Raw genomic sequence first — 115,343 nt, 5'->3', positions numbered from 1 at the left:
TCGGTCGAGAGAATGGATGTCATGACGGTTATGGCTGAGTTTTACTTTGGCTTTGGTTGAGATAGCGCATGTCACGACGAATCTACGAGTGTTTTGAGTAAATATCGGTCGAGAGAATGAATGTCACGACGATTATGCTTAAGTTTTACTTCAGACTCGGTTGAGATAGCGCATGTCACAACGAATGTACAGTCCTTATTGAATAGAATCAGTCGAGAGAGAATTTTATACATAGTGAGTCCATCTATTAGCACCCATTTTTGTATATTGTGTTTCAAGAATTCTTTTAATCCTTCTTTGTGAATTTATGATTTTACACCATTCATCAATAGACTTGGATGTTACCTTTCGACTTGGAAAAAGTAATTTATATTCGTGTACACTACGAATAACTGCATTCTCTACTCTTTCCACCTCCCCACACCCCAGACAAGTACATCGTTGCCCTTCTACAGTTACAGAAAATGATTTGCATGCAATGCAGGTTATTCCTTTTTGAAGTTGATCGTACTCATATGCAGGAATTTGCTTATAGGGTGATTCGGTGTTATGGAGGGAGAGTAATTTATCGGCTAGAATCCTATGCTCTTTATTAACTTTAGTTGTGATTTTATTGAGCTGTCTGAAATAGTTATTAATTTGGGTTGGGAAGATAAAGGGTTTGTTTAGAGGTGCTTTGTATAAGGTGAATTCGGGGTTAACAAAGATAACAACACCATGAATGGGGATATTGAAACCTAGGCTTCGAAGTAATTGACGTAACAATGATTCACATCTGATTAATTGGGTTAGCGGGTTACTAACTTCCGTGGCAGATTTTGTGTAGAGCCGATCTGATTCATAATAATAATCTCCTTCGAGGTTTTTCACTTCATTTAAAAAGATAGTACCCATCGTGATAATAAGTGAATCGATTTGGAAAGTAGTTTTATTTAGTTTTAGTAGTAGATCATTTAAAATGATGCTATCACATTGGAGTTTCTCCTCAACTAATGAATCAAAAAGTACCTCCCCTTCATAGCCTTTTAAAAGACTTTGGTAATACTGCTTGTCCTTATTTAAAAGCTTCATACGGACATCTAAGGACTCCAGTGTTAATAGTTCCTTTGATTTTGACCGCTGTTTGACTATCATTTTACCCTTCCTTTCTATAATGATATTGATATTCTACCAAAGTTAACTAAATAATTCATTTATTTTGAATAAATCAGGCGAATTGGGGAAATCACTGCGTCCGAAGGGAGTAGGAATTAAGGTATTCCAAATGTACAATCTGACTCAAATAAAAACAGGCCACCGAATAATGGGACCTGTCCTAGTTAAAAGTTATTTAGAAACCATACTCAGCTTCTTTTGCTTCGCGAATTTTTGCAAATGTTTCGGTTAATACTACGGTATCTTCGACTAGACGTTGAATACGGAATAGTACATCATCATTGATAATTTCTTTGCGGTAAAAGTCTTTTTCTTCTATAAATACATATGTTTGGACTATTTGTGCTTTCATGTACGATAAAATCGGTTTTAATTGTTGCTCGACAATTAGATAATGTTTAGACGATCCAGCTGTAACAAGCATACTTACCACTTTGTCGCGGAATGCATTGATTGGTAATAAGTCAAAAATATTTTTCAATGTGGCAGGTATCGATGCTTGGAAAACGGGTGTCCCGATAATGATGGCATCAGCTTCCATGATTGCTTGTGTGACGTATTTTGTGTCACCTTCATATTCGAGGTAATTTCGTCCGTCGCTAAATTGAACATCGTAATCTGCTAAATCGATGATTTCCATTTCTATATCCGCGTAATTTTCTTTAAACTCGTGCAACACATAATTTAATGCTGTTCTCGTTTTGGAACCAACTCTAGAACCAGACAATCCAACAACTTTCATTACTTCACATCCTATTTCTTTGCTGTATATTTCTTGATGGCAGGTAAAATGTCAGTGCCAATTATTTCAAGATTTTGTTTAAGCATTTCGAATGGCATGCCACCAAAATCAATTTGCGCAATATAACGCTGATGACCAAATACTTCATGTTGATATAGTATCTTTTCAATGATTTCTTGTGGACTACCAATATTCATAATATTATGTGGGTCGACGCCTTGTGCAAACATTTGCTTAGCAAATCCTTGTCCATTTGTGCGCTTCATACCTTCATTAATATATGGATATAATTCTTTAAGTGCTTGTTGGGAGGATTCAGCAGCATAGAAAAATCCAGCCGTAGCAACGGGTAACTCCGCTGGGTCAAACCCGCGACTGCGTGCTGCTTCGCGATAGGCATCTACTGTTTGCTTAAAAACAGCTGCAGGACCACCTAAATGTGCCATAAACATAGGAACACCTGCATATCCAGCTTTAATCGCACTAGCAGGTGATCCACCTACTGCTCTCCATATTGGCAATGAGCCATTTACTGGGCGAGGAAGTACCTTTGCATTCTGTAAAGGAGCACGAAATTCCCCTTCCCAATTAACTACTTCCTCTTCATTTATTTGCAACAAGAGATCAAACTTTTCTTCAAACAATTCCTCGTAATCACGGACATTATAGCCTAATAAGTCAAAGAGACCGATTCTTGAAGCTCGCCCGGCAATTATTTCGGCACGACCGTTGGAGATTAAATCAATAGTCGCGAAATCTTCATATACACGGACCGGGTCTGATGTGCTGATAATAGTGGATGAACTGCCAATTTTCATCTTCTTAGTAGCTTGTGCAATAGCAGATAACACAACCGTATGTGCTTGTGTTGCAAAATAATCTTGGTGACTTTCTCCGACACTAAAAAAATCAACCCCTGCCTGTTCTGCTAATTTTGCATAATCAATAATTTCCTGAATACGTTCCTGTGCGGAAATTCTCTCACCAGTTAAGGGATTTGGTAGATGATCGCCTAATGTATATATACCAAATTCGAGTCCGTTAGAAGGATCAATTCCGTATTTTTTCATATATTTACGACCTTTCATGATTTAGTAAATCTTTTGATTCCAATCAGCCCTAATAAAAAACTTCATAAAGTTACTTTTGATTATAAATTAGCTTACTAAAAGTATGAAATAATACGCCTTACAGCGGAATATATTGTAAAAATTTATTAAAAGTTTCCATAATTGTATTGATATTTCAATTGAAATGCCCTATATTTAATTAAACCAATAAAAATACTAGGAAATGGGTGATTTTATATGGCAGCAACTAATACTTTGTTACAAGTAGAAACAGCGGGAAAATGGGAAAGTGGAATGAGGACACGTATTCAAATTCGTGATTTTGAATCATTTGTCATTGATGAGCCGGTATCATTAGGAGGAACAAATGAAGGTGCAAATCCAGTAGAGTTCGTACTAGCAGGTTTAACAGGTTGTACTTCCGTTATGATCGCTTTAATTGCAAAAGAGCAAAAATTTTCGTATGAAGATGTTAATTTTGTAAATAGCGGTGATCTTGATTTAAGAGGTTTACAAGGAGTGGAAGGAGTTTCTCCACATTTTCAATCTGTAAGTTTTGAAGTTGAAATAAAGACAGATGAAAGTGAAGAGCGCCTTGCTGCATTAAAAGCTGAAGTAGAAAAGCGTTGCCCAGTGATGAATTTATTAGTAGATGCTGGAATCCCAGTTCAATCTACTTGGAAAAAAGCATAATATCAAAAAAGCGCACATTTTTGTTGCGCTTTTTTTATTTAGCTATTACAAAAGTCGTAGGGAAAAATAGCGAGTTTTGCGTGTCTCTGGGCACATGTAATTAATTGTGATAGTCCAACTTCCTATTTCATTTTTTCCAAAAGGAATTGGTGAAATTACATAGAAATGTTAGTGGTGTGCTTTAGGAGATAAGCCAATTGCCACGGACAAAACTATATTAGGAAGGGTTGATTTGTTTGAAACAGAAAAGAATTTTTTCGTTAGGAACCGCACTACTAATGCTTGTATCTATTATTCTCACTTTTTCTTCACCACAATCATCATCGGCATCATCTACAACTTTACTTACCTCAAAAGAAATTCTCGCAAATGAAAAGAAGCAACCATTTGATTTATTTCAAAATCCGATATTAGGGGATGGGGCGGACCCTTGGGTGGTTAAGCATTCAGATGGTTATTATTATTACACCCATACAACCGGAAATAATGTAACGATATGGAAGTCAAAAACTCTAACCGGAATCCATTCAGGTGAGCGTCAAGTAGTATGGAGGTCGGATCCTGGTGCTCCTAATAGCGGGAGTATTTGGGCTCCGGAAATCCATTTTATCGATGGAAAATGGTATATCTACTATGCAGCATCAGTAGAAAACCCAGACAAGAGAATGTTTGTATTAGAATCGGAAGGAGATGACCCCTTCGGACCATACCACTACCCAGAAGGTACAGAAGATACGCATGGACAAATCACAGATCCCACAAATAAGTGGGCGATTGATGGTACTGTTTTAGAACATAACAATAAATTATATTTTGTGTGGTCTGGTTGGGAAGGCGATGTAAATGTTAGCCAGCATCTTTATATCGCACCAATGTCAAACCCATGGACAATTAGCGGGGAGCGGGTGGAAATATCAAGACCTGAGCTTGATTGGGAGACAATTGGCTTTCCACTTATTAATGAAGGACCGCAAATTTTAAAAAATGATAAAGGGAAAACTTTTATTATTTATTCTGCAAGTGGTAGTTGGACCAATGACTATAACTTAGGAATGCTAACATTTGATGGGACAGACCCTCTGAATCCTGAAGCTTGGGAAAAGAATCCGACACCGGTATTTAAAAAGAATCCCGATTTAGACGTGTATGGGCCAGGGCATAATGGATTTGTAAAATCGCCTGATGGAACAGAGGATTGGATCATATACCATGCTGCAAAGTTTGAAAATGCAGGTTGGACTCGTAGTGTAAGAATGCAAAAATTCACTTGGAATGCGGATGGTACTCCAAATTTTGGAACTCCGGTGGGAACAGAAACATGGTTACGTGTTCCTTCAGGTGAATCAGAAGGACAGTTCGTACCTAGTTTGCCTGGTGAAGTATATCAATATGAAGCGGAAGACGCGCACGTAAATAATGTAAGAGTTCATCATAATACAAGTGCTTCACAAGATTATAAAGTGGGAAATATTGATTTTGCGGATAGTTTTGTAGAGTTTACAGTGAATGTACCAGCTGGCGACTATACATTAGTATCGAGGTATGGAAATGGAATGGGTGAGCCATCTAGTCACCATGTTACAGTTAACGGAGAAGCTAATGGAGAATTATGGTATATAAATCTTGGCTGGGAAAATTGGGAAGATGCTAAGATGGACATCCAACTAAACGATGGAGAAAATACAATTAGACTTTCGAAAGGCCATCTGTACGCTGAATTAGATTATATTCAATTAATCCCAAAAGCTTCGAAAGTATATAAATATGAAGCGGAATTTGCCCAACTTCATAAAGCAGAAACAGAAAATGACTCATCAGCTTCTAATGGACAAAAAATAACGAACATGAATGAAAATGGTGGGTTTGCCCGATTTGAAATCGATGTAAAAAATACCGGAACATATGAAATGAAAATTAGGTATGCAAATAATACAGGTTCAACCAGTTCACATAAGTTGGTGATGAACAGTAATCCTACAAAAATAATTGAATATCGAAATTCAGATAGCTGGCAATATGCAACTGTTGATGTAAAGCTAAAAGCAGGGAAAAATACAATAATGTTGAAGAAGCATAAAGGGTCAGCAATAATTGATTACTTTACAATAGAAGAAAAGTGAAATGGAGTACAATAAAAAAGTCTAAATGAGATGGTAGGCCAAACTATCCTTGGATAATGTTCAAGGTAGTTTGGCCTTTTTCTATTTCCTCATTATAAAGCCCATATGACGCCCTGCCTTTTTATCCTGACGATAGGAGAAGCCGTCTGTGCTAATAAACGTACATGAGCGATCGATTGTAATATTATTAGAAGGTACTCCTGCTAACTGACATTGTCTTTTCACAGATAGTTGATTATCGATATGATATTTGTTTGTATCATGTTTGAAGTACATATACTCATCTGTATAGCCAAGCTGTGTGAATTTTACATATACATCCTCATCGACTTCAAATTTTTCTTGGCTTAGGGCTGGACCGATGTGGACATATAAATTATGTGGTTTTACTTTTTCAACCTGTATGATATGCTGTAAAACCTTTAAGCTAATTTCTTTCACTGTTCCTTGCCAACCAGAATGAATAACACCCACAAGGTTATCGACCTCGCTGCAAAATATAACAGGGACACAATCTGCTGAAAACGAACATAATAGAAGGTTTGGTTCAAAGGTGTAAAGAGCATCAGTATTAGGGATCGCGGAATCCGAAGTATGCGCACCTTTGCCTTTATCGGATACAGTAACTTTATGAAAGTTGGCACTATGTGTTTGATTAGCACATACCATGTCATCCAGATTACAACCGATTAACTGTACTAATTTACTGCGATTTTCTAACACATGGGCGCTATTGATGCATGTGTGTAATGCCATGTTATTGTTTTCCTGTTCGGTATTATCCTTCAGCGTAATTCCTGCAATAAATTTTTCATTGTTAAAATATATATTTGTTTTCATCTCATCACCTACTATTAATATACTGGAAATGCATATGTATATGTACGGTTTGTATTGAATAAATTCATGTTGATTTCCTTTCATTATAATAGAAAACATAACATAAAAAATATTTGAAGTATTCGTCAAAAACAGTTTTACTTCGCCAAATGCATGTGCTATATTGTAACGATTAGAAGGACTAGGAGGACGATATGAATAAATATATATAATCTAAAGTGTTTCCCTTATATTTGCAATCGGTTACAATAGATAGGGGAATTTCATCCTAATTATAGTGTGAGGTGGATAATTGAAAAGCGTATGAGGAAATTACCAGAAGAGTTAATAACCTTACTAACAAGTAGGGAACTATTAGAAGCAGACATCGTGGATTGGATAATCTGTGATCGGGGTATTAATGGTGGTTTTGTAGATACATATTTAGTGCTTACGAAAGATTCGCTTTATCGTTTTGCTCAGACACAGAATTCTCAGGAAAGAGTCTTTAAAGGTTATCAGGTTTCGAATAAGAAAAAGAAGAAAAAGAAACATCAAGAGAATCGTAGTGTAATAGATATAGGTAGCTATACAATAGAAGAGATTCCACTTGTACAAATAGATAGTATGCAAACGGTTAACCTAGTAGCCTCTGGTCTACTCGTTGTAAAAGTCCCAGAAGAACGGGCAATAGCAGCTTTTACAAATGGAAATATCGGAGATGCAGTAAAGTTCGTAGGTACATTCAATAAGCTTAAAAATAATGAGTTAATTGATACTCCTTTACAGGAGGAACTAATTAAGAATGCTTGTCCAAAATGTGGAATGATTTATCCGGAACAAGGTAGGCAAATTTGTCCTAAGTGTTTGAAAAAAGGGGCAATTTTTACAAGGTTGCTAGGGTTTACTAAAAATCACAAATTATCCCTCGTATTAATTATACTTTTTATGTTATTGAATTCAGCTACAGGGCTTGTTATTCCTTATTTTCAAGGTACGGTATTATTTGACCAGGCATTAGGGGGAACAGGACCATTTGCAGGGCAAATTGTGCTAGTCATTGCCATTATTATTGGTTTTCGAACATTATCCCTAGTATTCGGAATGCTATTTGGAATAATAAATGCTCGTATGGCAGCCAACATAGTATTTGATTTAAAGGCAAGTATTTTTACTGCCATGCAACGCCTATCCTTGTCCTTCTTCCAGAAAAAACAAACAGGTCAATTAATGACAAGAGTAAATGATGATGCTAATGAATTACAGGCATTCTTTATTGACGGTATCCCTTACTTCGTCGTCAATCTTATGAATATTATCGGGATTACAACGGTATTACTTTTCATTGATTGGAAGCTAACTCTTATTTGCTTACTTCCAATGCCATTTGTCATTTTGCTTATTCGTTGGGTTTTTCCGAAGCTTTGGCGTATGTCATGGAAGCGTCATAAGAAGCGGAGCTCGATGAATTCTATCATAAGTGACACTGTGCGAAGCGCCAGAATCGTAAAGGCGTTTGGGAAGGAAAAAGTGGAAATTGATCGTTTCCAGAAGTCTAATTTATCTTATTCTGATGCAGAACAACGATTTAGCAAGATGAGTAGTACGATTTTTCCAATTATCAATATGGTAACACAGATTGGTGGAGTCCTGATTTGGGCTTTTGGTGGTTGGAGAGTAATGAAAGGTGAAATGACATTTGGAGAAATTATGACCTTCATTACGTACATCTTCATGTTATTTGGGCCAATTCAGTTTATGAATAATATAGCGAACTGGTGGTCGGCTTGTATGTCAGCTGCACAACGTATATTTGAAATTCAAGATGCAGTTCCAGAAATTATCGAAAAGGATGATGCAGTAAAAATGGATCATCTAGATGGGGATATTACGATATCGAATGTAAGTTTTAGCTATGAACCGAATAAGCCAATATTGAAAAATGTTTCATTAGTTGCAAAACCAGGTCAAATGATTGGGGTTGTTGGTCCTTCAGGGGCAGGGAAATCAACATTGGTAAACTTAGTTTCTCGACTGTATGAAGTAGATGAGGGAGAAATTAAGTTGGACGGTATTAATGTAAAAGATTTATCAATGGAGTCACTCCGTAAACATATAGGAATTGTATCTCAAGAAGTATATGTGTTTATGGGCACAGTTGCAGAGAATATTGCTTATGCTAATCCGGATTGTTCACTAGAAGATATTATCTATGCAGCTAAAATCGCAAATGCTCATGATTTTATTGAAAGTTTACCAGAAGGTTATGACACGATGGTGGGTACTGGTGGATATAGCTTATCAGGTGGCGAAAAACAAAGAATCTCCATTGCTAGAGCAATATTACATGATCCAAAAATATTGATTCTAGATGAGGCGACTGCTTCTTTAGATACGGAAACAGAATTGCAAATTCAAGAGGCATTAGAGTCATTGGCAAAAGGAAGAACTACAATTGCGATTGCTCACCGCCTATCCACACTTAGGAATGCAGATTACTTATATGTAATGGAACATGGAAAAGTTGTAGAAGAAGGAACACATACAGAATTGATGGATAAAGATGGTAAGTATGCTGGCATGGTGAAGAAACATGAAGAGGCATTAAAGATGAAAGAGGTGATCTAGTTGTCGAAATACGATGTAGTCCTCGATAATCCAAATATGGTAGAAAATAAATCAGATTTATCGGAAGCGGCACAAATAAAGTACTTAACGGAAGAGAATGCAACTTTCGTAGAGACGGAGGGGAAAATGCTATCGGTTCATGTCGATGGAGAGGTGTATCCTTCTGTATATTTACATTGCTCGTTTCCACATACAAATAAAAGAATTTTTATTTCAGTAAGAACAGATGAAAATAAAGAAATCGGAATTATAAAATCTCTTGATCATTTTCCTAGCAATATTATTAGTTTACTAGAAGAACATATTAATTTACGCTACTTCGCACCGGAAATTATAAAAGTAAATAAGATTAATGAAGAGTTTGGGTATTCCTATTGGGATACAGAAACGAGCGCCGGAAGCTGCTACTTTACCGTTCGTATGGGAAGAGGAAATGTCGTAGCCGTAACAGAAAACAAAGTATTAATAACAGATGTAGACGGGAACCGCTTCATCATAAACGACCTAAACGCACTATCCGAAAAAGAATACCGCATGGTCGAAATGTGCATGACGTAACGAAAAGCGGAAGGTGCCCGTTTATCGGCGACAAGCAAATGTTCTGAGACTGGGACGTGGGGTCAGGTCCCGCGTCCCAGGGGGATTTTGGGAAAATGAAGTGGATCTCATGTCCCGCATGTCTCGTTAGAAATTTTATAGATAAGGGAAGAGAGCCCTTGTCTCCAAAGGAAGGCTGTTTATGAATTTAAACTTTGAACTTTCAACTCAAGATAGATTGGCTGTCCAAGAGGTAATTGGTGAAACAATAAGATATTGTGTTCCTGCAGATTTGTCACTTACAGGGCGAAGAACGTCCGGTTACTTTGTGATTGGTGAGGAAATGTGGGCGTATGTTCAGAATGGCGAGGTAAAAGAAAGTAGTTTAATAGCGGAAGCAAGAGAGTATAAAGTTGTGCCGTTAATTGGTAATGCAGTTCTAGAAGCAAAAGACGAAATAGGGAAACAAATCCTTGTTAGAATTTCAATGGAGCATATTGCACGATATGCTTACATCGCACAAATTTTAAATTATATAGCAGAGAAAAGTGAAATCCGAATTTACAATGAGGAAGAGGAACGAGTCTGTTCTAATTGTGGAAATAGATTGCTTCACGGCACACGAGTTTGTGCTAACTGTATGAATAAAGCAGCGGTGTTAAAACGACTTTTTGCTGTATCAAAGTCTCATTGGCGTCTTTTAATGGTAGGATTAATCATCTTAATGGTTACTTCAGGTGTTTCATTATTAGGACCTTATTTCCAAAAGGTCCTTGTCAACTCTTCTTTACAGCCACCTGAAGGACAGAGTGCAAATATTACCTTGTTCTTTGTAGCTATTGGAGGTATTTTATTCTCACTAGTTGCTGCTGAATTATTGAATGTTGGAAAAGGTCGAGTGATGGCTACGGTAAGCTCCAGCATTGCAGCAGATTTACGAAAACTAGTATACGAGAAAATCCAAAATCTTTCCCTCGGCTTCTTGACTTCTCAAAGAGCTGGGGACCTTATGAACCGGGTTACATCAGACACAAACAGAATTAGACGATTAATACAGGAAATATTTACAACGGCTATTTACCAAGTGATTATGCTTATATCGGTCACGGTATTATTGCTAATTACAGATTGGAAATTAGCGTTAATAGTGCTATTACCAGCACCGTTTGTTGCTTACTTGCAGTATATGACTTGGCGAGTAATTGTCCGAAGACTGTTTCGAAAACAGTGGGTTATCTTTGATAAAGCAAACTCCTATCTCCATGATGTACTTAGTGGAATTCGGGTAGTGAAAACATTTGGAAAAGAACAAAGTGAGATTAATAAGTTTAGAAAATACAATACAGACTATGCTACTGCGGCATTTAAATCGGAAAAAGTATATAGTATCTTAACACCAATCTCCACTTATTTATTGCAAATTAGTACTTATTTTGTGTTACTTGTAGGATTGAATATGATACTTAACGGCTCTTTAACACTTGGTGAGCTCGTACAGTTCACAGGATATGCAAGTATGATTTTTGGCCCGCTTGCATGGTTAATGAATATGCCGAGATGGATTGCGGATGCAGTAATTGCGATTGATCGAATTTTTTCCGTTATTGATGAGGATCCTGAAATATTAGATAAAGAAACTTCCATCGTTCACTCCATCCATGGAAATATTGAGTTCAATGATGTCACATTCGGTTATAAGTCATATGAACCAGTACTAAAAAATATTAATTTCGAAATTAAACGTGGGGAAATGATTGGACTTGTTGGACATTCGGGCTCTGGTAAATCAACGCTAATAAACTTAGTTTCTCGGTTTTATGATGTGAATGAAGGAGAAATATTAATTGATGGAATTGATATAAGGAACATTAAGCAAGAAGAGCTTCGTTCACAGATTGGAGTTGTTCTTCAGGAAACGATGTTGTTTAGAGGAACGATAATGGATAATATTCGTTACTCGAAGCCAGATGCTTCAGCTGAAGAGGTTATTCAGGCTGCTAAAGTTGCGAATGTACATGATTTTATCATCGGTTTACCAGATGGATATGATACATGGCTTAATGAAAACGGAAATAACCTATCAGGGGGAGAACGTCAACGTATTACAATTGCAAGAGCGGTTCTTCATAACCCGCGTATTCTCATTTTAGATGAGGCTACAGCTTCTCTTGATATTGAAACAGAATCTGCCATTCAAGAAGCATTACAGCGAATTACGAAAAACAGGACAACAATTGCAATTGCCCATAGACTATCTACACTTAAAAATGCGGATAGATTATTCGTTCTAAATCAAGGCGAGATTGCAGAGATTGGAACGCACGAAGAGTTAATGAGAAAACAAGGAATCTATTATGGTTTGATTATGGCTCAACGTAATATGACGAAGTCTAGAGTAAAAACTGGATAGTATCATAGGGAAAGCTTACTTCTAGATGTAATACAGAAGTAAGCTTCTTTTTGAAATTTTAGGTAGTGTTGACATTTTACTAAATTCAAGTAAAATAAAAGTAAAAAGTTTTACTTATGGAAGAGGTGGAGAAATGGCAACAATTAAGGATGTTGCAAAAGCAGCAGGATTTTCGATATCAACTGTCTCTCGCGTTTTAAATAATGATCCTAACCTTTCAGTACCTGATGAAACACGTGAAAAAATTTATGCAGTTGCTGAGAAGCTTAATTATAGAAAAAATACAGTAAGACTACTGGTGAAAAATATTGCTTTTTTGTATTGGTTAACTGATAAAGAAGAGTTAGAAGACGTTTATTTTAAAACAATGCGATTGGAAATAGAAAAAATAGCAAAGAAGAATAATGTGGAATTAACAACGTATAAAATCCACCAAGGAATTGAGGCTATTCCCGATACAATAGAAGGTTTCATAGCCGTTGGAACATTTTCTGAAAAAGAACTTGCGTATTTAAGGCAATTAACGCCTAATGGAGTATTTATTGATTCTTCACCTGATCCTAGCAATTATGATTCTGTAAGACCGGACTTAGCTCAAATCTCAAGGCAAACTATCGATTACTTAGTGGATAAAGGTCATAGTGAGATAGGTTTTATTGGAGGAACATTTCATAATCCAAATACACATGAAGATGAAATGGATTTACGTGAACGAACATTCCGGGAATATATGAATGAGAAATCTCTATTAAAGGAAGAATATATTTTCTGTCACCGAGGCTTCTCAGTAGATAATGGGTACCATTTAATGAAAGATGCAATAGAACAACTGGGTAATCGTTTACCCACTGCGTTCTTTATTGCTGCGGATCCAATAGCTGTAGGCTGTTTACAAGCCTTAAATGAACACGGCATATCTATACCAAACAGAGTTAGCATTATAAGCATTAATAATATAAGTGTTGCAAAATATGTTTCTCCCCCTCTCACTACGTTCCATATTGACTTGCGGGAAATTTGTAACAATGCGATAAATTTATTGCTAGAACGAGTATCGGACAAAAGAAAAATAGTAAAAACTCTATATTTAGGATCTGAATTAGTTATAAGAAAAAGTACTAATTAGATGCAAGAAAAACGGCGATAATCAGCCGTTTTTTTGTTTTCGTAAAACATTTTACTCATTTTAGTAAATTAATTGTTTACAATTTTTCTAAACGGTGCTATTATACAAGTGTAAGAACGCTTTCAGTTAAATGAAAACGTTATATTAATTGAAAGGATGACTATTCATGAAGAAGACAAAGGTGTTTAGTATTTTATCAATTATTGTTTTAAGTATAATTTTAGCTGCATGTGGACCACAAGATGGGGACGGCAAGCAGTCAAACTCTAAGAAAAATAATAAGGATTATGATTTACTAGTTTGGGAGGATGTCGAAAAGGCAGATGGTATAAAAGATGCCATTGCTAAATTTGAAGAAGAAAATGACGTAAAAATTAAAGTTGTTGAAAAAGCATATGCGCAACAAATAGAGGATTTGCGTCTTGACGGACCAGCTGGTACTGGACCTGATGTATTAACAATGCCTGCGGACCAAATTGGGACCGCTGTAGTAGAAGGATTGATTAAAGAATTAAATGTAGATGAAAGTGTTCAATCTATTTATACAGATGTTGCTATGCAATCTCAAAAAGTAAACAACAAAGTGTATGGGCTACCAAAGGCTGTTGAAACAACAATGCTCTATTACAACAAGGATATTATCTCGGACGAAGACGTGCCAACAACTTTAGATGGTTGGTATGATCTTTCAAAAGAATTAACGAAAGATGGAAACTTTGGTTTACTAGCATTATTTGACCAAATCTACTATGCACAAAGTGTATTAAGTGGTTACGGTGGTTATATTTTTGGACAAGATAGTAACGGAAATTATGATCCAACGGATATTGGGCTAAATAATTCCGGAGCTATTGAAGGTGCAAAATACATTCAGCGTTTCTATAAAGAGGGGCTTTTCCCAGCTGGTATTATTGGAGAACAAGGTATTAACGTTTTAGAATCATTGTTCACAGAAGGAAAAGCAGCTGCTGTTATTTCAGGTCCTTGGAATATTGATCCATTTACAAAAGCAGGCGTTAACTTCGGAGTGACGAAATTACCAGAATTACCTAATGGTGAAAATATGAGTGCGTTTGTTGGTGTGAAAAGCTACAACGTCAGCTCTTATTCAAAAAATGCAGAGCTAGCTGAAAAATTAGTTGTGTTCTTAGCAAATGAAGAAAACTCTAGAACAAGATATGAAGTTACTCAAGAAGTACCTGCTGTACAAGCATTAGCAAATGATCCAGTAGTTGCGGAAAGTGAAGCAGCACAAGCTGTAGCTGAACAATCCCAATTCTCTGAGTTAACTCCAAATATTCCTGAAATGAACGAAGTATGGCCACCAGTAGATGCAGCATTACAAACAATTGCTACCGGTAAGGCTGAACCAAAAGAAGCTTTAGATCAAGCGGTAAAAACGGTTAAAGGACAAATTGAAGCTAATCATGGTGGACGATAAAACGAACCTTTAATCAATCTAGAATTATTGCCGGTTACTGCGCATAAAATAATAAATTGGTGTCAAACATGCGTTTGGCACCATTCATTTATCAAAATAAAGCAAGCTCCTTATATGCAAGAGAGGTGAGAAAATTGCAGCATCGTAAAATCGCAACTGTACTATCGATTATTCCTGGCCTTGGCCAATTGTACAATAAACAATTTGTGAAAGGACTTTTATTCCTTATACTGGGCATTTCTTTCTTTGTAGCCTTTGGTGACTTACTAAATATGGGGTTCTGGGGGATTGTCACTTTAGGAACAGAGGTACCACGGGATAACTCGATTTTCTTATTAGCAGAAGGTATTATCGCGATTATTGTCACAGTCTTTGGACTAGCAATCTATTATGTCAATTTTCGTGATGCTTATAAAAACGGAAAACTACGCGATGAAAATAGAGAATTAAGCTCATTAAAAGATCAATATCACAACTTAATTTCACAAGGATATCCATATGTAGTTAGTGGACCTTCCCTATTTATATTGGTATTCGCAGTAATTTTCCCTATCTTATTTAGCTTTGCGCTAGCATTTACAAACTATGATTTATATCACTCACCACCTGCCAATTTGGCGGATTGGGTTGGCTTTGAGACATTCGCAAAGATATTTACAGTTGATATTTGGCGTTCAACTTTCTTTGATGTTTTAGCTTGGACCATTATTTGGACACTTGTTGCTTCTAGTCTCCAAGTTAGCTTAGGAATTTTATTAGCGGTAATTGTCAATCAGAAGGATATTCGCTTTAAAAAGTTTTTCCGAACTATTTTTGTCCTACCATGGGCTGTTCCGGGCTTTGTGACGATTCTAATCTTTGCTGGGCTATTTAATGATAGTTTTGGAGCAATAAATAATGATATTTTAGCATTCTTTGGAATCGATGCAATTCCTTGGATGACCGATGCCAATTGGTCTAGAGTGGCACTGATTTTAATGCAAGGTTGGTTAGGTTTCCCTTATATATTCTTAGTTACAACTGGGGTTTTACAATCTATTCCAAATGACTTATACGAGGCAGCTACAATTGATGGTGCTTCTGCATTTGCGAAATTTAAAAGTATTACGATGCCAATGATTTTAATTGCAATGGCACCAATTATTATTACGCAATTTACCTTTAACTTTAATAACTTCAATATTATTTATCTCTTTAATGGCGGTGGTCCTGCAATGCCTGGATCAACAGCTGGAGGTACAGATATATTAGTATCTTGGATTTATAAATTGACAATGCAATCCAGTCAGTATTCACTTGCAGCTGCATTAACAATTCTATTATCTGTATTTGTTATCTTAATTGCCCTATGGCAGTTTAGAAGGACAAATTCATTTAAAGAGGGGGCGTAAGCAATGATGACAGATGTAAAAAAGAAAAAATTCTTACGCCTATTAGTTTCATATTCCATTTTAGTCTTTATTGTTGTAGCTATCATCTATCCGTTGTTATGGACGGTAGGGGCTAGCTTCAATCCAGGAAATAGCTTAATCAGTACATCTATTATTCCGAAAAATCCTACATTCGATCATTATCGTGAGTTGTTTGCGGGGAAGGAAAGTCTGCAATACGGTCAGTGGTATATGAATTCAATTAAGATTAGTGTTTTTACAATGATAGGTACTGTCATAAGCGTTTCCTTTACGGCATATGCATTCTCTCGTTTCCGATTTAAAGGGAGAAAAAATGCATTAACACTCTTTTTATTACTGCAAATGATTCCACAGTTTTCAGCGCTAATTGCACTATTTGTGTTGGCACAATTATTAGGTTTAATGAATAGTCATTGGTTATTAATCTTGTTATATATTGGTGGGCAAATACCAATGAATACGTATTTAATGAAAGGATATATGGACTCCATTCCATATGATCTAGATGAAAGTGCAAAAATAGATGGCGCAAGTAACACAAGAATTTTCTGGCAAGTAATTATGCCATTATCTAAACCGATGATTGCAGTAGTCGCAATGAACGGATTTACAGGTCCACTCGGGGACTTCGTTATGTCCTCAGTTATCTTGAGAACACCAGAATCTTATACACTCCCGATTGGTCTATACAATCTAGTAAATGAAGTAATGGGAGCAAGCTATACAACTTTTGCTGCTGGAGCAATATTAATCAGTATCCCGGTTGCTATTATCTTTATCATGCTGCAAAAGAACTTTGTATCAGGTTTAACAGCAGGTGGAACGAAGGGATAAAGGGACACGGGGTCAGCTTCCCCGTCCCTGTTATGTGGAGTAGAAACTATCCATCCCAATTGAATAAATTCGGGACAAGAGAACTGACCCCATGTCCCATGGGAGCTGAACCTTGTTCCAAAAGGAGGAAAAAATGTCTAAGTTAAAAAAGTCTTACGCGACTAAAGCGAAGGTTATGCTTCATGGTGGAGATTATAATCCAGATCAATGGTTGCACAGGCCGGATATTTTGGCTGATGATATTAAATTAATGAAACTAGCACATACGAATGCTTTCTCCGTCGGGATTTTTGCATGGAGTACCCTAGAACCGGAAGAAGGGGTATACAACTTCGAATGGCTAGATGAGATAATCAACAATATTCATAACAATGGTGGACATGTTATTTTAGCAACTCCTAGTGGAGCGCGTCCTGCCTGGATGTCGCAAAAATATCCGGAAGTATTACGTGTTAATGCTTCCAGAATGAAGCAGCTACACGGTGCTAGACATAATCACTGTTTTACATCACCAGTGTATCGTGAGAAAACACAACAAATTAATCGCTTGTTAGCAGAAAGATATAAAGACCACCCTGCCCTCATTATGTGGCATGTATCGAATGAGTATGGTGGAGAATGTCATTGTGATTTGTGCCAAGAAGCATTTAGAGAGTGGTTAAAAAAGAAATATAATAATGATCTAGATGCTTTAAATGAAGCGTGGTGGGGACCGTTCTGGAGCCACACGATAAGTGATTGGTCTCAAATTGATTCACCATCACCAATTGGTGAAAATGCAGTCCATGGTTTGAACTTGGATTGGAAACGTTTTGTAACAGATCAAACGATTGATTTCTATGAGAATGAAATTGTTCCGTTAAGAGAATTGACGCCTGATATTCCTGTTACTACGAATTTCATGGCAGATACAAATGACTTAATTCCATTTCGTGCATTAGACTATAGTAAATTCGCAAAACATGTAGATGTTATAACATGGGATGCTTACCCTGCTTGGCATAATGATTGGGAGACTACAGCTGATTTAGCTATGAAAGTTGGCTTTATTGATGACTTATATCGTAGCTTAAAACAACAACCATTCCTATTATTAGAATCAACTCCAAGTGCCGTGAATTGGCATGACGTTAATAAAGCGAAGAGACCAGGTATGCATTTGCTTTCAGCTATGCAAATGGTGGCGCATGGATCTGACAGTGTAATGTATTTCCAATGGAGAAAATCACGTGGTTCATCTGAGAAATTCCATGGTGCTGTTGTGGATCATGATAATAGTGCTGAAAATAGGGTGTTCAAAGATGTTGCCCAAGTTGGACAAACACTTGAAAAATTATCAAAAGTAGTTGGAACGTACAAAAAAGCAGATGTTGCAATTATGTACGATTGGGAGAATAAGTGGGCACTTAATGATGCTCAAGGTTTTGGAATGAAATCGAAACGTTACACACAAACTGCACATCAGCAATATCGTGCTTTCTGGGAGAATGATATTCCAGTAGATGTAATTACGAAAGAACAAGATTTTTCGGCTTATAAACTATTAATTGTCCCGATGCTATATTTAGCTAGTGAGGAGACAATTGCTAGACTTAAAGGTTTCGTTGCCAACGGTGGAACTTTAGTGATGACGTATATTAGTGGGATTGTCAATGAATATGATCTAACCTATTTAGGTGGTTGGCATTCAGACTTGCAGGAGATATTTGGGATAAATCCGTTGGAAACAGATACGTTATATCCGAAAGATACAAATAAAGTTCAATACAATAATAAAACGTATGAATTGAAAGATTATGCAACAATCATTGATGTTGCAAGTGCACAAGTAGAGGCAACTTATCAGGATGATTTCTATGCAAGCACTCCTGCAGTAACAAGTCATTCATTTGGAAAAGGAAAAACATATTATATTGGAGCAAGATTGGAAGATGAATTCCATCGAAATTTTTATAAACAACTGATGAAAGATCTTGCGATTGAATCACCTGTTCCTGTTACACATGAGAGTGGAGTATCTGTACAAGTTCGAAGCGATGAAGAAAATGATTATTTCTTTGTGATGAACTTTACGGAAGAACAACAATCCATTTCCTTTACTTCGGAAGTAAAAGACCTGGTAACTGGTGAAAAGTTACTTGGAGATAAAACGCTAGATAAATATGAAGTGAGAATAGTAGAAAAGAAGAAATAATGTATTAAAGAATTTAGAGGTTGGGACAATACGATCTGAACTAGAGATAAATCCGAACAATGGGAGTAAAATTATACCGCTTCGGAAATACACTACGCTTTCCGCGGGCGGCTGATGAGCCTCCTCGGCGCTAAACGCGCCTGTGGGGTCTCATCGAGGCCTTTGTTCCCGCAGGAGTCTTCGTGTATTTCCTCAGCTGATAACTTTAAATTCGTATGGATGACATAAAAATACCGAACTATATCTATTGATATTTAAGTTATAGTTCGGATTTTAGTTTTATCATTTTTTCTATGTTCCAGCCTCATAATAAATAAATTAATAATTTTATCAATATGAAATATCTACATATATGAGAGCGTTTGCTACGAAATTAAAAGGACGGAGAGAATATGAGAAAAATAATAAGTAAAAGGCATGGTTTGTCGGTACTTTTAGTATTTCTTATGGTATTTAGTTCTTTTAGTGTACCTATGAATGTTGGATTTGCTGCCTCTGAAACAAAAGGAAACATGTTAAAAAATGGCGGGTTTGAAACAGATTTTTTCAACGACCAATCATGGAACATTACGGATGTCGATTGGAATAATGTCGATATTACACACTTCTTTTATACGGATGATGAATGGATTCATCCTAATGCTGGATTAGCTGCATTTAAATATTGGATAAAAAACACTGCAACAGAGAAGCAATCAATTACAGTAAGTCAAGTAGTTCCACATCTTCCTGCAGGGAGCTATGAGCTATCTGTCCAATCGATGGGTGGAATAGATGCAGATGCTGGTAATGTGAAGCTCTTTGCTGGTGAAGAGACACTGCAACCTATTTCAACGAAAGGATACAATGCATGGGAAGAGATTACGTTGAAATTCGAATTAGAAGAGGACACATCTAATCTTCAAATTGGAGCAATCATAACCGGTGAACCGGATGCATGGGGTTATCTAGATAGTTTCAAATTAACACCACAAGTAAATGAGAACATTCCTGAGCCGGTAGAAGCGGATATCTTTGTAAAAAGAGTTGCTGGTTTGGATGATGATTTTATTAAAGGTGTTGATATCTCAAGTATCATTGCCTTAGAAAATAGTGGTGTTCGATTTTATGATTATGATGGAAAAGAACAGGATATTTTTAAGACTTTAAAAGAAGCAGGAGTAAACTATATTCGAGTGAGAGTATGGAATGACCCCTATGATGCTGATGGTAATGGCTACGGGGGCGGGAATAATGATTTAGATACGGCTATTAAAATTGGAAAAAGAGCAACTGAACATGGAATGAAGCTGTTAGTGGACTTTCATTATTCTGATTTTTGGGCTGATCCAGGAAAGCAGATGACACCTAAGGCATGGCAAAAGTTGAGTTTTGAAGATAAAAAGACAGCTCTATACGAATACACCAAAGAAAGCTTACAAGCTATGTTGGATGCAAATATTGATATAGGGATGGTACAAGTCGGAAATGAAACAAATGGTTCTTTTGTTGGTGAAAGTGATTGGACAAAAATAAGTGCATTATTTAATGCAGGTAGCAAAGCAATAAGAGAAATAGATTCAAACATCTTAGTAGTATTACATTTTACTAACCCTGAGACTTCAGGAAGGTATGAATCAATTGCGCAGACCTTATATGAAAATAATGTAGACTATGATGTGTTTGCTAGCTCCTATTATCCTTTCTGGCATGGAACATTAGACAATTTAACAACTGTTCTTCGTAATGTAGCAGACTCATATGATAAAAAAGTGATGGTTGCTGAAACATCTTATGCCTATACATATGAAGATGGGGATGGTCATAGTAATACAGCACCAAAAGAAAGTGGCCAAACATTAAATTATCCAATTACAGTTCAAGGACAAGCGACTGCCGTGAGAGATGTAATAGAGGCTGTTGCAAATGTAGGGGAAGCGGGGATCGGTGTGTTTTATTGGGAACCAGCATGGCTCCCTGTTGGACCAGCTGATAATCTCGAGGGAAATAAAGTTATTTGGGAAGAACATGGTTCTGGTTGGGCATCTAGTTATGCTGCTGAATATGACCCGCATGATGCAGGTGTGTGGTATGGAGGAAGTGCTGTTGACAACCAAGCATTATTTGACTTCAATGGACATCCGCTACCATCATTAAATGTTTTTAAGTATGTTAACACAGGAGCAGTTGCACCATTAAAAGTTGATAAGATAAATGATATAGCGATAAGTGTTAATTTAGGTAACACAATTAGTTTGCCAGATACAGTTACTGTAGTCTATAACGACGGCAGTGTGGGGAATGTTCCAGTTCAATGGAATAAAGAACAATTGGAGGAACTGAAAGATAAAGGTGTAGGAATCTATCGAATAGCAGGGACTATTGATGATGACATCATTGTTCAAGCTCAAATTGAAGTAAGACCAATAAATTATGTTCATAACCCGAGCTTTGAAGACAACGATAGAAGCATGTGGAAAGTTATTCATAGAGAAGGCACACTACCACATACTAGTTATCAGCAAAAAGCAGCTGATGCAAAAACAGGAGAGTATTCATTACATTTTTACTCAGCTTCTAGAGTGGATTTTTATATTGAACAAACAATCACTGGATTAGCGCCAGGATACTATAATTTCTCTATGTTCTTGCAAGGTGGGGATGCCAATAATTCAGACATGTACATCTATGCAAGGACAAGTAACGGGGAAGAAAAGGTTTATACTTCTGTTAATGGCTGGGTAAATTGGAATACACCAGAATTGGAGAATATTCTTATTCTTGATGGAACGGTGACAATTGGTGCAAGTATAAAAGCTGATGGGGGAGCATGGGGGACACTTGACGACTTTTATCTATATAAAGTAAAAGATTATAACGATGAATCAACAGGTAACGATGATTCAGATGAAAATAACGATGAATCAACCGATAACAACGATTCAGATGAAAATAATGATGAATCAACTGGTAACAATGATTCCAACGAAAATAAAGATGGAGTATCCGATAATGATGGTTTTGAGGAGAAAAAAGATGAAGTAACAGATCATGATTCAGTAGGTAGAGAAGAAACATCCAGTAAAAGTGAGTTAGATATTAATAATGAGGATTCAACTTCAAACAATCAGACAGATGATAAACTATCGAATGAACGAAATGATAAAGTGCTTCCAAATACAGCTACAAATATATATAACCTTTTAATGATTGGTTTACTTTTAATAATATTGGGCTCTGTTATTGTCGTGTTGAGAAATAGACTAGCAAGAAACGAGTAAGTTAACTGAAGTCTTACCCTCTTTATATAAAGAGGGTTTTTTGTACTAGGGGGGAAACAATGTTTACATTCTTTCGGAAGATATTTTCCAAACAGACAGGAGAAAAAATGGATAAGAAGGGATCCCGAGAAAGAAAGGGCTTTATAAGTAAGTTTTTCAATGATAATAGCAACAATAAACTAATTAAACACGTAAGTAAAAGCATTACTACTAAAATTCTTTATAGTTTTATCATATGTGTTTTACTAAGTGTGTCGATAGTAGGTATTGCTTCTTATCTTATATCCAATAAAATAATAGAATCTAAAGTTACAAGTGCATCAGAGCAAACGATTATTCAGGCAGGAGATAAATTAGACTTCGTATTTACACGTTATAGTGATCTTATCAGAGAAACCATATCTTCTGATTTTTTACTAACTTTGAGGGATTTTAACTATGTAGAGCAATCAAGTACAGACTATTATGTACTTCTTACGAAAATTAACGAGTATCTTACACAAATTGAAAATGTTCATACCAACATAGATGTACACTTAATAAACATGGATAAGCAGGAACTATTTTCAACGGCGAAAACAACGGATAAAGATATTGTGTTTAATTCAGATTGGTATAAACAGGCTGTTGCTAATCCAGAGGAATCACATTATTGGATTGGTGGAAGGGAAAAAGGTGTACTAGGGCAAAGTGATTCTCCTACTGTAAGTTTCGGACAGCTTCTCAATATAAATAAAAGTTATTATTTTATGGTTATAGACATTGACTCTACCTATTTTAAAGAGATCCTGAAAGATGTTGCATTTGGAGAAAATGAATCAGTTAGTATCGTAGATGAAAATAATCATGTTGTTTTTAGCTTTGATGATGAAAGGTTAAATACTGAAAGTGGCATCCCTATCTTGGTCGATTCGAATAAAAATGTTCTAAATAAAGATGATCAACTAATTTTCCAATACAAGTCAGATGTAACAGATTGGTTTTTAGTAGGCTCAGTTTCTAAAAAAGAATTAGTAAAAGATACTCAAATAATTTTTTATGTAACAATGTTGATTATTATCTTTGCTATTCTTTTTGCGTTATTTATCGGAAAGCGCATTGCAAATATGGTAGGTGAACCGTTGAGAGTAATATCTGGATTAATGGCTGTTGCAAAAGAAGGCGATTTAAGAGTACGTTCAGAAATGACGAATCGTCAAGATGAAATAGGGGTGTTAGCGGTCAGCTTTAATGAAATGCTCACAAAAATATCGGAAATGATGCTGCACACTCAATCCACTTCAAATAAAGTGCTGCAGGCTGCTACCGAGTTAACCGATATTTCTAATACAACATCCCAAATAGCCAAAGATGTAGCTATAGCAATAGGTGAAATAGCAGTTGGAGCAAATAATCTAACGGTTGAAGCGGAAAATGGTAACAGTTTTACTAGTAAAATTAATAATGAAGTAAACAATGTATTCGATAATAATCATGAAATGGCAAATTACGCTAAGGATGTTTTGGAAGGGAGTAATAATGGTATTCAAAAAATGGCTGAATTAGTTGATAAAACAAGACAAGGGGAAGAAATGATTACAACTATAATCAGCAAAGCGGATACTTTAAAAGATAGTACAAATCAAATTAGTGAAATAATGTCGATTTTGACGGATATATCAAGGCAAACAAACTTGTTATCATTGAATGCTGCTATTGAAGCAGCACGTGCCGGTGATGCGGGTAAGGGTTTTGCGGTTGTTGCAGATGAAATTCGAAAATTATCAGTACAGTCAAAGAACGCTATTGATACGGTTGGTGAAATTACTTCCTCTGTTATTTTAGAAATAAATGATACGTTAACCCTTTTGGAAGGTGCTGATCCTATCTTCAAGGATCAAGTATCCAAAGTTTTGGAAACTGATGCAATATTGAATGATGTTGGTACGCGTATGGATGCATTTAATCATAAAATTAGTCTTGTCTCTGATTCGATTCAGCAACTAAGGGAATCGCAAGAAATATTATACTCGATGATTTCCCAAGTTAGTGCGACTGCGCAGGAATCCTCTGCTATTAGTGAAGAGGTTCATGCATCTACAGAGGAACAAATAAACGTTAGTAATTCATTAGTACATACATCCGATCAATTAAGAGAACTGTCTAAAAATCTACAAAATAGCTTAAATAACTTCAAAATATAATATAAAGAGAGGAACATAGACTCTGTATGTTTCTCTTTTTTTAGGAGTTTATGTCAAATTTAATCAGTTTATGTAATATTTTACCTTTACAAGACATAAAAACTATTGTTATATTAGATGGCGTAATATAATTCTATATTACTAGAATCCAATTCTTTGTCCATTTGTAGTTTTGGGCCGAAAGAAGGAGGAGGAACGAATGAAGAAGCGAATTATTATCACTTTATATATAATGCTAGCAGCTATGCTGATGATGGCTTGTGGGAGTTCTAAACAAGCTGATACAAACAATAATGGCTCCGATAAAAATGATATAAGTCAAGTGGAAAATAAAAAACCAGAACAAGAAAAAATAGAACCTAAATATAAAGTCGTGATAGACGCTGGCCACGGTGGTGAGGACGGCGGTTCTTCAGGAGCAAGTGGTAGTTTAGAAAAAGACTTTACATTAAGTCTATCTCAAAAAGTAGAACAATTATTAGATCAAGACCCAGAAATTCAAGTCTTTATGACAAGAGAAAATGACGTTTTTCTCTCTGCTGAAGAAAAAATAAGACCGCAATTTGCGAATGACTTAGGTGCGGATATATTTGTTTCCATTCATGGTAATACGTTTACTGATCCATCTGTTTCTGGGACGGAATCGTTTTATTATTATGATGAAGACAAGCCTCTAGCAGATGCAATACACAAGTATTTAGCGCCAGCTACTGGATTTAATGATCGAGGAGTCAAATACAATTCACTATTTGTATTGAGAGATACAACTATGCCTGCAACATTATTGGAAATTGGCTATTTAACGAATCCAGAGGATGAACAGAAAATGCTGACAGATGAATTTCAACAAACTGTTGCAGAATCGATTGTAAAGGGTATTAAAGAATATCTAGAAGTAAATTTATCTAAAGATGAGTAAAATATGTCGTTAATCTCATCATTATCTATTATTACGAAGTAAAACACGAAAGTTATGGTAATGAATTCTATAACTTTCGTGTTTTTTGCTAATATTAGGTAATTGTATACTTTCGTTTCGATAGTTAAATGGGATATGGTGGATTTGAGGAGGAATTGAATAATATGAGAGATAGACAAATATTAGAGAAGATATGTAAAGAAGTGGATTTTTCAGGTGTAGTGTTAATGAAAAATAACCAAGAGCATGTATTACAATTTACTAGAGGTTATGCAAATAGAGCGGATGAACTGAAAAATTCACTTCAAACAAAATTTGGGATAGCCTCTGGTTGTAAGTTATTTACTGCCATTGCCATTTGCCAGCTTGTTGAAAAAGGACAACTTACCTTTAATACAAAACTGCAAGATTGTTTACATACTGATTTTCCACATTTTGCTGAGGATATTACGATTCACCATTTATTAACTCATACATCTGGAATTTCAGATTATTTTGATGAAACGGTTATGGATGATTTTGAAGATCTTTGGAAAGAAACAGCCATGTATAACATGAGAAATTTAAAGGACTTTCTTCCATTATTTCACCATCATAAAATGATGTTTCAACCTGGCGACAGATTTCATTATAATAATGCTGGATTTATTGTACTCGGATTAATCATTGAACAACTAACAGGTGTAACATTTACTGAATATGTGGAAGCAAATATATTTGCTCCTTGCGGAATGGAAGACTCCGGTTATTTTTCATTGGACCAACTGCCGAAAAATACTGCAATTGGTTATATTGATCATGAGGATGGGTCTTGGAAATCGAATAGTTACTCTATACCAATAAAAGGTGGTGCAGATGGAGGAGCCTATATTACAGCAGAGGATATGACAAAGTGTTGGAACGGATTACTACAGCACAAGTTACTTAGTGAAAAATATACTTTAAAATTATTAACTCCATATGTAAGTAATGAAGACGGAGACTATTATGGATATGGAATATGGATTGAAAAGAGAAATGATGTTGTATATAAATACCATGTCATGGGATATGATCCAGGTGTATGTTTTCATTCTGCATTTTACCCCAGTTTTGGAATGACAGTAGTAATCCCTTCTAATAAGTCATATGGTGCTTATGATATTACAGAAGTAATAGAGGAAAACTATCTTTCCTAAAGGGATATTTATAGTTAAAAAAAGAAGAGACTTGTCCAATACTTTTAATATTCTCCCGTACCATTTGTGTATAAATGAAACGGAAGAGCTCAAAAGGTTTATTGAATAAGTCTCTTAAAGATGTCTTGTTATCTTTGCAGAGTAGCACATGCAATTTATATGAATAATATTAATTTTTTTAAGCTACATATTCTTCTTTAGAAATATCATTGCTTTCTTTCTTTACATAGTATTTCCCTTTGGATATAAGGGCGATAATTACTGTAAGAATAGCTGCTAGTATCGATGCAAAGAAAGCAGCCGTACTTTGTAAAAACGATCCCATATACCCTAATGCAGCAATTGTTCCTACTATACTTGAAACTAATAATGAAACAACACCGACTGGATTCCATTTAAATAAATTTATTTGTCTCCATTCATAGTATCCTGGGCTAATCTTTAATACTTTTTTAACAATAACCGCATCTGTGACTAGAATTGCAGCCCAAGCTAATAGAAAGACTCCTTGGAATGTCATAACAGCTTCTAAATGATTCACAATGTCCATGAGCATTAAAATGATAGCAGCTACCCCCGTAACTACTACCCAAAAACGTCGACCTGGTTTAAATTTAAATACATTTTCGAAGAAGTTTGAAAGTGATAATGAACCACTATATATATTTGTAACGTTGATTCTTATTTGAGTTAACATTGTAAAAAGAACTCCAAAAATTCCTAGAAGTAATACGATATACACTCCAGGATTTGGCTCTCCTAAGCGGACACCGAACCAGATCCCAAGGCCACCCATTACTCCAAAGCAAAATATTTGAGGGATAAACCCGATAGCAAAAATTCCGATTTTCCTATCTTTTGGTTTAAGAAAGCGGGCATAATCTGAAGCGAGTAGAGGTGTTAAACCCATAATCCCATGTTGCATTCCAATGCAGAGTAATAAAGCAGTTCCGCCAACCTGTACGCCTTCTGGCATATAAGACCAAAAAGTACCGTCATATCCGGAAGGTTGGATTGCCGCCATAACAATTGCAGCAATTAAAAATACACCAAATAGAGGGAGTGACCATTTTTGTAGCTTGTCTAATTGTTTGATTCCAAACCAGTTTAATGGAATAACAATAGTACCGAAGAAAAGGATTAAGACCCATTCAGGAATTGTAGGAATAAATTCATGTACAGCAGCTACTAGTATTAAACCTTCGAGTGCACAATACATAATAAAGTTGGTAGCGTATATAAATGAGGTTAAAGAGGCACCAATATAGCCGAATCCACCACCTCTGGATAACAAGTTTACGTTCATTCCAGATTTAGCGGACAAATAGGCAATAAATGTCCCAAGGATACCAGCAACAATAATAGCATAAATAGCGGAAATAATAGCATTCATTGCGCCAAATTGTAGTGCCATGACACTGCCCATTTGAAAGTAAAAAATGGCTGTAGCTATCCCAAATGTAATATTCGTAATACTAAGCCAACCCATGTTCCTTTCTTTAAGAGGTACTCTATCTAATGAATAATCGTCACTCATTTCGTTATTGTTATTGTTATTGTGACCTGTCATTTTATCAGATCCCATTATATCATCTCCTTTTGTGCATTAGTTCACAATTGTAAGTTCTTTTTAGAAAGTAAGTACTAATTCACAAAAATAACACGACATTATTTACTATAACTTTATAATGACTCGGTTACAAACGGCATAATAGAGGATGAGACAGTGCTATTTCCTCTGAATCTATATTATTGAGGTCTTAAGTCGCTCTATCTAGCAAATCCTTTAGATATCTTAGATATTCTGCATTTTTGATCTTAGGAATATGTTAAATGCAAAAATAGGAAGTACCCAATCAGTCAATGAAAATGACGTCTAGGTACTTCCTTAAATGCTTATTTCGTATAATTATCAAAGTATCCTTGGATGTACACGATAGGTGTTCCTTTATCACCACTACCAGAAGTTAGGTCAGATAAGGATCCAATTAAATCTGTTAGCTTTCTAGGAGTAGTCCCTTGTGCTTCCATAGCTCCAGTTAAATCTTCGCCTTTATTGTTAATATATTCAGCAATGGCCTTTTGTAAATCTTCGCCTCTTAAGTCAGCAAAGTTATTGTCTGCGAGGTACTTTAACTTCACTTCATTTGGAGTTCCGTCAAGTCCTGAAGTATAAGCAGGTGATACAACTGGGTCAGCTAACTCCCAGATCTTCCCTACAGGATCTTTGAAAGCCCCATCGCCATAGATCATTACTTCAATATTTTTCCCTGTTCTATCTTTAAGCTTTTGTTGGATAGTATCGACGATTGGTTGACAATCACGTGGGAAAAGTTTAACACTTTCTTCTTTGGATTTGTTTGACCCTAGTAGGCCGTAGTCTTCATTATATCCACTACCATTGATTGATTCAGCTAATATATTATCAAGGCTATAGATTTTTTCTCCACCATTTGCTTTTAAGATTCTCTTTGTTCTAAAGCGTGAATGGATATCACAAGTTAGAACACTTTTCGTGTAATCTAAAATTGTTTTTGGATTATTGGAGAAAATAACTTCACATTCAACTCCGTATTCTTCCACAATTGATTTATAGTAATCTATATAGTCAACGCCCGTAAATGTATGTTTATTATAACCAAAGAATTCACGGAATTGACTCTCAGTTAACACGTCTGTCCAAGGATTAACTCCTTTTTCATCAAGTAAATCGATATCTACTAAGTGATTCCCTACCTCATCAGAAGGGTAGCTTAGCATTAAAACAATCTTTTTCGCTCCTTTTGCAATACCACGAAGGCAAACGGCAAAACGATTTCTACTTAGGATAGGAAAGATAACACCAATTGTATCTTCTCCAAATTTGGAACTGACATCTTGTGCAATATCATCAATTGTTGCGTAATTTCCTTGTGCACGGGCAACGATAGATTCCGTAATTGTTACGATATCCTTATCTTGAAATTCAAACCCTTCTACTTCAGCTGCTTTTAGGACACTGTCCACAACAATCTCTTCAATATTGTCTCCTTGATTTATAATAGGGCAACGTAGGCCTCTTACTACTGTTCCAACCATTCTTTCCAAGGTAATCGCTCCTTAAGGTCTTGTTTTTATTATTGTTTCACTACTTGTAATATACATGATGGAAGTGGTATAAGTAAAATATCTATATTGAATGGTAGGTATAAGGAGTGCTTATATGATAAGTAAGTTAGACCTCTATAAAGTGTTTTGCCAAGTGGGAAAAAGTAAAAGTTTTTCAAAAGCAGCGGAACAACTTTTTATGACACAACCAGCAGTCAGTCAATCGATTATGCAGTTGGAAAGAGAGTTAGATACACGATTATTTAATCGCACACCAAAAGGGGTAACATTTACCGATGAAGGGAAGCTGCTTTTTGAATATACTCATTCTGCGATTAATTTACTTGATGCTGGAGAGGAAAAAATCTTAGAGTTTAAACATTTAACCGTAGGAGAGTTAAAAATAGGGGTAGGCGATACAATTTCTCGTTACTTCTTACTACCATATTTAGAAGCCTTCCATAACAGTTATCCAAATGTTAAATTTACCATTTTGAATGGTACCACAATAGAACTATGCGATGCTTTAAAGTCTGGTGAGGTGGATATTGCAATCTGTAATTTACCAATTGAAGATACATCTATCGAAAAACTCCCGTGCTTTGAAGTCCAGGACACATTTGTTTATGGTGAAAAGTTTAAAAAAATACTATCTAAACCCTTAAGTCTTAAAGAATTAGTAAAACTGCCATTAATATTTCTTGAACCAAATTCTAATTCGCGTAAGTTTGTAGAAAATTATATGATCACACAAGGAATCAGACTTGAACCAGAATTTGAATTGGGATCACATGACCTATTACTTGAATTTGCAAGAATAAATTTAGGCGTAGCATGTGTTACAAGAGAATTTTCTCAAGATTATTTAGATCGTGGCTTATTACATGAGGTTCAACTACAGGAGCAAATACCACATCGCAGTATTGGTATATGTTATTTGAAGAGGGTGCCACTATCACCGGCAGCTACGAAGTTTGTTGAAAATATCATGAAATAGGTTTTAAAAAACTTGGAATGACAAATCTGTATCTTCACACAATAGGTTTTTATAGATTATATGGATATCCAGAGAGGTATATTTTTAATTTTTTAGGGAGGAAAATAGGTGTTTTATTCATTAAGGAATCGTTTCTTTCTTATTTTTACATGTTTACTGACAGTTCCATTTATTTTATTATCTATTTTAATTCCAAGTTTGTTTACCTCTGTAATAAAGGACCAAACTCAGAATTTAGTTAAAGAAAAAATGGATCAGTATTCGCTTTATGTAGAGTCTATTACTAAACAGGCACAGGATCTTGGAAAGCAGATACTTATTAACCAAACAACCCAAGATTGGCTAAAGTTAGAAACTGGGTATTGGGCAAAATCCAATGAAGAGAAATTATTAAAGAAGAAAGAATTAGGTATGTTGCTTAATTCTATAAGAATTAATAATTCGAATGATATGTCTGTATCTGTTTTTCTATATGATGGTACAGGTGCTCCTGCTAATAATCTTAAATTAAAGGAAGAGAATTGGTATATTGACTTTATGGTAAACGAACAAAATTTTATAAAGTCACATATTGACCACCCATCAGCAGGTGGAGAAAGTATAAATAGCTATATTCTTCCTCTATTTAATTTAAGCACATTAGAATCGTCTGGTATTATCAAGGTTAACTTCCCTTCATCCTTATTTGAATCAGCTCTAGATAATATGTTAATTGGAAAGAAAGGACATGCATATTTAATTGATAGCAGTGGATCAAATGTTTTACAAAATAAAATTCAAATACCTGATGCAGTTATAAAAAAAACTGTAGGTAATATTGGAGAGAGTCGGGATAAGAAGGGATTAATAGAAATGGATTATCAAGGGGAGACGTATTTTGTTTTCTACCATATGCTCCCAGTTGGTGATTGGATTTTTATCAGTGAAGTGACAAAATCGAATCTTTTTTCAGAAGTAAATAATATCCAAAATAATTTGTTGATAATAAGTGCTATAGTTTTTCTGTTAACAATTTTTACTTCTTACATGCTATCTTCCAATATTACAAAACCGATAGGAAAACTGACTAAGGCAATGGGCTATATTGAACATGGGGACTTTCATGGTGCACAACAATACTTGCCAACCATTAAGTCAAATAATCACGAAGTAGGATATTTAGTTAAGGTGTTTAAACACACAATAGGTAGATTAAAAAGTCTAATTGAAACAGAATATGAGGCTAATCTGCGGCGAAAAGATGCTGAGTACAAAGCGCTATTACTGCAAATAAATCCTCATTTTTTGAATAATACACTTGAAATTATAGGTGGCTTAGCAGCACAAGGTAAGAACAGGGAAGTAATGAAGATAAGTGTTTATTTAGGGAAAATGATGAGGTACTCTTTAAATACGAAAAGTAATATTGTGAGATTGGGAGAAGAAATGAATTACATCCGGAATTATACTAATATTCTAAAGTTAAGGTATGAGGACAACATTAACATAGAAATAGAAGAAGACTCCGAAATTAGACAAATTCCAATCATTAAATTTATTTTACAGCCATTGGTAGAAAATGCTGTAAAGTATAGTTTTGTTGAAAAGAAAAATGCGGAAATTTATATCTCTACCAAAAGGGTTGATGACCAAATATTCCTTTCTATAGAGGATAAAGGGGTAGGAATCTCTGATGACGTTATAAAAGATTTAATGAGACATGAAGACTTTAATGAAACGAATAATGTATTAGAAAGTAAAGGAAATAGTATTGGTCTTAAGAATGTAATTGGTAGGTTACTACTTTATTATGGGAAGAATTTTTCTTACAAAATTGAATCCGAAGAAAATGTGGGTACAAGAATCACGTTATGTATTTATATAAAAAGAGGTGATTTTGATGTTGAAGGTGATCATTACAGATGATGAGGTTCAAATTCTCAAAGGATTAAGAATGAAGGTTAATTGGGAAGAAGAAGGTTTTCAGATTGTTGGGGAGGCATCAAATGGTCAAGAGACATTAGAATTACTTCAAACAATAGATGTTGACGTTGTGATTACAGATATACGAATGCCGATTATGGATGGAATTGAACTAGCAAAACGCTGTCAAGAAGAGTTTCCTAATATAAAGGTGATTGTTTTATCAGGGTATTCCGAGTTCGACTATGTAAGAAGAGCTATGCAAGAAGGTGTAAAGGACTATTTATTGAAGCCTGTGGATCCTGATGAATTATTGGAAATACTTCTTAAAGTAAGTAAAGAAATTGAAGAGGAAAAAAGAAATGAAATTGAATCTGCTCGGATTCGGTGGCTTGCTAACTCACGTTTACAAGAGGTACAGGAACAGTTTTTATTATATTTAGTTAGGGATGAATGGTTAGAAATTCCAATGATTCAGGAAAGGTTAAAACAAATCCAGTTAGAAGATCTAGGAAAAGATAATATTAAAGTTCAGTTTCTCACAGTTGAAGTTAGAGGATCTGAAAATAATCCAGATTTACTAAAAGAACGCTGGATTTCTTTCCAAATGCTCTGTAAAGAGATTGCAAAAAATCGTTTAGGGACTTATTGCTTTTATAATCCGAATTACGGTAATGTTATCCATTTCTTGAATACCATTAATTCTGAATACCCTCATAGTACACAATCTTTAGTAAATGATATACAAAAAAATGTTAAATCCTACTTAAACCTAGAAACTGTGATAGGAGTAGGCAGTGTTGTAACTGGTCTAAGAGAATTTAAGAACGGATATATAGCAAGTTTATTTTCATGGAGCCAAAGTCAGCTAGGTTCTGTATCGCAGGTCATTGATGAAAAGATAATGGAGGAAGGTGTTTTTCAATTTTCAGATGACTTGGAAAGAAAGCTGACTAATGCTATAGAAGGTGTAGATTTAATAAAGTTTCAAGAACACCTATATTCCATGCTAGGGGATACTATAAAGCAATCGTTATTGTCCTTTTCGTTTTTAGCAAATCGAGTATTATTTTTGCTAAGTTCATTAGTAAAGAAATATGGTATAGAGACGAAAGAAATCCAACATACGATTTGGAAGTGTCAACAAGGAATTTGGGAATTGAATTCTCAATCTAAAGTAAGGGATTACCTCATTCAATTGGCTAAGGAAATAATAGAGAAAGTTCGAGTAAAACGATATTCTAATGGGAAATTAGTGATAGAAAGTATACTTCATTATTTAAATGAGCACTATGCGAGTGAAATATCTCTTACATCATTATCATCTTTATTTCATATAAATAGTGCTTATTTATCCGATTCTTTTAAGAATCATGTAGGGCAAAATTTCAGCGAATATCTAGTGAATTTACGAATAGAAAAGGCGAAACAATTTTTAAATGATAAGGAACTTAGAATTATTGATATAGCCTATTTAGTTGGTTTTTCGAACTCTAGTTATTTTAGTACTGTCTTTAAAAAACACGTAGGAAAAACTCCGGTTGAGTATCGTAATTCTATTAATTAAACCTACACTAATTTCTATAAATTAATAGGTATTAAATTAGGAGAGATGTAGTATAGATGAAGAACAGATGGATTTTAATAATAACGATATCAATAAGTATTACGGGGGTTATACTATTTTATATGGTGATAAATTCCGATAAAGAACCATATAAAGTTAAAGAAGTAGGAGAGTATACAGAACTAACATTTATGAGGAATCTTGGGAATGAAGCAGAAAATCGTGCCTATGAGATGTTAATCTCGGCTTTTGAAGAAGCGCATCCAGATATTAAGATTCATATGGAAGCTGTTGAATATAATGATTATGAAATAAGGCTCCGAACTGAATTTGCAACAGGAAATCCTCCTGACATACTGACAATTGACAGTCCAACATTAGCTCTTTATGTAAATGCGGGTTCACTATTGCCTTTGGATAAGTATATGAATGAGGATGGAGATATAAATGACTTCCCCAAATCGATAATGAATGGATTAAGTTACAATGGAGAACTTTACCTTGTTCCTATTGTAGAATCAAGTATTGCTTTGTTTTATAATATGCATATATTTCGTGAAGCAGGAATTCCATTTCCATCAAAAGACCCGGATGATCCATTAACTTGGGAGGAGATATTGGATATTGCTATACAGGTCAAGAATTCGAATAATGATCTATATGGAATTGATCCAGCGCAAGGGTTTAGTGATGGAGAAAGTCCTGCCTATTTTAAAATGCCGATTCTTTGGCAGTTTGGAGCAGATATATTAAGTCCTAATGGCACTACTGCTAGTGGCTATTTAGATTCAAAGGAGGCAATAACTGCCCTTCAATTTTATCAAGATCTTTATAATAAATATGAAGTAGCAGCAGTTGAATTACCTGCACATTCCTTTGAAACCGGTCAGCTTGCTATGACCGTTTTAGGCTCTTGGATTTTATCGGATTTAGCAAATAATCAACCTGATTTTAAATTAGGAAGGGACTATGGAATTGCCCCATTACCTAAGGGTAAGTATCAGGTTACACCGAATGGTGGATGGGCTTTAGGCATTTCCTCAGAAACTAACTATCCTGATGAGGCCTGGCAGTTTATAAAATTTATGACAAGCTTTGAAAGCGCTAAAACATATGTGGAAGTAACTGGAGATCTTCCTGCCAGATATTCAGTAGTAGAAAATTTCCCAGAGTTGAATGAATATCCCAAAAATATATTTATTCACCAGTTTCAGAATAATTCTAAAAGCAGACCAGTTACACCAGTCTATCCTGTTATAAGTGATAATATTAAAAAGTTATTTGAGAATGTGGGAATAGGTAATAGAGATGTAGTAGATTCCGTTAAGGAAGCAGTGGAAAATATTAATACTAGTATTTCTTTATATCAGAAACCTTAGAAATGCACCATTCCCAAAAATATATAGTATCTACAGCAGAAACGCTTTATTCAAGTTTTATGTTCTTGGATAAGGCGTTTTTTGTTTTTAAAGTTCCAAAGATTTTAAACATAGGTATCCAAAAAAAATGAATTAGTATATCAAACTGCTTTGCTATATTAAGTGTGAGAAAGCGCTTTTGCAATTGATTGATCTTAATTACGCTTTCTTTAGAAAACCCTTACTTCACAATTTATATGTGCTGACAAAGTAATAAGAAGGTGATGAATAGTTGAAAACTAGAAGAACATTATACGAGCAAAGGAGGGACAGCTATGTCGAATATTGATAGTACTGTAGTCAAATCTACGTCAATTTCTAATGAAAAGCCAATTCCAAGTAAGAAAAAAAAGAATGCACTTAATTATATTAAGAAAAACTATATTTTATATTTATTCTTAGCCCCTGCTGTCATTTCGGTATTCATATTTAATTATGTTCCGATGTATGGGGTGCTTATTGCATTTAAAGATTATAGTGTTACGAAAGGAATTTGGGCAAGTGAATGGGTTGGTCTATCTCATTTTACTAGTTTCTTAACTTCTCCCAATTTTCTTCAAATCTTCATGAATACGATAAAACTTAGTGTATATGGGCTTATTATTGGATTTCCTGTGCCTGTAATACTTGCTATTATGTTAAATCAGGTAAGAAGAGCGGGCATTAAAAAGAATATACAATTAATTATTTATGCACCTAATTTTATCTCTACAGTAGTAATTGCAGGTATGTTGTTTATCTTTTTATCACCAGCTGGGCCAATTAACTCGATATTATCAGCATTTACAGATAATCCAATTTCTTTTATGTCTAACCCAGATTACTTTAGAACGATATTTATTTCATCTGGTATATGGCAAGGAGCTGGTTTTTCATCGATTGTATATGTTGCGGCACTTTCGAATACAGATCCACAACTTCATGATGCAGCTACAATTGATGGAGCATCACTTTTACAGAGAATATGGCACATTGATGTACAAACACTTAAGCCAGTAATGGCAGTACTCTTTATTTTAGCTATTGGAGGTATCATGGGAGTTGGTTTTGAAAAGGCGTACTTACTTCAAACAGACAGGAATTTACCTACTTCTGAAATTATTGACACCTATGTATATAAAAGAGGTCTGTTAGCTGGAGATTGGTCATTCGGTGCAGCGGTAGGATTGTTTAATACAATTATTGGTTTAATCCTCCTAATGATAACGAATACAGTAGTTAAAAAACTAAATGGTGAAACACTATATTAGGAAGGAGTGAAGATAGGATTATGCGAAAAAAAACAAATAGAAATCAACTAATAAATAACTCTAAAACGGATAGGTTACTCCTACTAATAAATAAAATTTTATTGAGTTTAGTAGTAATCGTTGTCACTCTTCCTCTCTTATATGTATTAATTGGTTCGTTTTTACAACCTAATATATTGCTAACAAAGGGGCTCTCTTTTAATCCCGATCATTGGACGATTGATGGATATGTTCGGATATTTCAAGATGGATCGATCATGCGAGGATTCCTTAATTCAATACTTTATGCAGTGGGATTTACTGTCGTCTCTGTCACTCTTACAGTACTTGCTGGGTATTCACTGTCCATTGATGATCTAGTTGGAAAAAAGGCATTTGTAGTTTTCTTCCTTTTCGCAATGTTCTTTAATGGAGGAATGATCCCTACATATTTAGTTGTTCGATCACTAGGCTTAGTTAATACGCCATGGGCAATTATCTTACCAGGGGCTGTAGGAATTTGGAATATTATCCTGACAAGAACTTATTTTAAAGGATTGCCGAATGAGTTGAAGGAAGCTGCAAGAATTGATGGTGCTTCAGATTTTATGATTTTCTTAAAAATTATTTTACCTTTGTCGAAGCCTATTATTTTTGTAATCGCTCTATTTGCTTTTATTGGTCAGTGGAACTCCTACTTCCAAGCTATGATTTATCTAGATGATCGTTCACTATATCCATTGCAATTGGTTTTACGTGAAATATTGATTCAAAACGAAGTTCAACCAGGAATGATAGCTGATCAACTTGCAAGGGCTGAATTACAAAGAATTGCAGAAATGATTAAATACTCATCGATTATAGTAGCAAGCTTACCTTTACTAATTATGTATCCGTTTTTCCAAAAGTACTTTGAGAAAGGTGTAATGGTAGGTTCTTTAAAATAATTATTTAAAAAAGAGGGGTTAATATGAAGAAGATATATAAACTTATGACTTTATTGTTAGTTAGTTTTATAGTCATTGCAGGTTGCAACAAAAAGACACAAACTTGGTCTGATGACTATGAATTGTCTGATATTACTTTCCCATTGGAAGAAAAGGTGTCATTGAAAATAATGACATCAAGCTCACCATTAGCTCCAGATGATCCAAATGATAAGTTGATTTTCCAACGCTTAGAAGAAAAGACAGGAGTTCATATTGAGTGGCAAAACTTTGTTGGAGATACATTTGGAGAAAGAAGAAATCTAGCGATGGCGACTGGTGAAATGCCCGATGCCATAATGAATGCTGGGTTTAGTGATTACGAGTTATTAAAGTATGCAGAGGATGAAGCGATTATTCCACTTAATGATTTAATAGAAGATTACATGCCCAACTTGAAAAAAGTACTCGAAGAAGCACCTCAGTATAAAGCGATGATGACAGCCCCTGATGGAAATATATATTCATTTCCATGGATTGAAGAATTAGGGGAAGGAAAAGAAAGTATTCACTCGGTTGATAACTTCCCTTGGATTAACGTAGAGTGGTTGGAAAAGTTAGGATTAGATATGCCAACTACAACCGAGGAGCTAAAAGAAGTTTTAATTGCATTTAGAGATAAGGATCCTGCTGGAGACGGGCAGACAATTCCAATGTCATTTATTATCAATGATGGTGGACAAGATCCAGGTTTTCTTTTCGGCTCTTTTGGTCTTGGTGATAACTGGGATCGAACCATTGTCACAAATGATGGAGAAGTGAAATTAACAGCAGCTGAAGAAGGATATAAAGAGGCAATTAAGTTTATGAATGAGTTGTATAATGAAAAATTAATTGATATCGAAGCTTTTGAACACGATTGGCCAACGTATGTTGCAAAAGGACAAGAAGGTAGATACGGTTTATATTTTACTTGGGATAAAGCGAATATAACAGGTATGAATGAAACCTATGATTTAATGCCTCCACTTTTTGGCCCTGACGGTCATAAAAATGTAACTAGAACTAACGGAATGGGATTTGACCGTTCAAGAATGGTAATTACAAGTGTAAATCAGAATTTAGAGTTAACAGCAAAATGGATTGATCAACTATATGACCCTCATCAATCGGTTCAAAATAACTGGGGAACTTTTGGTGATGATGAGTTACAAAATATCTTTGAATGGGATGAAGATGCTCAAATGTTGAAGCACCTTTCATTAGATGGAACTGCGCCTGTAGAGTTGAGAGAGAAAACATCTGTCGGAGGGCCTTTAGCAATCTTAGATAGCTATTATAATACAGTCACAACAAAACCAGATGATGCTGCTTGGAGATTGGATTTGATGAAGGAAGTAATGGTTCCACATATGAAAGCAGAAAATATTTACCCTAGAGTGTTTTTCAAGAAAGAAGAACTTGATAGACTTTCAACAATTGAAGCAGATTTTTACCCTTATATTAATAGAAAACGAGCGGAATGGATTACGAATGGAAAAGTAGAAGAAGAGTGGAATGATTATTTGGAGGAACTAAACCGCCTTGGTTTTGAGGAATGGTTAGAGATAAAACAGGCAGGTTATGATCGCGCAACAAAATAAAGGAGTTGAGTGGATTGAATTTGCAAAAAATAGATAAATATAGGCCGAATTTACATTTTGCGCCTAAAGAAAATTGGATGAACGATCCTAATGGATTAGTTTATTTCAAAGGTGAGTATCATTTGTTCTTTCAACATAATCCAAATGATAGCGTATGGGGTCCCATGTATTGGGGCCACGCTGTCAGCAAGGATTTAATTACATGGAAAGAGCTAGATATTGCTTTATCGCCTGATGAGAATGGAACAATCTTTTCTGGAAGTGCTGTTGTAGATTGGGATAATACAACTGGATTTTTCCCTGAGGAACCTGGTTTAGTTGCAATTTTTACACACCACAAAGATGGAGCGGAGGGGAAACCCCCTGTACAAACGCAAAGTATTGCATATAGTCATGACCAAGGGAGAACGTGGATTAAATATGATGGAAATCCAGTTTTGCGTCATGAAACAAAAGTAGATTTTAGAGATCCTAAAGTTTTCTGGCATGAGGATAAATGGATTATGGTGCTAGCAACTGGACAGACAATTTCATTTTACTCTTCCTTTAATTTAATAGACTGGCAGTTTGAAAGTGAATTTGGTGAGGGAGCTGGCTCACATGATGGGGTTTGGGAATGCCCTGATTTATTTAAATTAAAGGTAGAAAATAGTGGTGAAGAGAAATGGGTTTTACTCGTAAGTATCGGTGATAATCCGCAATTTGAAGTTGGATCACGTACACAGTACTTTATTGGTTCATTTAATGGTTCTACATTTGTAACAGAACATAATGATATTAGATGGTTGGATTTTGGTAGGGATAATTATGCGGGTGTTAGTTTTTCGGATATTCCTAGAGAAGATGGAAGACGTATATATCTCGGGTGGATGAGTAATTGGCGTTATGCTAACCAAGTGCCTACTCATGGATGGAGAAGCCAAATGACGATTCCACGGGAACTTTCTGTTCGTAAGATTAATGGGAGTTATATAGTTATTCAAAGACTAGTAAAGGAGTTAGACTCATACTTTTCCCTTCAAGAAAAGCTAGATGATATACACATTAATGATGTAGAAACCATAAAAGTAGATGCAAGATACATGGATATGGTTTTTGAATTAGAGAATATGAATGCTAAAAAATATGGAATCACCATACATCACTCTGAAAATCATTCGACTACCATAACAATTGATACGATAAGTAATTCATTAATATTGGACAGGGAAAAATCTGGGGACATCAGCTTTTCAGAGATGTTTTCAAATGAACAAGTGATTAATCTTAAGAGTAATGACAATATTCAACTACGTATAGTTGTTGATTCCTCTTCTGTGGAATTACTAGTTAATGACGGAGAATATGCATTAACAAGTTTGGTTTACCCAGATAAAGCTTGTGATAGTATTTCTATTTTCTCTCTTGAGGGGGATGTAAAGCTTAAAGAAGGAAATGTATATGTCCCAAAATAAGAAGTGAGTATATATTTATGAAACATAGGAGGAAACAGTAAATTGTTACTTTAATGATTATTATAAAGTGACCACATGTTTCCTCTTTTTAATATGGAATCATGTATAAAAGTAAAGGAGCAAATTTATGAATACTAATTCAACAGTTATTTGTATTGGAGAATTATTAATTGATTTTTTCTGTATTGATGTTGGAATCGACTTAACTAGAGGTCAGCATTTTGAAAAACAGGCAGGTGGTGCTCCTGCAAATGTGTGTGCAACTATAGTAAAGCTAGGAGGAAATGCTCAATTTTGCGGAAAGGTAGGAAATGATCCATTTGGTCATTATCTTAAAAACACACTTGATGAGTTAAAGGTTGATACATCGATGCTTTTATTTGATGAAAACCACCCAACAACACTTGCATTTGTTTCTTTAAAAGATAATGGAGAAAGAGATTTTGTTTTTAATCGAGGTGCAGATGTATTTTTGTCAGAAGAGGATATAGACAAGCAAAAATTAAGTGTGGCTAGTATACTCCACTTTGGCTCTGCTACAGCACTATTAGAGGACCCTTTTAGATCAACTTATTTGAACACAATGTTATTGTCTAAGGATGCAGGTAAGTTTATTTCCTTCGATCCTAACTATAGGTCTGACCTATGGAAAGGGAGACTAGATAGTTTTGTAGAACTAGCAAAAAAAGGGATTGCACAAGCTGATTTTGTCAAAGTGAGTGATGAAGAATTAAAAATTATCTCAGGTGAAGAAAATTTAGCAAATGGTGTACAAGTTATTCATCAATTAGGAGCAGAGACAGTTGCAGTTACATTAGGCAGTAAAGGGACATTAATTTCCAATGGGCAACAGATAGAGACTGTTCCAAGTATTAAGGTCGATTCAATTGACTCCACTGGTGCAGGTGATGCATTTGTAGGAGCTATGCTTTCTCGATTAGCTACAAATGAAAATCCCAAAATAGCATTAAAAGAATTTGATTACCTTAAAAAGATAACATTGTTTAGTAATAAGGTTGGTGCCATTGTTTGTACTCGGGTAGGCGCGATGTCCGCTATACCAGCACTTGAAGAAATAATATAGATTTTTTTGAAAAACTAGGAGGATTAATAATTGAGAAAGAAATCTCTTATAATAATGTCCTTGGTGCTAATTGTTGGGATAGTTTCAGCAGTCTTAATTAATAGATATATTGTTTCAAAAAAATACTATACTGAGGAATACAGACCACAGTTTCATTTTAGTCCTGAAAAAAATTGGATGAATGATCCTAATGGGATGGTGTACTACGAGGGAGAATATCATCTGTTCTATCAACATAATCCTCATGGTACAGAATGGGGTCCAATGTACTGGGGGCATGCAATCAGTAAAGATATGATTGAATGGGAACATAGACCAATTGCTTTAGAACCGGATGAATTAGGAACCATTTTCTCAGGGAGTGCAGTTGTTGATTGGAATGATACGTCTGGATTCTTTGATGGTGGTCATGGCCTAGTAGCCATTTTTACACATAATGGAGAAGGGCAGAAACAAAGTATAGCCTATAGCAAAGATAAAGGACGAACTTGGGAAAAGTATGAAGGGAATCCAGTTATACCAAGTGATCCTGATATACGGGATTTTAGAGATCCGAAAGTACTTTGGCATGATAAAACGGAAAAATGGGTGATGGCCCTTGCAGCAGGTAAGAAGATAATGTTCTATGGTTCTGATAACTTAATAGACTGGGAGTTTTTAAGTGAGTTCGGTGAAGGTGCTGGAGCCCAAGGTGGGGTTTGGGAATGTCCTGATTTATTCGAGTTACCTATTGATGGGGATCCCAATAATACTAAATGGGTGTTACAGGTGGACATTGGTGATGGAGCCATTGCAGGAGGATCTGGAGCCCAATATTTTATAGGTGAGTTTGATGGGACATCCTTTGTGAGTGATGACAATCCTGAAGATATTAACTGGCTTGATTATGGTGCAGATTTTTATGCTGCCCAGTCTTTCTCTGATATTCCTTCAGAAGATGGACGACGTATAATGATTGCTTGGATGAATAACTGGTTATATGCAAACCGTATACCAACAGAAGAATGGAGAGGTGCTGCTTCATTCCCGAGAGTAATAGAATTGAAAACATCTAAGAAGGGTGATATAAAAGTTTTTCAAAAACCGATTAAGGAGTTAGATACAATCACAAAAACGGAACTATTTAAAATTGAAAATCAAGTAGTAAAAGCATCAGATATTCCAAATATATTAGAAGATGTGGAAGCGGATGTGTTTCAATTAACAGCAGAAATAGTAATGGAAGAGCCGGTTAACTTTGGCTTCAAGGTAAGGAAATCTGAAGAGGAGGGGGAAGAAACTGTTATAGGATATAGCCACTCTGAGCAAGAGTTGTTTGTTAAGCGCACTCAGTCTGACGATGATTATTTCAGTCCATACTTTAATGGGCGCCATACTGTTTCCATAGAAGATGAGAATATAATAAAGATTCATATACTTGTTGATAAATCTTCTATTGAGGTTTTTGCACAAAATGGAGAGTTTGTAATAACTGATTTAATTTTTCCATCGGGTAAGAGTAAAGGATTAGAGTTTTATGTGGAAAATGGAGAGGTATTGATTAACTCCTTAGAAATAAAGTCCTTACAATCCATATGGAAAAAAGGGATGTTTTCTATATTTTAATACATTCAAAAATGTACGTGTTCTTAGTCAGCAAATAAGATTTAAACTTCTACACACGAAGACCCAGACCGTTAATTGAAAAGCCCGTATGATTGGGCTTTTTATATTTACTTAGATTTGTCCATTTTATTTTAAATTCAATAACTGTGACCTTAGAAATAGGACATATGATTCATCTATAAATTTAGTATTGTAAACGTTTACTTTGCCGTCATATAATTACTTTAACGGTAAAGTAAAAATGAATAACTTTACTTTCAGTGAACTAAGAAGGGATGATGCTGACTTGAATGAATGATGCTAAGCTTGATTTTAAAAAGTCTATTATGTTTTCATCTTTGGGAGGTGACTTGGCTCACGCTAGACTTTGCTAGATTAGCAGATAATCGAGAGTAAGTAGTAAATCGTAAAGTATTAGATTATATGGGAGGTTTTCTAGATGATGAAAAAGGTATTATTCGTATTTATCTCCATCATGATGCTATTTAGCATGGCGGTTGTGCCTGCATTAGCAATAACTCCTACAGATGTACAGTTCATGTCCAGAGTAACTGGAAAAACACAAGACTGGGATACACATATCCCTAATCCGAATCAGACTCATACAAACTACCATGTTTGGGGAACAGACCTTGGAATTATGTGGGATGCTGGAGATGGGAAAATGATGATTGCGTTTGGTGACACGGACGGTAGTGCTAGTGAGCCATATTGGCGGAGTAATACGCTAGCAATTTCTACAGATACGAATCCTGATGACGGTTTAACGATAGATTCAATGATACTTGGTCCAGAGGGCAGAGCAAAACAGATTATTCCATCCAAAAAAATAAACAATGATGAAATTACTGTAATTCCTACTGCAGGTATTACGGTAGGTGACAGACATTATATTCACTATATGTCCGTTAATCATTGGGGAACAGATGGTAATTGGATTACTAATTACGGCGGAATCGCTTATTCGGATGATGATGGTCAAACATGGACGAAAGATCCTGATACGAAATGGATGAATGATGAATCAAGTCATAATAATTTCCAACAGGCAGCTTTTATAAAAGATGATGGCTATGTATATATGTTTTCAACAGAGAACGGTAGAGCAGGGGACATTTACTTATCGAGAGTACCTGAAAATGAGATGTTAGAGAAACGTTCCTACCAATACTGGAACGGTAATTCTTGGATTAAAGATAATGAAGCTGCGGTAAAACCAATTACGAAAGGTCCTGCAGGTGAGTTATCTGTTGTTTATAATTCCTATTATGATAAGTATATTATGGCATACAAGAGCAAGGACAGAGCTGCACTAGTTATTCGAGAAGCTGATACACTAACAGGACCATGGTCTGGAGAAAAGATTTTGAGAAGAGGGGCAGGTTTATATGGGCCATATATACATCCGTGGTTTAATGATGGAGCAGAGCTATATTTCACAATGACTCGTTGGAGGCCAGAATATAACATATTCTTCATGAAATCTGTTTTAACAGATGATGATTTAGAAGGTAACATACTTAGTGATCCTGGCTTTGAAGATCAGTTAACATCCTCTTTGGTAGCACCATGGCAATATGATACGAACAAGTGTGTATATTGTATAAATGATGGGACAGTTGAAATTGAAAATGGAGAAGATACAGCTCATTCAGGTTCTAATAATGTGATAGTACGTGGTTCTAGTGGTTCACATGGTATTACGCAGAAAATCGTAGTCGCTCCTAATAAAAATTATACGTTAAAAGCTTGGGTTCGCTCTTCAGAGAATATTGAAAAAGGATCTTTAGGAGTGCGTTCGCCGGATGGTGGTAAAGTTTTATACGAGACAAAATTTAATGCCTTATCTGATTTCACTGAGATGGAAGTATCTTTTTCATCAGAAGAGAATGCAATTGTAGAGATCTTCGGTAATATGGTTGCAAATGAAGAAGATAGTTGGATTCGTTTGGATGATTTTTCGGTTACTGAAGGTGGAATTCCAGATGCAAAGCCATACTGGAGTGAGGAAAAGCACTTGTCAGTTAATGGGATAACCAGCACAGGAGTAACATTAAATTGGTCAGGGGCTCTCGATGATCATGCTGTTACTGGTTACGAAATCTATCAAGATGGGGAAAAAATCCATACAATTCATGATGCAAACATAGACTCATACACTATTAGTGACCTTGTTGCTGATAAGAACTATACGTTCAAAGTTGAGGCATTAGACAAGAATAATCGAGTTAGTATAGATGGTCCAGAGTATGTTTTAGGTGAAAATTTAGTAAACAGTCCTGGGTTTGAAGAGCAAACCTCGAATGGGAATAAGATAATTGATAACATACGTAGTTCTGAAAATTTGACGTATACAGGAGAATGGAACGGCTTAATTCAATCAGGAGCATACAATAATACAGTTCACGTGACGAATAAAGCTGGTGATGAAGTAGAATATTCCTTCGAAGGAAGTTCGATTCGATTTTACACTAAAACAGGTCCAGCTTCAGGAATTATCGACATATACGTCGATGGAGTTAAAAAGGCTACATTTGATACGTATAGTAGAAATCCAATTCATTCCGTACTTGCATATGAAGATCTAAATCTATCTCCTGCGGTTGAGCATACTATTCGGATAGTGCATACAGGGGAGAAAAATCCACAATCAAACGGGTATTTTATTCATGTAGACTATTTTGAAACGAATTCTATTGTGCCGTGGCATTCAGAAGGGGATGTAGGAATCCATGTTAATTCAGACTTTTCCTATTCCGGGGCTAATAATGCATGGATAAAAGACACAGCAGATTGGAATTCTATCTATCAACCCATTAAGTTAGAACCCAATACAAATTATAAACTCACTGCTTGGGTACAAACGTCTAATCATAATGTTGATGGGAGACTAGGAGTTCGTTTACCACATGGTGAAGAGAGGACAGTTATGAATGAATTATCATTCGGTATGCAAGGAAATTATACAAGGCAAACTGTAACGTTTAATTCAGGTACTAATTCAAGTGTGGAAGTTTTTGCTGGGTTACATGCAACTACAGGAAATTCATGGCTAAGGATAGATAATATTTCCCTTGAAATAATTCCAGATTTTAAGAGTGCTAGCAAGCAAGTAGAGACATTTATAGAAAAGAAGGGGATTGTAAGGGCGCTCCAAGCGAAATTAATTGCAGCTGAAGACGCACGTAATCAAGGAAACGAACAAGCATGCAAAAATCAGTTACAAGCATTTATTAACCAGGTAAATGCTCAGGCAGGTAAGGCAATAGATAAAGAAGAAGCAATAAGTTTAATTTGGCATGTAAAACAACTTATATCTCAGAAGTAATGAAAAAGGCCTCCAAAACAATTAGGTTTGGAGGCCTTTTTCATGTAATCAATTTTGGTGGAGCGGTTGAATTTCGTACTTGTAATTTCGGATCTAGTTTAACTTTTACAAATGTTGAACTAGGGATGATCCCCTCAATTTTATCTATCAGAATTTTACATGCTTGCTCCCCAATTTCTTCTATTGGAGTTGCAATAGTTGTAAGAGGAGGATCAATAATCGATCCTAAGTATACGCCTTCATAACCACCAATAGAAATATCTTCTGGGATACTAAGTCCTAATTTTTTTAGTGCAATATAAACAGATGATGCAGCAATATCGTTACATACAAACAGTGCAGTAGGACGTTTTTCGCTTGTCAGTTGCTTTGTGAACGTTTCATTCACCGTTAAAATATCCTCAGTTGTTTTAGTATGGAAGTGTAAATGGAAAGGGATATATGACTCGGAATTATAAGGAATGCCGTGTTCCTCCATTGCACATTGAAAGCCACGAATACGTTCTTGAACTTCTGAAGAATGAAAGAGCAAATCACCATACACAAAACCAATTTCTTTATGTCCTAATTCGATAAGATGTTTTGTCATCATGTAACCACCAAGAAAGTCGTTACATACTACATAATCCGTCTCCATATCTGGGAAGTACTTCGTATACAAAACAAACGGGATGCCTTCATCCTTTAATTTTTGATAGTTTTCACTGTTAATTCTATTATCAGTAATAGAGTGGAAACCTAGAAAGCCATCTACCATCATGTTTTTATATTTTTCAATGTACATACTTTCCAATTGTGGTTGTGCCATAGGTCCGACGAAAATGGTGTAACCACGTCTCATCGCATATGGAATAGCTCCTCGCAGGATTTGATTTTGATAATCATCATGGAGAGGGCCGGACATCAACATTGCAAGTGTATTAGATTTACCTTTTACAAGACTTTGTGCTAAACGGTTTGGTACATAACCTAATTCTTCTGCAACTTTTTTGACTTTTTTTGTTGTTTTTTCACTGATGGATGGATGGTCTCTAAGCGCAAGTGATACTGCCATTTTTGAAATACCTACTACTTTAGCGATATCCTCCAACTTTACTCTTTTCCTCATTACATGTCTCCCTAGAGTTATTATATTGGATGTATCGACATAATCTGACATTTCTTTATGCTTATTGGATTAATTTGAAGTTTATATTTTTTTGCTTTATTAATACATGGGATGGTATTTAGAGAAATTGGCAAAGTTAAAGTGGTGTTACATATCTTTGCTTTTGTATAAAGTATACCCACTCATTGTATCCAATCTCCTTTAACTTATTGCGAACTAAATCAAATTCATCACATAAGCGCTCCGGCACATGAGAATCTGAGCCAAATGTTACGGGTACTTTATAAAATAACGCTCTTTCTAATATATCGTCAGAAGGATACCAACCACCACAGTCCTTTGTCTTTCCTGATGTATTAATCTCAATTGCAACATCTTCGTGACCAATAATTTCTAGTGTTTTTTCAATGATATCTGTTTCAATATGAGAAAAATCCGGATAAAAACCTTTCATTGCATCAATATGACCAAGAATTTGAAATAGATTACTTTTAGCAGATTTTTGGATTAGGTGGTAATATTCATCTTTTACTTCCACTCTTTGTTTTGCAGTTAAACCGTCCCAGCGACCTTTTTGGAAAATATTAACACCTTTTACATAATGAACAGATCCAATAATGTAATCTAATGGATATTGAGCATATGTGTCACGATAAAGCTCCATATGTTCAGGGAAAAAATCGCTTTCGACACCGAGTAATACATGAATTTTATCTTTATATTTTTCTTTTAATGCCATTACTTCGCTTACATAATGGGGAAACTCACTCTTACTCATAGCAATTGTAGGGTATAATTGGTCCTCATCACTATAAAAATAGGGGGAGTGATCTGAAATTCCGATATAATTCATCCCATAGTCAATTGCTTGTTTAATGTAATCCTCGATAGAGCCAATTGCATGACCACAACGATAATGATGGGTATGTAAGTCAAACTTTATCATAGGTATCGCAACCTTTCGTATACTGTTACTACCCATTATACAGTAAGAAAACTTAAAATATGGTTCATGTTTTGTAAAGATCTTATAACTATACTTTACAATGTATTCGACAATTACCTTATAAAATTGTCGATATTTCCCGGGAAAGATAAATAAACGTATGTATGTGTTAATTATTAAAAATAGTACGATAGATGGACGTTTAGCTATAGATTCTAATCGTATAAATGAGTATGATAGAAATAATGTAAGTAAAGTTCGTATTAGTTGGAGTGTGTCATGGATAATGAAGGAAATTACTGTTGAGCATTTAGTTAAAACCTTTCAATTGGAAGTGTTAGCTGGAGAAAATCAATTACACCGAAAAATTAAGCAGTCAGAATCGTATCGGCCTGGCTTGGAGTTTATCGGTTACTTTGAGTTTTTTCCTAAGCAATATGTTCAAATATTGGGTCGGAAAGAGATTACTTATTTGCATAATTTAACGAAAGATGAACGTAAGCTCAGGATCGGTAATATCGTTAAATATCGCCCACCATGCTTTATTGTTACTACTGGACAGGAAGGTCTAACATATTTATTAAAATATTGCTCCGAAGAAGGAATCCCATTATTAAGAACAGAAGAGCGTACGAAGGAATTTCTCCCTAAATTAGATGGATTTTTAACAAAGATGCTTGCACCTGAAATTGCTATTCATGGTGTGTGTGTTAATGTGTTTGGTATGGGGATATTATTGCGCGGAAAATCAGGAATTGGAAAAAGTGAAACTGCACATACACTGATTGGTAGAGGACATCGCTTGATTGCCGATGATATTGTTGTCTTAAAAAAATTAAGTCCACAAACCATACTAGGTACACATAACGAAACGAATAAAGAGTTCCTTGCCATGCGTAGTATTGGCTTGTTAAATGTAGTTCGTGTATATGGGCGGAAAGCTTTCCAAGATGAAACAAGAATAGCTCTAGATATAGAATTAACGAAATGGGATAAAAATTCTTTGAATAATGAATTAGAGTTAGAAGAAAAATTTGTCGATTATATGGGAGTTCAGGTTCCTCACATACAATTGCAACTACAACCTGGTAGGGATGTTGTTGGTTTAATAGAAGCGGCAGCAAATAATTGGTATTTGAGTCAACAGGGATATAGTGCAGCAGAGGAGTTTTTAAAACGGATTCAAAATGAAGCAAATGAGTAAAAGTAGAATATAGAACGGAAGGGGAGGGCAATTAAGTGCTCTCTTTTTTTGTTCCAAATAGATGTAAACATAAATGTATACGTGTAAACAATAAACGTAAACATGTATACAAAGAGTAAACGTCGCGTGTACAAAACTGTTTACATGTATACAATTCCGTAAACATATTGATTTATAAGTATGTTTACGGAATTGTACTAGTTGTAAACGAATTTGTATACAATAGTTGGTTTGTTTACAAAATGTTTACAGAATTACATTTTTATTTTATTTTTAGAGAATGATTGAAGAATCTACCATTTCTCGGTAGTCTTATAGTAGAAGGCTTGTACAAATCACGATACATTATATTAAATGAAAAGGAATGGTGTATGAATGTCCAAAACAAGAGTTGCTGCCGTAGACGTTGGTAATGATTCAATTAAGGCGCTGTTTGGAGAATTAGATTATGAGATTAATATCCCTAACATTATTGCGAGAGATACAGAAGATCGACCAGTAATAGGCATTGAAGAATTAGATAATAAGAACCCACTAGATGGTATTCATATAAAAGTACATTCACCTGCTTTAAAGGAAAATAATGCAATTTATCGAGTAGGTACACTAGCAACAAAAAGTATTAATGCAACTGAACTTGATCCTGGAAGCAGTAAATCGGAAGAAGACCAAACACTCGTCATGCTATTTGCTACATTAGCACTTGATGCAGTTCGAGAAGAAAACAATAATGTTTTCCCGCAAGCGAAAAACGTAATTGATGCTACTTATATTTTAGGAACAGGATTGCCTTTACGTGAAGTGAAAGAAGGGAAAGATGCAGGTTACCGCTCTAAATTAGTTGGGTCGGTGCATCAAGTTGAGTTCTTAGTAACACCGAAGTATCAAGGGAAGAAAGTAAATATTAAATTTGATGAAGTGAAAGTATATCCAGAAGGATTTGCAGCTTATATTAATCTAGTGATGGATAATAACTTAAAGGTTATTAATAAAGATTTGATAGACAAGCGCATCATTATACAAGATATTGGTGGCCTTTCCACTGATATCGCTGTAATTAAAAACCGCAATGTTGATGATGATAAGGCGCAAGGTTTCAATCTTGGTGTATCAGAATCACTAGAATCGATTCGCGAAGAAATAAGAAGTAAGCATGGAGTGGAATTGGACAGCCGTCGTGATGTCGTAGAAATAATAACGAAGAAAAACGATCGAAATCATATTATGGTTAAAGGTAGCAGAACGAGTGTCCATGATATTACCGATCGTATATTGTTAGACCTAGCAAAGAAACAATATCGACTTCTCCGTAATGTTTGGCAAAAAAACTCCCAAACGGAAATCTGTTATTTTGTTGGGGGCGGAGCAAATGTTTTAAAAGAATATATCAAAACATTAAATAATAATTTAGATGGTTATAACATTGATTTCTTTGAAGATGAAAAAGAAAGTATTTGGATGATGGCGAATGCGTACTATAAGTTAATTATGGATTTTGCTAAAAAATCAGAGCAGAAAAAGGCTCCAGTAAAAGAACCAGTTAAGAACTAGGTGATAGAGAATGGATAAAAAAGCAGGTACGATCAAACGCGGACAAGCTATATCTTTTCGTGTGCCATCCGATACACCTGACCATTTATTGAAGCATTTACAAACATTGAAGGAAACGGAACGAAGAAACTTCTCTAGTAAAATAGCGGAATTTGTTCTACAAGGAGTAGGAAGCTCCTATACACGGGAACGAGAAACAATTACTATTCCATTACCACATAGATTAAGTAAGTCGCAGCGCGATTGGTTGAAACATGAACATTCCGAGGCATTATTAGGAAGTATTATTTATCAACTTTTGAAAGATCCTGTGCGCTCTACTGCCTTATTGGCTTCGTTAAATAGTAATTCACTTGATATTAATGATGCATTATACTTACAAGAGGATAAGGTGGAAGATCCAGTGGAGCAGATAGTAGAAGAAAAGGTCCTTTCTTCTGAAAAAGAGCTAGCTGCAACGATGGATTGGCAAGAGGAAGAGGATGATTTAAGTAATTTCACATGGGAAAGATCGGAAGAAGATGTAGATGCAGATGAACAACATGTAGAAAAGGAAGAAAGTTTGGATGATTTATTAGGAGACTTTCTTGCGAGAATGAATGATTAATGTCGAAGCGAAGTACATATTTTTGTACTTCGCTTTTTATGCATTTTGTTTTTTCCAGTAAATACCTTATAGTAGGAGTAATTACTTATAAGGATGTGAAATAAGAAATGCGCCCAGCTAAAAGTAGTAAGTATATCTTACTTCTGTTTATAGTAGTATGCTCTGTTTGTATACCGATTTCTACAGAATATAATGATGCGGTAATCGAAGCTGTAAATCGTAATAGGGATCACATCATGTACACGTTACATCCAATCAAAATACAGGAAAATAGTCATATACATAGAAAAGTTGCTGGAATTACCGAGTACAATAAAAGTACTTTGCAGGAGAAGTTAGCTGTTGTACTTCAAGATAAGAGGTTGGATGGGGCGCTTATTTCTTTGAGTATAAGAGAAGCGAATACAGGCAATATATTGTACTCACATAATGAGAATATTCGACTTCATCCTGCTTCTAACATGAAAATATTGACAGCAGTTTCAGCTTTTGAAAATCTTGGTCCTGAATATCGTTTTAGAACAGAAGTGTTAATGACTGGGAAAATAAAAAAGAAGGCTCTAGAAGGAGATATTATTTTAAAAGGCCAAGGTGATCCAACCTTAATGCAAGGGGATTTTGAACGATTTGCAATCGAATTAAAGGAGAAAGGGATACACGAAGTATCTGGTAATATCATTGCCGATGATACATGGTATGATGATATCCGTTTGTCACAGGATATCAACTGGTCAGATGAATCTGTTCATTATGGAGCACAAGTGTCTGCTTTAACACTTTCTCCAGACATGGATTACGATTCCGGAACTGTCATAGTAGAACTTCGACCTGGGAAATCAGTTGGGGATAAAGCGGAAGTGAAAGTTTATCCAGATACTCATTATGTCACCATTATCAATAATACGAAAACAGTAGCAGCAGATGCTTCAGGAAAAATTGAATTCGAGAGAGAACATGGTACAAACACGATTGTCTTCAACGGAACCATTCCGTTAAAAAATAAAACCAGTAAAAATTGGGTTGCAGTGTGGGAACCAACGAATTATACTGCCCATGTTTTTAGAGAGACGTTAGAGGAAAATGGCATATCATTTTCTGGGAAATCAAAAATTATTTTAAGTAAAACCCCTAAGAATGCAAAATTACTTGCTACGAAAGAGTCGATTCCATTAAAAGAACTTATTATTCCTTTTATGAAAATGAGTAATAATGGTCATGGTGAGACGCTGACAAAAGAGTTAGGAATGGTCATCCATGGTGAAGGTAGCTGGGAAAAAGGGTTACAAGTAATAGAGGATACAATGACTAGCTATGGGATAGATAATGCAACTATACTTCTACGTGATGGATCCGGAATGTCCCACAAAAACTTAATTCCTGCCAGTGAAATTTCAAATCTACTTTTTGCAATACAAAGTGAAGATTGGTTTCACTTGTTTGAAGAATCTTTACCAATTGCAGGGGAACCTGGGAAACTGGTAGGAGGAACACTAAGGTATCGTATGACAGCGGCACCTGTGAAAGGAAATGTGAGGGCGAAAACTGGATCATTAACAGGAGTGTCAACACTTTCTGGTTATGTTAATACTCGAAGTGGTGAGAAGTTGATTTTTTCTATCATGATTAATAACTTTCTTAGTGAGACGATGAAGAATATAGAAGATGAGATAGTACAATTACTGGTTAATTATAAGGAATAAAATCTATCATAAAAAGGAATGCCGATGACATTTTACTTTCGTAAATTGCCACCGGCATTTTTCATTTTAGAGGTGAGTTTTGTCCCAGCCTATTCATATGTATATAAATATTCACACAAAGAGCCGGGCAGTTGAAATAGAAATAGAATATTTGCGAAATATCCAATTCCGCCAAACTATTTTAATGCACTTTAAAAAATACTGGATTTACTTGTATTAACCCTTATAGTCCCAGACTTTATCATTAAATTCTTCAATGTTTTCTAGATAATTCTTATATCTATCGATTATATTATCCTGTTGATCGGACGGTTCGTCAGCTGGATTCTTGGACGGTTTGTGATTAGAATCAACACTTTTATCAACATCAATTTTTTTAGATTGTTGCTCAGTATGATTCTTTTCTGCCATTTCTTCGTTAAATTCTTCTACCTCTTTTTGATACTTTTTAACGGTTTTTTCTGTATTTTCTATATTCCTTTCTACATTTTTAAACTCGGCTCTGGCCAGGTACGTCACGTGATTCGAAGCGTATTTGTCAAGATTCACTAGCATTCTACCGGCGCTATCACTCTTGCTAACTGCCATGGCATTTCCATAACTAGCGGTTTGATTCATGACTTTCTCGATTTGTCCAAAACTTGCATCCATGAGACTTTGTTGAAACGCTCCATAGGCCAACACTGACTGATAAGGGTCCATCGTCCATATCGCGGCATAATCATTAGCAAGTTTTTCGGCTATTTCTTCATCTTGATAAATTCCATAAAAAATCGGTTTGAATTCAATCGCCACCAACTTTTGAGAAAATGCCTCGGCAGTATTAGTTGGAAGATCGAAAAATTTCCCTGCAGAAGCTTTTATATCGGCGGAATCTTTCATCTCTTTGGTGACGTTTTTGATGCCATCACCCCATGAATATAACCATTGCAAATCATAGATAGTTTGTATATTAGGATTATCTGTATTAGTTTTCCTTTTCTTTAATGCCGAGTCTTTAATACTATTAATAAGTTGAGCAAGTTCATCTACGACTTCTTTTTGATTTTCATCTAACGTATCATATCCTGCTTTTATATTTATTACCTTACTTTCGATTAAAGGAATGTTGTATTCAAATTGGGATTTATACTCTCTGATTAATTCGGCATTTTCAGAATGGAGCGCATTGCCACTAACCGCTACCTGACGTACTAAATGAATATTCGTGGACGCTCCCGTTGATGCTGTAAAGCCTATATGGTAACCCACTTCTTCTAATTTTTCATTGTGATTTATAATTAATTCTCCATCCAGATATACCTTTACACTGAATAGATCAACATGAACTTCCACATTGTGTTCCTGATTATCATCAACTTTGTTTGTATCATAGGATACGATATGTTCTTTTGTCGTATTTTTAATTAACGCAACATGTTTTTCGCTTGGGTCGTGAGAATTATAATAGCTATCAAATTCAATGGCATACCCGTTAATTCCATCAAACCCAAGACCCTCCCCATGAGCTGTAGAGGAAGAATATCGATCTGCTAAAAAAAGAAATGTAAGGCCGTCCGCCCCGGTGCCTTCTCCGGCTCTATAGGTAAAATGAACCTTAAAAGGGGGTTTGATCTCAATTTCGGACCATACGCGGCCCCATTTCCATGGGAGTTTAGGAGTTAGAACCACACCGTCTAAGTTCCCAGTAGAAGAATTAATATGACTGCCTACATCCCCTTCAGGAGTCCAAGCCAAATTATTGACCTTTACTTCAGTAGCTTTCTGGCTTATTTGGCCACCAAGTAAGCCTCCTATACCTACATAACCAAAGGTTTGGCTGGGACTAGACAAGAATAAACATAGTGCGAGTAATATCACTGATATCTTTTTCATATAAGTACCTCCATCTTGTAAAAACCGCTCACGATGCAGTTGTTAAATTTCCAAGGTATTCCACGGATTGAACTTCCGTTTCGTAAATCTTCCATTTTCCATTGTCCAGTAATAGAGTTTGGATCAGGGTCGAGTTATTGTCTTGATAATCAGAATCTCCATTACTCGAAACGCTCTTTTGTTGTACGAGGACTTCCGCCTTAGTTCCATCTTCTGAGATGAAAATCATTTCAATGTCCCTATTAAGTGTGTGCTTTAAGTCAAAGGATAAAAATACAGACTCAAATTCCTTTTTAAGGTTATCGACGTCCTTATCAATTAAGTGGATGGTACTTAAATAACCTTCGATGTTTTCTTGATTAGCATACTCTAAATTTGTGGTGATGACTTCACGGATATCTTTTTCAATTTGTATTGGATCCACTTTTTCAAATTCCTCATCATCTATTGGATCTTGAATGTTTTTCTCATGTTCATTTGAATCTTGAATATTTTCCTCTTGTTTATTTGTCTGAGAGTTTTTGGTAGTCTCTGAACAACCAGAAATTAAAAATACCCCCAAAATTAGGATAAGTAGCAATTTCTTAGACACCGTTTGGCCTCCTTAATGATGAATATAAATGCATTTTGTTGTGTTTTATAAAGTGTTGTTTAGCATTACAAAAATTTTATATTAATAGCTTAATGAATAGAAAAAACCAAACTACTAAGAAATTCACAATAGAATTTCAATGGATAGTTTGGATTTTTCTCTGTCCGAATAATTTTTGTCCGAGGATCTTGTTTCTTGAACAGCTAATTAAGCTGCTTCTTCTTCGGTATTTTCTGTATTATCCTCTTGGGTTTCTTCATCTTTTGTTTCATTTACCCATGTGGACTCGTATGTTTTTGGCTCTTCAACAGTATATTCTTTCACGTTGGAGTCATCGAAGCCCCAAGTAAATCCAACAGAGTTTACTAGCCATTTACTTGCACTTTCATCATATACAAGTGTGATGTAATTTCTAGAGATATCTTCGCTTAATTCTGGTACTTCGTCATAAGAAACATAGTAATAAGCATCATTAACCTTTGTTTGAGCATACAAATCAGCTTCCCATCTACCATCTTCATAATAAACATCAAATGAATCCAGATCAAAGGTTGTACTTACATACTGAATTTTTGTTGCTCTTCCATAATCTTTTTCACTAGTTGCATCTTCGATGATTTTATCTTTCATTTCTTGTGTAGCAGTTGTTAACTTACTTTCATCAATAGCTGTGTATGCAATTGCATATTCTTCATTATATTGATGAACAGTTTCCATAAGTGTTGTTTTTAAACCTTCGTTCATTAATTCTACATTCATGTAGTCGTCATCAATCGCTACTTCTTCTGTTTTTACTGTTCCCCACGGTAATTCAGCTTCTACATACATTGTCATGGAGCCGTCAGTTAAAATAGGACCAAAAGTAGAGTTTTCATTTAAATTGATACCAACATCTTTTCCGTTAATAAATAATTTTGTGGAAGTAATATTCTCTACATCTGGAAGATTTACTGTAATCTCTTCTGCATCAAGATAAATGCTTGAGAATACTTTTCCATCGTCACTTTCCATAAAAATCTTCTCTTCATTTGATAAATCAATGAAGTCCGTTTTTAGAGTTCCTTTAACTGTGTGATAGCCAGGTACAAATGGTCCAAATGTACCTTCGAAATATGGCTCATCTGCTTTACCAACTTCGTTATTATCTACATATATAACAGTATCTTTGTAATTTGTTTCAACCGTAAGATAAACAGATTCGATTTTTAATTCGTATTTATCATAGAATAAAAATTTTCCGTCGTGTGCTAATCTAACTAGTCCATAACCACGATAATCTTTTTTATCCTCTTTTAAGTTATCAATAGTTTTAGATTGACTTTTCAAATTAGTAATGACGTTTTTAATCTGATCAGGATTTTCGTCAAAATACTCCATTAAACCTGCAATGGACTTTTCGTCAATTTTTAACTTTTTATCATCTGAAGATAAATAACCAGCAACTGCTTTCGCATCTTTGTCATGTAGTGCATCTTCAAACTTGGTGATTAGTCGATCTTTCGACATCATCGATTCTACTATTTTATGAACCCCAAATAATACGATAATTGCAGCTGCGATAGAAATGAGCAATATTTTCGTTTGCTTCGACATCGGCTTCTTTGGAGCTGCAGGTGTTGCTTGTTGGGTGCGTTGAGTAGGTTGTGCTGCCGGCGTACTCTTGGCTTCCCCAACAGGCGTACCGCACTCATTACAAAAGACTGCATCCGCTGCTAGTTCCTTCCCACATTCTTGACAAAACTTCATGAAAAACAAACCCCCTAGAATTTTTATAATAAATAAAAAATAATTAATACCTATATCATTATAAAGAAAAGAAAACTATTTTACTATATTTTTGTTAGGTAATAAGTAATGGTAATCAATTTTTTAACAATGTGAGCATAATAGATTAAGAGAAGAGTCAGAAAATAATAGCTTGTCCAACTAACGAAAGAAGAGACCCAGCGTACAAAAAGGGGCTGTGAGCATTGAAAAGCGATGCATCAACGTACAAAAGGAAAGCCTAAGTAGCTAATAAGGACGCATGAGCTAACATTAAAAGGTCATTCTGACAAAAGAGAGTCGATGTACAGATGTACATATGTAATGGCAAATTAAAGAAAGAGATGGAAATCCACCTCTTTCATACTCATGTAGGTATTTTTAACACTTGCCCGACATAAATTGTGTTTGTTGTTAATTGATTAGCGGCTTTTAAGCTATCCACGGATATATTATTTGCGAGTGCAATACGGTATAGCGTGTCCCCAGGTGCAACGGTATAGGTAACAGCTGTTTCTGTTACAGGATTCTCCACTTTAGGTGGCTCTTCAGGGTTTGCGGATACTACAATTGCTGCATCCCGTTGAGCAAACCAGGTTGGATAGGAACTCCAGATTTCTCGATTTTCTTGGCCGATGCTCCAGTGTCCTATGCCATGTATCCCATATTTATGGAGGAGGTCCACTTTCGCTTTGTAGGATTGCTCATTTTCAAACCAAACGGTATAGGTACCAGCGGGTAAAGCCTTTCCTAAAATGTACATCTTAGGATCCGTTGCTTTAATGGTAATTGTTGCTTTCGCACTTTGGCTACGCTCGTCAAAGGTGACGGTGTTCTCGTATTTTTGTAACATCTCGTTAATTTGAGAGTTTGAAATACCATAGCCGCCAGTTGAACTACCTTCTAACCAATAGCGTCCATAATGCGCTAAGCCAATTACGACTTTATCACGTGGCACTCCTTGGGATAATGCATATTGTATGGACCTTTCCACCCAAGGAAGACTTGCGACTGGGCCAGGATCGGAGCCTTGGTAGCTTTCATCATATGTCATCATCATTAAGTAATCTGCATACTTCGCAAGCTGATTATAATCATAAGCCCCATGCCAGCCAACCTGCCAATTATTCGGATTAGCTGCAACAGCAACAGAAACTTCTTTGGAAGAGGGAAGTAGTTCCCTTAAAATACGGATAAAATCAGTAAAAGCTTCGCGATCGGCATCGGTGATATTTTCTAAATCGACATTTACACCATCAAGATCATACCTTGCAATCGCATCGGCTATTTGCCTTGCTGCCTGTTCGCGGTTTGCTAACATTGCACGTCCTACTTCTCGGTCCCAGTGATTACTTAAAAATGGGACAACTCGAATTCCTTGATTATGCATATTTTCCACAAACGTAGGGTCTACCATATATGTTAATTTAAGAGTACCATCCGGATTAACGTCAAAATAACTTGGCGAAACAGTGTTAAAAGAATTACCTGTATTTAATACTTGATTCGTAAAGTTATTTACACTACCAAAGTACATATACCCTAAGCTAACATTCGTACTGGCATTCACAGGTAATTGTAATGTTTGTCCAACACTTATCGTATCTGACGTTAAATTATTCGCGCTTTTAATAGCTGTAACCGTCGTATGATATTTTTTGGCAATACCTGATAACGTATCACCTGCAATCACCGTATACACTGAATCATTTTCTTCGACTATGATAGGTGCTTCTTCTTCCACTATTTCTTCCTCTAGAGGAGGATTATTTACATCCTCGTTTCCAACAGGTGGCAATGGTTCCTCTGTAACTGGATTACTAATCTCCTCATTGAAATTTGGAGTTTCTTGTTCCTCTGGATTAGGAGTAAGTATGTCTTCGTTACTAATTGGTGCTTCCGGTTCTGTTACAGGCTCCTCTTGTTCTGGCTGAACATTGTTTATGGAAGGAATGATTAATTGTTGGCCAATGAAAATGGCATCTGACGTTAAATTATTCGCCGTTTTGAGATCTTGAATGGTTGTCTTGAATTTGTTTGCAATAATATATAACGAATCACCAGCCACAACCGTATATGTTTCAGGAGTAGCTTGTTGCTGCTCGGTTGGGATAGTAACTTCCGGTTCAGGAGTTGGTACTTGTTCTACTACAGGTTCCTGTAATACTAACTTTTGACCAACGAAAATCGTATTCGAAGTTAAATTATTCAATGCTTTTATTTCTTCCACGGTTGTATTAAACTTCTTCGCTATAACAGATAACGAATCACCAGCAACTACAATGTAGGATGTTGGTCTTTGTTCCTCTACATTTGGTGGCATCACCTCTGGTTCAGGTGGTGGTGCTGGTGTAACTGGCTGTTGCTGTACGATTAACTTTTGTCCAACGAAAATGGTATCAGATTTTAGATTGTTTAACGTTTTAATGGTATCTACTGTCGTATTAAATTTCTTCGCAATAACAGAAAGAGAATCTCCTGGAATTACAATATACGATGTTGAAGCTTCTTCTACAGGCTTTGTGACTTCAGGTTCTACAATAGGCGCAGGTGTCGGTGCTGGTTTTGGTACCGGCGTCGGGGTTGGTACTTGTACTTGTTCTTTTCCAACGATCAATTTTTGACCGACAAAAATAGTGTTAGATGATAGATTACTTAGTTCTTTAATTTGTGCCGCACTAGTATTAAACTTCTTGGCAATACCATATAACGTATCTCCACGGACAACCGTATACACAATATCCTTTTGCTCTATTGTAGACGGTGTAGTTACTTCCGGTTGTGGCTGTGGAGTCACTGGTGTCTCGTTATTGGTAGTTTCAGTTGTTGTACTAACAGGAATTTTTAATTGTTGACCAATTTTTAACAAATTTGATTTTAAGTTATTTAATGTTTTAATCTCCGTTACAGATGTACCAAATTTATCAGCAATTCGATATAAAGTATCTCCTCTTTCCACCTTATATGTAAGAAAAGGAAGTTCTATTTCCTGACCAACATAAATAGTGTTAGAAGTTAAGTCGTTGATTTCCTTTAACGATTCAACACTAATATTATATTGCTTAGCAATTTTTGAAAGACTATCGCCACTTTTTACTGTGTAGACAGCCTGTGGTTGGTCTGGCTGGGTAGGGCTACTAGCCATAGCAGAGCCACTTGTACCTAAATATAAAGATGTTAATAAAATGGTACCTGCCATGACATTAATAGTTGTAACTTTTACATGTGGAAAGCGCTGCTTAGCAAAATTTAATATTCTTTGTTTAAACTTTTCTTCTGATTTTGGAGTAATTTCTCCAAACTCATTAGAAAATTCTTCAGATCCTGGATCGACATAAACAATAAGAGTATATTCATCTCCAATTTGTTGGAGTTCGTAACGTTGAATTGCAGTCATGATTTCCACCTCTGAACAATCGTTTTAACGTTTATTGTTCCAATAACAAGATATATCATACAAAAAGAGCAGGGGAACCGTACCCCTGCTCTTTTTGTATATTATTCAATTGAAAATGTACCTTCTGAAATCAATTCAGAATCATTTTTATACATCCGCAATATATAGTTTCCAGGTTCAAATGTACCGTCGTATTCAATGAGGTGAAATTCGGACACTAGTGAATCCCAAGTAGGATCAACGCTATCTTCCCAATCATCGTATAATACTTCACCGCCATTACCATCTTCTTGTAAAAGTGTATATTGAATATTCCGTACACCAAATGGTTCATCTAAGTATGTTTCTAACAGAATGTCCTCATCTTGTGAGAAGGTACTTTTTTCATTTGTGATTCCCTCTTCAAATGTACCAGTCCCAAAAATAATTTTGTCTGTACTACTAGAAGTAATACTGTCACAAGCTCCTAAAATAAGTAAGATAAAAACGGATAAAACGACTAAATAAACCTTTTTCATGATGCTTCCCCCAGTTTTCTTTATATGTAAAACACCAGGACCATTATACTACATAATTTCTTCAAGTTTCTGAAAAAAGCATCTGCTAACTTTTCTTATACACGATTTAAGCAGGTTATAAGGGGTAATATGTAGAATAATCATATAAAGTGTAATCTTATCGTTATTTAAAAATGCAATGCTTAGGAAAAATAAATCATATACAGTATAATAAAAACAAAGATTTTGTTAGTATCGGCAAATTAAAAGGACGGTAGCTTATGACTGAGGAAAATATAACGAGAATTCATTTAGAAGATAAAGAAATTATATTGATTGGAACTGCACATGTATCAAGACATAGCGCAGAACAGGTGAAGGAAGTAATTGAGCGGGAGCAACCGGACTCTGTTTGTATTGAATTAGATGAACAAAGATATCAATCGATTATGGATGAAAACAAATGGAAAGACATGGATATTTTTAAAGTTATTAAAGAGAAGAAGGCTACCTTGCTTTTAATGAATCTTGCAATTTCATCCTTTCAAAAAAGAATGGCAAAGCAATTTGAAATTAAAGCAGGTCAAGAAATGATTCAAGGAATTGAATCGGCAAAGGAAACAGGGGCAAACTTAGTACTTGCCGATAGAAATATACAAGTTACTTTTTCACGTATTTGGAGCAATATCGGGTTATGGGGGAAAGCTCAACTGCTTCTATCCGTCTTTTACAGTATTTTCAACAATGAAAGTATTTCAGAAGAAGAACTGGAGAAAATGAAATCACAAGATACTCTTAATGCTGTACTAAATGACTTTACAGAGAATTTCCCGAGATTAAAAGAACCTCTAATAGATGAACGTGATCAGTACTTAGCACAAAAGATTAAAGATGCACCAGGGAAGAAGATTGTAGCAGTTCTTGGAGCGGCACATGTACCCGGTATTACGAAAGAGATACATAAGGAACACGATTTAAAAAGGCTTACCGAATTACCACCAAAATCAAAAGCCCCGAAAGTATTGGCATGGATCATACCGCTATTAATTGTTGGGTTAATTGCCTATACATTTATTGCTAATCCTGCTGCTGGTATTCAGCAAACGATTAGCTTAGTAGTGTGGACAGGCACCTTTTCAGCTTTAGGAGCGGCAATTGCATTTGGCCACCCGTTAACGATTCTTACTGCATTTGTTGCTGCGCCTATTGGGGCGATACATCCATTAATTGCAGCAGGTTGGTTTTCAGGGTTTGTACAGGCTTATATACGGAGACCGAGTGTAGCCGATTTTGAAAACCTTTCTGAGGATGTTTTTAGTTTAAAAGGGTTTTGGAATAATAAAGTTACAAGAATTTTACTAATTATTGTTTTATCTAATCTTGGAACTACTTTAGGAATTTTTATCGGTGGTGCCGATGTAGTTCGTTTATTTTTCGAAAATTTATAATGAATATTAGTAAGTGAGAGAAAATAGGAATCCAGCATTATACCTGTTTTCTGTTTGAAGGTATGAATAAGGAGGATCCTGCAAGTGATCATTGCGATCATCGTTTTATTATTTGTCTCTTTTTTCTTTTCAGGTAGTGAAACAGCATTAACTGCTACGAATAAAATGAGACTACAAACGAAAGCGAACAATAATGATAAGAAGGCAGAGAAATTATTAGCCTTAGTATCAAAACCGAGCGAATTTATTACTGCAATATTAATAGGGAATAATATAGCGAACATTGCTTTACCTACACTTGTTACAATGGTTGCAATTGATTATGGCATTAATGTTGCACTAGCATCAGCTATTCTGACGGTAACAATCATCGTATTCTCAGAAGTATTGCCCAAATCGATAGCAGCTACATTTCCAGATAAGATAGCATTTATTGTATTTCCAGTTATTCGGGGGATTGTTTTAATCTTTAAACCGATAACACTCATGCTTAATGCTTTTACTAACATTGTCATTAATTTACTAGCAAAAAAGGATAAGGAAGAAAAAGTCTCTATCTCTAAAGAGGATTTAAGGGCAATGGTTGATATTGCTGGTACCGAGGGGATTTTCAAACAGGAAGAGTCCCATCGAATTAAGGGTGTTCTCGATTTTTACAATTTAAATGTAAAAGATGTATTGAAAACCCCGCGTGTAGATATTGTTGCACTTCCGAAAACAGCTACTTTTGAAGAAGTGAGAGATATTGCGATCCAAAATCCGTTCACGAGATATCCTGTCTATGATGAGGATATTGATCATATTATTGGTGTTTTTCACTCTAAGTACTTGTTAACATGGTCAATTGAACCGGAGAAGTCACTAAAGGCATATAGTGATATGGATCCTCTCGTCATTTATGAATTTCATTCCATTGAATGGGTGTTTCGTAAAATGACGCAAGAGAAAAAACATATTGCAATTGTGTTAGACGAGTATGGTGGAACAGAAGGTATTCTAACCCATGAAGATATTATAGAGGCTATGATTGGACTTGAAATTGAAGATGAAATGGATATAGAAGATGAATTATTAGTGGAAAAGATATCAGAAACGGAAATAATTTGTAACGGAAAAATCCCGTTACATCAACTTAATACTCTGTTTGAAGTTGATATTCCAGAAGACGAAGATGTTCTATCGAGTTATTTATTACAAGAGTTTAAATACTTCCCAGAAGAAGGAGAAGTATTAGAAAAAGAAAACCTGTCGTTTAAAATATTAAGTATTGATGGTAGAACAATAAAACAAGTCCAAGTAGTAAAGTAGATTAGTGGAGCAGGCTATTAACAGATTGTTAATAGTCTTTTTCTATTTGTTCATACTTTGTTAATAATTGCCTCCTATAATAATAAAGGAAGACACATTCGATAGCGCGTCGCTATCATCCCCCCTTTTTCTTTCAAATAGATGCTGACACCGTTCGTAATATTCGAACGGTGTCAGTCGTATAAAGGGCGGGATAGGGGTGGCCTTACATTGGGGAAAATATTTACTTGTCGCCGATAGGCAGGGGCCTTCCACTTTTCTAATTGAAACGTTTGAAGTTTGAAAATTGACTAATATTCAAATTTAATATATTGTTGAAATAGACAAATAAATATTTCTCTTAAAGGAGAGTAGTTTATGAGAAAAGGTAAGGTTTCTTTGTCAGAGTTAATCAAGATCAACAAAGAAGATCTTCTGAAGGATAAGGAACAACTAGAGAAAATCGATAAACGAGTAGAAGAGAAAATATATGAATCACAAAGAAGTGAGTCTTAAGTGAACATAGGGCGCCATCCAATGGTGTCCTATTTTTTTGTTTAAAAAATAATATAAAATCTTAGCCGAACATTTACAGAATCTTTACATTGCATCTTCATAATAGTTCTTATGACCTGATAAAAAAGGGGGATAAGAATGATGAGTTTTTTTCGGAATTTCATAGAAAAATCAGAGACAAAAATAGAAAACTCCACTTTTTTACAACGATTTTCATTAAGTACGAGATTATTGATTTTAGTTCTTAGTATTCTAATAATCTCATCAGGAACAATCGGGCTTGTTAGTTATAACCAAGCAAAGGAAATGTTAATTGAAACGAATGAAAATAGAATTGAGAGAGAAATCAGGGTAACAAAGGAAAGGGCAGAATATTTGAAGCTCTCTTACATAAATAATATAGAGCAATTTAATAAACAGTTCGAATATGGAATCCGTGCACAATCTGTAGAAATGATACAGGATGGTTTAAATGCAGATTTTTTCCATATCAATGAAGATGGAGATATGGAGCCATTTACGGTCAGTAGATCTTCAAAAGTGAGTTTGAATAATGATGTAATAGCAAAAATTTTAGAACAAAAGCAAGGAAAGATGTATCAAGAGGTAAATGGGGTAGAATATGTACTAGCATTTCAATTCTTGCAGGAAATTAGAAGTGTCGTTGTAATTGCTATTCCTACTGCAGATTATTTACAAGGAATAGAAGGATTACGAGGATTTATTCTTATTATCTTAGCGACTAGTATCATAATATCCTTTTTAGTAATACTATTTGCTATCAAGAAGCTTACAAAACCGTTAGCATCACTAAGTGCAAGTATGCGAAAGGTGCGCGAAGGCGATTTAAGTCTGAAGGTACCTTTAAAATCGACAATGCCAGAAATTATTTCATTGACGAAAAGCTTTAATCAAATGATGGATTATATGAAAAACTTAATTGTTGAAGTACAATCTACAACAACTCAATTATCAAGTACTAGTACCATGTTAAGTGAATCTTCTAATATTGTAAGAGATAACACAAACCAACTCTTCCATGTAATTAATATCGTAAATGAAGGGGCGGAGCAAACTGCTTCTAGTTCGGACCATAGCATGAATCAATTTCAAGTGATCAAGAATAATATCAATCAAGTTGCTAATCAGATTAACGTGTTAGATGAGAGTGCTGAGCATATGAATGAACAAGCACAGACTGGTAAGGCTCATCTTGATGACATGATGGATTCCATGCATGAACTACGTAACGAATTCATGAACATTAACTCTATTATTGTAGAAATGAAAGACCAATCTCGTGAGATAGAAGGAGTCGTGAAGTTAATCCAAAATATTTCCGAGCAGACAAAATTACTAGCGCTAAATGCTACGATTGAAGCGGCACGTGCCGGAGAAGCAGGGAAAGGTTTTGCTGTTGTCGCAGCTGAAGTGAAAAAATTAGCAGATCAAACATCAAGTGCAACAGAGGAAATAAAGGTTCCTATCACTCGAATGACAATGATTAGTGAGAAAATTTCGGAAGAAGCAAACCAAATGTCAGCAAAAATGAACTCGCATATTGATGTCACTAGCAACTCTAATGATGCTTTTCAATTTCTATTAGTAAAGATTATGGATACAATTCAAAAATTACAAGATATGAAACTAGAATTAAAGGAATTAATGCAATTAGTTCCTGAAATGGAGCAACTAGCTGAAAATTTCACTAGTATTTCCCAAGAAACTTTGGCAAGTACTGAGGAAATAGCCGCCTTATCTGAAAATCAATTGCTATTAGTAAAGCAAAATCAGGAAATTTCGAATAACTTACATGTTATTTCAGATGATCTTCAGGAATTATCAAGTAAATTCCGCATATAATGACTGTGAAGAGGGTAATTTACGAACGTTCGTTAAAAAATAAATAATATTATTCGTATTTTTGGTTGACTGGTATAGGTCTTTTATGCTATAAATGAATCATAGATTAATAACTAAATAAGTTCATTGAATGTATATGCTTGAGAATATGGCTTGAGCGTTTCTACCGGGTAACCGTAAAATACCTGACTACATTTCATGAGCGTTTGCGAATGACAATTGTTTGTGCATTTTTATTATTCCTATTACCGTCATTTTCTCTCGTTTTTGAATGTAGATCAGAACCTGGATAGAGCGCTATCCAGGTTTTTTTGCATCACATTTGATTCATTAGGAGGAAAAAAGGGATGAAAGAGTATTTTAAATTTAAGGAGTTAGGCACAAGTTATCGCCAAGAGTCAGTTGCTGGTTTAACTACATTCCTAGCGATGGCATATATCTTGTTTGTTAACCCTTCATTATTAAGCGCCGCGGGAATGAATCAAGAAGCTGTCTTTGTTGCAACAGGTTTAGCGGCAGCTATTGGTACCCTAATTATGGGACTTTGGGCAAAATATCCGGTTGCTCTAGCACCTGGTATGGGAATTAACGCTTTCTTTGCCTTCACAGTAGTTATTGGCTATGGTGTACCTTGGCAAACAGCATTAGCTGGTACATTTGTTTCAGGTTTAATATTCTTTATTCTTACATTAACAAAAATCCGTGAAACAATTATTAATGCGATTCCGGAGCAATTAAAGCTTGCGGTTGCAGCAGGTATTGGGCTATTTATTGCGTTTCTTGGTTTACAAAGTGCTGGAATCGTAGCTGATAATCCAGACACACTAGTGCAACTTGGGAATTTAAGAGATCCTGAAACATTACTAGCTATCTTTGGATTAGTAGTTACAGCGTTCTTTATGATTAAAGGCTTCAAAGGCGGTATTTTCTACGGAATGGTTGTTACAGCAATCGTAGGAATTATCTTTAAGCAAGTTCCACTACCTGATGGTATTGTGCAAGGAATTCCAAGTCTGGAGCCTACTTTTGGACAGTTTGCAGGACATTTAGATGAACTTTTCACAAAAGATATGCTCATTGTTATCTTCACGCTTTTATTTATTGACTTTTTTGATACAGCAGGAACTTTAGTTGCAGTAACGAAAAAAGCAGGACTATTAAAAGATGGAAAGCTTCCAAGAATCGGAAGAGCACTGTCTGCAGATTCTGTAGCAACAATGGTCGGAGCAACGTTAGGTACTTCAACGACAACATCATATGTGGAATCAACTGCAGGTGTTTCTGCAGGAGGTAAAACAGGATTTACTTCTGTCGTTACAGCAGGACTTTTCGTTTTAGCATTATTCTTCTCACCTTTACTAGTTGTAGTCACATCTGCAGTAACTGCACCAGCATTAATTATTGTAGGCGTATTGATGGCTTCGTCTCTAGCAGAAATTAAATGGAACGAATTTGAGTATGCAATACCAGCATTTATGACAGTTATTATGATGCCTCTTGGATATAGCATTTCCGCAGGTATCGCGCTTGGCTTCATCTTCTATCCATTATTCATGGTGTTTAAAGGGAAGTTCAAAGAAGTTCATCCAATCATGTATATTCTGTTCTTCGTCTTTGTTTGGTACTTAGGCTGGGGACATTAATCTAACTCATTCTGTGGGAATGCACTTTGTATAAAAGTGTCATTCCCCATTTCTATATTAGGAGGAAATTGGTTTATGGCTAGAAAAAAACTATATGAAGTAAGTGGACAGCTTTCCAAAGTGGCTCGAGGAGTGGAGAAGGCTGACTTAGTTGTGAAAAATGGAACATTAGTAAATGTGTATTCTGGTGAATTACTCGAAAATATAGATGTGGCTGTAACGGAAGGTAGAATTGCGTATGTTGGAAATGCTGATCATACAATTGGGGAGCAAACAAAAGTAATTGATGCTCAGAAAAAATATATTGTCCCTGGTTTTTTAGATGGGCATATGCACGTAGAAAGTACGATGCTATCCGTTACCGAATTTGCGAAGGCAGCAATTGCGAAAGGAACAACAGGTATTTTTATGGATCCCCATGAAATTGCCAATGTTTTTGGTGTTGACGGAGTGCGTTTAATGCACGAAGAAGGCCAACAACTGCCTTTAAAAGTGTTCACTACTTTCCCTTCCTGTGTTCCTGCAACAACAGACTTAGAGGATGCAGGTGCCTCATTAGGTGTAGACGATATTAAAGCTGGTTTACAGTGGGAAAATGTTGCTGGGTTAGGAGAAGTAATGAACTTCCCAGGCGTAGTTTTTGGCGATGAGATCATGACAGGGGAAATTGCAGAAACACTTAAAGCAAATAAGGCAGTGACAGGTCATTTCCCTGCTGATGATGATCACATGCTTCAAGCATACTTAGCATCAGGAGCAAACTCTGACCATGAAACTGTAACGCGCGAGCAAGGTTTACAAAAAGTACGTCTAGGAATGCATTTGATGATTCGTGAAGGCTCCGCATGGCATGATGTAAAGGAAGTTATTAAAGTTGTCACAGAAGACAAAGTTAATACAGATAATATTAGTCTAGTAACAGACGATGTGTACCCACAAACATTGATTGAAAAAGGTCACTTAAACCACGTTGTACGTCGTGCGATTGAAGAAGGGGTTCATCCAGTTACTGCAATTCAAATGGCGACGATTAATGTAGCACGTTATTATAAATTGGAACAAGATCTTGGAGCAATCGCACCAGGTAAATGCGCAGATATTTTATTAATGGATGACCTTTCTAATGTTGAGCCTGCAACAGTTATTACAGATGGGGAAGTTGTATTTGCAAATGGTGGATTGGTAAAAGAATTCCCTACTTTTATGTATCCAGAACATATTAGAAATTCAATTAACTTGAAGTCCGAATTAACTGCAGAAGATTTCCTGTTGAAAAGTAAAAGTGCAAAAACTGCTACAGATGTAAATTTAATTAAAATCATTGAAAACAGTGCACGTACTGAAAAAATGACTGCTACACTTAATGTTATAGATGGAGTTATTCAACCAGATCTTGATAAAGATATCATCCAACTAGCGTGTATCGAACGTCACCGTGGTTCAGGTCAAATTTCTCTTGGGTTCGCTCATGGATTCCAATTGAAAAAAGGTGCAGTTGCCTCAACTGTTGCTCATGATAGCCATAACTTACTTGTGATGGGAACAAATACAGAGGATATGGCATTTGCAGCTAATGAACTAGCCAAGATTGGTGGCGGAATGATTGTTGTTTGTGATGGAGAAGTATTAGCAAAAGTCGCAATGCCAATAGCTGGGCTTATGTCTGATCAACCATTAGAAGTGGTGGTAGAACAAGTTCAAGGAATGGAAGCAGCATGGAAAGAAATTGGTTCTCCTTTAAATGCTCCATTCATGACGTTCTCATTAATCGCTTTACCAGTAATCCCGGAAATTAGAATTACCAACCGTGGACTTGCAGATGTTACGGAATTTAAATTGATAGAAACAGAGATTAATTAATGAAGAAGGTGCCTCATAATATGGGGCATCTTTTTAATTTCGTTGGTTTTGACCTGTTTTACTAATTCTAATCGACATTATGGCTTAGATTCCATTTGAATATGTCTAATAGGGAGGTTCTAATGGACAATTGAGTAAGGTTCTCCGTTTGAAATGTCTAATAGAGAGGATGTAATGGACATTTGAGTAAAGTTCTTCATTCAAAATGTCTAATAGAAAGGCACTAATGGACAATTGAGAAGGTATCTTCGTATGAAATGTCTAATAGATTATTAAATCGCACTTTAACATTAGTACTACTTTTCAACTATTCCCACCTCATTTTTCCATAAAAAAAAGAATCTCCTAGACAATTAATTTCAAATGGTCCAGGAGACCCCTCACTACTATAAATTAAGGAATAATATTCCCAGCAGCTTTATAAATGTCATACCATTCTTTTCTTGTTAAAGGAATGTCAGATCCAGCACATGCATCTTGAATACGCTGTGCTTTTGTTGTTCCTAGTACAACTTGAATGTTTGCTGGGTGACGTGTAATCCAAGCTGTTGCAATAGCTGTGTTTGTTACTTCATATTTTTCAGCAAGCTGGTCTATTAGTTCATTTAATTTAGGGAATTTCTCTAAATCACCAAGGAATGGACCTTGGAAGAAGCCATTTTGGAATGGAGACCAAGCTTGAACCGTAATATCGTGTAGTCGGCAATATTCTAGAATACTACTATCTCGATTAATAGATTGATCATGGTGCATATTAATCGCTACTCCCGAGTCAATCATTGGTGTATGAGTGACACTAAGTTGCAATTGGTTCACAACTAGTTTATGAGAAATATACTTCTGTAATAACTCAATTTGCATAGGATTGAAGTTAGATACACCGAAATAGTGTACTTTCCCACTGTTATGTAACTCATCAAATGCTTCTGCAATTTCTTCTGGTTCCATTAAAGGATCTGGGCGATGGAGAAGTAGGATGTCTAAATAATCCGTTTTTAATCTTTTTAAAATGCCATCTACTGACTTTAGAATATGCTCTTTTGAAAAATCATACATATTATCTTTTGTGTTAATGCCACACTTGCTTTGCAAGATCATTTTTTCGCGAATGCTAGAATTCATTTGAATTGCATCTGCAAATAATTCTTCACACTTACCACCACCATAAATATCTGCGTGGTCAAAGAAATTTATTCCCTCATCCATTGATGTTCTAATCAAGTGTTCTACTTCAGATAGAGAAAGCTGTGTTAAACGCATATTACCCATAACAATATTGGAAACATTTAAATTAGTACCCTTAATTGGAAAGTATTTCACGTGTAATAGCCTCCTAGAATTTTATATATATAGATTACCTATATTTACATATGAAGGCAATTATTAATAATCATTTACTGAAGATTTTTTATTATCCATGAAATGTAGATATTTCTAGTACAAATCTCTAGGTAATTTGATATACTGAATTTGTACTATTTTACTAGAAAGAAAGAAGGGTGTAATTTGGCAAAGGTTAAATTAAAAAACAAGGTTGGCGTTGTCAAAGAATTAAAAGTAGGCTTCTCATGGACTACATTTTTCTTTGGTGGCTGGGTAGCAATCTTCCGCGGTCAATGGGGAGAAGTGTTAAAGTGGATTTTCTTAAATCCTATTACTATTGGCATCTGGGGCCTTGTACAATGCTGGACAACTAATAAGAAAACAATTATTAGTTTTATAGAAAAAGGCTATGAACCAGCTTCTGACAATGATCAAGCCTTGTTAATGCAGAGAAAAATTGTAGCGTAATAGCAATTATTTATTCTTATTTTTATTTATTTTTTTTGTGCTGCTTCTGAGACGATACTATTTCATTCGTCGTGGAGCAGCATTTTTTTATAGATTAATTGAAAGCGCTTGTTAGATAGTTAGGATACCTATATAATATTTTTTCGAAGGAGTGATAATTTGTGGAGGAAAACCACTATTTAGAAAGATTCATGGAAAGTATTCAATATGTTGGAAGAATGATGAAGCGCAATGGACGTAATAACGTCGCTTCTAATGATATAACAAAAAGCCAATGGTTTATCTTGCGTATCTTGTCTAAAAGACCACACACCATTGGTGAATTAGCCGAAAAGCTCGAAGTTCGCTCCAGTTCAATGTCGCAAATGATTGATAGGCTTGAACTTTCTGGGCTTGTACAACGCCAATCCAATACAGGTGATGGACGTATAAAAGAGGTTGTATTGAGTGATGAGGGAATGAGAGGAATCAAGGACATCTCTATAAAAAAGATGGAATTTCTCTCGGCCCCTTTTACACAATTAAGTGTAGATGAGCAAGAGCAGCTAGTTCACTTGTTAGAAAAAGTAAAAGCAAATCTAGCAGATACCATGGATAAATAATCATACATAGAAGGGAATTCTGTCACAGGAGGGGAATTGTTTGATAAAACTATTTCGATATTTAAAACCACATTGGTTATTTGTTATATTAGCACCGTTGTTAATGGTGATTGAGGTTTGTATGGATTTAATGCAGCCACAACTTATGGCATCGATTATCGATGATGGCGTCATGAAGGGAAATCTAGCTTTAGTACAATCAACCGGACTCAAGATGCTGCTTATCGCTTTTATTGGTTTACTAGGTGGAGTCGGATGTACCATTTTTGCAAGTTATGCATCTGTTTATTTTGCAGCTGATTTACGGGATGACTTATTCAAGCGTGTGCAAAGCTTTGCCTTTAAACAGATAGATCGCTTTTCAGGTGGTCAGCTTGTAACAAGGTTAACAAATGATGTGACCCAGCTACAGCATTTTATTGAAATGTTATTAAAAATATTTGTGCGTACTCCTATGTTAATTATTGGGAGTATTGTAATGGTAATTGTTATAAGTCCAAAACTGGCATTAATATTAACGGTTTCCATTCCACTATTATTCATTGCAATTTATTGTTTAATTCGCTTTGCATTTCCACTATTTTCGAAAGTGCAAGCAAAGTTAGATGCTGTAAATAATGTGCTTCAAGAGAATTTACGTGGAATTCGTTTAGTTAAAGCTTTTGTTCGAGCAGATTTCGAAAGAGAGAAATTTGGGAAGCGTAATACAGACTATACAGATTTTGCTGTGAAGTCATTTCGAATAATGGCGCTCAATATGCCCATCATGATGCTAATTATGAATGTTACGATTGTAGCTGTCCTTTGGTTTGGTGCTGGACAAGCATGGGCGGGGGATTTGCCAGTCGGCGACCTTGTTGCCTTTATTAATTATGTAACTCAAGTATTGTTTTCAGTATTGATGGCTAGTAATCTCCTAATGGCTGTTTCACGTGCCAGAGCATCTGCAGACCGTGTAAATGAAGTTCTTGCCATCAAGCCAGAAGAGAATAATAATGGGGCACAAAGATTACATCATGTCGAAGGACATGTTGAATTTCGTAATGTATCTTTTGCATATGAGAATAGCCAAGCAAACGTGTTAAAATCGATTAATTTTGAAGCAAAGCCGGGGAAAACAGTTGCCATTTTAGGTGCAGCAGGAGCTGGAAAATCATCGCTTGTTCACCTTATTCCTGGATTATATGCTCCAACAGAAGGCGTTGTTATGCTTGATGGTAAAAATGTGCTGGAACTGCCCTTTGAGGATTTGCGGAAACATATAGGTTTAGTCTTACAGCAAACGATTTTATTTAGTGGAACCATCTATGAAAATATTAGTTTTGGAAAACCAGATGCAACACAGGAAGAAGTAGAAGCAGCTGCAGTTGCTGCCCAAGCACATGAATTTATTCGTAAAATGCCGAATGGATACGAAACGGTTCTTGGCCAACGTGGTGTGAATCTATCTGGTGGTCAAAAGCAAAGAATTGCGATTGCGAGGGCATTACTATTAAGACCAAAAATATTAATTTTGGACGATAGTACGAGTGCAGTGGATGTGAAGACAGAAGCCGCCATTCAACAAGCATTAAAAACAGACTGGAGTAACAGCACTTGTATCATTATTGCGCAACGTATTTCTTCTGTTGTCGATGCAGATTTTATTATTGTGCTAGAAGACGGGGAGATTGTTGCTCAAGGGAAACATGAGCAATTGCTTGCTTCAAGTTCAATATATCAGGAAATCTATCAATCACAGCAAAGGAAGGAGGAAGTAATCAATGGCTAATGAAAGAAGTGGAAAACCTGCAGATAATAATCCTCCAGTTTTCCAGCGTGGACCAGGTAGACGAGTTCCAACTGGGCCAGTGGTAAAGCCGAAAAATACGAAAGAAACGTTAAAACGTCTATGGGGATACTTACGAAAGCAGAAAATAGGGTTAATCTCTGTTACACTCTTTACTGCGATTAGCTCTTTGTTAATGTTAGTTGGCCCATATTTGATTGGGAAATCTATCGATGAATATATTATCCCGCGTGATTATGATGGACTAGTAACGCTTTGTTTCGTATTACTTTCTGTCTATATTTGTAGCTCTATATTTTCTTGGTTGCAAATGCACATCATGGCAACCGTGTCTCAACATACAGTTCGTGATATGCGTAGTGACCTATTTGACAAGCTACAAAAGCTCCCTATTCCATTTTTTGATAAAACGACTCATGGTGAGTTGATGAGTAGAACAACGAATGATATGGATACTGTTTCTAATACACTGAATCAAAGTGCTGCCCAATTCATTAATAGTATTCTGACATTAGTAGGGGTCGTTATTTTCATGTTAGCAATGAATGTGTGGCTTACACTGGTTAGCATGATCATTATTCCGATAGTCATTTTGTTTACGAAAAACGTTGCCTCTTTCACAAGAAATTTTTTTAGTCGCCAGCAAAAAGAGCTCGGAGCACTGAATGGTTTTATTGAGGAGACAGTGTCTGGTCAAAAAGTAATTAAAGTGTACCGCAGGGAAGGTAAGGTAGTGGAGCAATTTCAGGAAAAAAACCGGGCACTTAGAGATGTGGCGAAAAAGGCACAGATCTTTACAGGTGTTATGGGACCATCCATGAACTTTATCAATAATTTAAGCTTTGCACTTATCGCGGCCATCGGTGGTTGGTTAGCTATACAGGGGGATGTCGTAACAGTTGGTGTGGTAGTCGCATTTCTTAACTATTCCAAGCAGTTTAGTCGACCGATAAATGAGCTAGCTACTCAATTCAATTTACTTCAATCAGCGATTGCTGGTGCAGAGCGGATATTTGAAGTAATGGATGAAGTAGAAGAAGATATTGAACATAGTAAACTACCACCTCTTCCAGCGATAAAACATTCGATTGCTTTTGAACAAGTTGATTTTTCTTATAATGCAGCAGATGGAAAAGTATTAAAAAATGTTTCTTTTATTGCTGAAAAAGGACAAAACATTGCATTAGTCGGCCCTACCGGAGCAGGAAAAACAACCATTATTAACTTGTTAACAAGGTTTTACGATATTGAAAATGGTAGTATAATGATAGATGGTACAGATATAAAAATGTTTGATCGAAATAGCGTACGACGTCGTATTGGAATAGTTCTCCAAGATGCTTTCCTGTTTAGTGGATCTATTATGGAAAATATACGGTATGGTCGCTTAGATGCGACAGATGAAGAGGTAGTGGAAGCTGCTAAGATGGCAAATGCGGATAGTTTTATCCGAAAACTACCAAATGGCTATTTATCAGAACTAACAGCTGATGGTGGTAATTTAAGTCATGGACAGCGCCAGTTAATTACGATTGCTCGGGCGATACTAGCAGATCCAGATATATTAATTCTGGATGAAGCAACAAGTAGTATCGATACGCGCACAGAGAGTCAAATTCAGGCTGCAATGAAAACGCTTATGAAGGGACGTACTAGCTTTGTTATTGCACACCGTCTTAGTACGATTCGTGAAGCCGATCAAATTCTCGTCATCAAAGATGGCGGTATTTTAGAACGTGGAAATCACGAGGAGCTAATGAAACAAAAAGGCTTCTATTACGAATTGCAAACAAATGCTATGTCCGCACAAGCTGCCATGTAGTAGGATGAAAATCTTATAACAGAAAGTGAGATTAAATAATATGAAACGCCTGCTCATAATGTTTTCAATCATGTTCGTGGTTATTGCTGGATGCTCTAACAATGAAGGTAAGGAAAAGACCAATGTGGAAAAAAATGATAGTGTACTAGCTGGTTATACTGATGAAGAAATGGTTTATTTCTTTTTTGATGCTATCAAAAATGGGGAAGAAGAGACGATTTATGACAACGCATTTGAAGGACAGCAAGCTATTCTAGAATCAGCGATTGATCAACTAAAAATCCAGATGGAAAGTACAGATATATCGATTGAAGTAGAGAAAATTATTGGAAAAGTAACAGTAGAAAATTATTCTCTCATGCTGTTGATTAATAAGTTAATAGATAAAGACGGCAACACAATCAATTATATCACTGCACAAATTCCATTACTTGATGTCGATGGCCAGTATCAATATGCATGGGACATTAAGAAGCTTCCAGATGAAATAGCAAAACACGACGAGGAAGTACAGAAACAGGTACAAGATTTACTAGAAAAAGATGAAAAAGTACAAGAAACAATTAAGTGGATGAATGATCAAAACTTCGCTTTAAAAGATGCGTACAATGAACATATGGAGAAATATCAATAAGGAAAAGGAGCAGACCACTTTAGTGGGTTCTACTCCTTTTTGCTTACTACAAATATCCTGATGATTAGATGCATATTAGTGCCAATGACCTATGTGAGTGTGTTATAATATTTCAGAAAATTATACCACTTATAGGAGGTAGTTATGAAAAGGCATTTATTTTTAGTTTTATTATTATCTATCATTCTAGTAGCTTGTAGCGCAGATGACACAGAGCAGAATTCAGAGAAGGACGCACAGATTGAAAAGCAAGATGATATTGCTCAAGTTGAAGAGAAAGATAAAACGGAAGAAAATGTTGATAACAAAGAGCTGGAGGAAGAATATAACCCGTTTTTTGCGATAGGTAATATCACATTAAATAAGCGTGACATTGTATTACATGAAGTTGAGAATGGTAAGGTTATACTTGTAGGTGAAAAGCTACAAAATGGAAGTGCCAAAATAGCAGTTAGATTTACCGGTAATTTACAGAGGGTATGGAATAATATAGAACCAAGTCTAAAAATTATTACAGATGATGGTAACGATTTTTCCAATTTCAGTACGGAAACGCGAATGGCAGAGGATGGCCTATACATACTTTACAATTTTAGTGATGTAACAGGAACCTCAATTGCACGAATCGATTTTTCCATTAATAAAAAGAACAAAGATATGGAAGTGAAGAAATTTGTATTAGAGGAAACAACTCAATCTATGGAGGTTCCTGGGCTAATTCAATATATTAGTAATCCACAAGAATTACCCGAGCTAAAAGACCCCTATAAAACGATTACTTTTAAAGAAATTACATACGGTGATCATGCCCTAAAAGTAAAGGCAGATGTTACTTATAATGAAGATGTGAAACTGAAGGCTACCAATGCTTATTTGTATAATCCCTTTACAGAGGAAAGTTATAAATCTAAGATTGAGAATGAGTACTTTGCTGGAATTCCAAAAGAAATAAACCTGAAATTTGATGTTGGTTTTATCTCACAACATAGTCCATATGTTCATCTAGTGTTATTAGATCGAAAAATCAATTTATCATTATTTTCCGGAAAGTCGTATGAGAATGAAATGAAAATAGTTTCGTTACCAAATGAGAGCGTAACGGATCAACTCTTTACAAATCTATTAAATGCACCTAGCATCGGAGTACAGGTCCCTTCAGAATCTGGATTAACCGATATATTAGGAAATACATATTATAATGCAAAATCAATCATGGTTCCATCAGACTATACAGGTGCTCTTTATAGAGATCAGCAATTGGTCAAATTATACTCTGATGGGTTTTCGACATTTACTGCAACACTTTCGATTAAGCATGACAATCGATTCGTTAATCAAGATATAAAGGTATATTTTGTTGCAGATGATTTAAAATTTGGAGATAATGGGAAATTACTTGAGCCTGACTTTTCAGGTACAATTTTAAAAGAATTAACACTTACACCTAATGAAATCCAAGAAGTTACATTTGAAACAAAAGGATCATCCGTGATACATATCATATCTGCCAGAACAGAATCAGCAGTTGGTTACGCCGACATTATCATAGCTGACGGTAAGTTCAACAAATAAACAAGAGAGAACTTTTTATAGTGGCTCTGTTAAAGTTCATTGTTGTCAACATCTTAGTTGATTGTAGCAAGTGTACAGGAGCGAAAATCAACAACAGAGTTTAACAGAGCTTTTATAGTAACGAACAGCTCATGTTCAGTGCACTTAAAAGTTACCATTCTTTACTTGTTCCTAAAACATGGCTAAAAAAAGACGACTTTAAAACTCACAAATGTGATTTTTAAGTCGTCTTTTCCTTCATTAAGTCTATTTTTCATCAATTAATCTCAACAGTTGCATCTTCTTTCGGGTTTGGTACGCGTACAAGAATGAAAATACCAATAATGAATAATATAACGAGACTAAATACACCGTAGGAGGAGTTTCCTGTAATTTGTGTAGTTATCCCCATTAAGACCGGCCCCATAACAGCAGCGAACTTCCCGATAATATTATAAAATCCGAAAAACTCATTGGACTTTTCTTTCGGAACCATTTGTGCATAATAAGATCTACTTAGTGCCTGGATGCCTCCTTGTGAAGTTCCAACCAGCATTGCTAATATCCAGAAATCAAGCACGGATTTAATGAAAAAGGCATACACACATACGATAATATAGATAATAATTCCGACGTAAAGCATTTTTTTCTCTGAGTATTTTTTAGCGAGTTTTCCAAACAAAATGGTGAATGGTGCTGCAATAATTTGTGTTAGAAATAAAATGATTAGCAGACTTTCAGATTTAATGCCCAAATCCGTCCCATAGGCAGTAGACATTTTAATAATTGTTCCAACTCCATCAATATAAAAGAAATAGGCAATTAAGAATAAAAATAATGTCCGGTATTTCCGAATGTCACTGAATGTTTGACTTAGACGTTTAAAGCTTTTTCCAATCGGATTCGGCTCACGTTCAATATAATATTTTTGGTAGACATTTTTTAACATGGGAATTGTGAACAGCCCCCACCAGACTGCAGTAATTACAAATGATATTTTACTAGCGATTGCATCCGAAAAAGGAAGCATTTCTTTTTGTGCTAAAAGAATAAGTGCGATACTTACGACAAAAGGAATGGTACCTCCTATATATCCAAAGCCAAAACCTCGTGCAGATACTTCATTCATACGTTCTTCAGAAGAGACGTCTACGAGAAAAGCATCGTAAAATACATTCGCTCCAGAAAAACCAATCGCAGTTATCGTATAACAAGCTAATAATAGAATCCATTGATCACTAGGGATAAAAGCGAGTGCTGCAGTAGAGAGAGTACCGAGAATAAAGAAGAAGCTAAAGAATTTTTTCTTTAATCCGCGATAATCGGCGATGGTCCCTAATATAGGTGATAGCATTGCTAAGATAAATGTAGCGATTCCAATCGTATAACCGAGATAAGCTGTCGAATCATCATTACTTACTCCTGCGCTAGCTGCTACGGATTTATAGAAAATCGGGAAAACTGCAGCGGAAATAATGAGCGCGTAGGCTGAATTGGCAACATCGTAAAGTACCCAACTTCTTTCTTCCTTCGAATACTTTTTCATCTTCGTATCTCTCCTAGTCTGCAAATTTACTTTATTGTACTAGAAAACAAGAAGGATTTGTTAGGAAAATTAAAAATTAACGAACAATTTACAATACTAAAAGTTCCTCAACTACGTTTCCGTCGGTCTCTCCTAAATTTAGTCCAAGAAGCTTTGCGAATGTTGGCCCCTCATCCACTAAATGCATAGAAGAAATAACCTTTCCTTTTGATATTCCTCTTCCAGCTGCCATCAATACAGTTGTATAATTCTCTTTTTCTGGGGAGTAACCATGAGTTGCGACTGTATAGCGCCCTTCTTTTACATCTTTTGCAGTAACTTGATCAATAAAGTCACCGTGCAATCTTTCATGAAAATAGAATCCATGTCGAGCTTCTAACATAAAAGCACAGGTTGGATCTGCTCCTTTTTTACCAGCTTCCTCGCCAGAAATGAATTTCTCAATGCCATTGTTCTCATCTTGTACTAGATTATGTAAAAGTTTCTTCACTAATGCCTTCGTTGCCTCGTCATTTCTGTCTTTTAAATATATATATGATGAACCATCACAACTTTTGCAGTAGGCCTTCCAGTCTGTAACTTTTTCTTTCGCATTTACGTTTATTAATCCATGCTCACGTAGTAATACATTCAGTTTTATTGCTTTGCCTTCGTCCAATGCACTATGGTCACCAAGAGCAATAATCGTGGATTGTTCATAAATACCACTTTCTTTGAGTGCTGTCACAATACGACCAAGACGATCATCATGGCGTTTTAGGGCAGCCATAGCTTCCTCTGAGGAAAATCCATGATAATGGCGTTGCGAATCAAGGTCCACAAAGTGTATTAACATTAAATTAGGCTTTTTTGTTTTGATTGTGTGAACAGTGGATTCTAGCACAAAGTTGTCCAGCTCTGGTTGACTGTAGCCCTTGCGTAGATGGCCAAACAGGCGATTCATTTCGATTTGATAAAAGACACTTCCATTATTTAAGGACACTGGGATTTGATGATGCCAAGGTCGATTTGCAAAAATTTCGGGCATGTTGTAATCAATCTTTGCCTTTGCTGTTACTGGCCACAGTAAGGCTGCTGTCGTCATCCCAGCTTTTTTTGCTTCGTCATATAAAGTGGTTCCCTTTACATGGCGGCGGTGCCAATACCAATCTGGTGAAGGCTCGCCGGGCTGGATGAATGTGTTGCTCGTAATTCCGTGACGTTTTGGGAAGTTTCCAGTAACAATCGTTGCGTGGCACGGGTATGTGACAGAAGGGTAAATGGTTTCAACATGCTTACAATGAGATCCGTTTTTTAGAAGTTCTTGAAAATTAGGGAGTTTCTCGATGATAGGAAAATCCAACGTGGAAAGACAATCAAATGAAATGACAATTAAATGTTCAGTAAGACGATTCATAGTAACCTCCAATAATAAGATATCATTAATCCTATTATAAAGGGTCAGTCCCCACAATTACGAATATTTTCAAATTGTGGTTACTGACCCTTTTCATTTACATATCATGATGGCTCTTACTCTTTTGACGTGTATGGTTTTTATTCTTTACTTTATGGGAGCCACTTAGTGGTTCTGGTTGGCTCGTGCCCGTTTGATTGTTTTTTTGTTTTTGTTGGTTTTTGCCCATTCGTATTACTCCTCCGTAAATGCTAATTATTGTAGTGCATTTATATCGTTACACACAAAATGATATATATGCATATGTTCTTCACATTGGAGGATATGAAAGGAGCACTATTCCATCATTTCTCCAATGATGTCATACGATTTTAAACGATCCTCTTGATAAAAGATTTGTGAATTGATAATGAGTTCATCAGCCTCTGTTTCCTTTATAAACGCAGACAGCTTTTGCTTAACTGTTTCTAGAGTTCCGACGATGGTGGAACGGGAATTCAGAGACTTCTCAATATGTGCTCGTTCAATTGGAGACATTATTTCTTCTATATGTTCAACAGGTGGTTGTAATGGTGTTGGTGTATTTCGAATTAAGCTAAGGAACTGCTGTTGTTGAGATGTTGCTAGCCACTGTGCTCGTTCTTCTGTTTCTGCTGCAATTACATTAATACCAAGCATGACGTATGGTTTCTCTAAATCATTGGATGGTTTGAAGTTATCACGATACAAGTTGATCGCTGGAATTGTATACTCCGCAGAAAAATGACTTGCAAACGAGAACGGAAGCCCTTTTTGAGCAGCAAGTTGTGCACTAAAGCCGCTTGAACCTAACAACCAAATAGGGATATTTAGTCCTTCACCAGGATATGCATGGACCTGTGCAGTACCCGAGAAGTATGCTTCCAATTCTTCGACTTGTTGTGGAAACTCCTCAGCACCACGATTTAATGTTCTTCGTAAGGCATATGCGGTCGCATGGTCACTTCCTGGTGCTCGTCCTAATCCAAGATCAATTCTGCCAGGGTATAACGACTCAAGTGTCCCAAATTGTTCTGCGATCACTAATGTTGCATGATTCGGTAACATAATTCCGCCTGCGCCAACTCGGATATGTTTTGTCTGGTCCGCAATATGGCCAATTAGCACGGAAGTTGCAGAACTTGCAATGCCTGGCATATTATGATGTTCTGCTAACCAATAGCGGTTGAATCCTAACTTTTCTACATGTTGTGCCAATTGAGCACTATTTTTGAATGACTCCTCAGCCGTACTACCCTCATTTATAGGTGCAAGGTCAAGGACAGATAATGGTATCCCATTAAAATACTTTCTTTGATTTGAGCTCATAAAAAAATCACCCCTTCATCTATCTACTTATGAATGATAATACGTTTTATCTCTGTAACTTTCCAATAAATAGTCTATAAAATATCTTTCTTAGGAAAAGATATAAAAAACCACTTTGATATTAATATTTATTTACAAAATCTTAACAATAAACTTATTTACTTTTAACGATATCTTAATTAAACTTGTGTATGGCAGAATAATGTCGAATGATAAAGTAAAGGACTGAAAACATGGATTTACAAACTTTGCTTTTTACCTTTTTTGGAGGACTCGGGATATTTCTTTATGGAATTAAGTCAATGGGGGACGGTCTTCAAAAAGTTGCTGGCGATGGTTTAAGAGACTTATTAGACAGGTTTACGACAAGACCAATTTTTGGTGTTTTAACAGGTATAGTTGTAACAGTTCTAATTCAATCTAGTTCAGGGACTACAGTATTAACAGTTGGTCTTGTAACAGCAGGTTTTATGACATTAAGACAGGCAATTGGGGTTATTATGGGTGCCAATATTGGTACTACAGTAACAGCGTTTATTATTGGGATAGATATTGGTGCATATGCTTTACCAATCCTAGCATTAGGTGCATTTTTACTGTTTTTCTTTAAAAATCATAAAATTAATAACTTCGGTCAAGTGTTCTTTGGTTTTGGTGCGTTATTCTTTGGATTAGAATTAATGGGAGACGCAATGAAGCCGCTGCGTAGTGCACAAGGATTTATTGATATGATGGTTAATTTAGGGGAGACTCCTATACTAGGTGTTGCTGCTGGAGCCCTGTTTACAATGATAGTCCAAAGCTCATCAGCATCCGTGGCACTCTTGCAAGCACTTTATGAGCAAGATGTAATTAACCTTCAGACAGCATTGCCAATTTTATTTGGTGATAATATCGGAACAACAATTACTGCAGTGTTAGCGGCAATCGGTGCTTCCATAGCTGCAAGAAGAGCGGCGTTTACGCATGTGTTATTTAATTTAATTGGTACAATTTTAGTATTGATACTGATTCATCCTTTTACTACTTTAATTGAATATTTCCAAGCGAGTTTAGGATTAAATGATAAAATGACAATTGCATTTGCGCATGGAACTTTTAATGTAGCGAATACAATTATTCAATTTCCATTTATCGCTGGATTAGCATGGATTGTAACAAAGCTAGTTCCTGGTGAGGATAAGAGAATCGAACATAAAGCAGTTCATTTAGGTGAGCAATTTATTCGTCAATCTCCTTCTGTCGCACTTGGACAAGGAAAAAAAGAAGTGTTGCGTATGGCGGAATTGGCAGATCAAGGTATTGTAGAAGTTGGTCAATACTTTAAAACTCAAAGTAAGAAAAACCGTGAAGTATTGCCGCAAATTGAAGATGCTTTAAATAACCTAGATAAGACAATTACAGAGTATTTAATCCAAGTCTCATATCATCCATTAACAGATAGCGATATGCAGACACATAATACATTAATGAATACAGTTATTAACTTAGAGCGTATTGGTGACCACATGGAGAATATTATGGAACTTGTGGACAGCCAAATTTCAAGCAAGGTGAAATTCTCTGAATCTGCACTGAAGGATTTAGATGATATGTTTGATTTAACTGTTTCTACTTTAAGACAAGCTATTAAGGCGTTAGAAACGGATGATTTAGAACAGGCGAAAATGGTACTGCAAAAGGAAATCCAAATTGATCAAATGGAGCGCGATTTACGCCATAAGCATATTACACGTTTGAACGAAAATAAATGTACAGGTACTGCTGGAATTGTCTATGTAGATATTGTGAGCAACCTGGAACGTATTGGGGACCACGCTGTTAATATTGCTGACGGAGTATTAGGTGTAAGAGGCGAAGAATAATTTAAAGCCAATGGGACTTAAATATAGATGAACGAAAAGCCAAACTATTTCTTGGATTAATTTCAAGGTAGTTTGGTTTTTTTATAGAAATTTCTTGAATATAGATGGAAAGTAATTGCTTGGCATTCACTCTTTTTTGTATCATAAAATATATAAAAGATCCTTAGGAGGGATCGCAATAAAAACAATACTAAAGATATCATCATTCTTAATTGTTGCTTTATGCTTATACATGATTTTTCAAGCTGATTGGTTTGTCATGTTAAAATCTGGTGACATGGATTTAATTGCTGATTATTTTGAAGAGGAGTGGCAACTAGCACTTTTCATTACCTTCATTCTAATGCTCATACAAAATTTGTTTACACTTGTTCCACTTGTATTAGTCGTTACTATTAATATTTTGCTATTTGGGTTCTATGGTGGTTTCTTCTGGAGTTGGGCAACGAGTGTAATGGGAAGCTTACTTGCCTTTTTGCTATACCGTTATTGGCTACAAACCTTTTTAACGACTAAAGTAAATAGTGATATAAGAAGTAAAATTGAAAATAATGGTTTTCTATTTGTTTTTTATGCACGCCTGTTTCCTTTTTTTCCAACAAGCCTTATTAATGTGACAGCAGGAGCAAGTACGATTAAATTTTATCATTATATAAGTGCAACAGTGCTAGGAAATCTAATATATCTGCTGATTGTCAGTTTGATTGTGAATGGTATTGTTTCTGCAAGTTTCGAAAGTTATGTGTTTTTTGTAGCGCTTGTCATCGCTATACCACTTTTCTATTTATATAAAAGGAAAAAACGAAAAGTTAAAATACTACAAAAAGATGTGGCTCATTTTAAATAGGGTGCTTCTAAGGGTTAAACCTTTGAAGCACCCTTGATTTTTATATTACAAGCAATAGGCTTACAGCCATAATGGCCATTCCGCTAATTAGACCGAAAATTGAAGTATGTGCTTCATCGTACTTTTTAGCAGCTGGTAATAGGCCATCGAGCGAGATGAAAACCATAATACCGGCAACTGCGGCAAATACGACACCGAACATAATATCGTTTAAAAATGGCATTAAAATTAAGAATGCTACAATAGCACCTATTGGTTCTGCAATACCAGATAAAAACGATAGCTTGAAGGCTTTTTTTCGACTGCCTGTCGCATAATAAATGGGTACTGCAACTGCAATTCCTTCTGGGATATTATGAATGGCAATAGCAATGGCAATGGCGATTCCTAAACCGGGATCCTGTAGTGTTGCTGTAAATGTAGCAATCCCTTCTGGAAAGTTGTGTATACCGATTGCAAGAGCGGTAAAGGTACCCATCTTCAATAATGCTGGATCTTTTATGCCTTTGTTTGTAGGATTCATCTCTTCCACTTTTTTCAATTCATGTGGATTTCCTTGTTTTGGTACAAACTGATCAATCAAGGCAATCAGTAACATTCCTCCAAAGAAGCCTGCTACGGTTATCCAATTTCCTAGTTCATTTCCTAGATCATTCGTTAGCGAATCTTTTGCTTTTACAAATATTTCGATCATCGACACATAAATCATCACTCCTGCAGAAAAGCCTAAAGAGAAGGAGAGAAATTTTGTGTTTGTTGTCTTAGTAAATAGGGCGGTGAAGCTCCCAATTCCTGTTGCCAAACCAGCAAATAATGTTAGTGCAAAAGCAAGTATTATATTTTCAGTCATCACACTTAACTCCCTTTGTTGTTCATGTAGGAAAAATTGATAATTTTATTCATATGCATCTGCACGATAAAAGTTGCCCTCAGGAAACATTTTATACCCGAGGAAAAATGTCTGTCAATTATTTTATTAATAAAGTTATAATTTTGTGAGTTATTCCATTAATTTTGACTATTTAAGCAGGATAAATGTGATGGTGGGGAGAAATTAAAACGAGAGAGAGTTTTTTTAGTCTCATATGCTAAAATGGACTAGAAAATATCGTTTTACAAGTGGAGGTTAATATGAGTACAGAGCAAATTTTCCAAAAGGAATTTACCGTTACAAAGCAGGCAAACTTACCGTTTCTTTTATCCTTACCATCTAATTATGAGCAAAGTGAGGATTTATATCCATTAGTACTATTTTTACATGGGATGGGTGAACGTGGTAATGACCTAAATAAGGTGAAAGTACATGGTATTCCAAAGGTAGTGGAAGAAAAGGAATTTCCATTTATTATGGTTGCACCTCAATGTCCGGATGATCTCTATCGTTACTCGACGTGGGTTAACCTTATGGATGAGTTAAAAGCGCTGATAGATGACGTGGCAGCGAACTATCGAGTAGACAAGCAACGCATTTATGTGACCGGTCTCAGTATGGGTGGTTATGGTACATGGGAAATTGCAAAAAGATATCCTGAATTATTTGCTGCAGCAGCACCGATTTGTGGTGGTGGCTCTGTTAAAAATATAGAACGGTTAAAGGATGTCCCTGTTTGGGCATTTCATGGGGCAAAAGATGATGTTGTTTTACTAGAGGAAAGTGAAGTGATGGTGGAGGCTCTCCGGAAAGCAGGAGGAGATGTAAAGTTTACTGTGTATCCTGAAGCAAACCATGATTCGTGGACTGAAACATACAATAACCCTGAATTTTACACATGGTTGTTAAGTAAAAGGAAAGAAGTTTAAGAGAAAACATTTTCTTTTTTATTAAAAAGGCTACAATCGAAACGTTTTTATGATAGAATTATGTAAAGGCTTTTTTAATATTTTTATGGACAATTAGGAGGATTATATAATGAGTAAATTAAAAGTTGGAGTAATTGGTTGTGGAAGTATTTCTAGATGGCGCCATCTACCAGAATATGCTGCAAATCAACAGGTAGAAATTGTTGCTGTTTGCGATATAGTAGAAGAGAGAGCAAAAGAAATGGCAGAAGAATACAATGCTACTGCTTATACAGATTATGAAACAATGTTAAGTGAAGCAGACCTTGATGTTGTATCTGTATGTACACCAAACTACCTACATGCACCTATGTCAATTGCTGCTTTAAATGCAGGTAAGCACGTACTATGTGAAAAGCCAATGGCTACTTCAGAGGAAGAAGCATTAGCTATGATTGAAGCTGCTGAGAAAAATGGTAAGAAATTGATGATTGCTCACAATCAACGTTTCGTTCCTTCTCATGTAAAAGCTAGAGAGTTGATTGAAAACGGTGCAATTGGAAAGATTTATAGCTTCCGTACAGCATTTGGTCATGGTGGTCCTGAAGGATGGAGCATTGACGGTAAAGATAGCTGGTTCTTTAGAAAAGAAGAAGCTTTCATCGGAGCTATGGGAGACCTTGGTGTTCATAAGACAGACTTAATGCGCTACTTACTAGGTGAAGAATTTGTAGAAGTTGGTGCGTTTGTAGAATCAAGTGCAAAAGAAAACAGCGACGTAGATGATAGTGCTGTATGTGTACTTAAGTCTGAAAGTGGTATCGTTGGAACACTTGCTGCAAGCTGGGCTTACAAAAAGAGCGAAGATAACTCAACGGTTATTTATGGTGAAAAAGGTGTACTTCGCTTAGAAGACCACCCACAATATGGACTAGTTGCCCAATATACAAATGGTGAAGTTGTAAACTATGAACTTGGAAGAATTCAGTCTAATGATGAAGGCGGACAAACTGGTACAAGAGTAATCGAACACTTTGTAAACAGTATTATTAATGATACAGTTCCACCAATTGATGGAGAAAGTGGAATGAAATCATTAAAAGTTGTTCTTGGAGCATTAGAATCTAGCGAAACGAAGAAAATTGTACAACTTTCATAATCATATAAATAGTATAATAGAGTAGACCTTTAATGAGAGGGGACAACCCCCCTCTCATCTATAGGTTAATAGTTAGATGTGGCAACTTCCGTGGTAGCGCTTTATTTTGGGGATGTACCTGTTTTTAATGGTATAATTTTCACTTAAAGGGATTTGTACATCTAAGATTGCCAGTAAATACAGGATACATATAAAAGTAGACAAAATTATTAGGGAAAGGATTGTGTCATTACTTATGAAACTTGGAGTTTTCGCGGTATTATTTGCAGAGAAATCGTTTGAAGAAATGCTTGATTATGTGAAAGCGTCTGGTCTTGACTCTGTGGAAATTGGAACTGGAGGATACCCAGGAAATGCACACTGTGATTTGGATGCATTACTTGAAAGTGAAGAGAAACGTAAGGATTATTTACACCAAGTAGAGTCACGTGGATTAACAATTAGTGCGTTTAGCTGTCACGGTAACCCGATTGCACCTGACGAGGAATTTGCAAAAGAATGTGACGAAACAATTAGAAAGTCAATTAAACTTGCATCTCTTCTAAACGTCCCAGTTGTGAACACTTTCTCTGGAACTCCTGGTGACCAGGAAGGTGCCAAATATCCAAACTGGCCTGTTGCACCTTGGCCAAATGATTATGGTGAATTATTAAAGTGGCAATGGGAAGAAAAACTTGTTCCATATTGGAAAGAAGTTGGAAAACTAGCAGAAGAGCATAATGTGAAAATTGGTCTAGAATTACATGGTGGTTTCCTTGTACATTCACCATATACATTATTAAAATTACGCGAATTAACATGTGACGCAATTGGTGCAAACCTTGACCCTAGTCATATGTGGTGGCAAGGAATTGATCCTGTAGCTGCTATTAAAATTCTTGGTAAAGAAAATGCAATCCACCATTTCCATGCGAAAGATACATATATTGACCAAGATAACGTCAATATGTACGGATTAACGGATATGCAACCATACACAGAACTACAAACAAGAGCTTGGAATTTCCGTTCTGTTGGCTGTGGACATGACATGAAAGAATGGTCTGACATGATAAGTGCGCTACGTACATTTGGGTACGACTATGTTGTCAGCATCGAACATGAAGACCCAATTATGTCTATTGAAGAAGGATTCCAACGCGCAGTTTCTAACTTAAAATCTGTACTAATTAAAGAACAACCTGCTGATATGTGGTGGGTGTAATAGAAAAGCGCAAGGCTTGCTGTTAAGGGAGAGGCAATTGTTCTGAGCCATTAAAGGAGGGTTTATGCCTTTATGTGGCTCAGGTTATATGAACCCGAGTCCTTCAGCCTGTAGCTAGACAAATAAATAGTAAGAGTTAAGACTCCTGAGAGCACAATTCAGGGGTCCTTTTTTTGTGAATGAATGTTCGGAAATTGTTAACAAGTACTCTGTTTGATGAATAAAGTCATGATTGATTTACGGGTGATTCTGGGTTGAATCCGTCGATAGGGAGGTTGTCTCGTAGGTTTTAAGTAAATAGCTCATTCGAATTGGTAGAGAGAGAGGTTGTCACGACGTTTTCGATTGGGTATCTCGTTCGAATCAGTCGAGATAGTGGTCGTCAAGACGATTTGGAGCGAATATTTAAAGTTGAAATGGTTGAGAGAGAAGTCCTCACTACGTTTTTGTTCGAGTATCTTGTTCGAATCAGTCAAGAGAATGGTCGTCAAGACGATTTGGAGCGAATACGAAAGTCGAATCGGATGAGAGAAGAGTTGTCACGACGTTTTCGATTGGGTATCTTGTTCGAATCAGTTCAGAGAGGGTCTGTCACGACGATTTTATGCGAGTACTTTATTCGAATCGGTCGAGAGGAAGGTTGTCACTACAGTTTTATGTAAGATTCTTCTTCATATCGGTGGAGAGAAGAGCTCTCACGACGTTTTCGATTGGGTATCTCGTTCGAATCAGTCGAGATAGTGGTCGTCAAGACGATTTGGAGCGAATATTTAAAGTTGAAATGGTTGAGAGAGAAGTCTTCACGACGTTATTAATCGAGTCTCTCATTCGAATCGGTCGAGAGGAAGGTTGTCACGACGTTTTCGCGTAAGTATGATAGTCGAAACGGTCGAGAGAAGCACTCTCACTACAGTTTCGCTCGAGTATCAGGTTTGAACTAGTTCAGAAAGAGTCTCTCACGGCGATTTTATACAAGCATCAAGGTCAAATCAGTTGAGAGAAATGCACAGACAACCGTATTCCAGTTGGTCAAGAGGAAAATTGGAACGACAGTAGTTATTTCATATATAATGAATTCATACATATGGTAGAGATGCAAGGAAGGAAGAGAATGAATGAAGGATATCGTCGTCATTGGTGCTGGAATACTTGGAGCTTCGACAGCGTATCATTTAGCCAAAGCAGGGGCCGAGGTAACCATTATAGATCGAAAAGATAAGGGTCAGGCAACAGATGCTGCGGCTGGTATCGTATGTCCATGGATATCGCAACGTCGAAATCAAGCATGGTATAAGTTAGCGAAGGCAGGTGCCCGTTATTATTCCGAGTTAATCCCATTGCTAGAAAAAGAAGGAGAAACGAATACAGGATATGCTAGAGTTGGAGCCATTAGTCTGCATTCCGATAACGATAAGCTTCAAAAAATGATAGAGCGTGCTATAAAACGTAGAGAAGATGCACCTGAAATTGGAGAAGTGCGGTTACTAACTGCTAGTGAAACAAAAGCGTTATTTCCACCAGTTGCGGATATGTATAGCTCTGTTTACATAAGTGGAGCTGCCCGGGTGGATGGGAGAGCGTTGCGTGAAAGTCTCCTCCAGGCAGCAAAACGAAATGGAGCTAAGATGATACTTGGGAGTGCAAGTTTAGAACTACAAGGATCAAAAGTGACAGGCGTTAAGGTAGATGAACAGGTATTCAATGCTAAAACTGTTATTGTCACAAACGGTGCGTGGGCCCCGCAATTACTAGAACCATTAGGAATTCCGTTGCAAGTAGAATTCCAGAAAGGGCAAATAATTCATATGCACTTACAGAATGCAGACACTAGCAACTGGCCAGTTGTAATGCCACCTGGTTCTCAATATATTGTTCCATTTAATGATGGGAAAATTGTAGCTGGTGCAACTAATGAAAAAGATACTGGTTTTGATATACGTGTTACCGCTGGTAGTGTACAGTCCATCCTACAAAATGCTCTAACTGTTGCTCCAGGTCTTGCAGATAGCACTATTGTAGAGACAAGAGTTGGCTTTCGACCGTTTACACCTGGTTTCCTTCCGGTTATAGGGGCACTACCAAACCATCACAATATTATTGTTGCGAATGGATTAGGCTCTTCCGGTTTAACAGTTGCGCCATTTTTAGGTTTGCTTATACAAAAATTAGCACTTAAAGAGCAAATCAATTTTGATTTAGAAAGCTATTCTATTAAGCATGCGCTTTAACATGGAGTGTGCTAGTTCATCAACTTTTGGTAGATACTGATAATAAAATTATCTGTTTAAAGGTTGAGAGCGATTTCAGCACGTGTTATAATAAAAACAATTAGTCGAAACGTTTCAACTGCAGTTTGAATAATACTTATTTAATGTTGAATAATATAAAAGGTTAATATTCAACATTTTTTATAATGATTATAGAAACGTTTCGATAAAATCAGAAAGGGTTGTTTTGCATGAAAATACTTTATATTGATATCGATTCATTACGTCCTGATCATTTGGGGGCGTATGGTTACCATCGCAATACTTCACCAAATATTGATAGCATTGCGGAAAGAGGAGTCCGTTTTAATAACTATTATGCATCAGATGCACCTTGTGCGCCGTCCCGTACAGCTTTATTTGCGTCTCAATTTGGGATTCATAATGGATTAGTGAATCACGGAGGACTTCAAGCGGACGTGCGCCGTATTGGTAAGGATCGTCCATTTAACTATCACCATACTGAGTATCAGGCTTGGGTTGATACATTAAGATTTAAAGGCCATCACACAGCAATTATTAGCCCGTTTGCAGGTAGACATGCTGCTTGGCATATTTTACAAGGTTTCTTAGAAGTACATGATACAGGAAAACATGCAGGAGAAACAGCAGGTGATGTTTCAAAAGAAGCACTACGCTGGATTAAAGAACGTGGAACGGAGAAAGAAGATTGGTTCCTATACTTAAACTTCTGGGATCCACATACTCCGTACCGTACTCCAACAGATTACGGAAATCCATTTAAAGATGATCCAGCACCAGAGTGGTTAACAGAGGAAATCATTGCAAAGCAAAGAGAAACATTTGGTACGATGAGTGCACGTGACCTTCCTGGAGGCAGTAACTGGCCAGGTCTTCCAAAAGAAATCGCTAGCAGAGAAGACTTCAAAGCTTGGATTGATGGATATGACACAGCAATTCGCCACGTGGATGATCATGTAGGTAAAATTCTTGAAGCTCTTGAAGAGCAAGGTATTCTTGACGAAACAATTATCGTAATTTCAGCTGACCATGGTGAAAACCAAGGAGAGCTAAATATTTATGGTGACCACCAAACTGCAGACCATATTACAAGTCGAATTCCATGTATTGTTGCTGGCCCTGGAATCAAAGAAGGTCACGTAGATAATGACCTTCATTATCAAGTTGATTTTGGTCCAACATTCGTAGAATTAGTCGGTGGCAAAACTAGCAAGCGTTGGGATGGACAAAGCTTCTTGCCAGCTCTTACAGATGGTGAATCTGCAGGACGTCCATATCTTGTAGTAAGTCAACAAGCTTGGAGTTGTCAAAGAGGTGTTCGTTTTGATAACTGGATGTTAATTCGCACATATCATGATGGATTTAAGGATTTCCCAGATTGGATGTTATTTGATATCGAAAATGACCCACATGAGACTACGAATTTATTCGAGGAACGTCCTGATATAGCAGCAAAAGGGATGAGGTTGCTGGATGAGTGGGTAGCAGAACAAATGAAGAAGTCTGATTCTCCTACTGACCCAATGTGGGTAGTTATCCAAGAAGGTGGACCATTCCACACTAGAGGCGATATAGCGCTAGATAACTATTTAGCTAAATTGCGTAAGCAAGGTCGTCATCAAGCTGCAGATAAACTAGAAAGTAGACATAAACAAGCATAAAGTAGTGAAATGCAAAATAGGAATAGGGAAAAAGGGGTGGTTCAAATGACGAGAAATAATAATGTCTTTTCGATGATTATCATACCTGATACACAGGAACTTTCAACTTATTATCCAGATAGATTGAAGAAAATGACAACGTGGATAGTAGATAATGCCGAGGATTTAAATTTGAAAAAAATCCTTCATGTTGGAGATGTTGTTAATAATGGTGCAACTCATGAAGAACAGTATTTGAACCACCAAGATGCATACTCACTGATTGATGCTGCAAACATCCCTAATCTAATTGCAATAGGTAACCATGATTACGATAATCTTCTGCATGAAAATAGAGATTCCGCAATGTTTAACAAATATTGCGGAATCCATAAATATGAATCTAAAGACTGGTTCGGAGATTCATATGAGCATAATAAAGCAGAAAATATGTATACCAAATTATCCATTAATGGGATAAAATTTCTTTTTCTATCATTAGAGTATGGAACAAGAGATGAGGTTTTAGTCTGGGCTGATAAAGTTATAGAACAACATTCTGATCATAAAGTAATTGTTGTCACTCACTCTTATATGTATTTTAATGGTGAACGAACAAAGCCTGGAGACGATCATAATCCAAAGGTATATAACGGATCTCGTGATGCTAATGATGGAGAAGATGTTTGGAATAAGTGTTTGAAGAAACATAAAAATGTATTCGCTGTTTTCTCTGGTCATCATATACCAGAAAATATTAGTACACGTGTGGAATGTGGTGAAAACGGTAACACCGTGTATCAATTCTTCCAAAATTGGCAGTGTACCCCTAATGGTGGTGAAGGGAGAATTCGTATTTTACAATTTAATGTAGTAGATAAAAAGTTTGATATATCGGTATTTAATCCACAAACAGAAAAATTTGAGCTAGAAGAAGGGTACTATAGAAGCTTTAAATTATCGGATTTTTAACTAAAATAGTAAAATTTTATCATAAAAAATAATATTTTAGTTGAAACCGTTTCCTGTTAGATTTATAATATAATAGTATTGAAACGTTTCAAATGGAACTCATCACTTCTTGAAACGTTTTATATTTTCAACAAATTTGAAACGTTTCAAATCAAACGTGGTTTGATGCGGTTCATTGTAGGAGGACAATGGTTGGTAACTTTAAAGGATGTGGCGAGGCGTGCAGGTGTTAGTGTTTCAACTGCATCTTATTCCATAAATGGAAGTCCGCTTATAACAGATGATACAAAAGAAAAAGTGCTAAGCGCAGCAAAAGAAATAGGCTATCGTCCTAATGGGCTAGCGAAAAACCTAAAAGAACAAAAAACAAATATTATTGGTTTGTTTTTAAGTGGATTTACAGGTCCCTTCTTTAACGAAATGGTCGAAGGAATTCAAGATGTTGTTATGCAAAACAAGTATGAGTTAATGGTATGTGCTACTGCGGATACTCATCGTCTTCTAGTAGAAAGATATGTAGATGGCGCAATTATCCTCAATTATCATATCGAAAATGAATTGCTTTGTTCTATTGCAAGCGATAAACTACCATGTGTTGTTTTAGACCGCGAACTAGAAACTCCTAATATTAAAAGTGTGCTTCTCCCGAATGAAGAAGGATCAACCATTATTGTGCAATATTTGTTGGAAAAAGGACATACATCTCTAGGATATATTGCTGGGTCGACAGCTTCCTATGATGGTGAAGCTCGACTGAGAGGTTTTATAAAGGAACTAGAGAGACAAGGCATTGCATTTTTTGAAAGAAATCTTATTCGTGCAGACTTCACGGAAGTTAGCGGATATAGGGAAATGAACCGCTATCTTGAAAATGCGAGTCATGAACTTCCAACTGTATTTGTATGTGCTAATGATGAGATGGCACTTGGTGCAATGAAGGCGATACAAAAGCAAGGGTTAAGAGTTCCAGAAGATATTGCTGTTGTCGGTTTTGATGATATTTACATGTCGCGATTTTTTACTCCTCCACTTACAACGATAAGTGTACCGCGAAAAGAATGGGGTAAAACAGCAGCGAGAACACTATTCAAAATGCTAGACCCGAATTACGCGGAAGATCCGGGGGAATTCTCCATAAAAATTAATAGTAGAGCTTCGGGTTAAGTGATGAATCTTGCCCAAGAAAATGGATGAATGGAGAAAAACGGGCAAAGATACTAAAAAAGATAGAACACGTTAGAAGTTCCGAAAAATAATTAATGTGAACTGCATGTATGTGGTGCAGATTTTGTCGAATTATGTTGTGAAATCTAGATAGGATTTTCCAAACGGAAGGTCCATCTATTTCAATAAAATTTTTTTACATTTAGGAGTGAAATTGTATGAAAAAGTTGTATGCATTATTAGCAGTACTAGGTCTAGTATTCGTTCTTGCAGCATGCGGCGGATCTGACGACAAAGACAACAAAGACAAAGATAATGGTAACAACGCAGGGGATAAAGAAGAAGTAACTATCTCATATGCTCACTGGAACCTAGGTACAGAGGAAGATATGAACCTAGAGCGTCTTATGTTGAAACAATTCCAAGAGGATTACCCTCATATCAAAGTTGAACTTTATGAGATTTCAGGTAACTGGAATGAGCAGTTAGCTGCTGCTGCAAGTGCTGGTAATATGCCAGATGTATTTGCAGTACCGGATCTACCACTAGCTCTTTCTAATGACTGGGTTTTAGATGTTACGTATATGACAGCTGAAGATGAAGACTTCAAAAACGTACCACAAATTGTACGTCAATCAACAGAGCATGAAGGAAAAGTTGTTGCATTGCCATTCGCACAACACTTCCTTGGTTATTTTGTAAACAAAGATTTATTTAACTCAGCAAACCTAGACTTCCCAACTATGGATTCTACTGTAGAAGAGTTTGAAGCTTCTGTTAAAGCAGTAACTAATGTTAATGGTGGAGTAGTAGGATTACAAAATGCTGGTTCTATCACTGACTGGTATCCAGCAGCTGCAAACCCTGATATGGGTTGGTACACATATAACGATGGTAAATATCAATTAGATAGTAATGAATTTATCGCTGGTGTTAAGTTTGCTAACGAAGTTGTAACAAATGGTTATGCTTATGACAACTTAACAGATGATCAAAAAGCTAACTTCTCTGGTGAAAATGCAAGTGAAGTATGGTATAACGGTGGCATTGGAATTTGGTGGGATGGAACATGGGCAAATAGCACATTCGCAGAAAATGCAAGCTTTGAATATGATTTCATCGGTATCCCAGGTGGAAAAACTGCAATCACAAACGATTTACTAGGTCTTTCTAAAACAACTGCTCATCCAGAAGAAGCTTACCTATTTGCAAAATATATGTCTTATGGTAAAGAAGGCTTCATGAAGCGTATGGAAATCGCAGCTAAAGAAGGTAAAGTGGTAAATACACTACCTATCAACAGTGATCAAGAAATTTTAGATGAATATTTTGCTCAATTAAATATTCCTGGAATTCGTAAAGCGTATGACAGATTAGATGAAGCAATTCTAGAACCAGTTAAAACTGTTCCAGGTTATGCTCAATCTAGATGGAATGCACCAACAGGTGTGAAAACTGCAGAATCTGAAAATGCAAGTGTTGCGCAATTAATTAATAGCTTTGTTACTGGTGAGTTAAAAGTAGAAGATTATGCTACTCAACTTAACAAATTGGCAAATGATAAATATGCAGAAGCAGTAGAGGCTTTAAAATAAAGCCACATTACTAGGAGGTTTGATAGTATGAGGTCGAAAATCATAGTGAGTTTGGTATTGGTGTTTTCATTGTTAATGCCTTATGGGGCACCATTGGCACAGGAAGAACCAAATCAAACCCAAACTAAGGATCAAGCAACTGATCAAACTATGGACCAAGCTATAAACCAAACTGTCGAAAATGTTGTAGAAGAACGCTATCATACTGTCCTTGAAATGTGGGAAAAAGAAGGAGTTAATGACGCCTCAAATTTTGAGGCGCTCATTGCTCCGTCTGATTTTATCGATGTGGATGAGGACGATTTAGTTCCAGCTGGGGAAAGTAATGGCTATGGGGATAGTGTATTCTATTGGCATAATCAAGAGTCATTAACATATGAGGTTACTGTTCCGAACGATGGCCTTTATGAATTATCTTTTGACTATTATCCGATTAGTAAAGAGATTGTTCCAATAGAGGGTTCAATCCTCGTGAATGGAGAATATCCATATTACGAAAGTAGACGAATCGTATTTCCGGTCAAATGGAAAAACGCCCAGGAAGACTATGATGTCGACAGATTTGGAAATGAGATTATTCCTAAGCAAGTTGCAGTTCCTGAGTGGACCACAATATCAGCTGAAGATGCTAGTCATTTACAAGCTGAACCACTTAAATTTCACTTAGAAAAAGGTAAGAACGAAATTACTCTTACTAATTTAAGAGGAGAAATGTTAGTTGGTAATGTATCTGTACACTCTCCAACTCAACTACCTACTTATAATGATTACATTAGCAATTTTTCTAATGAATCGAAAACAGACGCACTTATAACGCATGAAGCAGAAAAAGGCTATACAAAAAATAGTTCCTATATTCGTCCAGAGGCAACTATCGGTTCTTCTGTTTCTCCTAACGATCCTAAAAAGTTGTATTTAAATACACTTGGCGGTGAGTCGTGGGCGGAAAGCGGACAAAGAGTTAACTGGACAATTGATGTAGAAGAAGCTGGATTGTATCAAGTTACGTTTAAAATTCTTCAAAATAAAGCTACAGGTGGAACTGTATTCCGAAACTTGTATGTGAATGGAGAGATTCCATTTGAAGAAGCTACACATATCCGCTTTGAACATAGTAAAAAGTGGAAAAACGTAACGCTTGCAAATGAGGATGGAGATGCACTTTTAGTCTATTTGGATAAAGGTGAAAATGAAATTTCCCTGCAAGCAGATGCTTCGCCACTTGCAAGAACGATTAATGAGATTAATGATATTAACCGTGAAATGCAAGAATTCGCTTTAACCATAAAGAAATTAACTGGTGGAGAAGCTGACCAAGCGAGGGAATGGAACATCAGTGAATATATCCCGGATGTGCCTGAAACATTAACTGGCTGGGCAGACCGCCTACAAAAAGAAAGCGAATATGTAGAAAAATTAAATGGTAGTACTGATTCACAAGATATTGCATCTCTTAATCTCGCTGTACAAAAGTTGAGAACATTAAGTAAAGAACCTGACAAAGTTCCAAATCGCTTAACAGAGTTAACAGAAGGTTCATCTTCTGTATCTCAATTGTTAGGTAATCTTTTACTGGAACTACCAAAACAACCATTATTAATAGACAGAATTTATGTACATGGTACGGATGATATTCCAGATGCTAAAGTGGGCTTCTGGAAGGGCTTATGGTTTAATGTTAAACGTTTCTTCTCATCATTTACTTCTAATAACTATGCAGTTTCAAATGATGTAGATGAAGATACAATTGAAATTTGGGTGAATCGACCACGTCAATACGTAGAACTTACTCAAAATATGGCGGATCGCTTATTTACGCCAGAAACAGGTATTAAAGTTAAGTTTTCTCTAATGCCTGATGAAGGTAAGCTAATTTTAGCAAGTGCGGCAAATAGTCAACCTGACGTTGCAATTGGAGTAAGTAGTTGGCTCCCGTATGAACTAGCGATGCGTGGTGCAGTAGTTGACTTACACCAATTTGATGATTTCGAACCATATACGAAGCAGTTTTCTCCAGGAGCATTCTTATCATTAATGGTCGGAGATTCTGTATATGCATTACCTGAAACACAAGATTTCTTTGTGCAATTTTATCGTAGAGATATACTGGACTCTTTAAATATACCAGTGCCGGATAATTGGGACGAAGTTGTTGCCATTTTACCGGAATTGCAAAGATTTGGGATGAACTACTTCTCACCTTTAGCTGGGGATGCAGCATTTAAGTCGTTCCAAACGACAGCTCCATATATCTTCCAATTTGATGGAGAATTATATTCGGAAAATGGGATGACAACTGCTATTTCTGAAGAGAGTGCATTAAAAGCAATTCAGTTTATGTCAGACTTAAATACTATTTATAGTATGCCGTTACAAGTACCAAACTTTTATAACCATTTCAGGTATTCAACATTGCCAATTGGAATTTCTAGCTTCAACACATATGTACAATTGACAGCAGCTGCACCGGAAATTGCAGGATCATGGGATATCGCTCCATATCCAGGAGTAGTGCAAGAGGACGGGTCAGTTGAAAGATGGGCAACTGGAGCAGGAACTTCTGCCATGATATTTGAAGGTACGAAGGATAAGGAAAAGGCATGGGAATTCCTAAAATGGTGGATGTCTACTGAAACACAAGCTGAATTTGCGTCTACAATCCAAACATTATATGGTCCTGCTTATATGTGGAATACAGCAAATATTGAAGCGTTCAAAATGCTTCCATTGCCAGAAAAGCATAAGGAAGTCATTTTAGAACAATGGGAATATTTAATGGAAGTTCCAAAACATCCTGCTGCTTATATGGTAGAGAGGGAAATAAGTAACATATGGAACAAAATAGTGTTTGATGGCGAAAATACTCGGGCTGCTGTAGATGATTCCGTAATTGCAATTAACCGCGAGTTCCAGCGGAAATTGGAGGAATTCGGATATATGAAAAACGGGAAAATGGTAAAACCATATCAGATACCTACCATTGAACAAGTAGAGAGTTGGGCAGGCGATGAAGATGAAGCGAAATAATTTAGAGCGGACACCTTGGTTATTCCTTTCACCGTATGTCCTAATGTTCGCAGGCTTTATTGTTATACCGGTAGTAGCGGCTATATACTTGTCGTTTACGTACTTTAATGCGATAGAAAGTCCATCCTTTATAGGATTAGCAAACTATATAAGCCTACTAACCCAAGACGAAGTATTTATGCAACATGTTGTGCCTAATACATTAACATTTGCATTAATCGTTGGACCAGGTGGTTATGTACTATCCTTTATATTAGCTTGGTCATTGGCGCAAATTTCCAAATTACCGAGAACTATCTTGGCATTGATTATTTACTCACCTTCGATGACTGCTGGTGTCGCAATGTCAGTTGTTTGGACAATTATCTTTAGCGGTGATGAAACAGGTTATTTAAATGCCATGTTAATTACAATGGGAGCAGTTTTTGAGCCAATTCAATTTCTACAGTCTCCTGATCACTTAATGACGATAATGATTGTTGTAACACTTTGGGGAAGTATGGGGGTAGGGTTCCTTGCCATGCTTTCCGGGGTGTTAAACATTGATAGCGAAATATATGAAGCTGGTTATATCGATGGTATTAGGAATCGTTTCCAAGAGATCATTTATATCACTATTCCATCTATGAAACCACAAATGTTGTTCGGTGCCGTAATGGCGGTAGTGGGAACATTCCAAGCCGGAGCAATTGGGGTACAGTTATCAGGTGCAAACCCAACACCTCAATACGCTGGTCAATTGATGGTTAACCACTTAGAGGACTTTGGTTTTATTCGCTATGAAATGGGGTATGCTGCTGCAGTTTCAGTAGTATTGCTTCTCGTCGTATACGTGTTTTCAAAAGTGGCCTTTAAACTGTTTGGAGAGAAGGACTAATGACAAGGAGTGATCAACATGTCAGCCTTTCAAGGCACTAAGATGAACCCGAAAAAGTTCCATAAAAGCCAGCTGAAATTCTATGCGTATCTAGTACCGCTGGCTATCTTTATGGCATTGCCAATTGTGTATATCTTTTTTCACGCGTTTAAACCAATTGATGAATTATTTGCATATCCACCAAGGTTTTATGTGCAAAAGCCAACTTTCCAGAATTTCATTGACTTGTTTGCACAAACCAATACAACAGGAATACCGATTACCCGGTATTTATTCAACAGTATTGTAGTAACAATCATTGTTTTAATACTGACAATCTTATTTAGTACGATGGCGGGCTACGCTCTATCAAAGCGTAAATTCCGTACGAAAAATATTATTTTTGAAATTAATACATTAGCACTAATGTTTGTTCCTGCTGCAGTAGGGATTCCAAGATATTTATTTATCGAAAACATTGGTCTTTTAGATTCTTTCTGGGCTCATATATTCCCATTGTTAGCTATGCCAGTTGGTTTGTTCTTAGTAAAACAGTTTATTGACCAAATACCTGACTCCTTAATCGAAGCTGCAAGAATTGATGGTGCTTCAGAGTTCCGTATTTTCACAACAATTGTTTTACCACTTATAAAACCAGCAATTGCTACAGTGGCAATCTTAACGTTCCAAGCTGTATGGAATAACGTGGAAACATCTACGTTATATGTAAACGATGAAGGCTTAAAGACATTTGCATTCTATATGTCTACATTAGCTTCTAATACAGGTAATACAGTAGCCGGTCAAGGGATCGCAGCGGCAGCATCATTAATTATGTTCTTGCCAAATCTAATTATCTTTATCTTTTTACAAAGCCAAGTAATGAATACGATGGCACACTCAGGTATCAAGTAACGAGGAGGGGAAAAAATGCAACGATTATCAAAACTGTTAATTTGTACACTTATATTAGTCCTTTTTCCCTTTCTTTCAGTTGCTTCAGCAGTAGCTCCATACGATACGATGACAATTGCACCAGATGGTGAAATTGTAAATACACAAACTGCTTATGAACCATTAGGACTTCTACTGGCAGATGAAGAGATTGTGAATCCCGAAGATATTTATATTGATGATAACGGGATTATGTATGTAGTCGATTCTGGTACGAAGAAAGTTATTGTATTTAATCAACAAGGGACAGTATTAGCTGAAGTAGGTGAGGGCATCCTCGGGTTACCGACTGGTGTCTTTGTAGATGAAGGCGGCGATATTTATGTTGCGGATTATCAAAAAGAAGTAGTCTTTCGCTTTTCTAGTGAAGGTGAACTAATCCGTGAATATGGTAGACCAGAGTCACCATTATTCGGATCAAGATCACCGTATAAACCGCAAAAAGTAGGTATTGATCGTAGAGGGAATATTTATGTAGTCGGTGAGGGCTCTACGAATGGTATTATCCAGCTTAGCCAATCCGGGGAATTTCTTGGATTCTACGGTGTAAACAGAACACAATCTACTTTTGGTTCGATGCTCCGTAAATTAATTACATCTGAAGAAGCACGATCAAGACTATTCATGAAAACCCCACCTGCACCTGATAATATGGCTATTGATAAACAAGGTCTAATTTATTCAGTGACAACAGGTACTACAAATGAAATTATTAAGAAATTAAATGTTGCAGGGAAAAATATGTTTGATCCTGATATCATTGCTGCAACCAACCTCGTTGATATTGCAGTAGATAAGGACGGAAATATATTTGCAATTGCTGCAACAGGGGATATTTACGAATATGACAGTTATGGAAATCTCTTGTTCATTTTTGGAGGTCCAGATGATGGCTCCAATCGTTTAGGACTGTTTAAACAGCCAAGCGGTATTGCTGTTGATGAAGAAGGAAGAGTGTATGTAACAGACAAAGAGCTTGGGATGATTCAGGCATTTGAAAGAACTACATTCTCCCAACTTACTCATGCAGGTATTGCATTGTATAAAGAGGGCTTATACGTAGAGAGTCAAGAGTATTGGGAAGAAGTGTTGCAACTGAATTCTTCTTTCGGACTTGCTCACTCTGCGATGGGAAAAGCATACTTCAAACAGCAACAATTTGAAGAAGCATTAGATTCCTTTAAGTTCGCAAACGATGTAGAGGGCTATTCAGATGCCTTTTGGGAAGTACGCCATCAATGGCTACAAGAGAATCTAGGTACAGTCATCATTATTCTTTTTGTTCTTTATGTACTGTACGCAGGAATTAGGTTCTGGGATAAAAAGAAACATATATTGGATGGAGCACGTCGCCAATGGAAGAAAGTAACAAGTGTAAAACTTATTTCGGAATTACTATTCCTTTTCCGATTCTTCCGTCACCCAATTGAAAGTTTCTATGACTTACAAAGATTAGGTAAGGCATCGGTATTATCGGCAACGATTCTATATATTGTTTTATTCGCGGTATTTTTAATTAATCGATTCCAAACAGGCTTTATTTTCTCACCAACTCGAGGTGCAGAAGCAAACTTAATGTTTGAGGTTGGAATTGTATTTATTCCTTTATTAGCATTTATTATCGTTAACTTCTTAGTAAGTACAATTAACGATGGTGAAGGTAAATTCCGTGATATATATGTAGGGACAGTTTATTCCCTTGCTCCATATATCGTATTGAGCTTGCCTGTAACATTAGTATCTAACGGATTAACATTGAACGAGTCATTTATATATGAATTCTCTATGCTAATCATTTATAGTTGGTGCTTAATCATTCTGTTCATCATGATTAAAGAAATTCACAATTTCTCTATTTCTGGTACTATCGGAAATATCTTAGTCACTTTGTTCGGAATGGCAATATTACTACTCGTCGTTTTCATCATTTTTGTCCTGATGGATCAAGTGTATGACTTCGTCTATTCCATCATAAGGGAGGTTATGCTGCGTGTTTAAGAAAATTTTAATAGTTTGTGTCGCTGTATTAATGGCTGTGCCTCTACTAGTGGTTGCGAACCAATCACTTAATGATGCAGATGATGTAATCGATGAAATGGCTCAACAAATCGATTATTCAACACGCTATACATCGGCTCAATTTACGCAACCTGAGACAGATGAAAACCAAGAAATAAATATGCAGTCTTCCCTTGAAGGCTATACAAAAGCTGCAGAAAATGAAGATTTAATTTTATATGTGGAAGAAGATTCATTAGCAATTAAAATTGAAAATAAAGACACTGGATATATTTGGGCATCAGGATTAGATGAACCAGATAATTATCGTTTGAATACAACTTGGAAACAGATTGTTCAATCTGCGATTACGGTTAATTATACGGATCGCCAAGGTAGGGAAAAGTCAGAAAGCATTTTAACGAATGATTCTACTCCTGACGTAACAATAACGGATAATGGTTTCTCAGCAAATATCTTCCTATATCAGTCGAAGCTAACATTGCAAGTAGATGTTAGCCTAGAAGGATCAGATTTAGTTGTATCAATACCTCAGGATAAAATTAAAGAGGATAAATACAACAAACTGATTTCTTTACAACTGTATCCTTTCTTCGGAGCTGTTAACGAAGATGATATTCCTGGGTATATGTTTATCCCTGATGGAAGTGGGGCGCTTGTTCGCTTTGAAAAACCGAAAAAATCTGTTGCACCATTTGTTGCACCTATTTTTGGAAGGGATGAAGGAATTTTATCTCGAAGAGCGACAAGTTCTAGTACAAGAAGAGCTATTGTTCCGGTTGAACAAGTAACAATGCCGGTGTTTGGTGCTGTACATGGTGTTAAACAAAATGGATATGTTGCAGTTGTGGAAGATGGATATGCATACGGTGATATCGTAGCTTATTCCTCTGGAGCAACAACTGACTTTAACAGAGTCTCATCTCAATTCCATTATCGTTACCAATATTACCAACCAACAAGTAAGAGTATGAGTGGAATTAACGTATATCAAGATGAGATGAATGAGTTAGATGTTCAAGTTCGTTATTCATTCTTAAGTAATGAAGATGCAGACTATGTTGGTATGGCGAAAAAATATCGTGACTACTTAGTTGCAAATGACCAGTTACCAAAAGTTGCTGGCGAAGTGGATCTACGCCTAGAATTTCTTGGCGGAGAAATTAAAGAAGGCTTGTTCTGGGATTCTGTAATCCCAATGACAGAGATTGAGCGAGTTCCTGAGATAGTGGATGAACTACAAAATAATGGTATAGAAGACATGTTTGTTGTTTATAAAGGCTGGTCTAAAGGGGGATTAACAGGTACATTACCTAAAAAGTTCCCATTTGAGAGAAAGCTTGGTAGTAAAGGGAATGTGAAAGATACAATTGCTTCATTAAAAGAAGAAGATATTCCAATGTACTTCTACAGTGATTATACAACTGCATTTGAAGGTGCAGGTGGCTTCTCTGGAAGTAAAGATGTCGCCAAGAAAATAAGCTCTGAAATCATCAGCTATAGACACTGGGGATATACAGCATACTTCTTATCACCATTAAAAGCTTTAGAAATGGCTAAAAAAGATGTAAAAGAGTATCAAAATTATGGTATGGAAAACTTAGCAATTGATTCAACTGGTTACACACTGTTTTCTGATTTCAGTAAGGAAGGTTCCTTAACTAGAGAAGAAACACTAAATACGTACAATGATATTTTGACGCATTTAAGAGAAGAAGTTGGTTCTACTGCGCTGTATAAGCCAAATGTTTATGCTTGGAAGGTTACTGATAAATATTTAGATGTTCCAATGCATTCTTCAAACTATGTGTATGAAACAGATACAGTTCCGTTTCTTCAAATAGTATTGAAAGGCTATATTCCGTATTACGCACCATTCTCAAACTTTAATTCGAATCCAGAAGATCAAATTTTACGCTTGATTGAGTATGGAGCATATCCATCCTTCATCTTGACACAGGAATCTTCTAACTTGCTTGCGGATACACCATCTAGTCACATCTATACATCTGAGTTTTCCATTTGGAAGGACGATATTATTAGCCAATATAACAAAGTGAAGGAAACATTGGGTCAAGTCGAATCTGCAACCATTGAAGGTAGAAATGTACCGAAGAGTGGTATTGTAGAAGTTTCCTACTCAAATGGCAAAACGATTATTGTCAACTATACAAATTCAGATTACAGTACAGATGGAATTTCGATTGGCTCCAAAGAGTACGCTGTAGTAAATAGGGGGGGAGAGCAGTGAAATTAAAAGGGCTTAGAGCAAGAAACAGCAGAACAGGTTTACTATTCGTAGCGCCCTGGATTATTGGTTTTCTAATTTTTACTGCATATCCTCTACTCTATTCTTTGTATTTAAGTTTTCAAAAGGTAAAAATTACAACGAGTGGTATACAAACAACCTTTGTTAAGTTTGATAACTATGAGTATGCTTTTGCAGTCGATGCAACCTTTGTGGACCACTTGTTAACTTATTTAAAGGAACTAGTTATCTCTGTTCCAATTATTATTGTTTTTTCTTTGATAATCGCCTTGTTATTAAATCAGAAGGTTAAATTTCGTGGAATGTTCCGGACGATTTTCTTCTTACCGGTTATCATTACTAGTGGTCCTGTTATTCAGGAACTTATCGATCAAGGGATTACAACAATCCCTACAATCGAACAGTATGCAATTTATGAAGCGTTGAGTGCGAATCCAGATGGCTTTCTAAATGGGATATTACTTTATTTGGTAGAAAACTTAATTGTTATTTTATGGTTCTCAGGTGTTCAGATCTTAATCTTCTTAGCAGCTCTACAAAAAATAGATAGATCAATGTATGAAGCAGCTATGATTGACGGTGCATCACCATGGGAAGCATTTTGGAAACTGACATTACCAAGTCTTGTACCAATGATTGTTGTTACTCTCATTTATACAATTGTTACTTACTCAGTTTTCTCACTCAATGCAGTGATTGGGCACATCCAAGAAAATATGTTTAGAATCGATACTGGTTTCGGTTATGCGTCAGCATTATCTTGGATTTACTTTGTCATTATCACACTTGCACTTGCACTCACAGTCGGTATTATGACATTGCGGAGAAAGCAAAAACACTCTTAAAAAGGAAGGGTTCAATGTGCAAAATTTAACACTAAAAAGAGCAGAGAATCTTTATATAAAAGTAAAAAGATGGCTGTTGGGGATGCATGGAACTGATGGGTTCCTTGTAAAAGTGCTGATATATGGACTATTAATAGGAATCGGATTTGTTTACTTATATCCGATCATCTATTTAGGAGTATATAGCTTCAAGACATTGGATGATATTTTAAATCCACTTGTTAACTGGATTCCGACAACATTTTATGTAGGGAACTATGAGAGAGCTATTCAAGTATTGGATTTCATACCTACACTACTAGAGACGCTGTATGTAACAGTATTGCCATCTATAGTACAAACTGCAATAGCAGCTGTTATCGGGTATGGATTAGCACGGTTCGATTTCCCATTTAAGAAGACTATTTTTGCGCTTGTACTTGCAACATTTATCATACCGGCACCAGTAACGTTGATTCCAAGATATATATTCTTCAATGAATTAAATATTCTTGGTAGTCTAAACGCATTTTTACTACCGGCAGTTACAGGACAAGGGTTAAATAGTGCTATATTCATCTTGATTTTCTATCAATTCTTTAAAGCTTTACCGAAGGCACTAGAGGAAGCAGCGCAAATTGATGGTGCGGGACATTTGAGAATATTCCTTACCATTGCAATTCCGATGGCAGTACCATCATTTATTATTTCCTTCCTCTTCTCATTTGTTTGGTATTGGAATGAGACATACTTGGCATCCATTTACTTTGGAAATGCCTTGTCTACATTACCACTAGAACTTGAAAAATTCGTAGCAACATATCAGAAGATGTTCCCTGTTGGTATGGAAATGAGTGGTAACCAAATAAATGAGGCAATTAGGTTAGCTGGAACATTACTATCCATTTTGCCATTGTTGATTGTCTACTTCATTACACAACGTTGGTTCGTAGAAGGTGTAGACCGATCTGGTATTACAGGAGAATAATGTCTCCATAGGTAAAAGGATATTTAAGGGAGTAGTAAATTGTATGAATCGCCTTAAATTAGCAGTTATTGCTGTTATTGTTATAGTTGCAGTTGGTGCAGGGTTAATAGTAGGCAATAACATGGGTTGGTTTAGTATCGCAAAAAAAGGACCAACGTTAGATAAAGAAACAGAAGCACTACTAGATGAAGAGTCTAGGAAGAGTTTTGATTTCTTTTGGAATGAAACAACAACACAAGAAGGTAGTCCTGGGTATGGTCTCATTCGAGATCGTTACCCAGGGGCACCTGGTATAAGTAGTGTTGCATCTGTAGGGTACGGCTTATCTGCTTACGTTATTGGAGTGGAGAGAGGCTGGGTAACACATGATGAGGCATATGAAAGAACGTTAGGTACATTAAATACATTGTTAAATACGGCTGAGCATGTAAACGGCCATTTTTATCATTTTCTGGATATGAATACAGGAAAAAGAGCTTGGAATAGTGAAGTTTCCGTTATCGATACGGCTATTGCAATCAACGGTGCTTTTGTTGCCGCGGAATATTTCGGAGGCGAAATAAAAGATAAAGCTGAGCAACTATACAAGCGTGTTGATTGGGAATGGTACCGAGATAAAAATAGAAATATGTTCTACATGGGCTACCATCCTGAAAGTGGATTTGCAGGAAATTGGGACTTTTACGCGGAGCAACTAATGATGTATTTCCTAGGGTCCGCATCTCCTACACATCCAACGAACACAGATATGTTTTATGATTTTCAGCGCCATTTAGCAGGGTATGGTGGGTATCCTAAATTTATTCACTCCTGGTTTGGCTCTATTTTTACATATCAGTTCTCCCATGCTTGGTTTGATCTGCGACATCTAGAAGATAAAAAAGGTGTAGACTGGTATAGCAATTCTATTATTGCTTCTTTAACTAGCAGAAAATATGCCATTGACCAAGGAAAAAACTTTGAAACATTAGGCTCTAATTCTTGGGGGATGACGGCAAGTGATGGTCCAAAGGGGTACAACGGACTTTATGGTGATGCACCAAGTGGCTTTAATAACGATGCCCATTTTGTGGATGGTACAGTCCCACCGGCTGGTGCTGCTGGTTCCATTGTTTTTACTCCGGAGGAAACGATCGATGCACTGAAGAATTATAAAGAAAATCACCCAGAATTATGGGGGAAATATGGATTTAAAGATGCATACAATCTTGACGTTGAACCAGATTGGTATGCGACAGATGTGATTGGCATTAATAAAGGAATAACACTATTAATGATTGAGAACTTCCGTACAGGCCTTATTTGGGACTTATTTATGCAAAATAAATATGTTCAAAGTGGACTGAAAAAGGTTAGTTTAACACCAAAAAATACGGTCGTAATCGATGACTTTGAAGGCAATGTATTTCATGACGGTTGGTTCGCAAAAGATGTAAACGGCCTACAAATGAGTGATGAACGAGCATTTACAGGATTGTACAGTTTAAAAGTTGAAGTTGGAAATGAAATCTCTGCTCATTTACATGAAATAGATGATGAAGAAGAGTTTGATATGCTACGAGCACATATTTATGGTGACGCTGCCATTACGGTGACGCTCTTAGATGAGGATGGTAAAGAACTTGTCTCAGAGGAATTTAAACTCTCTGAAAAGGATGAATGGAATGAACTTCTATGGGATCTTTCTGATCAACCAGAAGTAATCGATGAAGTCTCTACTATTCGTATTCTACCAGAAGCTGATAGCACAAAAGAAATTTACATGGATGATCTTCAATTCATTCAACATCAACCAGCTGCTCATCATGTCGTAATTCATGGAGATTCTATTGTCGGTAAGACACTTACAGGTTCATACGTTTATTACGATCCTTTAGGTGAAGAGGAAGGCGATTCAACATATCAGTGGTATATATCTGATAAGAGTAAAGGTGATTTTGAACCAATCGACGGAGCAACTTCACTATCGTATACCGTTAAGGAAGAAGATGTAGGGAAATTCATCAAATTCGAAGTTGTACCAAAGTCAAAAGCAAAAGGAATTATCTTTAAAGAAGCTCGTACAGGCACGAAAGTTGAAAGTGAATTCACACTAAAAATAGAGCAATAAGGATAGAGGGACATGGGGTCAGGAACCTTGTCCCTCAAAAAATAATTAGGCTGGAGTGATACAGCATGATTGAAATTAAAAATAAGCAAATTTTAATAGATGGAAAGCCACAATTAATTATGGCAGGGGAAATTCATTATTACCGTCTTGATCGTGAAGATTGGCAAGACCGCATTGATAAATTGAAAATGGCAGGTATGAATGCAGTTGCCACATATGTGCCATGGCTTATTCACGAGCCAGTAGAAGGAGAGTTTGACCTTACTGGTAAGACACGTCCAGAAACAGATCTTCAAGCATTTATTGATCTATGTCAAGAAAATGGACTATACTTCTTCCTTCGTCCAGGACCATTTATTATGGCAGAAATGAAAAATGAAGGTTTACCATATTGGGTTTATGAAAAGTATCCAGAAATCGTTCCTATTGGCTGGGATGAAAAGCCTGCTACAACACCGACAGTAGACTATTTACACCCAGGATTCCTAGAGAGTGCGAAGAAATGGTATGAAGCATTAATGGAAGTTGCAGCACCTCGTATATATCCAAATGGTAATATTATCGCTTTCCAATTAGATAATGAAATTGGTATGTTATCTTGGGTAAGTAACACTCCAGACTTAACGGATTTTGTATTAGATGATTTTACTGAGTGGGTATCAGAAAAATATGATGCGAATACATTGTCAGAACGCTATCCAATTGATTTTTCCAATAAGGAAGCACGTAATAATGCAATTCGTTCACCAAAAGAATCATATTCATTGTACTTAATGAAAGACCTTGGCTATTATATGCGCCATCGTTTTACAAAATATGTATCAGTATTAAGAAGCTATGCGGAAGAGTTCGGTGTAAAAGGTATCCCATTTGTCGTGAATATTCACGGTATGGGTGGAGGACGTGCATTTACGTTCCCAATTGGAATTAGCCAATTATATGAAACTTACCAAGAACCTGGTTATCTTTCTGGATCTGATATTTACTTTGGTGACATCACGATGGAAACATTCCAAGATTTATATTTATTAAATGGATTCATGGATTCTGTTCACCTACCAGATCAACCAATCACATCCGTTGAATTTAACTGTGGAGACGGAAACTTTGGTAATAACCTAAGTGGTAGAAATGATCCATCAGCAACAGACTTCCGTGCAAGAATGTGTGTAGCACAAGGTGCTAGACTAATAAACTATTACTTATTCGCAGGTGGTCGTAACTATCGTCTAGATGAATTACCAGGAGACGGAAATGACCGGATTGCAGCAACTGGAGAGCATCACGGATTCGCAGCTCCAGTTGGTCCAACAGGAAAGTTAAATTACACATTCCCGAGAATGGCTCGTTCCGTAAAAACATTAACAGCTGTAGCGGATAAGGTAGCTGCAATGGATGAAGAAAGAGATAATATCGCTTTTGCTTTTATTCCAGATTATTATATGACGGAATACCACTACCCACATAGTGAGAAGATGAAAGACATTCTTGAAAATCTAACTCGTAACCGGGACCGTGGTGGAGCATGGGAAAGCGTAGCGCGTGCAATGCTACTTAAAGGTCACCGCTTCGGTTCGATTGATATTCAAAATAAACCTTTCTCTGTAGAAGATACAGAAATTCTTGCGCTTCCATCAGCAAAATATATGGCAGCACATGTTCAGGAAAAACTAGTGAATTTCATGAATGAAGGAGGAAAAATCCTCTTATATGGTGAAGTACCACAGTTTGATATGGAAGGTAATGAGTGCACGCTCCTTGCAGATGCTCTTGATGTTAAAGTAACAGGAGAAAAGCATGGGTATCACGGATACTACTTATCTGTAAATGCAGTGAACTGGGCAGCGCCACGTCCTGAAACTCGTACACATATTGCACAAACATTAACATCTGATACTGCTACCCCTATTCTAGAGGTATACGGTACGAATGAAATGTGTGCATTTGATGCGACAGTTGGAAAGGGTAGAGCAGTAGTGATTGCAGCTTACTATCCATGTGATTTAACATTCTTTGGTCGAATCTTTGAGCAATTAGGTGTGAAAGCTACACTTACACATGATTATGAGGATCACGGTATCTTCAGTACATCAACTGCTAACGCTGAAGGTGAACGCTTTATCCACTTAATCAATCTTGATGGATTAGATAAAGAATTTAAACTATACCACAATGGTGAAGCATTATTTGAAGGCCGCGATATTCTTTTACAAAATAAAGAAGCAGTAATGCTGCCGATAAATCTTAAGCTTGATATAGGCGAAATTGTTTATTCCACTGCAGAAATTTTGAATGTGGAAGCAAACGCAATTGAATTCCGCTTAACGCAAGCACAAGATGTTATTGCTCTTAAAACAGATAAAGAAATCGTTGCAAATAGTGATTATAAAGTGGAACAAAAGAATGGAATCACATATGTTTATTCCAATAAGCATGGTAAAGCAGATCCACAATTAATTATAAAGTTTAATTAAAAAAATCAGAAAACAGATACTGATTTGTTGTAAAATGATATTAAATCAGAACCATATTAGACAAGCTCTAATATGGTTCTTTACATAATATGGGGAGATGAGGAAATGCGAGTTATCTATATTGATATTGATTCGTTACGACCAAAGCATATTGGAGCTAATGGATATCACCGAAATACTACTCCTAATATTGATAAGATTGCAGAGCAAGGTGTAAGTTTTACACGGGCATATTGTGCTAGCTCACCATGTGTTCCATCAAGAGCATCATTTGCGAGTGGAATGTTTGGAATTAATCACGGTGTTTTAACACATTGGGGACCTGGTTGTGATTTCCGAATTAGTAATCATCCGGACCAACCAATGTTCATCCGTTATTTGCGTAACCAAGGCTATAAATTGGCAACGTTTTCTTCGTTTGCTGATCGTCATGATGCTTTTTGGTTTATGGCTGGTTGGAATGAGGTCCATACCCATACGTTAAAGAAGGGTAATGAAGATGCAGATGAAGTAATGGATGCGGTGTTACCATGGTTAGATGAAAATGGACGTGATGATAATTATTTCTTACATTTACAAGTTTGGGATCCACACCGAAATTATACGATGCCAGTAGAATATCAAGAGATGTTTAAGGATACACCACCACCAGCATGGCCAGATGCGGAAGCGATTGCGAGCCATCAAGATAATTATGCTCCATTCAGTGCTCTTAACCTTTTTCCACACGGAGATGGAAAAAGTAATGCACCTTCCATTCCGGACCGAATCCGTAATTCGGATGATTTTAAAGCATTTGTAGATGCATACGACGGCTCTATCCGATTCATGGACGAGCAGCTAGGACGCTTATTTGCAAAACTAGAAGAGCTTGGAATCATGGACGAAACAGCAATCGTTATTAGTGGGGACCATGGGGAAGCAATGGGGGAACACGGTATATATGGGGACCATGTATGTGCCGATGAAGCAGTCCATAATATCCCAATGATAATAAAATGGCCAGGAATGAAACAGAAGAATAAACGATTCAATGAACTTGTCTATAATGTTGATTTAACTGCTACAATAGTTGATTTACTTGGCATTAAAGTACCGAAAAAATGGGATGGTAAGTCGTTTGCGTCATTACTTAGAGAGGAAGACTATGAAGCTCGTGAATATTTAGTATGGGATCATGGTTTATATAGTGTTAGTCGTTCCGTTCGTACAGATGATTGGTTGTTAATGCGAACCTATCATCCTGGCGTCGTGCCACTAGAACCGATAGAATTATATAATATGAAAGATGACCCTAATATGACAAAGAATCTTGCAGAAGAGCGGGAAGACATTGTTGCAGAATTAGATCATTTGTTGCAAAAATGGACACATGAACATGTGCAACCAGGGAAACAACCTGATCCACTGCCACTTGTCGTGCAGACGGGTCCATATAAATATGTGACAAAAGAAATGTGGGAGAATCGCTTAAGTAAAGTTATCGGTCGAGAAGATTTACGAGATGAGTTTTTGAAGAATATTAAAGCTAAATAATATATTCATAGCGAATTATTAATACTAGGGGCTGCCTATTAGTTAACGTAATAACAGTAGGCTGTCCTTTTATGTTGTTTATATTGAAGTCTCTTAAAGCAAGGTTTTTATCAAAAAATAAAGAGGTTGGGACATAACCATTTGACTTGAATGTAAATCCGAACAATGTAAGTGTAGCTATAACGCTTCGGAAATACACTTCGCTTTCCGCGGGCGGCTAATGAGCCTCCTCGGCGCTAAACGCCTGCGGGGTCTCATCGAGGCCTTTATTCCCGCAGGAGTCTTCGTGTATTTCCTCCGCTGGTAACCATAAAATTTTTGTGATTGAAAAGGTGACCAAACTATCTTGTTTTAAAATCAAGTTATAGTTCGGTTTTTATTTGCATCCATATTCCTCTGTCCCAGCCTCATTTCCTACGATTAGTCAAGTGTAAATTTAACATTTAATTATTATACAATATAAATTTTTGGCATAGGAAATAAACCTCAGCAATTTAGATTTTTAAACTGAGGGT

At 36.2% G+C, this 115,343-nt stretch carries 80 protein-coding genes and 1 riboswitch; of the genes, 61 read left to right on the top strand and 19 right to left on the bottom strand.

Annotated elements, in window-relative coordinates:
• Positions 1-225: 225 nt before the first annotated feature.
• The 3 genes from ACFPM4_RS13345 to ACFPM4_RS13335 all read right to left on the bottom strand — a co-directional run bounded on the left by ACFPM4_RS13345 (position 226) and on the right by ACFPM4_RS13335 (position 2,967).
• The gene (locus ACFPM4_RS13345; RefSeq protein ID WP_382352594.1) at positions 226-1,134 is read right to left on the bottom strand and encodes a nuclease-related domain-containing protein; all 909 of its coding nucleotides are present in this window, start codon (positions 1,132-1,134) and stop codon (positions 226-228) included.
• 196 nt (positions 1,135-1,330) lie between these two features.
• Positions 1,331-1,897 carry an NADPH-dependent FMN reductase gene (locus tag ACFPM4_RS13340; RefSeq protein ID WP_382352591.1) on the bottom strand — a complete coding sequence of 189 codons (567 nt, stop codon included), beginning with the start codon at positions 1,895-1,897 and terminating at the stop codon, positions 1,331-1,333.
• An 11-nt stretch (positions 1,898-1,908) separates the two neighbouring features.
• A complete protein-coding gene (locus tag ACFPM4_RS13335; RefSeq protein WP_382352831.1) occupies positions 1,909-2,967 on the bottom strand; it encodes an LLM class flavin-dependent oxidoreductase in 1,059 nt (352 codons plus the stop codon).
• Between the two features lie 237 nt (positions 2,968-3,204).
• Here ACFPM4_RS13335 and ACFPM4_RS13330 point away from each other — a divergent pair, with 237 nt between their 5' ends.
• Both ACFPM4_RS13330 and ACFPM4_RS13325 read left to right on the top strand, forming a co-directional pair.
• Complete coding sequence (locus ACFPM4_RS13330; RefSeq protein WP_382352588.1) at positions 3,205-3,660, top strand: OsmC family protein; 456 nt, start codon at positions 3,205-3,207, stop codon at positions 3,658-3,660.
• Between the two features lie 236 nt (positions 3,661-3,896).
• The gene (locus tag ACFPM4_RS13325) at positions 3,897-5,780 is read left to right on the top strand and encodes a family 43 glycosylhydrolase (RefSeq protein ID WP_382352585.1); all 1,884 of its coding nucleotides are present in this window, start codon (positions 3,897-3,899) and stop codon (positions 5,778-5,780) included.
• 81 nt (positions 5,781-5,861) lie between these two features.
• Here the strand turns inward: ACFPM4_RS13325 and pgeF are convergent, their stop codons facing one another.
• Positions 5,862-6,620 carry a peptidoglycan editing factor PgeF gene (gene pgeF / locus ACFPM4_RS13320; protein WP_382352582.1) on the bottom strand — a complete coding sequence of 253 codons (759 nt, stop codon included), beginning with the start codon at positions 6,618-6,620 and terminating at the stop codon, positions 5,862-5,864.
• Between the two features lie 279 nt (positions 6,621-6,899).
• On the opposite strand from pgeF, the gene ACFPM4_RS13315 reads away from it, so the two are divergent.
• From ACFPM4_RS13315 to ACFPM4_RS13260, 12 genes are all read left to right on the top strand, one after another.
• A complete protein-coding gene (locus tag ACFPM4_RS13315) occupies positions 6,900-9,227 on the top strand; it encodes an ABC transporter ATP-binding protein (RefSeq protein WP_382352579.1) in 2,328 nt (775 codons plus the stop codon).
• Positions 9,228-9,785: a DUF1854 domain-containing protein gene (locus ACFPM4_RS13310; protein WP_318280957.1), complete on the top strand. Its 558-nt coding sequence runs from the start codon at positions 9,228-9,230 to the stop codon at positions 9,783-9,785. It begins immediately after the preceding gene.
• Positions 9,786-9,966: 181 nt separating this feature from the next.
• Positions 9,967-12,174, top strand: coding sequence for an ABC transporter ATP-binding protein (locus ACFPM4_RS13305; protein WP_382352575.1), 2,208 nt, complete (start codon positions 9,967-9,969; stop codon positions 12,172-12,174).
• Between the two features lie 133 nt (positions 12,175-12,307).
• A complete protein-coding gene (locus tag ACFPM4_RS13300) occupies positions 12,308-13,300 on the top strand; it encodes a LacI family DNA-binding transcriptional regulator (protein WP_382352572.1) in 993 nt (330 codons plus the stop codon).
• Between the two features lie 166 nt (positions 13,301-13,466).
• Positions 13,467-14,741, top strand: coding sequence for a sugar ABC transporter substrate-binding protein (locus ACFPM4_RS13295; protein WP_382352569.1), 1,275 nt, complete (start codon positions 13,467-13,469; stop codon positions 14,739-14,741).
• A gap of 134 nt (positions 14,742-14,875) precedes the next feature.
• Positions 14,876-16,132, top strand: a complete 1,257-nt coding sequence (locus ACFPM4_RS13290) for a carbohydrate ABC transporter permease (protein WP_382352566.1) — start codon at positions 14,876-14,878, stop codon at positions 16,130-16,132.
• Between the two features lie 3 nt (positions 16,133-16,135).
• The gene (locus tag ACFPM4_RS13285) at positions 16,136-16,987 is read left to right on the top strand and encodes a sugar ABC transporter permease (protein ID WP_382352563.1); all 852 of its coding nucleotides are present in this window, start codon (positions 16,136-16,138) and stop codon (positions 16,985-16,987) included.
• Between the two features lie 133 nt (positions 16,988-17,120).
• A complete protein-coding gene (locus tag ACFPM4_RS13280; RefSeq protein ID WP_382352560.1) occupies positions 17,121-19,181 on the top strand; it encodes a beta-galactosidase in 2,061 nt (686 codons plus the stop codon).
• Positions 19,182-19,573: 392 nt separating this feature from the next.
• The gene (locus ACFPM4_RS13275) at positions 19,574-22,441 is read left to right on the top strand and encodes a glycosyl hydrolase 53 family protein (protein WP_417498485.1); all 2,868 of its coding nucleotides are present in this window, start codon (positions 19,574-19,576) and stop codon (positions 22,439-22,441) included.
• A gap of 59 nt (positions 22,442-22,500) precedes the next feature.
• On the top strand, positions 22,501-24,624 hold the full coding sequence (locus ACFPM4_RS13270; RefSeq protein WP_382352554.1) for a methyl-accepting chemotaxis protein: 2,124 nt from the start codon (positions 22,501-22,503) through the stop codon (positions 24,622-24,624).
• A 199-nt stretch (positions 24,625-24,823) separates the two neighbouring features.
• Complete coding sequence (locus ACFPM4_RS13265) at positions 24,824-25,543, top strand: N-acetylmuramoyl-L-alanine amidase family protein (RefSeq protein ID WP_382352551.1); 720 nt, start codon at positions 24,824-24,826, stop codon at positions 25,541-25,543.
• 164 nt (positions 25,544-25,707) lie between these two features.
• On the top strand, positions 25,708-26,721 hold the full coding sequence (locus ACFPM4_RS13260) for a serine hydrolase domain-containing protein (RefSeq protein ID WP_382352548.1): 1,014 nt from the start codon (positions 25,708-25,710) through the stop codon (positions 26,719-26,721).
• 178 nt (positions 26,722-26,899) lie between these two features.
• Here ACFPM4_RS13260 and ACFPM4_RS13255 read toward each other — a convergent pair whose 3' ends face one another.
• Both ACFPM4_RS13255 and ACFPM4_RS13250 read right to left on the bottom strand, forming a co-directional pair.
• Complete coding sequence (locus ACFPM4_RS13255; RefSeq protein WP_382352545.1) at positions 26,900-28,306, bottom strand: purine-cytosine permease family protein; 1,407 nt, start codon at positions 28,304-28,306, stop codon at positions 26,900-26,902.
• A 311-nt stretch (positions 28,307-28,617) separates the two neighbouring features.
• On the bottom strand, positions 28,618-29,808 hold the full coding sequence (locus tag ACFPM4_RS13250) for a coenzyme F420-0:L-glutamate ligase (RefSeq protein ID WP_382352542.1): 1,191 nt from the start codon (positions 29,806-29,808) through the stop codon (positions 28,618-28,620).
• Between the two features lie 115 nt (positions 29,809-29,923).
• On the opposite strand from ACFPM4_RS13250, the gene ACFPM4_RS13245 reads away from it, so the two are divergent.
• The 11 genes from ACFPM4_RS13245 to ACFPM4_RS13195 all read left to right on the top strand — a co-directional run bounded on the left by ACFPM4_RS13245 (position 29,924) and on the right by ACFPM4_RS13195 (position 46,961).
• Positions 29,924-30,805 (top strand): LysR family transcriptional regulator, encoded by an 882-nt coding sequence (locus ACFPM4_RS13245; RefSeq protein WP_382352539.1) that lies wholly within the window; start codon positions 29,924-29,926, stop codon positions 30,803-30,805.
• Positions 30,806-30,913: 108 nt separating this feature from the next.
• Positions 30,914-32,710: a sensor histidine kinase gene (locus ACFPM4_RS13240; protein WP_144921849.1), complete on the top strand. Its 1,797-nt coding sequence runs from the start codon at positions 30,914-30,916 to the stop codon at positions 32,708-32,710.
• Entirely contained in the window at positions 32,685-34,274 is a 1,590-nt protein-coding gene (locus ACFPM4_RS13235) for a response regulator transcription factor (RefSeq protein WP_382352535.1), read from the top strand. The genes ACFPM4_RS13240 and ACFPM4_RS13235 overlap by 26 nt, the downstream gene beginning before the upstream one ends.
• Positions 34,275-34,330: 56 nt before the next feature.
• Positions 34,331-35,653 carry an ABC transporter substrate-binding protein gene (locus tag ACFPM4_RS13230; RefSeq protein ID WP_382352532.1) on the top strand — a complete coding sequence of 441 codons (1,323 nt, stop codon included), beginning with the start codon at positions 34,331-34,333 and terminating at the stop codon, positions 35,651-35,653.
• A gap of 314 nt (positions 35,654-35,967) precedes the next feature.
• On the top strand, positions 35,968-36,942 hold the full coding sequence (locus ACFPM4_RS13225) for an ABC transporter permease (RefSeq protein WP_382352529.1): 975 nt from the start codon (positions 35,968-35,970) through the stop codon (positions 36,940-36,942).
• 20 nt (positions 36,943-36,962) lie between these two features.
• On the top strand, positions 36,963-37,868 hold the full coding sequence (locus ACFPM4_RS13220; RefSeq protein WP_382352526.1) for a carbohydrate ABC transporter permease: 906 nt from the start codon (positions 36,963-36,965) through the stop codon (positions 37,866-37,868).
• 23 nt (positions 37,869-37,891) lie between these two features.
• Entirely contained in the window at positions 37,892-39,490 is a 1,599-nt protein-coding gene (locus tag ACFPM4_RS13215; RefSeq protein ID WP_382352523.1) for an ABC transporter substrate-binding protein, read from the top strand.
• Between the two features lie 14 nt (positions 39,491-39,504).
• The gene (locus ACFPM4_RS13210) at positions 39,505-40,944 is read left to right on the top strand and encodes a glycoside hydrolase family 32 protein (RefSeq protein WP_382352520.1); all 1,440 of its coding nucleotides are present in this window, start codon (positions 39,505-39,507) and stop codon (positions 40,942-40,944) included.
• 127 nt (positions 40,945-41,071) lie between these two features.
• Positions 41,072-42,028 (top strand): carbohydrate kinase family protein, encoded by a 957-nt coding sequence (locus ACFPM4_RS13205; RefSeq protein WP_382352517.1) that lies wholly within the window; start codon positions 41,072-41,074, stop codon positions 42,026-42,028.
• A 30-nt stretch (positions 42,029-42,058) separates the two neighbouring features.
• Positions 42,059-43,633, top strand: coding sequence for a glycoside hydrolase family 32 protein (locus ACFPM4_RS13200; protein ID WP_382352514.1), 1,575 nt, complete (start codon positions 42,059-42,061; stop codon positions 43,631-43,633).
• Between the two features lie 439 nt (positions 43,634-44,072).
• Positions 44,073-46,961, top strand: coding sequence for a DUF4185 domain-containing protein (locus ACFPM4_RS13195; protein ID WP_382352511.1), 2,889 nt, complete (start codon positions 44,073-44,075; stop codon positions 46,959-46,961).
• 40 nt (positions 46,962-47,001) lie between these two features.
• Here ACFPM4_RS13195 and ACFPM4_RS13190 read toward each other — a convergent pair whose 3' ends face one another.
• On the bottom strand, positions 47,002-48,069 hold the full coding sequence (locus ACFPM4_RS13190) for a LacI family DNA-binding transcriptional regulator (protein ID WP_382352508.1): 1,068 nt from the start codon (positions 48,067-48,069) through the stop codon (positions 47,002-47,004).
• A gap of 136 nt (positions 48,070-48,205) precedes the next feature.
• Entirely contained in the window at positions 48,206-49,012 is an 807-nt protein-coding gene (locus ACFPM4_RS13185) for a histidinol-phosphatase (RefSeq protein ID WP_382352828.1), read from the bottom strand.
• 289 nt (positions 49,013-49,301) lie between these two features.
• On the opposite strand from ACFPM4_RS13185, the gene hprK reads away from it, so the two are divergent.
• From hprK to dacB, 4 genes are all read left to right on the top strand, one after another.
• Positions 49,302-50,219: an HPr(Ser) kinase/phosphatase gene (gene hprK / locus ACFPM4_RS13180; protein WP_382352825.1), complete on the top strand. Its 918-nt coding sequence runs from the start codon at positions 49,302-49,304 to the stop codon at positions 50,217-50,219.
• A 375-nt stretch (positions 50,220-50,594) separates the two neighbouring features.
• Positions 50,595-51,770 carry an Alp7A family actin-like protein gene (locus ACFPM4_RS13175; RefSeq protein WP_144926467.1) on the top strand — a complete coding sequence of 392 codons (1,176 nt, stop codon included), beginning with the start codon at positions 50,595-50,597 and terminating at the stop codon, positions 51,768-51,770.
• Positions 51,771-51,780: 10 nt separating this feature from the next.
• Positions 51,781-52,377, top strand: a complete 597-nt coding sequence (locus ACFPM4_RS13170; RefSeq protein ID WP_144926464.1) for a hypothetical protein — start codon at positions 51,781-51,783, stop codon at positions 52,375-52,377.
• A gap of 107 nt (positions 52,378-52,484) precedes the next feature.
• Positions 52,485-54,077 (top strand): D-alanyl-D-alanine carboxypeptidase/D-alanyl-D-alanine endopeptidase, encoded by a 1,593-nt coding sequence (gene dacB / locus ACFPM4_RS13165; RefSeq protein ID WP_382352504.1) that lies wholly within the window; start codon positions 52,485-52,487, stop codon positions 54,075-54,077.
• 216 nt (positions 54,078-54,293) lie between these two features.
• Here the strand turns inward: dacB and ACFPM4_RS13160 are convergent, their stop codons facing one another.
• From ACFPM4_RS13160 to ACFPM4_RS13140, 5 genes are all read right to left on the bottom strand, one after another.
• Positions 54,294-55,952 (bottom strand): L-type lectin-domain containing protein, encoded by a 1,659-nt coding sequence (locus tag ACFPM4_RS13160; RefSeq protein ID WP_382352501.1) that lies wholly within the window; start codon positions 55,950-55,952, stop codon positions 54,294-54,296.
• 28 nt (positions 55,953-55,980) lie between these two features.
• Complete coding sequence (locus ACFPM4_RS13155) at positions 55,981-56,544, bottom strand: hypothetical protein (protein WP_382352498.1); 564 nt, start codon at positions 56,542-56,544, stop codon at positions 55,981-55,983.
• A gap of 207 nt (positions 56,545-56,751) precedes the next feature.
• A complete protein-coding gene (locus tag ACFPM4_RS13150) occupies positions 56,752-58,290 on the bottom strand; it encodes a zinc ribbon domain-containing protein (RefSeq protein ID WP_382352495.1) in 1,539 nt (512 codons plus the stop codon).
• Positions 58,291-58,675: 385 nt separating this feature from the next.
• On the bottom strand, positions 58,676-61,705 hold the full coding sequence (locus ACFPM4_RS13145; RefSeq protein ID WP_382352492.1) for a LysM peptidoglycan-binding domain-containing protein: 3,030 nt from the start codon (positions 61,703-61,705) through the stop codon (positions 58,676-58,678).
• Positions 61,706-61,806: 101 nt separating this feature from the next.
• Entirely contained in the window at positions 61,807-62,223 is a 417-nt protein-coding gene (locus tag ACFPM4_RS13140) for a hypothetical protein (protein WP_144926453.1), read from the bottom strand.
• A 260-nt stretch (positions 62,224-62,483) separates the two neighbouring features.
• Here ACFPM4_RS13140 and ACFPM4_RS13135 point away from each other — a divergent pair, with 260 nt between their 5' ends.
• The 6 genes from ACFPM4_RS13135 (at position 62,484) to ade (ending at position 70,819) form a co-directional block, all read left to right on the top strand.
• The gene (locus tag ACFPM4_RS13135; RefSeq protein ID WP_144926450.1) at positions 62,484-63,650 is read left to right on the top strand and encodes a TraB/GumN family protein; all 1,167 of its coding nucleotides are present in this window, start codon (positions 62,484-62,486) and stop codon (positions 63,648-63,650) included.
• 84 nt (positions 63,651-63,734) lie between these two features.
• Positions 63,735-64,958: a hemolysin family protein gene (locus ACFPM4_RS13130; RefSeq protein ID WP_144926447.1), complete on the top strand. Its 1,224-nt coding sequence runs from the start codon at positions 63,735-63,737 to the stop codon at positions 64,956-64,958.
• Positions 64,959-65,315: 357 nt separating this feature from the next.
• A complete protein-coding gene (locus tag ACFPM4_RS13125) occupies positions 65,316-65,453 on the top strand; it encodes an FbpB family small basic protein (RefSeq protein ID WP_144926445.1) in 138 nt (45 codons plus the stop codon).
• Positions 65,454-65,594: 141 nt separating this feature from the next.
• Positions 65,595-67,316: a methyl-accepting chemotaxis protein gene (locus ACFPM4_RS13120; RefSeq protein ID WP_382352485.1), complete on the top strand. Its 1,722-nt coding sequence runs from the start codon at positions 65,595-65,597 to the stop codon at positions 67,314-67,316.
• Between the two features lie 110 nt (positions 67,317-67,426).
• Positions 67,427-67,528: riboswitch (purine riboswitch) on the top strand.
• 135 nt (positions 67,529-67,663) lie between these two features.
• Complete coding sequence (locus ACFPM4_RS13115; RefSeq protein ID WP_382352482.1) at positions 67,664-68,959, top strand: NCS2 family permease; 1,296 nt, start codon at positions 67,664-67,666, stop codon at positions 68,957-68,959.
• A 75-nt stretch (positions 68,960-69,034) separates the two neighbouring features.
• Positions 69,035-70,819: an adenine deaminase gene (gene ade / locus ACFPM4_RS13110; RefSeq protein ID WP_382352479.1), complete on the top strand. Its 1,785-nt coding sequence runs from the start codon at positions 69,035-69,037 to the stop codon at positions 70,817-70,819.
• A 393-nt stretch (positions 70,820-71,212) separates the two neighbouring features.
• Here the strand turns inward: ade and ACFPM4_RS13105 are convergent, their stop codons facing one another.
• Positions 71,213-72,139 (bottom strand): aldo/keto reductase, encoded by a 927-nt coding sequence (locus ACFPM4_RS13105; RefSeq protein ID WP_382352476.1) that lies wholly within the window; start codon positions 72,137-72,139, stop codon positions 71,213-71,215.
• 186 nt (positions 72,140-72,325) lie between these two features.
• Here ACFPM4_RS13105 and ACFPM4_RS13100 point away from each other — a divergent pair, with 186 nt between their 5' ends.
• From ACFPM4_RS13100 to ACFPM4_RS13075, 6 genes are all read left to right on the top strand, one after another.
• Positions 72,326-72,610, top strand: a complete 285-nt coding sequence (locus tag ACFPM4_RS13100; RefSeq protein WP_382352473.1) for a hypothetical protein — start codon at positions 72,326-72,328, stop codon at positions 72,608-72,610.
• 161 nt (positions 72,611-72,771) lie between these two features.
• On the top strand, positions 72,772-73,212 hold the full coding sequence (locus ACFPM4_RS13095) for a MarR family winged helix-turn-helix transcriptional regulator (RefSeq protein WP_382352470.1): 441 nt from the start codon (positions 72,772-72,774) through the stop codon (positions 73,210-73,212).
• A gap of 40 nt (positions 73,213-73,252) precedes the next feature.
• Positions 73,253-74,983, top strand: a complete 1,731-nt coding sequence (locus tag ACFPM4_RS13090) for an ABC transporter ATP-binding protein (RefSeq protein WP_382352467.1) — start codon at positions 73,253-73,255, stop codon at positions 74,981-74,983.
• Positions 74,976-76,823 carry an ABC transporter ATP-binding protein gene (locus ACFPM4_RS13085; protein ID WP_382352464.1) on the top strand — a complete coding sequence of 616 codons (1,848 nt, stop codon included), beginning with the start codon at positions 74,976-74,978 and terminating at the stop codon, positions 76,821-76,823. Before ACFPM4_RS13090 ends, ACFPM4_RS13085 begins: the two co-directional genes overlap by 8 nt.
• Before the next feature lie 58 nt (positions 76,824-76,881).
• Positions 76,882-77,457, top strand: coding sequence for a hypothetical protein (locus ACFPM4_RS13080; RefSeq protein ID WP_382352461.1), 576 nt, complete (start codon positions 76,882-76,884; stop codon positions 77,455-77,457).
• A 144-nt stretch (positions 77,458-77,601) separates the two neighbouring features.
• Positions 77,602-79,029: a hypothetical protein gene (locus tag ACFPM4_RS13075; RefSeq protein ID WP_382352458.1), complete on the top strand. Its 1,428-nt coding sequence runs from the start codon at positions 77,602-77,604 to the stop codon at positions 79,027-79,029.
• A gap of 256 nt (positions 79,030-79,285) precedes the next feature.
• Here the strand turns inward: ACFPM4_RS13075 and ACFPM4_RS13070 are convergent, their stop codons facing one another.
• The 4 genes from ACFPM4_RS13070 to ACFPM4_RS13055 form a co-directional block, all read right to left on the bottom strand.
• The gene (locus ACFPM4_RS13070; RefSeq protein WP_382352456.1) at positions 79,286-80,554 is read right to left on the bottom strand and encodes an MFS transporter; all 1,269 of its coding nucleotides are present in this window, start codon (positions 80,552-80,554) and stop codon (positions 79,286-79,288) included.
• Positions 80,555-80,642: 88 nt separating this feature from the next.
• Positions 80,643-81,950: an alkaline phosphatase family protein gene (locus ACFPM4_RS13065; protein ID WP_382352453.1), complete on the bottom strand. Its 1,308-nt coding sequence runs from the start codon at positions 81,948-81,950 to the stop codon at positions 80,643-80,645.
• 97 nt (positions 81,951-82,047) lie between these two features.
• Positions 82,048-82,179 (bottom strand): small acid-soluble spore protein P, encoded by a 132-nt coding sequence (locus ACFPM4_RS13060; RefSeq protein ID WP_144926410.1) that lies wholly within the window; start codon positions 82,177-82,179, stop codon positions 82,048-82,050.
• Between the two features lie 107 nt (positions 82,180-82,286).
• Positions 82,287-83,297 carry an LLM class flavin-dependent oxidoreductase gene (locus tag ACFPM4_RS13055; RefSeq protein WP_382352450.1) on the bottom strand — a complete coding sequence of 337 codons (1,011 nt, stop codon included), beginning with the start codon at positions 83,295-83,297 and terminating at the stop codon, positions 82,287-82,289.
• 233 nt (positions 83,298-83,530) lie between these two features.
• Between ACFPM4_RS13055 and ACFPM4_RS13050 the strand changes: the two genes are divergently transcribed.
• Both ACFPM4_RS13050 and ACFPM4_RS13045 read left to right on the top strand, forming a co-directional pair.
• Positions 83,531-85,162, top strand: coding sequence for a Na/Pi cotransporter family protein (locus tag ACFPM4_RS13050; protein WP_382352447.1), 1,632 nt, complete (start codon positions 83,531-83,533; stop codon positions 85,160-85,162).
• Positions 85,163-85,394: 232 nt separating this feature from the next.
• The gene (locus ACFPM4_RS13045; protein WP_382352444.1) at positions 85,395-86,009 is read left to right on the top strand and encodes a TVP38/TMEM64 family protein; all 615 of its coding nucleotides are present in this window, start codon (positions 85,395-85,397) and stop codon (positions 86,007-86,009) included.
• Positions 86,010-86,049: 40 nt separating this feature from the next.
• Here the strand turns inward: ACFPM4_RS13045 and zupT are convergent, their stop codons facing one another.
• Positions 86,050-86,859: a zinc transporter ZupT gene (gene zupT / locus ACFPM4_RS13040; protein WP_382352441.1), complete on the bottom strand. Its 810-nt coding sequence runs from the start codon at positions 86,857-86,859 to the stop codon at positions 86,050-86,052.
• 281 nt (positions 86,860-87,140) lie between these two features.
• On the opposite strand from zupT, the gene ACFPM4_RS13035 reads away from it, so the two are divergent.
• The 18 genes from ACFPM4_RS13035 (at position 87,141) to ACFPM4_RS12950 (ending at position 114,828) form a co-directional block, all read left to right on the top strand.
• Positions 87,141-87,809, top strand: a complete 669-nt coding sequence (locus ACFPM4_RS13035; RefSeq protein WP_382352438.1) for a carboxylesterase family protein — start codon at positions 87,141-87,143, stop codon at positions 87,807-87,809.
• 109 nt (positions 87,810-87,918) lie between these two features.
• On the top strand, positions 87,919-88,947 hold the full coding sequence (locus tag ACFPM4_RS13030; RefSeq protein WP_382352435.1) for a Gfo/Idh/MocA family protein: 1,029 nt from the start codon (positions 87,919-87,921) through the stop codon (positions 88,945-88,947).
• A gap of 235 nt (positions 88,948-89,182) precedes the next feature.
• Positions 89,183-90,151 (top strand): sugar phosphate isomerase/epimerase family protein, encoded by a 969-nt coding sequence (locus tag ACFPM4_RS13025; RefSeq protein WP_144925914.1) that lies wholly within the window; start codon positions 89,183-89,185, stop codon positions 90,149-90,151.
• A 1,115-nt stretch (positions 90,152-91,266) separates the two neighbouring features.
• Positions 91,267-92,379 carry an NAD(P)/FAD-dependent oxidoreductase gene (locus ACFPM4_RS13020; RefSeq protein ID WP_382352432.1) on the top strand — a complete coding sequence of 371 codons (1,113 nt, stop codon included), beginning with the start codon at positions 91,267-91,269 and terminating at the stop codon, positions 92,377-92,379.
• A gap of 230 nt (positions 92,380-92,609) precedes the next feature.
• The gene (locus tag ACFPM4_RS13015; RefSeq protein ID WP_382352430.1) at positions 92,610-94,061 is read left to right on the top strand and encodes a sulfatase family protein; all 1,452 of its coding nucleotides are present in this window, start codon (positions 92,610-92,612) and stop codon (positions 94,059-94,061) included.
• Between the two features lie 45 nt (positions 94,062-94,106).
• A complete protein-coding gene (locus ACFPM4_RS13010; protein ID WP_382352427.1) occupies positions 94,107-95,012 on the top strand; it encodes a metallophosphoesterase in 906 nt (301 codons plus the stop codon).
• Positions 95,013-95,204: 192 nt separating this feature from the next.
• On the top strand, positions 95,205-96,176 hold the full coding sequence (locus ACFPM4_RS13005) for a LacI family DNA-binding transcriptional regulator (RefSeq protein WP_382352424.1): 972 nt from the start codon (positions 95,205-95,207) through the stop codon (positions 96,174-96,176).
• A 218-nt stretch (positions 96,177-96,394) separates the two neighbouring features.
• Positions 96,395-97,771 carry an ABC transporter substrate-binding protein gene (locus ACFPM4_RS13000; RefSeq protein WP_382352421.1) on the top strand — a complete coding sequence of 459 codons (1,377 nt, stop codon included), beginning with the start codon at positions 96,395-96,397 and terminating at the stop codon, positions 97,769-97,771.
• A gap of 27 nt (positions 97,772-97,798) precedes the next feature.
• Positions 97,799-100,798 (top strand): extracellular solute-binding protein, encoded by a 3,000-nt coding sequence (locus tag ACFPM4_RS12995; RefSeq protein ID WP_382352418.1) that lies wholly within the window; start codon positions 97,799-97,801, stop codon positions 100,796-100,798.
• Complete coding sequence (locus ACFPM4_RS12990; RefSeq protein WP_318281083.1) at positions 100,785-101,675, top strand: carbohydrate ABC transporter permease; 891 nt, start codon at positions 100,785-100,787, stop codon at positions 101,673-101,675. The genes ACFPM4_RS12995 and ACFPM4_RS12990 overlap by 14 nt, the downstream gene beginning before the upstream one ends.
• An 18-nt stretch (positions 101,676-101,693) precedes the next feature.
• Entirely contained in the window at positions 101,694-102,569 is an 876-nt protein-coding gene (locus ACFPM4_RS12985; RefSeq protein ID WP_144925890.1) for a carbohydrate ABC transporter permease, read from the top strand.
• Positions 102,570-102,584: 15 nt separating this feature from the next.
• The gene (locus ACFPM4_RS12980) at positions 102,585-104,606 is read left to right on the top strand and encodes an SMP-30/gluconolactonase/LRE family protein (protein ID WP_144925887.1); all 2,022 of its coding nucleotides are present in this window, start codon (positions 102,585-102,587) and stop codon (positions 104,604-104,606) included.
• A complete protein-coding gene (locus tag ACFPM4_RS12975) occupies positions 104,599-106,878 on the top strand; it encodes a DUF5696 domain-containing protein (protein WP_382352413.1) in 2,280 nt (759 codons plus the stop codon). The genes ACFPM4_RS12980 and ACFPM4_RS12975 overlap by 8 nt, the downstream gene beginning before the upstream one ends.
• Positions 106,875-107,741: a carbohydrate ABC transporter permease gene (locus ACFPM4_RS12970; protein WP_144925881.1), complete on the top strand. Its 867-nt coding sequence runs from the start codon at positions 106,875-106,877 to the stop codon at positions 107,739-107,741. The genes ACFPM4_RS12975 and ACFPM4_RS12970 overlap by 4 nt, the downstream gene beginning before the upstream one ends.
• 16 nt (positions 107,742-107,757) lie before the next feature.
• Positions 107,758-108,708 (top strand): carbohydrate ABC transporter permease, encoded by a 951-nt coding sequence (locus ACFPM4_RS12965; protein ID WP_318281082.1) that lies wholly within the window; start codon positions 107,758-107,760, stop codon positions 108,706-108,708.
• Between the two features lie 43 nt (positions 108,709-108,751).
• Positions 108,752-110,818 (top strand): glucoamylase family protein, encoded by a 2,067-nt coding sequence (locus tag ACFPM4_RS12960; protein WP_382352409.1) that lies wholly within the window; start codon positions 108,752-108,754, stop codon positions 110,816-110,818.
• A gap of 65 nt (positions 110,819-110,883) precedes the next feature.
• The gene (locus tag ACFPM4_RS12955) at positions 110,884-113,292 is read left to right on the top strand and encodes a beta-galactosidase (RefSeq protein WP_382352406.1); all 2,409 of its coding nucleotides are present in this window, start codon (positions 110,884-110,886) and stop codon (positions 113,290-113,292) included.
• Between the two features lie 105 nt (positions 113,293-113,397).
• A complete protein-coding gene (locus ACFPM4_RS12950) occupies positions 113,398-114,828 on the top strand; it encodes a sulfatase family protein (protein WP_382352403.1) in 1,431 nt (476 codons plus the stop codon).
• The last annotated feature ends 515 nt before the right edge of the window (positions 114,829-115,343 follow it).

Source organism: Lederbergia graminis, assembly GCF_042655485.1.
Lineage (GTDB): Bacteria > Bacillota > Bacilli > Bacillales > Bacillaceae_C > Lederbergia > Lederbergia graminis.
The sequence above is the reverse complement of the archived record's forward strand: the minus strand, read 5'-3'. Positions and strand labels throughout refer to the sequence as shown.

Bases quoted from the DNA above. Each gene is read 5' to 3' on its own strand.
- ACFPM4_RS13345 (WP_382352594.1), bottom strand. From the start codon at position 1,134: ATGATAGTCAAACAGCGGTCAAAATCAAAGGAACTATTAACACTGGAG.
- ACFPM4_RS13340 (WP_382352591.1), bottom strand. From the start codon at position 1,897: ATGAAAGTTGTTGGATTGTCTGGTTCTAGAGTTGGTTCCAAAACGAGA.
- ACFPM4_RS13335 (WP_382352831.1), bottom strand. From the start codon at position 2,967: ATGAAAAAATACGGAATTGATCCTTCTAACGGACTCGAATTTGGTATA.
- ACFPM4_RS13330 (WP_382352588.1), top strand. From the start codon at position 3,205: ATGGCAGCAACTAATACTTTGTTACAAGTAGAAACAGCGGGAAAATGG.
- pgeF (WP_382352582.1), bottom strand. From the start codon at position 6,620: ATGAAAACAAATATATATTTTAACAATGAAAAATTTATTGCAGGAATT.
- ACFPM4_RS13305 (WP_382352575.1), top strand. From the start codon at position 9,967: ATGAATTTAAACTTTGAACTTTCAACTCAAGATAGATTGGCTGTCCAA.
- ACFPM4_RS13300 (WP_382352572.1), top strand. From the start codon at position 12,308: ATGGCAACAATTAAGGATGTTGCAAAAGCAGCAGGATTTTCGATATCA.
- ACFPM4_RS13295 (WP_382352569.1), top strand. From the start codon at position 13,467: ATGAAGAAGACAAAGGTGTTTAGTATTTTATCAATTATTGTTTTAAGT.
- ACFPM4_RS13285 (WP_382352563.1), top strand. From the start codon at position 16,136: ATGATGACAGATGTAAAAAAGAAAAAATTCTTACGCCTATTAGTTTCA.
- ACFPM4_RS13280 (WP_382352560.1), top strand. From the start codon at position 17,121: ATGTCTAAGTTAAAAAAGTCTTACGCGACTAAAGCGAAGGTTATGCTT.
- ACFPM4_RS13275 (WP_417498485.1), top strand. From the start codon at position 19,574: ATGAGAAAAATAATAAGTAAAAGGCATGGTTTGTCGGTACTTTTAGTA.
- ACFPM4_RS13270 (WP_382352554.1), top strand. From the start codon at position 22,501: ATGTTTACATTCTTTCGGAAGATATTTTCCAAACAGACAGGAGAAAAA.
- ACFPM4_RS13265 (WP_382352551.1), top strand. From the start codon at position 24,824: ATGAAGAAGCGAATTATTATCACTTTATATATAATGCTAGCAGCTATG.
- ACFPM4_RS13260 (WP_382352548.1), top strand. From the start codon at position 25,708: ATGAGAGATAGACAAATATTAGAGAAGATATGTAAAGAAGTGGATTTT.
- ACFPM4_RS13255 (WP_382352545.1), bottom strand. From the start codon at position 28,306: ATGGGATCTGATAAAATGACAGGTCACAATAACAATAACAATAACGAA.
- ACFPM4_RS13245 (WP_382352539.1), top strand. From the start codon at position 29,924: ATGATAAGTAAGTTAGACCTCTATAAAGTGTTTTGCCAAGTGGGAAAA.
- ACFPM4_RS13235 (WP_382352535.1), top strand. From the start codon at position 32,685: ATGTTGAAGGTGATCATTACAGATGATGAGGTTCAAATTCTCAAAGGA.
- ACFPM4_RS13230 (WP_382352532.1), top strand. From the start codon at position 34,331: ATGAAGAACAGATGGATTTTAATAATAACGATATCAATAAGTATTACG.
- ACFPM4_RS13225 (WP_382352529.1), top strand. From the start codon at position 35,968: ATGTCGAATATTGATAGTACTGTAGTCAAATCTACGTCAATTTCTAAT.
- ACFPM4_RS13220 (WP_382352526.1), top strand. From the start codon at position 36,963: ATGCGAAAAAAAACAAATAGAAATCAACTAATAAATAACTCTAAAACG.
- ACFPM4_RS13215 (WP_382352523.1), top strand. From the start codon at position 37,892: ATGAAGAAGATATATAAACTTATGACTTTATTGTTAGTTAGTTTTATA.
- ACFPM4_RS13205 (WP_382352517.1), top strand. From the start codon at position 41,072: ATGAATACTAATTCAACAGTTATTTGTATTGGAGAATTATTAATTGAT.
- ACFPM4_RS13195 (WP_382352511.1), top strand. From the start codon at position 44,073: ATGATGAAAAAGGTATTATTCGTATTTATCTCCATCATGATGCTATTT.
- ACFPM4_RS13190 (WP_382352508.1), bottom strand. From the start codon at position 48,069: ATGAGGAAAAGAGTAAAGTTGGAGGATATCGCTAAAGTAGTAGGTATT.
- hprK (WP_382352825.1), top strand. From the start codon at position 49,302: ATGAAGGAAATTACTGTTGAGCATTTAGTTAAAACCTTTCAATTGGAA.
- ACFPM4_RS13175 (WP_144926467.1), top strand. From the start codon at position 50,595: ATGTCCAAAACAAGAGTTGCTGCCGTAGACGTTGGTAATGATTCAATT.
- ACFPM4_RS13170 (WP_144926464.1), top strand. From the start codon at position 51,781: ATGGATAAAAAAGCAGGTACGATCAAACGCGGACAAGCTATATCTTTT.
- dacB (WP_382352504.1), top strand. From the start codon at position 52,485: ATGCGCCCAGCTAAAAGTAGTAAGTATATCTTACTTCTGTTTATAGTA.
- ACFPM4_RS13160 (WP_382352501.1), bottom strand. From the start codon at position 55,952: ATGAAAAAGATATCAGTGATATTACTCGCACTATGTTTATTCTTGTCT.
- ACFPM4_RS13150 (WP_382352495.1), bottom strand. From the start codon at position 58,290: ATGAAGTTTTGTCAAGAATGTGGGAAGGAACTAGCAGCGGATGCAGTC.
- ACFPM4_RS13145 (WP_382352492.1), bottom strand. From the start codon at position 61,705: ATGACTGCAATTCAACGTTACGAACTCCAACAAATTGGAGATGAATAT.
- ACFPM4_RS13140 (WP_144926453.1), bottom strand. From the start codon at position 62,223: ATGAAAAAGGTTTATTTAGTCGTTTTATCCGTTTTTATCTTACTTATT.
- ACFPM4_RS13135 (WP_144926450.1), top strand. From the start codon at position 62,484: ATGACTGAGGAAAATATAACGAGAATTCATTTAGAAGATAAAGAAATT.
- ACFPM4_RS13125 (WP_144926445.1), top strand. From the start codon at position 65,316: ATGAGAAAAGGTAAGGTTTCTTTGTCAGAGTTAATCAAGATCAACAAA.
- ACFPM4_RS13120 (WP_382352485.1), top strand. From the start codon at position 65,595: ATGAGTTTTTTTCGGAATTTCATAGAAAAATCAGAGACAAAAATAGAA.
- ACFPM4_RS13115 (WP_382352482.1), top strand. From the start codon at position 67,664: ATGAAAGAGTATTTTAAATTTAAGGAGTTAGGCACAAGTTATCGCCAA.
- ade (WP_382352479.1), top strand. From the start codon at position 69,035: ATGGCTAGAAAAAAACTATATGAAGTAAGTGGACAGCTTTCCAAAGTG.
- ACFPM4_RS13085 (WP_382352464.1), top strand. From the start codon at position 74,976: ATGGCTAATGAAAGAAGTGGAAAACCTGCAGATAATAATCCTCCAGTT.
- ACFPM4_RS13080 (WP_382352461.1), top strand. From the start codon at position 76,882: ATGTTTTCAATCATGTTCGTGGTTATTGCTGGATGCTCTAACAATGAA.
- ACFPM4_RS13075 (WP_382352458.1), top strand. From the start codon at position 77,602: ATGAAAAGGCATTTATTTTTAGTTTTATTATTATCTATCATTCTAGTA.
- ACFPM4_RS13070 (WP_382352456.1), bottom strand. From the start codon at position 80,554: ATGAAAAAGTATTCGAAGGAAGAAAGAAGTTGGGTACTTTACGATGTT.
- ACFPM4_RS13065 (WP_382352453.1), bottom strand. From the start codon at position 81,950: ATGAATCGTCTTACTGAACATTTAATTGTCATTTCATTTGATTGTCTT.
- ACFPM4_RS13060 (WP_144926410.1), bottom strand. From the start codon at position 82,179: ATGGGCAAAAACCAACAAAAACAAAAAAACAATCAAACGGGCACGAGC.
- ACFPM4_RS13055 (WP_382352450.1), bottom strand. From the start codon at position 83,297: ATGAGCTCAAATCAAAGAAAGTATTTTAATGGGATACCATTATCTGTC.
- ACFPM4_RS13050 (WP_382352447.1), top strand. From the start codon at position 83,531: ATGGATTTACAAACTTTGCTTTTTACCTTTTTTGGAGGACTCGGGATA.
- ACFPM4_RS13045 (WP_382352444.1), top strand. From the start codon at position 85,395: ATGATTTTTCAAGCTGATTGGTTTGTCATGTTAAAATCTGGTGACATG.
- zupT (WP_382352441.1), bottom strand. From the start codon at position 86,859: ATGACTGAAAATATAATACTTGCTTTTGCACTAACATTATTTGCTGGT.
- ACFPM4_RS13035 (WP_382352438.1), top strand. From the start codon at position 87,141: ATGAGTACAGAGCAAATTTTCCAAAAGGAATTTACCGTTACAAAGCAG.
- ACFPM4_RS13030 (WP_382352435.1), top strand. From the start codon at position 87,919: ATGAGTAAATTAAAAGTTGGAGTAATTGGTTGTGGAAGTATTTCTAGA.
- ACFPM4_RS13025 (WP_144925914.1), top strand. From the start codon at position 89,183: ATGAAACTTGGAGTTTTCGCGGTATTATTTGCAGAGAAATCGTTTGAA.
- ACFPM4_RS13020 (WP_382352432.1), top strand. From the start codon at position 91,267: ATGAAGGATATCGTCGTCATTGGTGCTGGAATACTTGGAGCTTCGACA.
- ACFPM4_RS13015 (WP_382352430.1), top strand. From the start codon at position 92,610: ATGAAAATACTTTATATTGATATCGATTCATTACGTCCTGATCATTTG.
- ACFPM4_RS13010 (WP_382352427.1), top strand. From the start codon at position 94,107: ATGACGAGAAATAATAATGTCTTTTCGATGATTATCATACCTGATACA.
- ACFPM4_RS13000 (WP_382352421.1), top strand. From the start codon at position 96,395: ATGAAAAAGTTGTATGCATTATTAGCAGTACTAGGTCTAGTATTCGTT.
- ACFPM4_RS12995 (WP_382352418.1), top strand. From the start codon at position 97,799: ATGAGGTCGAAAATCATAGTGAGTTTGGTATTGGTGTTTTCATTGTTA.
- ACFPM4_RS12990 (WP_318281083.1), top strand. From the start codon at position 100,785: ATGAAGCGAAATAATTTAGAGCGGACACCTTGGTTATTCCTTTCACCG.
- ACFPM4_RS12985 (WP_144925890.1), top strand. From the start codon at position 101,694: ATGTCAGCCTTTCAAGGCACTAAGATGAACCCGAAAAAGTTCCATAAA.
- ACFPM4_RS12980 (WP_144925887.1), top strand. From the start codon at position 102,585: ATGCAACGATTATCAAAACTGTTAATTTGTACACTTATATTAGTCCTT.
- ACFPM4_RS12960 (WP_382352409.1), top strand. From the start codon at position 108,752: ATGAATCGCCTTAAATTAGCAGTTATTGCTGTTATTGTTATAGTTGCA.
- ACFPM4_RS12955 (WP_382352406.1), top strand. From the start codon at position 110,884: ATGATTGAAATTAAAAATAAGCAAATTTTAATAGATGGAAAGCCACAA.
- ACFPM4_RS12950 (WP_382352403.1), top strand. From the start codon at position 113,398: ATGCGAGTTATCTATATTGATATTGATTCGTTACGACCAAAGCATATT.